We start from the raw sequence: 112336 nt of genomic DNA on the forward strand, positions 1-112336 counted from the left end.
GGTTGATCGCCGCTCGAGTTGATGGTCAGCGCGCGAATTTTCGCGCGCCTGCAACACAAAGCACCACAACCAGCGTCACGCCGATCATTGCCGGGCTCACCTCCTCATGCAGCAGGGTGGCGGCAAGTGCGAGCCCGAAGAAGGGCTGAAGCAATTGCAGCTGCCCCACGGCGGCGATGCCGCCCAGGGCCAGCCCGCGATACCAGAAGATAAAGCCAATCAGCATGCTGAACAGGGAAACATAGGCAAGGCCAGCCCAGGCCTGCGGGTCTATGCCGGCAAGCGTTTCCGGCCCGGTGAAAATGGCAAGCGGCAGCATCACCGGCAGGGAAAGAACCAGCGCCCAGGAAATGACCTGCCAGCCGCCCAGCTTGCGGGAAAGGGCGGCACCCTCTGCATAACCGAGCCCGCAGACGATGATTGCGCCAAGCATCAGAAGATCGCCGGCAAGTGAGGCCTCGATCCCGGCGGCAAAAGAATTCGAGAGCGAAAAACCCGCAACAAGCGCACTGCCGAGACAGGAAAAGAACCAGAAGACCGGGCGTGGGCGTTCTCCGCCGCGCAGCACCGCAAAGATCGCGGTTGCGAGCGGCAGCAGTCCCACGAAAACGATGGAATGCGCCGAGGTGACATGCCGCAAGGCGAGCGCGGTCAATAGCGGGAAACCCACCACGACACCAAGCGAGACGATGAAAAGCGATGTCAGGTCATTGCGCGCCGGGCGCTTTTGCCTGAACAGAAACAACAGCGCCAGCGCCAGCAGGCCGGCAATGCTGGCGCGGGCGACGGTGAGGAACACGGGATCGAAACCCGTTACCGCGATGCGCGTTGCGGGCAGCGAACCGCTGAATATCACCACGCCTGTCAGGCCGCTCAGCCAGCCGCTCGTCGTCTTGTCCATCGTCAACTCCTGCGTTTTGCCTTTCTTGATCCCGAATGGCTGGCGGGAACAGCGACAATCATATACAATTTCAACAAACTGTTATGGTTTCATGAGCGGTACAGTTGGAGGGAATCATGGACGGGCAGGTCGCTGTCGGCACGCGCATAGAAAAGGTGATGGCAAGCGTTCGGCAACGCATCGCCTCGCGCAGCCTCGTGCCGGGCGCGCGCCTTCCATCGGTGCGGGCTCTGGCGAAGACCATGCAGGTCTCCACGTCCACCATCGTCGAGGCCTACGACCGACTTGTGGCGGAGGGTACGATAAGCTCGCGTCCCGGCTCCGGTTTTTTTGTTTCGGGTCCGCTTGCGCCCCTTTCGCTCGCCGATATCGAACCGCAGCTCGACAGGGCGGTGGATCCCTTATGGGTTTCGCGGCAGGCGCTGGATGAAAGTTCCGTTCTCGCCAAACCCGGTTGCGGCTGGCTTCCCGTATCGTGGATGCCGCAGGAGGCATTGAGGCGGGCCATGCGCGGGCTTGCCCGCGCCGACGCCGCCCTGCTGACGGATTATGGCAGCCCGATGGGGCTGTTGCCGCTACGCCAGCTTCTGTCGCGCCGGCTGGCCGAACACGGGGTGCAGGCGGGCGCCAGCCAGATCATGCTCACCGACTCCGGCACGCAGGCGATCGATCTTTTGTGCCGTTTCCTGCTGCAGCCGGGGGATACGGTTGTTGTTGATGACCCCTGTTACTTCAATTTCCACGCCCTCCTGCGGGCGCATCGGGTGAAGATCATCGGCGTACCCTATACGCCAACCGGACCGGATTTAGCGCTGTTCGAACAGGCGCTGAAAGACCATCAGCCCCGTCTTTATATCACCAATTCCGCAATCCATAATCCGACAGGTGCAAGGCTTTCCGCCGTTTCCGCCCATCGGCTGCTGATGCTTGCCGAACAGGTGGGGCTAACCATCATCGAGGATGATATTTTTGCCGATTTCGAAACCCAGGCTGCGCCCCGGCTGGCCGCCTTCGATGGTCTGAACCGTGTCGTCCAGATAGGCAGTTTTTCAAAAACACTGTCGGCCTCCATACGGTGCGGTTTCATTGCAGCACCTGTCGCGTGGGTGGAAGCCCTGACCGATCTCAAGATCGCCACCGCTTTTGGCGGAACGCATTTTTCGGCGGCGCTGGTCCTCTCGCTTTTGACCGACGGCAGTTACCGCAAGCATGTCGAGGCACTCAGGCAGCGTCTTGCGGCGGTAATGCCGGAGGCGGCGTCACGTCTGAAGTCGATTGGATGTGTGCCGTGGATCGAGCCGCATGCGGGTATGTTTTTGTGGTGCCGCCTGCCGGATGGGAGCGATGCCGCCGATGTTGCGCGCCGGGCGCTTTCGCGGCAGGTGGTGCTGGCCCCCGGAAATGTGTTCAGCTCGTCGCAGAGCGCCTCCGGTTTCATGCGTTTCAATGTGTCGCAAATGGCAGATCCGCAGGTCATGACAGTGCTGGCGGAGGCACTTCAGCAAGGGCCCGAACCTCGTCGGTTGTAAGCGCTCTGGACGGAATCGGAACAAAATCCCGTGAACGTCGTTTTCTCCGCAGAATGAAGAGGAGGAAATACCATGACATTCGATCCCAACAACCCGCGTCCGGACCGCGATCTTCGTCCGGAAGTGAATATCAGCAATGAACCGCGTGCCCGCACGTCGTCGTCCTGGGTGCCGTGGTTGGCGATCATCGTTGTCGTTCTGGTAGGCGTTTTCGCCTGGTCGCAGATGAGCGGCCCGACCACCGATCCGGCTACGACATCCTCCACCACGCCGCCAGCGGCAACGGATCAGGCGCCGGCGCCGATGGCTCCGACCACTCCGGCAACACCGCCTGCGAACAATACCGCACCGGCAAGCCCGACTACCGGCGGCACGCAGACCCAGCCGTAATGGGCTTACTGATATGATAAAACCGCCTGCCTCTGCGCAGGCGGTTTTTCTTTGCAAGGGCGCCGCCGCCCGTCGTTAGAGCCTTTCCATGGCGGAAGGGTCGTTGGAAAGATTGGACCAGCGGCTGATCGATTCCTGTGCCAGTTGCGAGAGGGCAATGCTTCCGAAACGGGAGAGCAGAATGTTTTCCGCCTCTTTCATGGCGTCAAAAAGCGCCGTGTTGACGGCCTGTTCGATGACGCAGTTCGGATTGTCGCCTGCAAGCCCGATCGAGAACAGTTCCGGTGCACCGAGCGCCCGGTAAATATCGAGCAGCGTGATGTCGGTGAGCGGCCGCGCCAGCACCCACCCGCCGCCATGGCCTTTTTCCGACGATACATAACCATGCTCGCGCAAGCCGGCCATGGTTCTGCGCACCACCACCGGATTGGTCTGAAGCATCGCCGCAATGCTCTCGGAGGTCGCGGCGCCCTCATGTTTTTCCATATGGATCAGAATATGCAGCACCCGTGAAAGGCGCGTGTCGTGTCTCATTGCTCAAATCCGTCTGTTTGCATCGACGCTACCACCTTCGAGATGACGTAACAATATAAGTTGCGTGACCATTGACTCCCAAAATCATGTAACAATATAAGTATCGTGAAATGAACGGGCACTTCCGCCTCTCTCATAAAACGATGGGTGCATCATGAAATTCGACGTCATCATTATCGGCGGCAGTTATGCCGGCCTCTCAGCCGCCCTGCAGCTTGGACGCGCCAGAAAAAACATTCTGATGGTGGATGCCGGTGAACGGAGAAACCGTTTCGCCAACCATTCCCACGGTTTTCTCGGCCAGGACGGCAAGGCGCCAGGCGAGATTATCGCCGAGGCGCGCCGCCAGATCGAACGTTACCCGACCATAAAATGGGCCGAAGGCAGGGTGACCGATGCCGAAGGCTCCTTTGGTGATTTTGCAATCGAGATCGATGGCAACCGCCGTGAGACTGCGGATCGGCTCATCCTCGCCATGGGTGTCACCGATGAATTGCCTGGTATCGCGGGGCTGAAAGAGCGTTGGGGCTCTTCGGTCTTCCATTGCCCCTATTGTCATGGCTACGAGCTAAATCAGGGAAAGATCGGCGTTATCGCCGCCTCACCGCTGGCCATTCACCACGCATTGATGCTTCCTGACTGGGGCGAGACGACCTTTTTCACCAACGGCATATTCGAGCCGGATGCGGACCAGCAAATGCTGTTGGCAGCGCGCGGCGTCCAGGTGGAAACAACCCGCATCAGGGAAATTGCGGGCCGTGCGGATGTCGTTCTGGCAGATGGACGCAGCATTGCCCTGGCCGGCCTTTTCACCCAGCCGACATTGCGGATCACCGCCGACTGGATCGAAAAACTCGGCTGCGCGGTGGAGGAGGGGCCGATGGGATCAACCATCGTCACAGACCCGATGAAGCAGACCACCGCCCGAGGCATCTTCGCCTGCGGCGATGTGGCAAGACCCGCCGGCTCGGTCGCCCTTGCGGTGGGCGACGGCGCGATGGCGGGCGCTGCAGCTCACCGGTCGATCCTCTTTCCGGAAATGCTCTAGGGTGAGACGAGGTTCAGCCAGCGGCCCGGAGGCATGCCGAAGGCGTTTTTGAAATGCCGGGTGAAATGTGCCTGATCCGCAAAACCACAGGCAAAGGCCGTTTCGGCAAGGCCCGTTCCCGCGCGCATCATCTCTTTGCATTTCTGCAGCCGCCGCATGATGAGATAACGGTGCGGGCTCGTGCCGAAAAGGCAACGAAAGTGCCGGAAAAGCGTGAAGCGGTCGAGCCCGCTTATCCGTTCCAGTTCTTCAGAACCGACGGTGTCGGCGCTATTCTCCAGCAGATAGTCCCGGCATCGCAGAACGGCGATGCGGTCAATCCGCTTGATGGTTCTGGCGCTTCCGTTTGAATGTTTCCAGAGCAGATCCGCCAGTCTCGATTGCCAGTCGGTGAGAAGCAGACTGTCCGGTTCGCCTTCGAGATTGCCCAGTGCCTCGATGAGGCATTGCCGGAATTCTTCGTCCTCGATGATGGCATTACGGGCAAAGGGCAGCGCGTTACATCCCGCTTCCATCATTTTTTCCGGCGGAAGGTAAAGCATGCGATAGTGCAGGCCTTCGTCGGTGCCCGCGCCACCATCGTGAACCTCGTCGGGATGCAGGACGATGACATTTCCCGGCATGCTGAAATGCGAAGTGCCGCGATAGGAAAATGTCTGGACGCCGGAAAGCGTGACGCCAATTGCATAGGTATCATGGCGATGCGGCGCATAGGCGTTACCGTGAAAGCGCGCGTCTATGCGTTCTATGCCCTCGCTGGAGGGCGCCTGCACGATCCCCTCCAATTTGCACGAACGTTCAAGATCACCGACGCCCCGAGGCGCTAGGATCGCTTCTCTTTCGTAACCACAGCCAGATTGAGTTCGCATGTTTGATACCAAGATTGCCGTCATCCTTCGCGATGACCTTGCCGTGTGGCAAAAACTGAACGTCACCGCATTCCTCATGTCCGGGATCGTGGCCCAGACCAAGGAGATCATTGGAGAACCATACCGCGACGGGGCAGGCAACGTCTATAATCCCCTGTCCATCCAGCCTATTGTCGTCATGGCCACGGATCAGGAAGCGTTGCGTAAAATCCACCAGCGATCCCTCGAGCGCGACGTCACGACATCGCTTTATATCGAGGAAATGTTTGCCACTGGGCACGACGTCGCCAATCGCCAGGTATTCTCGGAGTTTTCTCCTGACAACGCCAAGGTGGTCGGCATGGCGCTGAGGGCCGACAAGAAGATCGTCGACAAGATCACCAAGGGCGCGAAGCTGCACGCGTGATTGGACCTTAAAACGCAAAAGGGAGGCTGTAGGCCTCCCTTCAAGAGCGATGGCAATGTGATTGCCGCTTATTCGTCGTTCATCTTCAAAGCGGCGATGAAGGCTTCCTGCGGAATTTCCACCTTGCCGAACTGGCGCATGCGCTTCTTGCCTTCCTTCTGCTTGTCCAGAAGCTTGCGTTTGCGCGTTGCGTCGCCGCCGTAGCACTTCGCCGTCACGTCCTTGCGCAGCGCGCGCACGGTTTCGCGGGCGATGACCTTTCCGCCGATGGCCGCCTGGATCGGGATCTGGAACATGTGCGGCGGAATGAGTTCCTTCAGCTTTTCGCACATGCCGCGCCCGCGCCGGTCGGCCGCCGAGCGGTGAACCAGCATGGAGAGCGCATCAACAGGATCGCCATTGACGAGGATCGACATCTTGACGAGATCGCCTTCGCGATAGTCGATGATGTTGTAATCGAACGAGGCGTAACCCTTGGAGATGGATTTCAGGCGGTCGTAGAAGTCGAACACCACTTCGTTGAGCGGCAGTTCATAGGTGATCATCGCCCGGTTGCCGACATAGGTCAGCTCCGTCTGCAGGCCGCGCCGGTCCTGACAGAGTTTCAGGATGCCGCCGAGATATTCGTCCGGCGTCATGATCGTCGCCTTGATCCACGGCTCGCGGATTTCCTTGATCTTCACCACGTCAGGCATGTCGGCCGGGTTGTGAAGTTCCTTCTCCGTGCCATCGGTCAGCGTCATTTCATAGACGACCGACGGGGCAGTGGCGACGAGGTCGAGATTGAACTCGCGCTCGAGGCGTTCCTGAATGATTTCGAGATGCAACAGGCCGAGGAAGCCGCAACGGAAACCGAAACCGAGGGCGGCAGACGATTCCATTTCAAAGGAGAAGGAAGCGTCGTTAAGGCGAAGTTTGCCCACCGCCGCGCGCAGGTCTTCGAAGTCGGCCGCATCGACCGGGAAGAGACCGCAGAACACCACGGGCTGTGCTGGCTTGAAACCGGGCAGCGCCTGCGCCGTCGGGCGCTTGTCGTCGGTGATGGTATCGCCGACGCGCGTATCGGCGACTTCCTTGATCGAGGCGGTGATGAAGCCGATCTCGCCGGGGCCGAGGCTGTCGACATTGACCATCTTCGGGGTCAGCACACCGACGCGCTCGATGCCGTATTTCGCGCCTGAACCCATCATGCGGATCTGCTGGCCCTTGCTCAGCACGCCATCGATGACGCGCACGAGAACCATGACGCCGAGATAGGTATCGTACCAGCTATCAACCAGCAGCGCCTTCAGCGGCCCGTTTTCACCGACTTCGCTTTGCGGCGGCGGCAGGCGATTGACGATGGCTTCCAGAACATCGGGAATGCCAAGCCCGGTCTTCGCCGAAATCATCACGGCGTCGGAGGCGTCGATGCCGATCACTTCTTCGATCTGCTCCTTGATGCGGTCGGGTTCGGCCGCCGGCAGGTCGATCTTGTTGAGCACGGTGACCAGCTCGTGATTGTTGTCGATGGCCTGATAGACGTTGGCGAGCGTCTGGGCTTCCACGCCCTGCGATGCGTCGACCACCAGCAGCGAGCCTTCGCAGGCCGAAAGCGAGCGGGACACTTCGTAGGCGAAGTCGACATGGCCGGGCGTGTCGATGAGGTTCAGCACATAGGTCTCACCGTTATTCGCCTTGTAGTGCAGGCGAACGGTCTGGGCCTTGATGGTGATGCCGCGCTCGCGCTCGATATCCATCGAATCGAGAACCTGTTCCGACATGTCGCGTTCGGCAAGACCGCCCGTCGACTGGATCAACCGGTCGGCCAGCGTCGATTTGCCGTGATCGATGTGGGCAACGATCGAGAAGTTGCGGATATGGTCCAGGGGCGTGCGGGTCGAATTTGTGCTCATGTCCCGCGCTATAGCAGGGGCTTCTCATGCCGCAAAGCGGGAATTTGGTTAAAAGCCTTTTAAAATGGGCTTTTTAGATCGCAAATTGCTCTGGCCAGTCGCGGCGGGTGGCAACCTGCCCTTCGGTGCGGAGCCTTGCAACGGCGGCAAGATCGATGTCGGCGATCAGCAGCGAGCTTTTTGTCACCACATCACTCTCACTTTCCGCAATGATGCCGGATGCCGGCATGCCGTAGTCCGAAGGTACATAGAGGGCGGCGCGGCCGCGATTTTCATCAACCGCAGGAGACCACGGGGCCTCGCCCGCGGTGGGGGAGGAGAGGATGGCATATTGGTTTTCCAGCGCCCGCGCCTGCGCGCCAATCCGCACCCGGTAAGCACCCGCCAGCGTGTCGGTGCAGCTGGGGGCGAGAACGAGTTCGACGCCAAGCTCCGCCAGCCTGCGACTCAGCATCGGGAACTCGTTGTCGTAGCAGATGAGAATGCCAAGCCTGCCGATCGGCGTCTCGAAGGCTTTCAGCCCCTCGACGCCCGCATGAATGTGCCATTGCTCCCGCTCGAAGCGGGTCATGATCTGCTTGTCCTGATAGCCGATCAACCCGTCCGGGCCGAACAGCCATGCACGGTTACGGAACTTGCCGTCGGGGTCCTTCACCGGCGCGCTGCCCGGCTGGAAGAGGATTTGATGTTGCCGCGCCAGTTCCTCGCAAAGCTCCACCCAGGAAGGGATCAACGGCTGTATCTCTTCGATGGAACGGTGCAGATCGGAGCGCGCGGCGGGTGGCAATTGCCCAGTCAGCGCCATGGCCGAATATTCAGGAAGCAGCAGCAACTCAGCGCCTTTTTCCTTCGCCTCGCGAACAATGGCGGAGAGATGGGCGGCATAAGCCTCCCATGTCTCGATCAGCTCGATGGCATATTGGCTGGCGGCGAGGCGTGTCATTTGTCTCCATCTCCTGCACCAATGGTTTTCATCCAGAAGGACAGGGGTTTCGGGCTCTCGGCGTTCTCGTCGAGGTCCTGCCATGTGAAGCTGGTACGCAGTTCAGGGTGATGGCGGTAACCGCGCTTTTCCCAGAAGGCGTCGAGCGGCACGTAATCCGCCGGCCGGCGGGGATGGTCGGAGGGCCGCTCGACAGCGCAGAAGGTGCAACGGTTAAAGGCGAGCCTCTTTGCATGCGCCTCCCGCTCCTCGAAGAAGCGCACGCCTATCCCGTGACCGCGATAGCCGGGCAGCAGCACGCTTTCACCGAAATAAAATATCCGGTCCGGATTGTAGCCCGCTTCGGCAAACGGTGCTTTCACCTCATCGGTCTCTGCCGCCATCGGCATGCCGGTGGACATGCCGACCACTCTGGCGTCATCGAGCGCCAGCACGAAGACCGCACCGTCCGTATCGGCATAGGTCGCGAGATATTTGCGTTCGTAATCCAGCGAGCCGTCATAGAGGTAGGGAAAAGCGCGAAACACCTCGATCCGCAGGCGCGCGAGATCATCGAAATAGGGTGTGGCGTCAATGCCGGAAAGAGACTTGATTTCGACGGTCATGGGCATTTCACTTTCGGTTGCACTGGTTATACCGTCATGGAAAACCCGCGCAAGCATTGAACGGAGAAGACGATGACCGCTGCCGACACCATCCGCGCCTATTATGATGCCTTTAACCGTCAGGACATGGATGCCTTTCTGGCGCTTCTTCACGATGAAGTGGTGCACGACATTAATCAGGGCGAGCGCCAGACCGGCAAGGCCGCCTTCGCCTCCTTCATGGATCACATGAACCGCTGCTATAAGGAAAATCTCACCGATATGGTGATCATGACGAGCGGTGACGGCAAACGTGCTTCCGCCGAATTCATCGTTAATGGCGAATATCTCAAGACCGACGAGGGATTGCCCGAGGCGAATGGTCAGACATATGTGCTGCCGGCCGGCGCCTTCTTCGACCTCAAGGATGGAAAAGTTAGCCGAGTAACGAACTACTATAATCTGAACGACTGGATTGCCCAGGTTGGTGCCTGAGACGTCCATTTGCCGCGGAGCAACCGGTGGCAAAGACGATGATGATTTCCATTATCAGGGATATTGACTCCATCATATAAGAATGAAATTCTCATATGATGGAAAACGAAGATCATATTCTTGAACGCTCTATCGGCGAGCGGATCAAAACATTGCGGGCTGAAAACGGCCTAACGCTGGACAGGCTTGCGTCTGAATCCGGCGTCAGCCGCGCCATGATTTCCCGCATCGAGCGCGGGGAGGCGAGCCCAACCGCGTCGCTGCTCGCCCGCATCTGCGCGGCCCTTGGCCTGTCGCTCTCCGGTTTCTTCGCCGAAAACGAAGAGGCTGTTTCTCCGCTCATGAAAAAACGTGACCAGCAACTCTGGAAAGATCCAGAGACCGGTTATGTCCGCCGTGCCGTCTCCCCGCCGCGTGTGGGTTCCGATGTCGATATCGTTGAGGTGGAATTTCCGGCCGGAGCGCGCGTCGGTTTTCCGCCGCATGCGGCAAGCCGGGGGATGACGCAATATGTCTGGCTTTTCGAAGGGGTTCTGGAAATGACGAGCGGCGGAAACATTCACCGGCTGGAGCCCGGCGATTGCCTTTTCATGCCGGTGGGAGAAGGGCACGTCTTCCACAATCCTTCCGAAAAACCTGCCCGTTACGCTGTCGTGCTGGATCAAAGATAGCGCTGATTTCCCCATAGGAGTTTTTATGGTCACCATCCGCGTGTTGAACCGGCAAGAGACGATCGACGCACTGCCTGAACTCTGCGAAGTTCTCGCCGCCTGCGTGAACGGCGGCGCTTCCGTCGGCTTCATGTTGCCCTTTTCGCCGCAAGACGCCGAACCCTTCTGGCGATCCGTGGCTGAAACAGTGGGCGAGGGGGCGGCCATTCATGTGGCGGCGGAGGTGGATGGCACGGTGGTGGGCACTGTGCAGATCGGCCTTGCGTCAAAGCCCAATCAGCCGCATCGCGGCGATCTGATGAAGCTTCTCGTGCATCCATCTGCGCGGGGCCTCGGACTTGCCCGCATGCTCATGCAAAGGGTGGAGGAAGAGGCAGCGAAACGTGGCCGTACCCTTCTGGTGCTGGATACGGCCACGGGTAGCGATGCCGAGGCGATTTATCCTCGCCTCGGCTGGGAACGGGTCGGCGTTATTCCCGATTACGCGCTGTTTCCGGATGGTCGCTTTTGCGGCACCACCCTGTTCTACAAGCGGATCGGCTAGTTTTTTCAGACTTGCCGTCTCACTGGCCCGGCTTCAGCATACGGTTGAAGGCGGTAACAATCATCGTCTCCAATTGTGCGTGAATATCGGCGCGGTTCCGTGGTCCGGTCGGCTCGCAGATCGGGTCGCGCTCGCCGATGGATTTGAGGAACGCATCGGCATCCGGCTTGCACAGCGGCAGGAAGCTGAAATGATTGGCGTCATCCACCTGCTGGTAGGTCGCGCCGGGTACGTCGTCCGCGAGTTTATCCGCAAGCACAGCCGGCGGAATTTTGCCCTTGCTGCCGAGATTGATGAAGGTCAGCGGAATATCGATCTCTTTCAGACTGTCCGGTTTGAAGGCCAGCGCCAGGCCGGGATCGATCAGTACGGCGGAACGGATGCGGGGATCGCGGTTCTGCTGCTCGAAACGGACCTTGTCGAGGGTTCTGAGATCAAGCTTCGGCACGCTGACCGGCTCATTGTTGAGATAACCCCGGCCGCCAGCAAACCATTGGCAATCCATCATCGTGGCATGGTCTTCGCAATAGCGCGCATAGGCATCGAGATCGGCGCGCGCACCTGCAATTTCCATCGCCGCGCTGCCGCCCAGCGAAAAGCCGAGAACGCCAATCATCTTCGTGTCGATAGCATTCGACCATTTTCCCTCTGCCGTCAGGGCCGTAACGATCGTGGAGAGATCGCCCGTTCGCTCCCAGATTTTCGGCGTATCGGTGGGCGTGGAATCGCCGCTGGTGGTGCCGGGATGGTTGGTTCCGGCGACAATGAAACCTTCGCTCGCAAGTTTTGCGGCGATCCATGCCATGCCGGACGCTCTTGAACCCGAGCCGTGGGACAGAATTACAAGCGGCAGGCGACCCGGTTTCACCGCACCATCCTTGAACACGGGAGCGCCTTGAAAAATCCGGTCCTCACCGGAAAACGTCTGTGTGCCCTTTCCGTCGGATGGATACCAGACGGTGACGGCAAGGTCCTTGCTGCGTGCTGGCGAATGGATGGCGGTTTCGCTGACGCCGACCGCCTCGCCTGCAAAAACAGGCTGGGTGACGAGAGCGGAAAACAGTATGGTCGTGATGGTGCTGACAGGGCGCATGAAAACCTCGTGCGGCGATTGGGAAGAACAGTATTCAATCTGCGCCGCCACGTATTTTTCGCGTCCTTGATCACGTTAAAGGTCGTCCCGAAACGCGATCTGGTCCATGAACTGGCAATAAGTCGTTGTGTTCCGGAGATATCATCCTTGCTGTTCATTCCGCTGCCTTTCGTCGTTGCACTTCTGCTGGTTGTCATGTTCATCGTTTTCCTTCGAGGTGGAGACGATGCGCGGACCAACCGGGCATTTCTGGCGCTGATCGTGCTTTGTGCCGTGCAATCCGTCCTTGTCGGCCTGCGCTGGGGGTATGGCGTCATCGAAACGCGCTATGTTCTGCCGATCCTCGCAGCCTGCCTGCCGCCGCTCGTCTACATTGCCTTTCGCGGACTGATGGGAGTGGCGGTGGAAAGCAGGAGAGCAATGCTCGCCAATCTCGTCCTGTCGCCTTTGCTCATTGTCCTCATGGAATTCACCTGGCCGATGGCGATCGATCTTGCGCTGATCGTCATCTTCGTCGGCCACGCCGTCGCCCTGCTTCTTCTGGGAAGAAAGGGACCGGATGGGCTGGATGAGGCGCAATTCGCGAGCGTCGCCTCGGCGCACCGGGCGCTGATTATCGCCGCCATAGCCCTGTGCGTCTCCGCCCTGTTCGATCTTCTGGTGTTTTTCGATTTTGAATGGGCGCATGGGCAAAATGTTGCAGCGCTCGTCAGCAATGCCAATCTTTTCGGATTGTTGTTGATTGGTCTCATGGCCGCATTGGCTGGCGAGAGCAAGGCACCGCAAACGGCCATGGATCCGGCCGCGGAATTGCCGCCGCCGCCGGAGCCGTCCGAGCAGGACCGGGACATCATTGCAAGGGTCGATCGGCTGATGGCGGTGCAGGCGCTTTACCGCGATGAGAACCTGAACCTGTCGCGGCTTGCAAGACGTCTCGGGCTGCCGAGCCGGCAGATATCAGGCGCGATCAATCGCTCGCTCGGCGTCAATGTCTCGCAATATGTCAACCAGCTGCGCATCCGCGAAGCGTGCAGGCTGCTGGAGGAGACGGAGCAATCGGTGACGGCGATCATGTTGTCCTCCGGCTTTCAAACTAAATCCAACTTCAACCGCGAATTTCGCCGCGTCACCGGCATGAGCCCGGTCGACTGGCGGGAGCGTGAAGTGTGGAAACTGGTCTCGCCAAACAAAACGGCCACCCGGCAGATGCCGGATGACCGTTTGAAGATAGTCGGGAAATGATGAGGATCAGAGCGTGCCGTTGCGCTGCTGGATCATCATGTAGGTGTCATAGGTATATTCGGCGATCTGCGCCCAGAGATAGGCGTCCTTCTTGAAGGCCTGCTGGCTCTCGTAGATATTCTTGAAGCTCTCGTTCTTGGCCGAAATCTCCGCATAGGTGTCCTGCGCCGCCTTATGGCAGACGTCGAGGATTTCCTGGCTGAAGGGTCGCAGGATAGCGCCCTGCGCCACGAGTTCCTTCAGAGCCTTCGGATTGCGCGCATCGTAGCGCTCCAGCATGCTGGCGCTGCCGGCGGCGCAGGCGTCTTTCAGGATGCGCTTGTAGTTTTCAGGCAGCTCGTTGAACTTCTGCAGGTTGACGAAAGCATGCACGGCCGGGCCGCCTTCCCACCATGCCGGGTAATAGTAATATTTCGCGACCTTGTAGAAACCGAGCTTCTGGTCGTCATAGGGGCCGACAAATTCGGTGGCGTCGATCGTGCCCTTTTCCAGAGCAGCATAGACATCGCCGCCGGCGATCTGCTGCGGTGTCACGCCAACCTTCTGCATGACCTGGCCGGTCAGGCCGGCAATACGCATCTTCAGGCCTTTGAGGTCGTCGATGGTGTTGATTTCCTTTCGGAACCAGCCGCCCATCTGGGCACCGGTATTGCCGAGCAGGATCGAGTAGATATTGTGCTGCGCAAGAAATTCATTCAGCAGCTCGTTGCCACCGGCCTGGTTGAACCAGGCATTCGTCTGGCGTGCGTTAAGGCCGAAGGGAACCGATGTTCCGAGCGCGAAGGTCGGGTCCTTGCCCACGTAATAATAGGAGCAGGTGTGCGCCATTTCGACGGTTCCTGCCGTCACCGCATCCGCTGCCTGCAGCGCCGGCACGATTTCACCGCCGGCGAAATGCTGAATGACAAAGTTGCCGCCCGACGCTTCCTTGACATGATCCGCAACGATCTGGCCCGCGCCGAAAAGAATGTCGAGGCCCTTGGTGAAGGACGACGTCATGCGCCAGGTGATCTTGGGGTTTTCCTGTGCAATGGCCGGAGCGGCCAGCGCCGTTGCGGTAACACCGGCGCCAACGGCGCCCGCCTTGCGGATAAATGATCTGCGATCCATGTCGATAAGCCCTGATATGTCTGCATATTACAGGCGAACCGCACGGTACGCCTCCCGCCGGCTACTAAACATTTATCCCTGCGGCCATCAAGAGGGAATGTTTGAAACCTGCGTGATCTTACGCACGGCTTGGCAATTGTTGCTTGTATCGTCCTTTCGCTGTTCGGCGCGGCTGCGGCTAGGGCGTGCTGCGCTTTAAGGCCGGGTCATCCAGTGCAGGATTGTAAAACAGCGAAAGCGTCAGGCTTCTGGCGATGCGCTGTGCCGTTTCCATGAACCAGTCGTGGGCCTCTTTGTTTGGCGCAATATCATCAAGCGTGGCGGAAAACAGCGTGAGCCACTGCGGAAAAAGCTCCGCCGACATGCCTTTTACCCCGAGATGGGCCTGTACGGGCTTGCCGCCATAACCGCCATTCTTGAAGGCGACGGCCGTCCAGAACTGTTTCATCCTGGCCATATGCTCCGGCCAGCGCCCGGCGAGCCGCGCATCAAAAACCGGGCCAAGCGTGGGGTGTTCAAGAACGCGGCCGTAGAACGTTTCCACCAGCCGGTCGATGAAACCGGCATCCACGCCGATTTCCGCCATGGCTTTTTCCGCCCTGTCCTGAATTTCCGCGCTGTGGGCGGCTCTCGCCGCAACGTCTTCCTGCATGGTGTTTCCTTTTCCGCGAATTTACCCCGCTGCGATGCGGCCTGCAATGCGACCCTTTGCCTTATTAGAATTATTCTAAGATGGCTTGATCTCGGCAAGGTGCGGATGTATTTAGAATTATTCTAAAAAGGTTTCAGCCATGTTTCGCAGTCTTTTTTCCCTGTCCAAGCGTCCCTTTTCCTCTCTCGGCGAACAGGAAATCCTCGCACTCGCCATTTCGTCCGAAGAAGACGATTCCCGCATCTATCGTTCCTATGCCGATCATCTGCGCGTGCAATATCCGCAATCGGCCAAAGTCTTCGACGATATGGCGGAGGTCGAGCAGCAGCATCGAAATGTTCTGATCGACATGCACCGTCGCCGTTTCGGTGAGACGATCCCGCTGATCCGCCGAGAACATGTACGCGGTTTTTACGAGCGCACCCCGGACTGGCTCGTGAAGAACCTGTCGCTCGAGAAAATCCGTGAGCAGGCCGAATTGATGGAAGCACAGGCGATCCGTTTTTACGATGAGGCCGTCAAGCGCACCAGCGATGCCTCGACGCGCAAGCTGCTCGGCGATCTGGCCGAGGCGGAACGGGGCCACGAAGACATCGCGCAGATGCTGGAAGAAAAACATCTTGATGAAAATGGTCGGACGGAAGAGGAGGAAACCGCAAAGCGGCAGTTTCTTCTGACCTATGTGCAGCCCGGTCTCGCCGGTCTGATGGATGGCTCCGTCTCGACGCTCGCACCTATATTTGCGGCCGCCTTTGCGACACAGGATACGTGGCAGACCTTTCTCATCGGTCTTTCCGCCTCCGTCGGTGCGGGTATCTCCATGGGCTTCACCGAGGCCGCCCATGATGACGGGAAGCTTTCGGGTCGCGGTTCTCCGGTAAAGCGGGGTCTGGCCTCAGGCATCATGACGGCCATCGGCGGTCTCGGCCATGCCTTGCCCTATCTCATTCCGCATTTCTGGACAGCAACGGCGATTGCGGCCGTCGTCGTTTTCGTGGAACTGTGGGCCATAGCCTTCATTCAGAACCGCTTTATGGAAACGCCGTTCCTGCGCGCGGTGTTTCAGGTGGTCCTCGGCGGCTCACTGGTGCTGGCGGCCGGCATTATCATCGGCAACGGATGAAAAAAGAAAGAGCCCGCGATGGCGGGCTCTTGATCTGTCAAACGTTGAGCCAAGTGTCAGCGCAATGCGCCAACCAGAATGTCGCGACCATCTTCGATGGAGACCCAACGGCCCGTATTGAAGGACGCCTGTCGCTTCAGATAGGTGTAGTTGGTGTCGGTCCAGAGCTTCACGTCGTCGGTGAGGTTGTCGAGAATATAGTCGCCATCAGTGGTGCGAAGCGTCAGCACCGCATGGCCTTCGCCGTCAGGCTTGCGCACGACGGTGATCAGCAGATCGGCAACGGAAAAACCGCGCTCGACCAGCTTCTTGCGCTTCAGCAGCACGAAATCTTCGCAGTCACCGGCGGTCGTCGGATATTCCCAGACTTCGTCCTTGCCGTAGATTTCCTGGTCGGTCATCGCCACGATCGTGGTGTTGACGGACGTATTGACCTCGCGAATGACGTCCCAGCCATAATCCGTGACGCGCGGCGGCGGTGTAGCCTTGCTGCGAATGTTGCATTCGTCGGCATATTTCTGACAGAACTCATAATGGCCGATCGGCTGGGAGGTGATCCCGCCCGTCACCATGGAAGGGCTTCCCTTGGTTTCCGCGGTAGCGGAGGCAGCAGTCATTAGCCCGGCGGCAACTGCAAACAGCAGCGCACGCGCCAGCGGTGCGTTCATCATGAAACCCGTCCCTTAATTCTTAACGAAAAGTTAAGAGGGATAGGGGGCTTGAGTCAATCGCTAGCGATCGGCGGCGCGCAAGACTCGTCGAATATGGTTAAGAGCGTTGCGCAAATGCCTATATTGCAAGGGCTTTGACGGCCGCGAGCATCCGCTCGATATCCTGTGGCCGGGAAAGCCGGTGGTCGCCGTCGCGGATCAGCGTCAGCACGACGTCGTCGGACGGAAGATGTTCGAGAAGCTTCAGCGCATGCTGATAGGGGACATCGGGGTCGCGCATGCCCTGCAGGATGTGAACGGGGCAGCCGGTGGTGATGATGCCCTGCAACACACGGTTCTGCTTTCCGTCCTCCATCAGCGCACGGGTGAAGATGTTGGGTTCGGGGCTGTATTCCGAGTGTTCCTCGAAATAACCTTTTTCCGAGAGAGAGGTTTTTTCCGCATCCGTGAGGCTGGGCTCTATCAGCTCCGCGGTGAAATCGGGCGCCGGCGCAATGAGGACCAGGCCGGCAACGGAGGGCGCGCCGCCCGCCTTGCGCAGTTCCTCGACCATGCGCAGAGCAATCCATCCCCCCATGGAGGAGCCGACGAGCACGACGCGCGACGGCGCCTTTGCACGCACCACGGCAAGCGCCTCTTCCAGCCAGCGGGAAATCGTGCCTTTCCTGAAGTCGCCGCCGGAAGCGCCGTGGCCGGAATAGTCCAGGCGGAGGCAGGCAAGGTCGTTTTCCGCCGCGAAGCGATCGAGTTCAACCGCCTTGGTTCCGGTCATGTCGGAACGATAGCCGCCGAGCCATACCAGCATTGGCGCATTCTCGCCCGAAACCGCCGGGCGATGGAGGAAAGCGATTTCGCGGCTGTCGTTGTCGGGGCCGACGCGCAGGAATTCAGCGGCTTGTTCGGTCATGTATATGCAATTCTCCTGATTTTGGTGCAACAACGGCGGCGTATTTGCAAAAACCGTGACAACAGGTGATCTTTTCGGGCAGATATGCTATTGACTTCGCCACAGCAATAACGACATTTCCGCCGCTTGTACCAAACAAGCTGTTTTTTGCTGACGTGATCCAGAAACAGATCAGGAGAATACGACCATTCGCAGACCTTTCAAAGCCGATGCCCCCGTCAAGGAGGGGCCGCGCTCCAACCGGGAAATTCGGGTTCCCAGAGTTCAGCTTATTGATGAAGAGGGCCAGAACCTCGGTAGCATGCCGACGGATCAGGCTTTGAAACTGGCGGAGGAGGCCGGTCTCGATCTCGTTGAGATTTCGCCGAACGCTGAACCGCCGGTATGCAAGATCCTCGATCTCGGCAAGCTGAAGTACTCGACCCAGAAAAAGGCCGCTGAAGCGCGCAAGAAACAGAAGATCGTCGAAGTTAAAGAAATCAAGATGCGCCCGAACATCGACACGCATGACTATGACGTGAAGATGAAGGCGATGGGCCGTTTCTTTGACGATGGCGACAAGGTGAAGGTAACGCTGAAGTTCCGCGGCCGTGAAATGGCCCACCAGGAACTCGGCATGAAGCTTCTCCTCCAGGTGAAGGAAGACACCCAGGCGATTGCCAAGGTTGAAGCCGAGCCGAAGCTGGAAGGCCGTCAGATGATGATGGTTCTCGCACCGAAATAATCTTTTTACGCGTTCACATCACTGGCGCGTATCCCACCGCAAGGGGAAATTCTCATTCCCCGTTGCGCTTTTAGCCGACTGCGGTTATAAGCGCGCGTCCGAACGGTCCGGCAGGGCATGCCGTGGCCGTTCCTGAATAGCTTGAAATAGGCCTCGTCTGCCTGTTTCGATACAAAAACGGAGTAGCAAAATGCCCAAGATGAAGACGAAGTCCGCTGCAAAGAAGCGGTTCAAGATCACCGCCACCGGCAAGGTTGTTGCAGCCGCCGCCGGTAAGCGCCACGGCATGATCAAGCGTACCAACAAGTTCATTCGCGACGCGCGTGGAACCATGGTTCTCGCCGAAGCTGACGGCAAAAAAGTCGTCAAGAACTACCTGCCGAACGGTCTCTGAGACTTTTCCGCACTTTTGGACACTTTAAGGAGATCATGACATGGCACGCGTAAAACGTGGCGTAACTTCCCGCGCCAAGCACACCAAGACACTCAAGGCAGCCAAGGGCTTCTACGGCCGCCGCAAGAACACCATCCGCGCAGCTAAGGCTGCCGTGGATCGTTCCAAGCAGTACGCTTACCGCGACCGCAAGGTCAACAAGCGCAACTTCCGCGCTCTGTGGATCCAGCGTATCAACGCTGCTGTTCGCGAATTCGGCCTGACCTACGGCCGCTTCATCGACGGCCTGAACAAGGCTGGCATCGAAGTCGACCGAAAGGTTCTGTCCGACATGGCTATCCATGAGCCGGCAGCATTCGGCGCGCTCGTCGAAGCAGCGAAGAAGGCGCTTGAGTACCTCAAGGATGCTGGTACGGCCAACGAGTTTGAAACCGCTGTAAAGTAATTACGGCGCGGACAATCTGTTGTTCATTTGAAACCCGCGCCGGTCCTCCGGCGCGGGTTTTCGTTTTTGGGAATTCACGGCAGTTCCTAAAGGGCGTGCAAGCACCTTGCGTACGGATCAAAGAAAAAGGGTGGAGCATCTGGCCGGGTTTCGGTCGGCAAATTCCTGGGGGTAAAAATGGTGGTTGCCGCAAGCGAAGCGGAAAAAGTGAAGGGTTTCCACGTCCATCTTGAAGATGGCGATATCGCGGCCCTGATGCAGGCTCTGCTCAAGAGCGAGCGACGGGTGCAGAAACTCGAGCTCTCCACAACGACCGTCTGGATCAAGCGTCAGGGTACGGAAACGCCGTCCTGGTGGATAAAGCTGCAGACCTTTCTCGCCAAACTGCTGCCCTACACCTTCATGCGACCTTCTCCGCCGCTTGACGGCGCAGGCCTGATGCGCCGCGAACTTGAAACGCTTCACGCCTTCAAGGCCCGGGGTTTCCTTGTGCCGCCAGTCATCTATTCCTCGCTGACGGCGGTCGTGCTGGGAGATGTCGGCCCGACCGTGATGGAGCGCATGGACGCGATGAAGGTCGCGACGCCCGTGGAACATGATGCCTTGCTGGTGAAATCCGCTGAAGCGCTCGGCGAGTTGCATGCGGCGGGCCTTTGCCACGGACGGCCGCATGTGCGCGACTTCTTTATCCAGGATGGGCGCATAGGCTTTATGGATTTCGAGGAACGCCCGCAGGAGGTCATGCCGCTTGAGACGGCGCAGGCCCGCGATATCTGGCTGCTGTTTTTACAGGTCGCGACCCGAGCCTGCGATGCGCCGAAAACCTGCGATGCGGCCTTTGCCCGCTGGCGCGAAAACGCCCCGCCCCGGGCACTTGAAGAATTGTGCCGTTTGACCGGCATTCTGGGGCGATTTTTACCGCTTGCCCGGTTGATCGGGCGCGTGCGGATGGGTAGTGATCTGCGACGCTTTATCATGGCGACCGACTATCTGATGAATGCTGTGAACCCCGAAGCCGCTCTCAAAAAAACCGGCAAGGCAGGAAAAGATGACTGAACTTGATACCTTGAAATCGCAATTGATGTCGGAGATCGCCACTGCTGCCGATGAGCCGGCCATCGAGGCCGTGCGCGTCTCCGCGCTCGGCAAGAAGGGCTCGGTTTCGGAGCTTTTGAAGACGCTGGGATCGATGACGCCGGAAGAGCGCCAGACCCGGGGCGCTGCCATCAACCAGCTGAAGACCGAAATCACCGACCTCATCGGTGAGCGCAAAAATGCGTTGAAGGATGCCGCCATCGCTGCGCGCCTGAAGGCGGAAACTGTGGATGTCAGCCTGCCGGTCCGCCAGTCTCCTGCCGAGCGCGGCCGCATTCATCCGATTAGCCAGATCGTCGATGAAATCACCGCGATCTTTGCGGATATGGGCTTCTCGATCGCCGAAGGTCCGGATATCGAAACGGACTATTACAACTTCACGGCGCTGAATTTCCCCGAAGGCCATCCGGCCCGCGAAATGCACGACACCTTCTTCTTCCAGCCGGATGAAAACGGCGAGCGCAAGGTGCTGCGCACGCACACCTCGCCGGTGCAGATCCGCACCATGGAAAGCCAGAAGCCGCCGATCCGCATCGTCATTCCCGGCAAGACCTACCGTCAGGATTCCGACGCCACCCACTCGCCGATGTTCCATCAGGTCGAAGGCCTTGTCATCGACAAGAAGGCGCATGTCGGCAATCTGCGCTGGATTCTGGAAGAGTTCTGCAAGACATTCTTCGAGGTCGACAGCGTCGTCATGCGCTTCCGCCCGTCGTTCTTCCCCTTCACGGAGCCGAGCTTCGAGGTGGATATCCAGTGCGACCGCTCCGGCCCCATCGTCAAGTTCGGCGAAGGCAAGGACTGGATGGAGATTCTCGGCTGCGGCATGGTGCACCCGAACGTGCTGCGCGCCGGCGGGCTGGATCCGGATGAATATCAGGGCTTTGCCTGGGGCATGGGCCTCGACCGCATCGCCATGCTGAAATACGGCATGCCTGATCTGCGCGATTTCTTCAACGCCGATGTCCGCTGGATGAACCATTACGGCTTCCGCCCGCTCGACATGCCGACGCTGTTCGGCGGTTTGAGCGTTTAATCCGGTTAGCCAAGGAGCAAAGACATGAAATTCACTCTTTCCTGGCTGAAAGAGCATCTCGAAACGGATGCAACGCTGGACGAGATTTGCGGACGGCTGACGGCAATTGGCCTTGAGGTCGAGGACGTGGACGACAAGGCTGCCTATAAGCCTTTCGTCATCGCAAAGGTCGTTTCCGCCGAGAAACATCCCGAGGCCGACCGCCTCAAGGTGCTGATGGTGGACGCCGGCGACGGTAAGCCGGTTCAGATCGTCTGCGGCGCGCCGAATGCGCGCGCCGGCCTCGTCGGTGCGCTCGCTCGTCCCGGCATGTATGTTCCGGGCATCGATGTGACGCTGGCCGTCGGCAAGATTCGCGGTGTCGAAAGCCACGGCATGATGTGCTCTGAAAAGGAGCTGAACATTTCCGACGATCACGACGGCATCATCGATCTGCCGGAGGATGCGCCTGTTGGCACTTCCTTCGCATCCTATGCTGGCCTCGATGATCCGGTCATCGAGATCAATCTTACGCCAAACCGCCCGGACTGCACCTCGATCTACGGCATCGCCCGTGATCTCGCCGCCTCCGGTCTGGGCAAGCTGAAGACGAAGCCTGCGCCGGCCTTCAAGGTCGAAGGCGCAACGCCGGTCACTGTGAAGCTGGAACTGGATGACGCGGCGCTTTGCCCCGGCTTTTCGCTGCGCATCGTTCGCGGCGTGAAGAACGGCCCGAGCCCGAAGTGGATGCAGCAGCGCCTGATGGCGATCGGCCTACGCCCCATCAATGCGCTTGTTGATATCACCAACTACATGACCTTCGATCAGGGCCGGCCGATGCACGTCTTCGATGCGGCCAAGGTCAAGGGCGATCTGACGGTTCGCCGTGCGAAAGAGGGTGAGACGATCCTTGCGCTCGACCAGCGCGAATACAAGCTCGGCCCGAACAATGTCGTCATCGCTGACGAAAAGGGCCTCGAGTCGATCGGCGGCGTCATGGGCGGCGAACATTCCGGCTGCGACGAAAACACCGTTGACGTGCTGATTGAGTCCGCTCTCTGGGATCCGATCAACATCGCCAAGACCGGCCGTTCACTCGGCATCATCACCGATGCGCGTTATCGTTTCGAGCGAGGCGTCGATCCGGAATATATGGTCCCGGGTCTGGAACGCACCACCGAACTGGTTCTGGAACTGTGCGGCGGCGTTGCCGGCGAAGCCAAGGTTGTCGGTTACAAGGGCCATCAGGCCAAGGTCGTGGATTTTCCGCTAGCGGAAGTGAAGCGCCTGACGGGTCTGGAAGTCTCGGCGGAAGAGAGCCTCACCATTCTCAAAGGCCTCGGTTTTGGTGTCGAGGGAACCGACGAACGCGTGTCCGTCACCGTGCCGTCCTGGCGCCCGGATGTTGATGGCAAGGCCGATCTGGTCGAAGAAGTCATGCGCATCCATGGCGTCGACAATATCAAGCCGGAACCGCTGGAAAGCTTCGGCGCGGTCAACGGCCGCATCCTGACGACGCTGCAGATCCGCACCCGCACTGCGCGCCGTGCCTTGGCAAGCCGTGGCATGCTGGAAGCCGTCACCTGGTCCTTCATTCCGGAAGCGCAGGCGAAGCTTTTCGGCGGCGGTTCCCCCGCCCTGAAACTGGCCAACCCCATCGCGGCCGATATGTCGGACATGCGTCCTTCGCTGCTGCCGGGCCTTCTGACTGCCGCACAGCGCAATGCCGACAAGGGCTATGGTGACGTCGCGATCTTCGAGGTCTCCGGCACCTATGAGGGTGATACGCCGGAAACCCAGCGTCGCGTGGCTGGCGGTGTTCGCCGTGGCACGGCCTCGCTCGCAGGCAGCGGCCGCATGTGGTCCAATGCTGTGAAGGGCGGCGGCAAGCCCGTGGATGTCTACGACGCCAAGGCCGATGCGCTGGCGGTGCTCGAGGCCTGCGGCCTGCCCATGGCCAATGTGCAGATCGAGGCTGGCGGCCCCGGCTGGTATCATCCCGGCCGTTCCGGCACCATCAAGATGGGTCCGAAGGTCGTGCTCGGCTATTTCGGCGAATTCCACCCGAAGACGCTGTCCGAGCTGGATGTTTCCGGCGCCTATTGCGGTTTCGATATCTATCTCGACGCCATGCAGGAGCCGAAGAAGAAGGCGACCCGCACCAAGCCAGCACTTGAGCTTTCGCCCTTCCAGGCGGTCAAGCGTGACTTCGCCTTCGTGGTCGACAAGTCGGTAGAGGCAGGAGCCATCATCAAGGCCGCAACGAGCGCCGATCGCAAGCTGATTACCGGCGTTAATGTCTTCGATATTTTCGAGGGCGCATCGCTGGGCGAAAACTGCAAGTCGGTGGCCATCGAAGTCCAAATCCAGCCGGTCGACAAGACGCTGACCGATGAGGATTTCGAAGCGCTGACAGCCAAGATCGTCGGCAATGTCGAGAAATCGACGGGCGGCGTTCTGCGCGCCTGAAAGCAGCTCATGGAATGAAAAAAGCCGCGGCGGTTGCCGCGGCTTTTTGTTTTTAGCGATTGGCCAATCGCGTCATTCGTTCCGGATAACGTTCCCCCGCAACCTTTGTCGGAGAGAGCAATGCGCCGAGGCTGGCAACTTCGTCGGCTGTCAGCGCGACATCCGCTGCCGCCACGTTTTTCTCCAGATTGGCAATTTTCGTGGTGCCGGGGATAGGCACGATGAAATCGCCCTGCGCCATGACCCAGGCGAGCGCCAGTTGCCCTGCGGTAACGCCTTTCGCGGCCGCCATATCTTCCAGCAGCTGGATGAGGGCCAGATTGGCATCGAAGTTTTCGCTTTGGAAGCGCGGCAGGCTGCGGCGGAAATCGTCGGAGGCAAGCCCGTCGAGCGACTTCAGCGCGCCCGTCAAAGCGCCGCGCCCGAGCGGGCTGAAGGGTACGAAACCGATGCCCAGTTCGCGGCAGGTGTCCAGCACGCCATTTTCTTCGGGATCGCGGGTCCAAAGCGAATATTCGCTCTGAATGGCCGCAATCGGGTGAACGGCATGCGCCTTGCGAAGGGTCACCGCACTCGCCTCGGAAAGGCCGAGCGCCTTCACCTTGCCTTCCCGCACCAGATCGGCCATTGCGCCGACCGTCTCTTCAATTGCCACGTCCGGATCGACGCGGTGCTGGTAATAGAGGTCGATGACATCGACACCCAGCCTTTTCAGTGAAGCTTCGGCGACGGCACGAACATTTGCCGGCGAACCGTCCACACCCTGGATCATCTCCGCCGAAGGTTTGCTGCCGTCGATGCGGAAGCCGAATTTGGTGGCGATGACCACCTGATCGCGATAGGGCTTCAAAGCCTTGCCAAGGAGGATTTCGTTTTTGAACGGCCCATAAACTTCTGCCGTATCGAACAACGTGACGCCAAGCTCGACGGCGCGATGCAACGTTGCGATAGAACTGCTTTCATCATTTGAAGGTCCATAAGCATGGCTCATGCCCATGCAGCCAAGGCCGAGTGCAGAAACGGAGAGGTCTTTTCCGAGAATTCTGTGTTTCATTTGCCTGTCCTTTGTCAGAGCACGCCTTGAAAGCTATCCCGCGGTTTGCAGCGGAGCATGTGTCCAAGACGGTTTAATATACCTTTGGGAGTGGGTACGGGCAAAACATACTGCCCATCGGTGGTAAAAATAATCGCTGCAAATCCGCTTGGGTTGTTCTATCATTTAGAACAATGAACCGTGTGCAACTCTCCCAGCTGGCCGTTCTTGCCGCCGTTGCCGAAGGCCGCAGCTTTCGCAAGGCCGCCGCCGAATTGGCCATCGCGCCTTCCGCCGTCAGCCACGCCGTCTCGTCGCTGGAGGCAAGCCTTGGCCTGCGGCTGCTTCACCGCACCACCCGCAGCGTCTCTCCGACGGAGGAGGGTAAACGGCTGCTCGAAACGTTGGGGCCGGCTCTTGCCGATATCGATACGGTCATCCAGACGCTTGCCGAGCACGGTGGAAGGCCGGCCGGTCCTCTGCGCATCACCCTGCCTCGGCTTGCGGCTGAGGATCTTATCGTGCCGCGGCTGGGGGAGTTCCTGCGGTTCTATCCCGACATATCACTCGAAATCTCAACGGATGATCGCTTCGAAGATATCGTCGCGAAAGGCTTCGATGCCGGTCTGCGGCTCGGAGAGCACCTCGATGCGGATATGATTGCGGTGAAAGCGAGTGGTGCATGGCGCGGCGCGATTGTTGGCGCGCCCTCCTATTTCGCAGAAAACCCTCCGCCATCCGATCCGAGGGATCTCATCCGTCACCGCTGCATCCGCCGGCGTTTCGCCAGCGGCCTTATCTATCGCTGGGAACTGGAGAGGAATGGCAAGCCGCTGGTGGTGGATGTACAGGGACCGCTGATCCTGTCGGACCAGAGCCTCATTCGCCGGGCGGCAATAGATGGGGCGGGCCTTGCCTTTGTTTTCGAACAGCGCGTCGAGGACGATATCAGGGAGGGCAGGCTCATCCGCGTGCTGGAGGATTGGTGCGCGCCCTTTGACGGTTTTTATATCTATTATCCCTCGCGCCGGCAGATGCGCCCGGCGCTGAGGGCTTTCGTAGATTTCTTCCGCTTCAGGGGTGATCAGAACTTGATGCGATAGCGGATATGGCCATCGCTTTTCACGTAGCTGTTATAGAGATTCTGGGCCCGGTGATTGTGCTCGTCCGTGTTCCAGTAAAGCCGTGACCAGCCTCTTTCGGCGCAGATGGCGATGAGATCGTCCATCAGCGCCCGACCTGTTCCCTTTCCGCGGATCGAGCCGTCGACGAACAGGTCTTCCAGATAGCAATCGGGTGTTTTGACCCAGGTGGAATCATGGAAGTGATGGATGGCGAAACCGGCCATCGTGTCGCCGAGCAAGGCCACACGCATGGAAACACGCGAGGCTGGGTCGAGAATACGCGCCCAGGTATGCTCGGTCACGTCGTCGGCAAGGTGGACATCGTAGAAAGCGAGATAGTCGTTCCACAGGCGCAGCCATTCCGCCCGGTCACTCGGCTGTGCGTCGCGAATTGTAAGATCCATGTCACGCACCTGCTTTGTCGAGAAGAGCCATCATCTCGTCTGTCAGCTTCAGATTAACGGCGCGTTTGAAACTCTCGAGCTGCGACAGGCTGGTGGCGCTGGCAATTGGAGCCGTTACGGCACTCTTCCGCAGCAGCCAGGCCAGCGCGATATCAGCGAGCTTGGCCCCGGTTTCCACGGCAACCGCATCCATGGCCCCCAGAATGGCAAGGCCGCGTGTGTTGACGTAATCGCCTACCCGGTAGCTGCGGGCAACGCCCTCGGTGTCGGCCTTGGCGCGATATTTGCCGGTGAGGAAACCGGCCGCGAGGCTGTAATAGTTGATGACGCCGATCTCTTGCTTCACACAAAGATCGGCAAGCGGGCCTTCGAAATCCGCGCGATTATAGAGATTATACTCCGGCTGAAGCACGTCGTAGCGTGGCAGATTGTTCTTTGCGGCCGTGTCCAGCGCGTCCTGAAGCTGGCTTGCGGAATAGTTTGAGCAGCCGATGGCACGAATTTTTCCCTGTTCCTTCAGCTTCGCGAAGGCGGCGAGCGTTTCCTCCAGCGGCACATCCGCATCCGGCTTGTGGGCAAGGTAGAGGTCGATATAGTCGGTCTGCAGCCGCTTCAGGGAAGCCTCGACGGCTTCCGCGATCCACTTGGTGCTGAGACCGGTCTTCTGGCCGCGATTGTCAAAACCGACCTTGGTGACGATCACCGCATCCTCACGCCTGACACTGGACTGCTTCAGCCATTTGCCGATGATGGCCTCGGACTCACCGCCCACATGCCCGTCCACCCAGGCGGAATAGACATCTGCCGTGTCGATGGCATTGAACCCCGCATCGAAAAAGGCGTCGAGCAGGGCAAAGGAAGTCTTCTCATCCGCTGTCCAGCCGAACACGTTGCCGCCGAAGACGATCGGGGCGATGGAGAGGCCGGTGCGGCCGAGGCTTCGTTTTTCCACGGGGAATGCTCCTGTTGCTGTCTTTATGGCAAGGTAGCAACTGCCTGCCGGCATAACCATTCAATTCCTTTGATGGCATTCATCAGGCAGCGGCAGGGTCTGCGAACAATCAGGCGTGAAAACCGCGATAATGGCTGGGCGGATGGCGATTGTGCTGCTGCCAGACGCGCCGCAGGTGCCGGGCGGAGGCAAAGCCCGCCCTTTCCGCGATGGTCTCCATATCCAGCCGGCTGTTGGCGAGAATGTCGCGGGCGAGATTGACCCGCATCAGGTTGACATAGTCTATGACGCTGATGCCGGTATGCTCGCGAAACAGGCGCGAAAGATGCCTTTCGCTGAGCGCCGCAATATCGGCCAGCCGCTCCAGCGACCAGTCCTGCGCCGGCTCGGCCATCACCCGGTCCTGAACCCGGTGAATGGCGGGGTGGATGTGGTTGCGGCCGGTGAGCCAAGGGGAGATTTGCGGATCGCTGCCGCTGCGTCTTAGATAAACGACCATTGTTTTGGCAATGCGGGCCGCAACGGCCGGGGATGTCAGCCGGGAAACCACATGCAGCATCAGGTCGATGCCGGTGGAAATACCGGCACTTGAGAAGCGGTTGCCATCCTCAACGAAAAGGCGGTTTTCGGCCACCTGCGACAGCGGCGCGATGCGGCGCAGCCCTTCAACGCAATCGGCATGAGTCGTGCAGTTTCGCCCGTCGAAAAGTCCCGCTTCACCCGCCAGCAGCGCGCCGGAACAGATGGAAATGACTGTCGTATCGGCACGCACCGCGCGGCGCAGCCATGCCGCAAGCGCCTGCCGCTCTCGCCGTGCCTGCGGATCATTGTCGAAGCGTGACGTGCTGCCCGAGATCAGCAGGAAAGCACTTTCCGGCAGGGTCGCGGGCAAACTCTCCAGCCCGGAAAGCCCAAGGCCGATGGAAGATTGTTGTTCGCCACTCGCAGCAATGTATCGGCAGTCGAAATGGATGTCCCGTTGTTCCGTGTTGGCATAACGGATTACTTCGAGCGGACCGGCAATGTCCAGCAACAGCGCGTGAGGCGGCACAAGCGTATAAAAGGGAATGATGCGCGTGCCGCCTCTATCCATCATGCGGCCTCTTTGACGGTGGCAAGCACGTCGTTGACGGTTAGGATGCGCGCGAAGCGGCCAGCCAGCACCAGTTCGGTCCGTTTGCGGATATCGTCCGGGCTGAAGACGGTGCCGGAAGCATGTGTCATCGGGAAAGTCAGCGTCGCTTCGGTGACGTAATCGACGCTGTAACCACGATCGGAAGCGTGCCGCGTGGTGGTTTCGCAGCATTGTTCGGTGCGGATGCCGGAGATGATCAGCCGGTTGATACCTTTCTGCGTCAGCCAGATTTCGAGGCCGGTGCCGGCAAAAGCCGAATGGCGGTTCTTGTGAAAGGTGACATCAGGGGTGATCCCCACACCCTCCAGCGCCCGGATATAACCGCTGTCCTTCGAGAAGGCCCTGTCGCCATCGACATGGAAGATTTGCACGACTGGAATGCCCGCGGCTTTGGCGCCATCGATCAGCGCCTGCTGTTTCTCCAGATAGGCGGCCAATCCGCTTTCCTCGAAATAGGGGGCATGCCGAAAGGACTCTTGAACGTCGATGACCAGCAGGGCCGTATGGGAAGAGGACATTTCATGTATCTCCATTAGGTTTATGCCTAGCATAATTCCTTTTATAAAGTGCGGAGAAAAGCAGATATCCCGACAAAGAGAGGACAAATCCAGCCATCTTTGATCTATCACTCACCTACGGCTTGCCATGACGTGTGACGATGATAAGTTTCCGCTAAATGGCAGAGCGGGAGAATGGAATGCTGCGCTTCGGAATAATCTCAACGGCGAAAATCGCTCAGGATCACGTCATTCCGGCGATACAGGATGCTGATAACTGCGTGGTCAGCGCCATCGCCAGCCGGGATCTCGCCAAGGCCCGCGCAGTGGCGGATCGTTTTTCCGTGCCACACGCTTTCGGCTCCTATGAGGAAATGCTGGCATCCGATGTCATCGACGCGGTTTACATTCCGCTTCCGACGTCGCAGCATGTGGAGTGGACCATCAAGGCAGCTGATGCCGGCAAACACGTTCTGTGCGAAAAACCGATTGCGTTGAAGGCGGGGGAGATCGATGCCCTTATCGCTGCGCGTGACCGCAACCGCGTTATCATCTCGGAGGCCTTCATGGTCACCTATGCGCCGGTCTGGGCAAAGGTGAAGGAATTGCTGGCCTCGGGCGCGATCGGAACGCTGAAGCATGTGCAGGGCGCTTTCAGCTATTTCAACCGCGATCCCGGCAATATGCGCAATATTCCCGAACTGGGTGGCGGGGCCTTGCCCGATATCGGCGTCTACCCCACCATCGTGACGCGCTTCGCCACCGGCGTGGAACCGAGGCGCGTGCAGGCCACTGTCGAGCGCGACGCGGAATTCGGCACCGATATCTATTCCAGCGTCAGGGCTGATTTCGGCGGTTTCGAACTGAGTTTTTATCTGGCCACACAGCTTGCCGCCCGACAGCTGATGGTTTTCCATGGCACTGACGGATACATCGAGGTCAAATCTCCCTTCAACGCCAATCGTTGGGGCGCGGAAGAGATCGAGCTGACCAATCAGGCCCATAACCAGTCGCAAATCTTCCGGTTTCAGGATAGTCGCCAATATAAGCTGGAGGCGGAGGCCTTTGCCCGTGCTGCGAAGGGTGAGGGCGAAGTGGTCACGCTGGAAAGCTCGAGGAAGAACCAGCTTTTCATCGACGCCATTTACCGGGCGGCGGAAAAGGACGGATGGGAAACGGTTTAGCCCTGATCTTGCCGTTGCCTTTGAAGCCGCCAATAGCCGTAAAGCGCCAGCACAAATGCTGCGAGTGCTGAAAAGGCAAGCGGGACGAGCGGCTGCACCAGCGGGTTGCGCCATTGCAGCAGGGCAAACAGCCCGACGCTGACGATACGCGAGGTAAGCGTGACGGCATTTGTCAGGAAGCTGTTCAGCCGGGCGGATGCCTCACCATTCGAACGGTTCAGCCGCCAGCTTGTTGCAAGCCCCGTTGCAGCGCCCGGCAAACGGGCGGCGAGCGGATCGACGCCGAGATAGAAAATAAGCAGACAGGTAACAACGAGATCAGCGGCCAGTCCGCAAATCTCGGTCAGCGCAAAGTGCGAAAGCCTCAAGGCCGCGGACTTTTAGAGGGTCGGCTGGGTGGAACGCGGGCGCTGCAGCACCAGAAGGCTGATAACGACACCCACGACACCGAAATTGTAACCGGCGAGCGCCAGAAGCAGCGACATCAAGGGCACGGCCGTGGATGAAACTGTGATCGCCACGCCATAGGCGCCGATAATCATCATGCAGATGAAAACGATGCTGAAAACCGAACGCAACGCAACTGCGGTTACGCCGAGCACTGTGGCGGTAAGAAAAATCATGATGCCGCCTCCTCTTTGGTTGCCGGGCCTGGGACAGACGTAACGCCGTCTTCCCTAACGAACCCTTGTTTTCTCCTCCAATCCCCATTTTCCTAACTCGTTAGTTGAGGATATGGTTTCATCGCCGTTAAAATGGGCCGGGCCGGTGCCGGCATTTCCGAATCGACGGGTTTTGGTTACAAACGGGCATGAGCGATATCTTCTCCCACGCAGCATTGAGCAATCTTGCCGAGTTCTCGGTGTCCGAACTGTCGGGTTCCATCAAGCGCACGGTGGAGACGGCTTTCGAGCAGGTGCGGGTGCGTGGCGAGATTTCCGGCTATCGTGGGCCGCATTCTTCAGGGCACGCCTATTTCTCGCTGAAGGACGACCGCGCCCGTATCGATGCGGTGATCTGGAAAGGCACTTTCTCGCGGCTGAAGTTCCGCCCGGAAGAAGGCATGGAGGTCATCGCCACCGGCAAGGTCACCACCTTTCCCGGCTCCTCGAAATACCAGATCGTCATAGAAAGCCTCGAGCCTGCCGGCGCCGGCGCGCTGATGGCGCTCTTGGAAGATCGCCGCCGGCGTCTGGCAGCGGAAGGGCTCTTCGACCCGGCCCGCAAGCGCCGCCTGCCGTTCATGCCGCGTGTCATCGGCGTCGTCACCTCGCCGACGGGTGCGGTCATTCGCGATATTCTTCACCGCATTTCGGATCGCTTTCCGGTCCATGTCGTCGTCTGGCCGGTCAAGGTGCAGGGCGAAGGCTCGGGCGAGGAAGTGGCGAACGCCATTCGCGGCTTCAATGCGCTTCAACCCGGTGGTGAAATAGCGCGACCGGATGTGCTCATCGTCGCGCGTGGCGGCGGCAGCCTGGAGGACCTCTGGAGCTTCAACGATGAAATCGTCGTGCGTGCCGCCGCCGAGAGCGAAATCCCGTTGATTTCCGCCGTGGGGCACGAGACCGATACGACATTGATCGACTATGCCGCCGATGTGCGTGCGCCGACACCGACGGGGGCCGCCGAAATGGCCGTGCCGGTGCGGGCCGAGCTGGAAGCGCAGCTTTCGGGCCTTGCCGCGCGTCTATCAGGCTCGGTATCGCGGCAGATGGACACTCGCCGTCAGGGCGTGCGGGCGCTGGTGCGCGCGCTGCCGTCGCTCGATCAGCTTCTCGCTTTGCCGCGCCGCCGTTTTGATGAGGCTGCAAGCGGTCTTGGGCGTGGGCTTGAAATGACGACGCTAAATAAGCGCCGCGCTTTCGAACGCTCCGCTTCGGGCTTGAGGCCAGAAACTCTGCTGAATGGCCTCAAGCACCACAGGCAGCGGATTACCGAGCGCATGCACCGCGCCGAGACTCTGGTGGAGCGCCGTCTCTTGCAGGGAAAAGGCCGCGTCGATTCGTTCGATTCTTCGCTGCGTTCGCTTCCCGCCCGCCTGCTCGGTCAGCTGGAGCGACAGAAGGAACGGGTCGTCACCGCAGCACGCCGCGCTGATACCGCCGTGCTGCACCGCATGGCGCAGAACCGCTCGGGCCTTGCCGCGCATAGTCGCGTTTTGGAATCGCTGTCCTACAAGAATGTGTTGAAACGCGGCTATGCCGTGATCCGCGACGAGGAAAACCGGCCGTTGACCCGCGCCGCCGCCATTGCTTCCGGCGCTGTCGTATCGATGGAATTTGCCGATGGCCGCGTTTCCGCCATCACAACGGGAGAGGGGATGCCGTCCCCGGATGCCGCCACTGCGCCAAAAAAGAAGCCGGCAAAACCGGCTTCTTCTGGCCCAACGGATCAGGGCAACCTGTTCTGATCAGATCGACGCCGCATCCGAAAAACGGCGGCTGACGGTAAACGTCTTTTCGATATCGGGATGCAGCTCCATGCCAAGGCCGGCGCCCGGCGGCACGGTGATCATGCCGTTCTTCACCTCTGGCAATGCGGTGACGAGATCGCGATACCAGGTCTTGTAGAAGGCGCGCACACTTTCCTGCACCAGCGCATTCGGCGCGTTGAGCGACAGATGGGTGGAGGCGCAGAGCACGACCGGGCCGGTGCAATCATGCGGCGCGACGGGCAGATGCCAGGCTTCCGCCATGGAGGCGATCTTGCGCGCCTCGGAAAGCCCGCCGCACCAGCTGATATCAAGCATCACCACGCCGGCGGCACCCGTTTCCAGCAGATCGCGGAAAGCCCAGCGGGAACCGAGCGTCTCTGATGCGGAGATGGGCGCGGGCGAAACGGCGGCATACCGCGTCAGGCTGGAAAGACTGTCCATCTTGATCGGGTCTTCGTGCCAGAAGGTCTGGTATGGCGTCAGCGCCTTGGCGATCTGCATGGCGGGCAAAAGCTGCCACATGGAGTGAAACTCCACCATGATATCCATCTTGTCGCCCACGGCCTTGCGGATTTTCTCAAATGGCTCGAGCGCGCTTTTCAGGTCCGGCATAGAGATATATTGCCCGCGCGTCTTTTCCGCCGCCGCGTCGAAAGGCCAGATCTTCATGGCCGTGATGCCGTCTTCCAGCAGCGAATGGGCGAGCTCGTCCGCCCTATGCAGGAAGCCGTTCAGATCGTCGTAGTCCTTGCCGCCGGAGAGGCCGTAATTGGCTGTCTGCTGCCCGGTCGCCTTCTTGATGTACTCCGTGCCCGCGCAGGTATTGTAGGTGCGGATTTCCTTACGGCTGAAACCGCCGAGGAGCTGGGCGATCGGCTGGTTGGTTGCCTTGCCGAAAATATCCCAGAGCGCGATATCGAAAGCGGAATTGCCGCGTACCTCCGCTCCCGACGAGCGGAAACCGAGATAACCGACGAGGTCCTGCGCCAGAAGATCAATCTGCAGCGGATCGCGGCCGATCACGCGGGGTGCGATATATTCGTGCACATAGGTTTCCACCGTCTCGGCGCCATAGAAGGTTTCGCCAAGCCCGGTAATGCCCTCATCCGTATGGACCAGAACCCAGAGCAGGTTTGCCCGTTCCGCCACACGGACGGTCTCAAGTTTCGTGATTTTCATGAAGTGTCTCCTCCAGAGGCAAGTCGTGTTCCGTCTGGAACCGTGTTGAAAAAATCAGGCGATGCCGGCGGCCAGAAGCGCGTGCACGCTTTCATCGAAATGCCGCGCCATCAGTGTTGAGGCCGTTTGCGGATCGCCCGCAGCTATGGCCTGTCCAATGGCGATGTGAAGTTCACCTGCGGCATGACGCTGTGCGTCGGACGTGCGGCTCTTCCAGCCGATCGGCCAGGTCTGGCGCGTCACATTCTGAAAGGCGCCGAGAATGAGTTCGAAAACCGGGTTCTTGGATGCTCTGGCGACGGCAAGGTGAAAGGCCAGGTCGTGCTCCATGACCTTGTCGTTGTCGCCGAAATCCCGCTCCATATTGTTGGCATGGTCGAGAATGGTGAGCGCTTCCGCATCGGTTCGCCTCAGCGCCGCGAGCGTCACGGTTCGGACTTCGATCGTGCGGCGTACATCGTAAATCTGCTGGATATTGATCTGTTCGGTGTGAATGCCATGTTCGAACATCAATGACATCGCACCATGGTCCAGCGTCGCCACCGTGGCGCGCTTGCCGGCGCTGACATCGATCAGCCGCATGGCCGAAAGGGACCGGAAGGCCTCGCGGACGACGGTGCGCGAAACGCCGAGCTGCTGTGAGAGCGAAAGCTCGCTGGGGAGTTTCGCCCCGGGCGCAAGTTCGTTTTCCCTGATGTGGCGGGTGATCGCGCCGATCGTGCTGCTGACGAGACCGGATTCATGCGGAATGGCACTTAACATTTTTCCTCCAACCTGTAGTACAGGTTTATGGAAAATTGCTTACAGGATTTTCTGCGGCGAAACAAGCGCCATCATGCTGCCATTGCGTGTTTGCCCGCCCGGAAAGCCTATTCTTCGAAATCCTGCAAAAATCGTTTCAGCAGTTGGTTCAGCGTCGCACGCTCTTCTTCGCTGAGGCCGGCAACCAGACGGTGCTGGTTTTCGACGTGAGCGCCGGCCGCTTCCTCGACAATGGCAAACCCCCGCTCCGTCAACGATATCAGGACGCTGCGCCGGTCATTCGGGTTGTGTATGCGCTCCACCAGCCCCGCTTTTTCAAGCTGGTCGATGCGGTTGGTCATGGTGCCGGAGCTTACCATCGTCATGGCCAGCAAATCGCCGGGGGAGAGCTGATAGGGCGAACCGGAGCGGCGCAATGTCGCCAGAACATCGAAAGCGGAGGAGGAAAGCCCATGTTTCAGCAGCACCGCCTCCACCTCCCGGCCGAGATGGATGGTGAGACGGTTCAAGCGCCCGAGGAGCCCCATGGGGCCGACATCGAGATCGGGCCGCTCCCTGCGCCATTGCGCCAGAATGTGATCGACGTGGTCCAGTGGTTCTTTGCTCATCCCCAAGGCATAACAATTGATATCTTGACGTCAAGATAAAATCGGCTAAGTTCCATTTATCTTGATGTAGAGATTCTTGAAATGAAGAAAAATACGACCTATGCCGCCGATGTGCTGGTGACCGCCCTTGCCCCGGCCATTTGGGGAACCACCTATTTCGTCACGACGGAATTTTTGCCACAGGGATATCCCCTGCATGTCGCCATGCTGCGCGCATTGCCGGCCGGCGTGCTCCTGCTGCTTTTCGTGAGAAAGCTGCCGCAGGGCGTCTGGTGGCCGCGCAGCTTCATTCTCGGGGCGCTGAATTTCTCGTTCTTCTGGGCAATGCTTTTTGTTTCAGCCTATCGGCTGCCGGGCGGCGTGGCGGCAACGGTGGGCGCAGTCCAGCCCCTGATCGTGATTGGCCTCTCCCGGCTGTTTCTCTCAGCACCCGTTCGGCCGCTGGCCATCGCAGCCGGTTTTCTGGGTATTGTCGGTGTCGCGCTTCTGGTTCTGGCGCCGGGTGCGGCACTGGATGGTATCGGCGTGGCGGCGGGTCTCGCCGGCGCCGTATCCATGGCTTTTGGAACGGTGCTGACCCGCAAATGGCGGCCGCCGGTGTCGAACCTCACATTCACCGCGTGGCAACTGACGGCCGGCGGCATCCTGCTGCTGCCGGTCGCCTATTTCCTGGAGCCGGCCCTGCCGACACCGACAGCGGCCAATATTCTCGGCATGACCTATCTGGGTATTATCGGCGCCGCCTTGACCTATTTCCTGTGGTTCCGCGGGCTGACCCGTATCGAACCTTCCGCCGCCGCATCGCTCGGCTTTCTAAGCCCGGTCGTTGCAACCCTGCTCGGCTGGCTGGCGCTTGGCCAAAGCCTCGCGCCAGCACAGGTCGCAGGTTTCGTCGCGGTGCTTTTCAGCATCTGGCTCAGTCAGCGCAGCCAGTTGCCGAGATAGGTCCCGTCAGGCCCATTCGCCCTTGCGCATCACCGGAACCGTGGAGCCATCCGGCTTCACGCCATCAATGTCCACCTTGTCGGAGCCGATCATCCAGTCGATGTGGATCAGGCTGGAATTGCCGCCCTGCGCCGTGATCTGCTCCTGCGACAGCGAGGCGCCGTCAAGGAAGCATTTCGAATAGCACTGGCCGAGCGCGATGTGGCACGAGGCGTTTTCATCGAACAGCGTGTTGTAGAACAGGATGCCGCTTGCCGAAATCGGCGAGGAATGCGGCACCAGAGCCACTTCGCCCAGACGCCGCGCACCCTCATCGGTGTCGAGCACCTTGTTCAATACAGCTTCGCCCTTGGACGCCTTGGCTTCGACGATGCGGCCTGCCTCGAACTTCACCTGGATATCGTCGATCAGCGTTCCCTGATGCGACAGCGGCTTGGTGCTGGAAACGTAACCATCCACGCACAGCGCATGTGGTGTGGTGAACACTTCTTCAGTCGGAATATTCGGGTTGCAGGTCACACCATTCTTGGCGGTAGAGGCGCCGCCATGCCATTCGTGGCCGTCCGCGAGGCCGATCTTCACATCCGTGCCGGGGCCGGTGAAATGCAGCGAAGCGAAGCGTTCGCCGTTCAGCCATGCCGAGCGCTTGGCGAGATTGGCATTATGCTGCGCCCATGCGGCGACCGGATCGGCCAGATCCACCCGCGAGGCGGCGAAGATGGCATCCGCGAGCTTACGGACCGCTTCGTCTTCCGTCACATCGGGAAAGACCTGCTTTGCCCAGGAGGGGTTGGGATAGGAGATGATGTTCCAGTTGATGTCGAAATTGGAAATCTTCTCCAGCGCCGGCTTGTAGGCGGTGGAGTTGGCCTTGTTGGCGCGCGCCACCTTGGCCGGGTCCTGTTCGGCCAGCAGCATGGGGTTATCGCCGGCGATTGCAAGCCGCGCCGCGCCATTGGCATAGGCCTTTGCCATGCCCTCATAAAGCCAGCCGGAAGCACGGTCGAAATTGGAGTCGCTGGCATGGCGATAGCGCGAAAGCGTGGTTTCTTCATCGGAATAAAAGGTGGTGACCAGTCCGCCACCCGCCAGATAGGCGTGTTTGGTCAAAAATCGCACCAGCGGCAACGCTGCCAGCGGCGCGGTGATCACCAGATCCTGGTCCTTCTGCAATTGCAGGCCGACCTTGACGGCGACTTCAGCCAGTTTTTCGAGTTTCACGGGATCGATGGGAGAAACGGTCATGATCTGCCTTCGTCTATTTCAATCGGAGGCGCCGACCATAGCCCATTCCTCCCGAAAGCCAAACGCTTTCAGGCATGCTTCCCAGCGCGTCAATCAGCGACCAGCGGTGCGGCAATGGCCTTCAGCGCCATTTGGGCATCGCGGGGCGAAAGCCTCACTTGCAAGCCACGCTGCCCGCCATTCATGTAGACATAATCATGCGTGATCGCCCCGGCCTCGATGGCCGTCGGCACCTGTTTCTTCTGCCCGAAAGGGCTGATGCCGCCGACATGGTAACCGGTGGCGCGCTCGGCATCGGCGGGCTTCATCATGCTGGCGGATTTGCCTCCGAAGGCGGCGGCCAGCTTCTTCATGCTGACTTCACGATCCGAAGGGACGACAACGCAGACCGGCTTGCCGTCCAGCTCCGCCATCAACGTTTTCAGCACCAGATGCGGCGGCTCACCGATCGCCTCGGCCGCCTGCAGGCCGATGCGGTCGGCACTCGGGTCGTAATCATAGGTCACAGTGGTGAAGGCAACGCCTGCCTTGGCCAGCATCTGGGTGGCGCGGGTTGTTTTGGACATGGCGGGTTGCAGTCACGCAAAAAGGGTCTGGTAGGTTTCAGGCTTGAAACCGACAGTTATCTTGCCCTTCGCCTCCAGCACCGGGCGCTTGATCATGGAAGGCTGCTGCAGCATCAGCGCGATAGCCTTCTCACGGGTCAGGTCGGTTTTCTGGCCGTCGTCGAGTTTTTTGAAGGTGGTGCCGGCGCGGTTGAGAACCGTTTCCCAGCCGGCGGCGTCACACCATGTTTCCAGATGGGCGCGGTCGATGCCCGACGCCTTGTAGTCATGGAAAGAATAGTCGACGCCATGGATCTCCAGCCAGCTTCTGGCCTTCTTCATCGTGTCGCAGTTCTTGATGCCGTAAATGGTGATCGTCATGCTGCCAGCCTCTTTGTCTTCAAGCTCTTCGGCATAACAAAATATCCGCCTTATTCAACCCGCCGCTGAAATGCCCTGCGTCGTTGGGAAGAGTGGCGGCTGAGCCATGCGAAATCGCAATAGCTGATATCCGAACGAGCGCGAGCAAAGCTGCATGGCTTCCCTGCTGCATCATGAGTTGTAGAACGGGGCCGAAATGCCCATTATCTGGGCATCAAAGATGGAGAGAAAAATGCGTCAGGTTGCAAAGACATCGCGTAACTTCTTCGGCGAAACTTTCGCCGTTCTCGGTGCAGCGCTCTCGGTTTCGGCCGCTGTTCGCGCACATCGCAAGCCCGCCCGTGCCGATCTCGAAGCTCTCGGTATCGACGGTAAGGCTTTCGACAAGGTACAGCTCTAAGCTGGTGATTGTCCGTTGCGAGGCGATACCGCCTCGCTTGCGCTCAGGATCGACAACCGGATCGCTTTTCGACGGGCGCGGTGGATACGCTGATGGCGCGAAAAGCGCCCCGGCTTCGCAAGAAAAAGGTTCCGTATAGCGTTCAACAGCGGATGCTGAAACGACTATCGGCGTGGGAAGTGCTATGTCGCTTCGGGTGCATCTTATCGCATCGCCGCCCTTTGCATCGGCCGTTTCGAAGGCCCGATCACTTTTCCCGACAAATGTAACTGGCTTTCAGGCCGCTCATAACGGTCTGCTTTTGGCGAAAGTGCGAAGCGCTCCAGCAACTCATGTCGTGTTTCGCCGTTGTGGCTGAGCACAAGTTCGAAGTTCCCCGCCAGCCAGCTATAGGGTTTTTCAACCGGCATCAGTTCGATTTTCCCGCAACCGTAGATCATGGTGAGATGCGGCGTAAAAGACGATATGGCGACATAGGGCAGGTTTGCTCGCCAGAGGGCGCGCTGTGCCATCTTCGCCAGAGCCTTAAGTTCCTGCATCTCGCTGCTGCTGCGTAGCGCCAGACTGTTGCGATTGCCGAAAAGTGACGTTCCATCGAATGTGATCGGAACGGGTCGCGCCTTGATTTCCCCGAGCGCCGACTTCAGCCGATGTACCAGCCCGTGAGGCACGGTCTCAAAACATCCGACACAGAGCAGGGTTATATGCAGAAGCTCCGGCGGATAGGCCTCACGCTTCGTCCGCCCTCCGGCATGGCGCGACGCATCGGCAAAAATTCGTTCCGCCAAGGTTGCCGGCGGTTTCAGCATGATCAGCAGCTTGCTGCTTGATCGCGGATTGAAACGCCGTATTTTCTCCGGCTCCCACCCTTCGAAGCAAAGCTGCCTTGAGCCTCCTTCCTCTGCCAACTCGAAACTCATGATGATGCTCCATGGCCTTTGCCAAGGCCGCGATATTATCATCACCGGTTAAAATTGAAAGAACAAAAAGAGAACAAGAGCTTTGCGACGTTCACCAGATAGCGGGAAACAGCCGATAGCGCCTTTGACGGGCATATTCAGAATAACCGGGCAATTCGGCCTGCAGCAGGCGGTCTTCCCAGCCAGTACGGATGATCAGCAGCACGATGGCCAAAGCGGCGGGGAGCAGGGCTATCCAGGAACTCAATGCGAGCGGTATGCCAGTGAACATGCCGATTGCGGCCGTGTAACCGGGGTGGCGCACGATACGGTATGGGCCCGACGTGACCACCCGCTGCCCGCGTTCGCTTTGGATACGGACCCCGGGCTCGAAGAACGGATTGACGGCTTGGGCCCAGGCCGTAACCGCGATGCCGCCGACAAGCAGGATGTAACCGAGCAGGACGGCCGAGAGCGGCACGACAGACCACGCCATCCGGCCGGCATCGAATGCAGCAACCGGGATTTCAGCGAAAAAAGCCAAAAGTATCATGGTGACCAGGATCAGGTCCCATTTCTTGGTGCCCGGCTGGAACCGGCTGCGCGCGCGGAAAATGACCGGGTTCACACGCGCCAATACCAGCGCGGAAAGGCCAAAAGAAACGGCGACGACGACCACGAAAATCCAGCCCGGGCGCCAGTCGATCCTGCCCGCAGGCAAAAAGATCAGGGCGATCAGGCCGAGCGGTGACATGATGGCGTAAAGGATCGCGGCGGTGCGTGACATAGGCTTCGGATCGGCATCGGATGTCATCGATGGGTTTCCTTCTGTTGTCCTTGGCAGGACCAACGCAGCTTTTCCTGGTGGACTGATTACCCCATTAAAGCGGTGCCGGGTCGGTGATACTCTGCGAAAGACGGTCGAATACTGGCAAAAAAGCACAGAAAGTCAAACGCATAAGCGGTGTCGGGGCTAGCCGACCGCGCGACAGTTGCTTGCGGACCGGAGTGGGCGATCCCTGTTTGGTGGTTCATTTTTTAGTCGCTTTCGGCAGTCGGTATGTCCCGTAATATCGGCCCCGCGCGCATCTGGTTGCCGGCGAGATTCCGTCAGCAGCTATAAGTTAAACGGCTTCGGTTGACATTCTACCTACTAATTGGTAGGCAATCGATATGAAAAATCCACAAACCAAAGCTGATGAAATTCTTCGTTGCGCACGCGCCCTGATCATAAAGGGCGGCTATAACAGTTTCAGCTATGCCGATATTTCCGCTGTGGTCGGTATTCGCAATGCGAGCATTCACCACCATTTTCCCAGCAAGACCGATCTGGTCCAAAAACTGGTTGCGCAATACAGGCAGGAGGCGGAAGCCGGTATCGCCGAACTTGAGCGGAACGTTTCCGATCCGCTCGAACAGCTTCGCGCCTATATCGGTTATTGGGAGGGCTGTATCGCTGAGGCCACTCATCCCTTCTGCGTCTGCGCTCTGCTCGCCAGTGAAATTCCGGTTCTGCCTGAAGCAGTCGTTCTTGAAGTGCGCGCGCATTTTCGAAGTCTCTCGGACTGGCTCACTGCCGTTCTGGAACGCGGCGTTGCTCAGGGGCGCATCGCGCTGAGCGGGACTGCCAGAGCCAATGCTGAAATCTTCATGGCCACCGTGCATGGCGCGATGCTTTCCGCCCGTGCTCACGGTGACGCCACGACTTTTGGTGCAATAACCCGCCCCCTGCTGGAGCGCATGACCGCTTAAAATCGGAGCCTCGCGGGGAACGTGAAGGCGTGGCCCGGGCGGCGTGCCACCGAAAAAATAGACAGCATTAAGCTGGCGGATGTGTCGATGACGGTCTGCTTCCCGGCCCACCCCCGTCCCTTGGACAAGAAAGGCAATCTCTCATGTTCGGAATTTCTCCGCTTGGCTGGATCCATACACTTGGAAGCCTGCCGGCCATTCCCGCCGCCATTTATATGTTTGCCCGCCACGGCCGAATCGTTCCGCGATCAGCGCCGGGCACCCTCTATCTTGTCTCCATGCTGATTGGCGCTGCGACTGTCTTCCTCGTGGCGCATCAGCCGATCAGTTACGGCATTGGCGTCCTGACCATCCTGTTCCTGCTTGCAGGTTACGGCATTGAACGTGTTCTGGGGGCAACGCGCCCGGCCAGATATATTGAAACCATCTGTCTCAGCATCACTGCGTTCCTTTTGATGGTCCCGACGGCCAGCGAAATCCTGCGTCGTGTTCCGGACGGTCACCCTCTGGTTACGGACCTGAAATCACCGCTGCTTCTGGGTGTTCAGGCAGGGTTGCTGGTGATCCTCGTGGTCGGTCTGGTGGCCCAGATGATCTATCTCACCCGGCAAAACAGAAACGCCGCGAACTAGTCGCGGCGTCATCTTAACTGCGTTCGATGCGGTGGCGTTGCGGCAGCAACGTCGCCGTGTCGATGATGGTCCTATTCCCACTCGATCGTGCCGGGCGGCTTGCTCGTCACGTCATAGACGACGCGATTGATGCCGCGCACTTCGTTGATGATGCGGGTTGCCGCGCGGCCGAGGAAATTCATGTCGTAGGGATAGAAATCCGCCGTCATGCCATCCACCGAGGTCACAGCGCGCAGCGCGCAGACGAAGTCATAGGTGCGGTAATCGCCCATGACACCGACGGTCTGCACCGGCAGGAGCACGGCAAAAGCCTGCCAGATGGTATCGTAGAGACCAGCCTTGCGGATTTCATCGAGATAGATCGCATCCGCCTTGCGCAGAATGTCGAGCTTCTCGCGGGTGATCGCGCCGGGGCAGCGGATTGCCAGACCCGGACCGGGGAAGGGGTGGCGGCCGATGAAGCTGTCCGGCAGGCCGAGTTCGCGGCCAAGCGCACGCACCTCATCCTTGAAGAGCTCGCGCAGCGGCTCCACCAGCTGCATGTTCATGCGTTCGGGAAGACCGCCGACATTGTGGTGGCTCTTGATGGTGACGGAGGGGCCGCCGGAGAAGGAGACGCTTTCGATGACGTCAGGGTAAAGCGTGCCCTGTGCGAGGAAATTCGGAGCACCCTTGCCATCTGCGGCGATCTTGGCCGCTTCTGCCTCGAAGACCTCGATGAACAGGCGGCCGATGGTCTTGCGTTTCACTTCCGGGTCGGAAACACCCGAAAGTTCGCCGAGGAACAGATCGGCGGCGTCAACATGAACAAGCGGAATATTGTAATGGTCGCGGAACATGCCGACGACCTGTTCGCTTTCGCCCATCCGCATCAGGCCGTGGTCCACGTAAACGCAGGTCAGCTGGTCGCCGATCGCCTCGTGGATGAGGATTGCCGCAACCGAGGAATCGACGCCGCCGGAGAGTGCGCAGAGCACGCGGCCGGTGCCGACCTGCTCGCGGATCTTGCGGATCATTTCGGCGCGATAGGCCGCCATCGTCCAGTCGGATTTGAGGCCAACGATCTTGTGCACGAAGTTGGAGAGCAGCTTGCCGCCATCAGGCGTATGCACCACTTCCGGGTGGAACATGGTGGTGTAATAGTGGCGCGTCTCGTCGGCAGCGATGGCGAAAGGCGCGTTCTCGGAGGTTGCGATGACCTCGAAACCTTCCGGCAGCTTCGTCACACGGTCGCCGTGGCTCATCCAGACGGGATAGCTTTTGCCCTGTTCCCAGAAACCTTCAAAAAGCGGGCTTGCCTTCTTGATGTCGATATCGGCCCGGCCGAATTCCGCCGCATGGCCACCCTCGACAACGCCGCCGAGCTGGGTGCAGAGCGTCTGCTGGCCGTAGCAGATGCCAAGGATCGGAACCTTGCTGTCGAACACCGCCTGCGGCGCGCGCGGGCTTCCTTCCGCCGTCACGGATGCGGGGCCGCCGGAGAAGATCACGCCCTTGGGCTGAAGCTTCTCAAACGCCTCTGCGGCATTCTGGAACGGATGGATTTCGCAATAGACCCCGGCTTCGCGGATGCGGCGCGCAATCAGCTGCGTCACCTGGCTGCCGAAATCGATGATGAGAATGCTGTCGGGATGGGCTATCTGGGTCATGGCGAGCCTTTAAAGAAAATGGCGGCTTTAGGCAACCCGGAAGCGGGTGTCAAACAGCGGAAATTTGCGAAAATCGCAAGGTTTTAAAGGGCGATCGCACCGTCTTCAATGGCGCGGCAAAGCCGGTCGACGGCGTCTGCGAGCTTTTCATCGATGATGTGCAGGTATTCTGTCCAGTCGTCTACGTGGTTCACATCGGCCTTGCCATCGGAAATACCGCGCAGGCTGACGAGCGGCACACCGAAGCGCTGGCAGGCGCGGAGCACGGCATAGGTTTCCATTTCCACCATGTCGGCGTCGATCGCCCCATAGGCCGCGCCGGAGACGATATTGGCGCCCGTGGAAAGCCGCGCCTCGGCAATATCGGGTATGCGTAGGGGCAAGGCCACCTCGGCCGGCAGATCGAGAAACGGGGTGCGGCCCTTCTCGAACCCGAAGGCGGAGGCATCCATGTCGCGATAGGAAACCGAAGTCGCCTGATAGATGCCCGTCTGGTCCAATGTTCGCGAGCCGGCGGAGCCGAGCGAAACGACAAGGTCAGGCAGATGGTCCGCCGCATCGAGCCCGGCAAGAATTGCCGTGACCGAAATCGCCGCCTCGACCGGTCCCACGCCCGTCATCAACGGCGCGATGCGCGCCTGCAGGTGGGGGCCGTATTCAGCGGAGGCCGCCATGACGAAAAGAATGGATTTGTCCGCAACATGCGAAAGCCGGTAGCTCATCCGGTAATATCCTCACGACCTTTCACCACCATCATCGTCCCCGTCATGGAGGCGATCAGCTTTGCCGGGCCGTCCGAAAGCGCATAGGCGCGGCCATTTGCCACGATCAGGTTGTTTCCGGGCTTGATGATTTCGCCACGAAACAGGAACCGCTCGCCGCGTCCGGGCGACATGAGGTTGACCTTGAACTCGATGGTGAGCAGCGAAGCTTCCGGTTCGATGATCGTATAGGCGGCATAGGTGCAGGCCGTGTCCAGACCGGCGGCGATGACACCGGCATGCAATATGCCGTGCTGCTGCGTCAGCTTTTCATGAAAAGGCAGTTCGATTTCCACCAGCCGGTGTTCGATGCGGCTTATCTGCGCATCGATTGCCTGCACGACACCCTGTCGCGCAAAGCTTCTTTCTATCCGCTGACGAAAATCGCCGGGATCCGTGATCTCCATGGCCTACCTGCCTGCTTTTAGTCCCCATCGCAAACTGACATGGCGCGTGGCAGCGGGCAAGGCAAGGGTTGCGCAGGCAAAATTTAGTTCAGCCAGTCGATACTCGCGTTCAGCATCGTGGCAAAGGCGACCCAAAGCGCATAGGGCACGAACAGCCACATCGATATCCTGTCACGACTATAGGTGAGCGTGATGAAAGCGATGATGCAGATCAGCATCGGAATGATGACGACAAGCGCGCCTGTCGGGCTTTGCATGCCGAAAAACATCGGCGACCACAGGAAATTCAGCACCATCTGCGTGAACCAGAGACGCATGCGCGTCCCCATGGGTTTGCGGATCCACGTCCGCGCGCCGGCGATGCCGATCATCACGTAAAGCGTCGTCCAGACCGGGCCGAAGATCCAGTTGGGCGGATTGAAGAATGGTTTCTGCAGCGATTGATACCATTCGCCCGGCACATTGTTGACGCCGATCAGCGCCCCAATGGCAACAACTGCAACCACGAAAACAATGTACACGGTAAGGTTTTTCATGACGCATCCAATGCGCCGGCCGGACTTTTGTTCCCGTGGCTTTTCAGTATTTTAGCCGGAAATTCGCACGATGTGCTGGTCCCATGCCACGTCGCTGCGAATGGCTTCGAAAAATCCGTCATAGGAAGAAACCGCAATTCCGCTCGCGGCAGGCGCGACGCCCGCTGCCTCCCGCACCGTCACCTCGGATACGACACGGCCGGTTTTTGCATCCAGGGTCACGGCGGCGTTGCCGTTGGGCGAGGTGAGGCCCACCAGACCCTCACGTCGGTTGACGGCGATGGCCCCGACATAATTGGCAAGGCGCACCGTCGTTTCCTCGGGCAGATCGACGAAGACAAGGTCCTCGCCCTTTGAGAAATGGCCGACAAGCGGCGGGAGATCGTTGCGCGGTCCCTCATATTGGCAGGCAAACCAGACGCGTCCGTCGTCGCCAAGATCGACATGGCGGGTGGAGAGCTGCCGCAACCGATCCGGCATCGCATGTTTCTGGATCAGCTGACCGCTTGCGGCGTCCAGAAGTACGAGCGACGGCTGCATGTTGTCGGTATTGAGTTTGGTGCGGCCGAAATCCGGGTGAGTTTCGATGCCGCCATTGGCGATCACGATCAGCTTTCCGTCATCGCTCACCGTCATGTCATGGGTGCCGATGCCGTGGGCGTCATATTCGCCGATGCGGGCAAATCCGTTGCGGGCATCGTAGAGGCCGATAACGCCGCGATTGCCATCGAAGTCGTTTTCGCTGGCGTAGAGGGTTGCGCCATCGGGCGAGAATTGCCCGTGGCCGTAGAAGTGGCGGTTTTCCGGCGTGTGCATCACGACAGGCTCACGGCGGCGCAGGGGGTCGAAGGCCATGAAGAAGGTGCCGGGCCGGCGCGCAAAGGCCACCGTCATGCCGGTCGCATGGCTCGTCGCCATTCCATGGGCGCGGGCGGGAAGGGCAACGCGGTCGATGATCTCGCCGCGCTCGCTCACAGTCGCAATGCCGTAGGAACCGTCACGGGCGCGAAAGGCTGAAGCGAAGACGGCATCGGCGCGTTCTAGCGCATGCAGCGAGCCGGGAGCGAGCGTCGCAAGGAACGGAATGCCCGCAGCCTTGATGAAGCTGCGCCGGTCTATCAGCATCCGCTTTTCGCCTGTCGTCATCTGTTAGTCTCCGTCGGCGAAGGAAAAGCCGGAGCTGAGACCGATGGCGCCGCCATATTGGTCGTTGAGGCGATAGATAAGGTCCTTGCCGTTGAGCAGCAGATAATCCACCTTGGCGCGCTGCTGATCGTCGTCCAGCGCCTTTTCCACATCGGTATCGATCGTTCCCGCGATGCGGATCATCGATTTGGCGATGAAATCGATGGAGTTGACGATGGAGCGCTGGTCCGGCGGCACGAGCTCGACCATATCCGCCGTGTGCAGAAGGGTCTGAACGGCCCTGATGTTTTCAGCGATGCTTTTCCAGGTCAGGCCGGACCGCCAGTAAATGGCCGTGCGGGGAAATTTCACCTTGTCCGGCCCCTTGTAGAAGGTCTCGATGCGCTGGTCGCGGATCGCTTCGGAGCCGTGGACGAGAATGCCGAGCAGTGCAACCAGCGCCTCGCGCTCGTCGCGAAAGACGGGATTGTCCGCGCCCGGCTGCGTCCAGTTTTTCTGCGCGCCATCAGGTGCGTTCCAGCTGTCGGAAAGCTCCGCTGCCAGATTGGCGACGTTGCCGGCAATCGCTGCGCCGTAGCGGCAACGGAAATCACCCTTCTTGTCGAGAAGTTCATCGGCACCGGTGCCGTAAAGTACGAATTCCAGTGCGCCGAGGCCCTGTGCCGCGACACTCTTGCCTTTCAGGCTGTCGGCGCTGGTGACGCTCTCATCTTTCTCCGCAAGGTAACGCTGCACCTGTTTCAGGCCGAGACCCTTCTTGTCGGGGTAATAGAGCACGCGTTCGAAACGGTTATGTTCGATCACCGGGCCGACGCGCACGATCTCGATGATGGACCAGCTGGAGACCGTATCGGCGAAGGCCGCCTTGGCCGCCTCATCCGCTGTTTTGGAAGGGGCGGCGCAGAGGGCCTTCATGCTGCCTTCCAGCTTCTCTGCCGATTGGCGAAAGCGGTCATAGCCGGGGCGGATGAAGCCGTTCACTGCTTTTTCCATCACGCCCCGCACCTGCGCCGGATCAAGCGGCGGCGGCGGCATCAGTTCCACATCCTGCGCGCCCGCAGGCTGCATGGTCAAAAGCAGCAGCACGGAGAAGAGGCCGGAAATTTTTCGCATGGCATTTTTCATCAAAGGGACTCCAGAAAAGCCAGCAAAGCCTGCCGGTCGGATTTTTGCAAGGCGGCGAAGGCGTCGCGCGCTTTTTGCGCTTCGCCGCCATGCCATAATATCGCTTCCGTCAGGCTGCGCGCCCGGCCGTCATGCAGGTAAAAATTGTTGCCGTTCACCCGTTGCGTCAGGCCGATAGCCCAGAGCGGCTGGGTTCGCCATTCCTGCCCATCTGCTTCGCCGACCTGCTGGCCGTCGGCAAGTTCTTCTCCCATGTCATGCAGCAGAAAATCCGAATAGGGCCAGATCAGCTGGGAAGCATGCATAGGGTCGCTCGCATCACGGCGTGTGACGAATTTCGGGGTGTGACAGGATGCGCAGCCGGATGTGTAGAAAAGCTGCTTTCCCTGCAAAACGGTGGGATCACCCACATTACGGCGCTGCGGCACAGCGAGGTTCTCGGTGTAGAAGGTCACGAGATCAAGGACAGGGTCCGGGGCCTCCACTGGCCCGAGCCTTGGCTGTACGCCCGTCGGCATGGCAAGACAGTCCTTCTGGACGTCGGCGCAATCGCCATAGGCGTTCGGAGCATCCCGTGTGGAAATGCCGATATCGTGGGAGAAGGCGCTGGCGCTCTGGTCTCGGACGCTCGCATTCTGGGCTTTCCAGCCAAACCGCCCGAGCTTCACCTCGCCGGTCCGGTGGTCCCGCACAAAGGCCGGGCGGCCGGAAATGCCATCGCCATTTTTGTCGTCCGGATCGGCGTTAGCCAGAATATCGGCCTCGGCAATAGCCTCGATCAACCCAAGCCCGAGGGTGGGCATGGCAATTCGCGCCGAAAGCGTCGTGTCAGGACCGAGAGGGCCATATTGTAGATTGGCGACGGCATAAGCGGGCTTGCGCAGTATCACCACCTCGCCATCGGCCCGCCGCACGGGCTTTTCGACATAGGTGACGACCGGCTTGCCTTCTGCGGCGAGGCCGGGAATGGCCAGGTTCTGAAGCTGCCGGCCATAGGTCTCGTCGGGAAAATTCAGCACCTCGTGACGCGCAATCGCCGTCCGTTCCGCCTCGTTGCGGGCCGGCCGGGCCAGCCGCAGAAACATGGAGACGGAGTCTTCCCCGGCAAGCGGTGGGCGGCCTCTGCCGTCCTTCACATGGCACGTCTGGCAGGACCGGGCATTATAAAGTGGTCCGAGCCCGTCCGAGGCCTGTGTGGATGAGGGGGAGGAGACCCAGAGCTTCTGGAACAGCGCATTGCCGAGCTTGAAATCCAGTTTCCGCTCGAACGGCATGGTGGCGGAGGGATGTGAAAACGCGCCGCTATCGGCCTTGCTGGTGCTGGTCGCCGCCCCGCCGGACATGGCCTCGAGGGGCTCCTGCGCGGTAAAATCCGTCGTCGGCGCGGTCATGGTCTGGCGGCCGCTCCGGTCTTCCTCCGTCATCTCGTCACGCGCCGGTTCGGCAAGCGTCATCGATGCCACAAGGCAGGCTGCCCCGGTGAGGAAGAACGGCTTACGGATCGGCGGCAGTAGAAATCGCATGGGCGTAACGGGCCGCAGCAGTCTGCGGCCCGCCTTGGCACTTACTTGGAAACGGCGGTCGGATTGTCGAGGCTGTCGGATCCTTCAAGCTCGATCTTGCCGAGATCGAGTGCGGCGATGACGCGTTCGACGGTCTTCGTCTGGTCGATGAGACCATCGATGGCCGCCTGAACCACGGCGTTGCCTTCCTTGTTGCCTTCGCCGATCATCTGGTCGTAGACCTCGACCGTTTGGGCACGCTTTTCCATGGCATGCATGGCGTCGAGCGTCTTGTTCAGCTTCGCCGTCATCTCGTCGTTCAGCGCCTTGTCCTTGGCGCCCACCAGTTCCGCAAGCGATGCACCGGTCATCTTCGTGCCGTCCACGCGGGTATAGTTGCCGGTATAGGCAGACGCGATGCCGATGGCGTCGTTGAGATGCGAATTATAGGTGTTGTCCGAGAAGCAATCATGCTCCTCTTCCGGATCGTGCAGCAGAAGACCGAGCTTCATGCGTTCGCCGGCCAGCTCGCCATAGGAGAGCGAGCCCATGCCGGTGAGAATGGCGGTCAGGCCCGCTTTCGGATCGGCTTCCACTGTCTTCGTGGCTTCGCCTTCCGGCGCCCAGGCATCCACCATCTCCTGAAGGTCCTTGATCAGCAGGGTGGAGGCGGATTTCAGGTAATCGGCGCGGCGGTCGCAATTGCCGTTCGTGCATTTCGCCTTGTCATAATCGGTATAGGGGCGGTTGCCCGCGCCCGGTCCGGTGCCGTTCAGATCCTGACCCCAGAGCAGGAACTCGATGGCGTGGTAACCGGTGGTCACATTGGCTTCGACATCGCCCGCCTCGTGCAGGCTTTCGATCAGTTCAGGGGTGATCTTGGAGGCATCGACCTCTTCGCCGCTGATCTTGATCTTCGAATTGGCGATGATGTTGGCGACATAAAGCTCGTTCTCGTCGCTTTCCGTGCCATAGGAGGCGTCGACGTAATCGATCAGGCCTTCATCCAGCGGCCAGGCGTTGACCTTGCCTTCCCAGGCGTCAACGACAGGGTTGCCGAAACGATAGACTTCCGACTGCTGGTAGGGAACGCGCGCTTTGATCCATGCTTCCCGTGCGGCTTTCAGGGTTTCTTCGCTCGGCGTTGCGATCAGCGCATCGATAGCCTTGTCCAGCGCCTTCGCCGTGGTCAGCGAATCCTCGTATTTCGCATGCGCGACATCAGCATAATGCTTGACGACGGCGGCCGCGTCAGTGGCGGCCTGTGCGGGGAGCGCGGTGAAAGCCGCAGATGCGGCAAGAAGCGCAAAAGAAGCGCTGAGAATTGTTTTGCGGATCATGATCCCTCTCCTTCGGCAGGCGCGAAATGACTTCGCGCCGCGGCAAGCGAGTTCTGACCCAATCACAAACTTGTGTCAAACATTCTAGTTTAGAATGCTTTGAAACAAGATCGAGGGCTGTTTTTCAAGTAAAATCAGTGCTTGCAAAGAGGGTGTTACGCTTTGCGTTTCATCAAGCAGAAGAAGAAGCCATCCGTATCTGTGGTTGCAGGCGTCAGCGTCACTGTCATCCCGTCGGAAGAGTGCGGTTTATTCGCATTGCCCCCAAAAGTCGTCTGCCAGCGTTCCAGTGCAGAGCCGATGGAAAATTCCGGGTTGTCCGCGCAGAAACGCTTGACCTGCTGCTCGTTTTCTTCGGGGAGAACCGAACAGGTGACATAAAGCAGCTCTCCGCCCGGGCGCACGAAACCCTTGGCCTGCGAAAGCGCCTCGCCCTGCTGCTGCACGCGCTCTTCCAGATTGCGCGCCGTCAGCCGCCATTTGGTATCGGGGCGTCGGCGCCAGGTTCCGGTGCCAGTGCAGGGCGCGTCCACCAGAACGCGGTCAAATTTTCCCTGAAACGGCGTAAGGCCTGATGCGCGGTCATGGACCTGCACATTGCGCGTGCCGGCCCGCTTCAGCCGCTCGATGATGGGCGCAAGGCGCTTGCGGTCGGCGTCAAAGGCGTGGACCTGGCCCTTATTGTTCATGCTGGCAGCCATGGCCAGCGTCTTGCCGCCGCCGCCCGCGCAATAATCGAGGATCTGTTCGCCTTCATGCGCACCTGCAAGATCGGCAACAATCTGCGAGCCCTCGTCCTGCACTTCGAACCAGCCTTTCTGGAAGGACAGTTCGGCGGTGACGTTCGGCAGGCGGGAAGGGCCCTCGCCGGCGGGAATGCGCACGCCCTGCCGGGCGATACGTGTGGCTTCCGCGCCGCTTTCTTCCAAAGCCTTTAGCACCTTGTCGCGCGTCGCTTTCAAGGTATTGGCGCGCAGATCAAGCGTGGGGCGCTCGTTCAGCGCCTGCGCCTCGGCGAGCCAGCGCTCTCCGAATGCCGTTTCGAGGGAAGATTGCACCCATTCGGGTATGTCGCCCTGAATATGGGCCGGTGCGTCATCGAGGGAACGGGAGAGAAAGGCCTGTTGCCTTTGTTCGTCCGGTGCGGCGGGAGCGAATTTGTCGCCGTCGAATTCTGCCGAAAGGTCCGAAAAGCTCTTGCCCCATTGGCGCAGCAGAACCGCATAACCGAGAGAGGTGGCGCTATCGTCATCCATCAGCCAGGCGTGCGACAGTTTCATGCGCAGCGCGTCATAGACGATGTTGCCGATTGCCGCCCGGTCGCCGGAACCGGCGAAACGATGGGCAAGGCCCCAATCTTTCAGAGCATCGGCGACGGGACGCCTGCGTCCCTCAATATCCGCCAATACTTCGATTGCTCCGGCCAAACGCCCGCCTAAACGCATTGTCTACCTCGTTCTTCTGATAAGCCCGGTTGGTAGACGCGAATGGCGGCGAGGGCAAGGCTCAATCGGCCTTGACGATCTCGTAGCAAACCTTGGCGGTGCCGGAGTTGATCATGCCGATGTTCTTGGCGGCCGCCTTGGAAAGATCGAGAACGCGACCCTTGATGAACGGCCCGCGGTCGTTGATGCGCACCACAACGGCCTTGCCATTGCGGGCATTGGTCACCTTGACCTTGGTGCCGAACCGCAGCGAGCGGTGGGCGGCGGTCAGGTTGGCGGCGTTCATGCGCTCGCCAGAAGCAGTCTTGGAGGTCAACGCATACCACGATGCGCCTCCACAACCATTTGCCGCATTCGCCTGAAGAGGCGCAATGATGGAACAGGCGGCGATAGTTGCAGCGGTGAAAGTTATACGACGGATATTCAACAAACTGTGCTTCCCTGAAAATCGGCCCCGCGCCGATTGATTGTGCCCTTGCTAAACGGCCATGAACTGGCCTGAACGCCTTTTGATGCGAGATTGTAGGGCGAGGGAAAAATGGCGAAAAAAAGCTGATCTCAAATCACGAACTGTTACAGTCTGTAATATTCGTGATCGTTAGCCGGAAAGGCGTCGTCTGGCCATCCCTGTCACAATTCGGAAAAAATAATGCAGAATCAACGCTCAATGGAAATGTTGTTGCAAGTCACGGCTTCGTGAATCCACTTCACGAAATGTGAGTGAAATATTTTTCTAATGACTACGATTTTAGTGATTTTTGGATGGTTAATAAAGTCCTAATTAGCTGAAATAAGACGAAAACCATCCGCAAAAGCCGGATTGGAAGGATTTTTCATCGCTTTCGATGGGACCATTCTCAGCCTCGCCAGAGGCCGTTTTCCCACAATTGTTTCAGGGAGAGTCTGTACTCCGGAAAGCGGAAATCGAAGCCAAGATCGCGTATTCTGGCGTTCGAAACGCGCTTGTTCTCGCCATAGAAAGAGCGCGCCATCGGCGTCAGATCGGCGGTTTCAAAAGCCTGCTCGGGCGGCGATTCCACGCCCATCAGCGTCGCTGCGAAGCTCACCACATCCTGCGGCGGGCAGGGTTCATCATCTGTCACGTTGAAGATACCGCGTTCGTTTTTTCGTGCCAGAAAGGCAAGTGCGGCACCGATATCCTCGACGCGGATGCGATTGAACACCTGGTCCTTCTTCACAAGCCGCCGCGCAGTTCCCTTCTCGAAATTCATGAAGGCATTACGTCCCGGGCCATAAATTCCGGACAGGCGCAGGATGGAAAGCGGCACATTCGCCTTTTGGGCTGCTTCAGTCCAGGCAGCCTCAGCGGCTACCCGTTCCACGGAGCGCGCGGAAACAGGGCGGCAGGGTGTCGTCTCGTCCACCCAGGCGCCGTGATGGTCGCCATAAACACCGACGGTGGAAAGATAAGCGACCCATGTCAGATTGGGCAGGAACTTTTCCAGATCGCCGCCCAGAAGCGCAAGCAACGGATCGCCATCGCTGCCCGGCGCGACGGATTGTACGAGATGCGTCACATTGCCCATGGCGGTGATGAGCTCGTCATTGAGATGGACCCCGTCAAAGAGGAACGGCGTCATGCCCGCTGCGGCGAGGCTTGCGAACTTGTCTTTGCTGCGTGTGGTGCCGGAAAGGCTTGCGGCCTCGGGTTTCAGCGCGTTTGCAATGGCCTTGCCCGAATATCCCGCGCCAAAAATCATCACATGCATGGTTCACGCCTCTGCCAGTTGCCATTCCATTTCCGCCTCCGGATCAGGCTCCGGGGCGCGACCGGCAGAGTATGTACGGAATTCGTCCCTGTCCATAAGCCGTGACAAAGCCCATGCGGCCATGCCGCGCACCTCGGGCGAAGGGTCAGTTTCCGCAAGCGCCTTGCATTGTTCCACGAATTGCCGGTCTGCGGAGTTTCCCGCCGCGATCAGCACATTGCGGATGAAGCGATTGCGGCCGATGCGCTTGACCGGTGAGCCGCTGAAGAAACTGCGAAACGCAGCGTCATCGAGCGTGAGCAGGAAGGCGATGGAAGGTTCCTTCAGATCCTCGCGCGCCTGCAGTTTCATCTCGGAGGCGCTGGCCGCAAATTTGTTCCACGGACAGGCGGCAAGGCAATCGTCGCAGCCATAGATGCGGTTGCCGATCATCGGCCGGAACTCGTGCGGGATCGGCCCCTTGTGCTCGATGGTGAGATAGGAGATGCAGCGGCGAGCGTCCAATTGATAGGGTGCGGGAAAGGCAGCCGTCGGACAGGCATCGAGACAGGCGCGGCAGGAACCGCAATGATCCTTTTCGGCCTCATCGAGACAGAGTTCGGCCGTGGTGAACATGCTGCCGAGAAACAGCCATGAGCCATGGGTGCGGCTTACTAGGTTTGTGTGCTTGCCCTGCCAGCCGAGACCGGCTGCGGCGGCGAGCGGCTTTTCCATCACAGGCGCGGTATCGACAAAGACCTTCACATCCTCGCCGGCGCGCGCGGCAAAACGGGTTGCGATCTCCTTCAACCGCCCCTTGATGATGTCGTGATAATCGCGGTTGCGGGCATAGACCGAAATGGCGGCCTTGTCCGGTTTGGAAAGCAGGTCGCGCGGATCTTCTTCCGGGCCGTAGTTCAGTCCGAACATGACGATGGAGCGCACGTCGCCCCAGAGCGTTTTCGGCTCCGCCCGGCGGGCTTCCGTTTCCTCCATCCACGCCATCGTGCCGTGATAGCCGTTGTCGAGAAACTGTCTCAGCCGTTCCGGCGCGAGCGGAATGCTGTCTGGGGCGGTGATGCGACAGAGATCGAAGCCGAGCGAAAGCGCTTCCTGACGAACGAAGTCCGTCAGTTTGTGCGCGCGTATCCGCTGCTTTTCGCTCGCGACGTCGATGGTCGTTTCTCCTGCGGGCTATTCTGCGGCATATATAGGCTGAGCCGCAGGCCACAGCAAACAACCAGCAGGACTGGAACTTAGAAATCCAGATCGGCGTAGTGGGAGGAGGGGGCAAGGCGCGGAATGCGCTCGCTCAGGAACGGCCGGAAGGACGGGCGCGATTTCAGCCGCTGATACCATTCTTTGGCAATCGGCGCTTCGAGCCAGTTGATCTCGCCGAGATAGTCCAGCACCGAAACGCCGGCGGCTGCGGCAAGGTCGGCATAGCTCAACCGATCGCCGGCGAGCCATGTGCGCGAACCGGCCAGCCATTCCAGATATTTGATATGCTGGCGGATATTGTTGCGGGCGGTGCGCAGCAGCTTGGAATCCGGCGGTCCGCCGCCCTGGGCCGCCGTCATCTGCAATTTATAGACCCGTTCCCGCACCAGCGGCCGGGTCACGTCATTTTCCATCTTCTGCAGAAACCACTCCGTCAGGCGGCGGATTTCCGCGCGCTGAAACGGGTCTTCCGCCAGAAGCCGGCGGTCGCGCTTCAGAACGCCATGCGTTTCATCGAGAAATTCGGCAAGCACATAAGGCCCGCTCAGCGAGCGCATATTGTCATCGAGATAGACCGGCAGGGTGCCGGCCGGATTGAGCGCCAGAAACTCCCGCCGTCTTTCCCACGGCTGCTCCTCCACGAGATCGGTCTGGAACCCGTATTCCGCAAGGATCAGACGAACGAACCGGGATGCGGTCGACATCGGAGAGTGATAGAGAGTTGGCATCGGTACTCAATTTTTACGATTGGTTGTCATGATCGGCATTTGCCGGAAAACTTTTTCAGTTTCGCTTCATCAAGACGCTATAAGAGCTTGGCTACTTTAAAACAAGTTTAACGCAATTGCCTTCCATTGCCACTTTCCCCCTGAAAAGAAGGATACCTCATGGGTGACCAATCGATCATCAGCGCGCTTCTGCTGGGCATTATCGAGGGTCTGACGGAGTTCATCCCCGTTTCCTCCACGGCGCATGTGCTGCTGGCCGGGCATTTCCTCGGCTTCAAATCACCCGGCAACACCTTTGCCGTCCTCATTCAGCTCGGCGCGATCCTTGCGATCCTTCTTGTTTATTTTCAAAAGCTTGTGTCTATAGCCTTGGCCCTGCCGACAAACGCCAGGGCGCGTCGTTTCGTGCTGGCCGTCGCTCTCGCCTTCCTGCCGGCGGCGATAATCGGCGCCCTGGCGCATGATTTCATCAAGACCGTGCTGTTTGAAACGCCGATGCTCATCTGCGTGGTGCTGATCATCGGCGGCGTCATTTTGCTTGCGGTCGACCGCATGCCGCTGAAACCGAAATATACCGACATCATGGATTATCCGCCGTCGCTTGCCTTCAAGATCGGCCTCTTCCAGTGCCTTGCGATGATTCCCGGCACGTCGCGATCCGGCGCCACAATCGTCGGTTCGCTGCTGATGGGCACGGACAAGCGCTCCGCCGCCGAGTTTTCGTTCTTTCTGGCGATGCCGACCATGCTCGGCGCTTTCACGCTCGACCTTTATAAAAACCGCGATGCGCTGAGCTTCGATGACGGCGCGCTGATCGCCGTCGGTTTCATCGCCGCTTTTGTCTCCGGCCTCTTTGTTGTGCGCTCTTTGCTGGATTTTGTGTCGCGGCGGGGCTTTGCACCCTTCGCCTGGTGGCGCATCGCCATCGGTTCGCTGGGGCTGATTGCGCTTCTGGTTTTCGGCTGAACCGAGGACGGGAATAACCCCGTCCGCGATGAATGAACAGAAACAGAAAAAGCGCCCCGGAGAACCGGCGGCGCTTTTTCTTTGAAACTTTTAAAAGCCGATCAGTTGGTGCTGATCGAAGCCGTTGCGCAGGGGTCGACGCCATAGGCGGGAGCGCAGCCGCTCTTGCCCGCTGCAACCGTTCCCGGCGCCATGAAAGAACCCGCCAGAACCACTAAAGCCGCACACGCAAAAAAGAGTGCGATAGATCTGCCCATTTTATTATTGCCTTTCAGACGTTCGTTCGCGCGGATCGTGCCGCCGTGTGTGAAGTGAGGGTTCGGGATATGTTTGGAATGTGGCGAATATCAATAAAGCAGCTTGTTGAATACCGGGTTAATGCGAAGTCTTTTCCACAGTTGCGCTTGTGCCACGCTTGCCTGTGGCGGCCGGATGGCCGTTAACTTTTACCCGGCTTTAGAAATCTGCTTTAGTTCATTCTACACCTCCCCTGCAGTTGAGGGAAAAATGCACGAATAGCGGTTTGGTTGCAATTGAATTGCGCAAAAACAAAAAGCGGGAATGGCTCCCGCTTTCGTTGAAATTGCTGGCGCTGCAGGCCTGAGCTTCAGGCCGCTTTGCCTGCGTTTGAGAACTGGCCGTGGGTGCGATATTGCACCATGTAGGACGGCAGGATGGAGGCGACCCGAACGGGGGTGATGCCGATACCCTCCAGCGTCAGGCCGTTCTTTTCCGCGTCGGCGGAAACGACATTGTCCTTTTTCAGCATGGTCACCTGATCGACCGTCAGCGGCGGCTTAATCAGCGGCACCAGCGAAGTGAGCTTGGCGACCGTTGAGGCGATACCGAAAGGCAGGTCGACGAAAGGACGCTGGCGGTACGTTGCGGCTAGAACCGCCTCAAGACAGTCGCGGAACGTCATGATGTCCTGGCCGCCCAGTTCGTAAATGGCGCCGGGCTTCAGCTTGCCATCGACGCTGCGGGCGACGGCTTCGGCGACATCTTCGACATAAACCGGCTGGAATTTGGTTTGTCCGCCGCCGATCAGCGGCAGGAACGGCAGGTTACGGGCCATCTTGGCGAATTTGTTGAAGAAATCGTCTTCCGGTCCAAAAATGATCGAGGGGCGCAGGATCACGGCGCCGGGCAGGATGGAATGGATGGCGGCCTCGGCGCGGCCCTTGGTGCGGCCATAACCGGTCTGCGAATTGGCTTCCGCGCCGATGGCGGAAATATGCGTTAGCGTGGCGCCAGCATCACGGGCCGCTTCGGCAATGGCTTTCGCGCCGAATTCCTGGACGGCGTCAAAGGTGTTGCGACCGCTTTCAGTCAGGATGCCGACACAATTGACCACATGATCAGCATCTTCCACGGCTTTGACAATGGAGTCGCGATAACGCAGGTTCGCCTGGGCGAAGGAAATCTGGCCGACATTGCCGAGCGGCTGCAGGAAGCCGGCAAGATCGGGGCGGCGTACGGCGACGCGGATGCGATAACCGCGCTTCGCAAGTATCCGCACGACATGCCGCCCGACAAAACCCGAACCGCCAAAAACGGTAACGAGGGGTGGAAGGTTGGCCAAGGTCATGGGAGGCTCCTCAGAAGCTGTCGATAAAGCGTTTTTCAGTCTCTTAGCCCAAAGCCGCGCGCGCGTGAAGAGATGTTGTCGCAGGGCAGGGGCCGGTTTTGGAAATGCGGTTGACGGCCGTCAAATTCCTTCGACGATCATCAATTCCGCATCTGCTACTTCCTGGCGGATTTTTGCCGCCGCCTGGTATTCTAGAGAGTTGTAGCAGTCAATCGCATGCTGGACGGACGGGAACTCGATGATAACGTTGCGCGCACGCGCCTTGCCTTCCAGTTCTGTCACCGAACCGCCGCGAGCCAGAAAATTGGCGCCGAACCGCTCGAAGGCGGGCTTGGCTGTGGAGACGTAGTCCTTGTAACGCTCGCTGTCGCGCACATCGACCTGAGCGATCCAATATCCCTTTGCCATTTCATCTCCTCCTGTCGTCGTTACTGATTGGCCGGAAAGCTGGCGCGCAGCATGTCATCAAGAATGGCGCGGGCCGCCGCCTTCGGATCTTCCGCCCGAACGATCGGGCGGGCGACGACCAGATGGCTCGAGCCGGCCTTGATGGCGTCATAGGGTGTCATCACCCGCTTCTGATCACCAAGATCTGCGCCGGCCGGGCGAATGCCGGGGGTAACGACGGCAAGATCCGGACCGAGAATTTCGCGCACGGCTGTCGATTCCTCTGCCGAACAGACGATGCCGCCCATACCCGCCTCGCGCGCCTGTTCCGCCCGGCGCAGTACCAGCGAACGGGCATCCGAGGCGTAACCGGCTTCGGCCAGATCAACGTCATCCATCGAGGTCAGCACGGTGACGCCCAGCAGGCAGAGGCCGGAGCCTTCCACAGCCTTCACTGCGGCGCGCATCGCTTTGGGGTAGGCGTGCAGGGTCAGCATCGACATGCCCATGCGGGCGATGTTTTCGACACCGGAAGCGACCGTGTTGTCGATGTCGAGCAACTTCATGTCGAGAAAGACCTTCTTGCCGCTCTGGACAAGGTCACGCGCGAATTCGAGACCGCCGGCGAATACCAGCTGATAACCGATCTTGTAGAACAGAACCTCATCACCGATTTTCGAGACGATCTCTTCGGCCTGCTGCACAGTCGGAACATCCAGCCCGACGATGAGTTTTTCGCGCGCGGTCATTGTCTTATCCCTGCCATGTTTCCATTGCCGTCCAGTCGCATGTGGGCGACGCGGCTGCAAGTGAAAATTCGGCGATGGAAAAGTGGAACAGATTGCCGCCGCCGGGCGGCTGGTCCTTGCTGCGGCTGATGCCGCGGCCTTCAATATGGCATTTCAGGAGCGTACCCACGCCGCCATGACCAACAAAGGCGATCGGCTGCTGCGGGTCGTGTCGATCGAGAACGGCTTTGACGGCCTCAACGATCCGTGCCTGCGCATCGATGGCGCGCTCCCAGCCGTGAAAACTTTCCTCGGGGTTGGCGAAGAACCAGTCCGCCGCCTTCTCGAATTCCGACGGTGGCAGGAAGCCGGTGGCAGACCGGTCGTTTTCATGCATCGCCTCGACGATTTCTATCCCAGCTCCGGAGGTTTCGGCGAGGATGCGGGCGGTTTCAATCGCCTTGGTTTCGGCGCTGGAAACAATGCGGCGTAATGACCGCGCCCAGGGCAGGCGGCTCGCCTCCCGTGCCCGCTCGGCCCCCCTCTCCGAAAGCCCCCATTCGGGAACGGGGACATCCGCATCGATCTTGACCTGGGGGTGGGTGATGTAGAGCGCATGCATGAAAATCGGTCCTCAAAGGCGATGGAAAGGGCAAATCAACACCCTAACCATTCGTCGCGACCGGGAAATGACGGCCTTGCCTATCCTGTCGGGCAATCAGGCCCGCGTATAGGTCCACAATTGCGCCGGCGGAATATTGCGCACGATAAAATCGAAATGGCGGATATGGTAGAGGTGCGGCTGCGCGACGATCGGGGAGATCGGACCGTAGGATATCTGCACGACGGGACGCCCATGGGGTACACGCTTCAGCAATTCGTCGAGAAGCTTGATACGGGCGGCCATGGGAAAATTCAGCATCGGCACGGCGGAGACGACGCTGTCGAACATCTGACCCTTGTGTTCGCCAAGCGTCGCATCGAGATCGAAGGCGTCGCCATTGATGAAATTGACGCCCGGATAGCTTCTGAGCAGCTGATTGTAGAAATCGGTCGAATATTCGATGGCGGTCAGGTTCTCCGGCTTGATGCCGCGCGCCAGAATGGCCTTGGTGATGACGCCGGTGCCCGGGCCGAGTTCTAGAACCGGCAGGCCGGAATGGGGATTGATGACACTCGCCATTTTTTTCGCCGTGATGGACGATGTCGGCACAATGGCCCCGACTTTTTTCGGCTGGCTGACCATACCCTTGAAAAAGCGGATTTCTTCTTCAAATTTCTGTTCAAGCCGTTGCTTCAGGTTAAGTGCCATAGTTCCCTCAGATGCTTTTGGTCATTGTCAAAAAACTGTTACGCAATGTTGATCCCATTTGGCGCAAAAACAAGGCAAAATGTCGTAACTGGAAAAATTCGCCCTACGGTTTGAAATGCGCCGTCGTCGAATCAAAAAAAGCCGGTGAAGGGTTTCACCGGCTTTTTGATGAAATTTGCAGAAAATTCCCGTTTCAAACGCGCATCGGCATCAGAACATAAAGCGCATCATCGCCGGCGGTGTCGCGAACGAGCGTCGGCGAGCCAGCGTCGGCCAGCAGGAAAATCGCATCGTCGCCGGAAAGCTGCGAGGTGATGTCGAGGAGATATTTGGCGTTGAATCCGATTTCCATCGAATCATTATCATAGCCGACGGCCACTTCTTCCGTCGCACTGCCCGAATCCGGGTTGTTGACGGTCAGCGTCAGCTGGCCGTTGGTAAGCGCGAGCTTCACGGCGCGGCCGCGCTCGGAAGAAATGGTGGAGACGCGGTCCACGGCCTGTGCGAAGGTCTGGCAATCGACGCGCATTTCCTTGTCGTTGCCAGTCGGGATCACGCGCTGGTAATCGGGGAAAGTGCCGTCGATCAGCTTCGACGTCAGGACGACAGAACCGATGGTCAGGCGGATTTTCGCATCCGAAACTTCGACGGTGACTTCCAGCTCAGGATTGTCCATCAGCTTCTGCAGTTCACCAACGGTCTTGCGCGGAATGATGATGCCGGGCATGCCTTCGGAACCGGACGGCGCATCCACATCGGCGCGCGCCAGGCGGTGACCGTCGGTGGCGACGGCGCGCAGCTTCAGCTCGCCATTGCTTTCGATGGTGTGGAAGAAAATGCCGTTCAGATAATAACGCGTTTCTTCCGTCGAAATCGCAAATTGCGTCCGGTCGATCAGCATCTTCAGATCGGTCGCCTTCAGTTTGAAGGTGTGGCTGAAAGTGCCGGCGGTCAGGTCGGGGAAATCCGTCTCCGGAAGGCATTGCAGCGAGAACTTCGAACGGCCGGAGGCAACGGTCATCGAGGAGCCGTCCGGGTTGGTCGCCAGAAGCACTTCGGAACCATCAGGCAGCTTGCGCACGATTTCATAAAGCAGGTGCGCCGGCACGGTTGTGGCACCCGCCTGCTCCACCATGGCCGGGGTCGCTTCGGTGATTTCCAGATCGAGGTCGGTCGCCTTCATGTCCAGATTGGCGCCGGATGCGCGCAGGAGGACGTTGGACAGGATCGGAATCGTGTTGCGACGCTCGACAACCCGGTGGACGTGGTTCAGCGATTTCAGAAGGTTCGACCGCTCAAGAGTAATACGCATGGACGCTACCGCTTTCAACCGTTGCGAACCGGCCACCGCCGGATCGGCAAGAAGAGTCTTCACCGGCCGCAAAGCCGGACAATGTGGACGGGCAAAATGGCAGAGTTATTGCAGAAAATGCAAGAGCCGAGTGCGTCTGCCGCCGCTCATTTTGCTGCTATACAGCATGATCCACAGGCTGGAACCATCCATGGAGCTTGTTCGCCGGTTTTCTATTGCCCATAAAGAGGGGAAACCGGAGCGACCGGCCGGGAATTATCGGCCAGAATGATTGGAAGCCGTGTGACGGAAGAAATATCGAACAGCGACAACAGAGATATGAAGAGCTTCAGGATCGGGACGGCCGCCATTGCCGCGCGACCGCTGGAGCCCGCCCTCTATCTCGTGGCCACGCCCATCGGCAATCTTGGTGATATCACCATTCGCGCGCTGGAAACGCTGGCCTCCGCCGATGTTCTCGCCTGCGAGGACACGCGCGTCACCCGCATCCTGCTCGAACGTTACGGTATCCGCACCCGCCCGCTCTCCTATCACGAGCACAACGCCAACGAAGCGGGACCGAAGCTCATCGCAGCTCTCGAGGCCGGAAAGTCCGTGGCGCTGGTATCGGATGCCGGAACGCCGCTGGTTTCCGATCCCGGTTACCGCCTTGGTCAACTGGCGCTTGAAGCCGGACATAGGGTCGTGCCGGTGCCGGGCGCATCCGCGCCGCTTGCCGCCCTCGTCGGTTCGGGCATGCCGAGCGACGCCTTCCTGTTTGCTGGCTTTCTGCCCGTGAAGGATCGCGGCAAGCGCGACCGTTTTGCCGCGCTGGCGAAAATCCCGGCCACTCTTATCTTCTTTGAATCGCCGCACCGTATCGGCGCTTCCGTCAAGGTCGCGTCGGAGGTGCTCGGCCGCGACCGCCGCGCCGTGGTCTGCCGCGAACTGACGAAGACTTTCGAGGAATTCCGGCGCGGTACGCTTGGCGAACTTGCAGATTATTACGATGGCGACCGCGTGGTGAAGGGCGAGATCGTGCTTCTGGTGGAGCCGCCCTCCTATGATGAGATCCCCGACATCGAGGATGTCGAGAAGCTTCTGAAGGATCTCGTCGCCACCATGTCGGCCGCCAAGGCCGCGGGGGAAGCGGCGAAGCTGACGGGCCTGCCGCGCAAGGAGCTTTATCAAAGGCTGCTGGATATGAAGGAAACGGATGGCCGCTGACGGGCGAAGCAATAAAAGGCGCAAAGCCGAGCGACGCGGCCATGCCGCGGAATATTGGGCGGCACTTTACCTGCTGCTGAAGGGATATCGCATCCTCGCCATTCGTTATCGCACCCGGCTGGGGGAAATCGACCTCATCGCCCGCAAGAAGGACCTCGTTGCCATCATCGAGGTCAAGGCGCGGTCCTCAGGCACCGGTGCGGTTGATGCTGTCGGCTTCCATTCTCAGCAGCGCATCCGGGCGGCCGCCGATCTCTGGCTCGCCCGCCGCAAGGACGGCGCGCGGTTTTCGCTGCGTTTCGATATTGTCGCGATCCTGCCGCACCGCCTGCCACAGCATTTTATCGACGCCTTTTGAGGGGAGGGAAACAATGTCCACCGAGCGGGAAAAAATGGCCGCGGGCGAATGGTACAGCTGCATGGATGCCGAGCTGGATATATTGCGCTGGCGGGCGCGAAAGGCCGTCCACCAGCACAATACGATGCCGCCGGATGAGCGCGGGGCGATTGCACCGCTGCTGCGTGCTCTCTTTAATTCTGTCGGGGAAGGCGCATTTCTTGAAGCGCCGTTTCATTGCGCTTACGGTTTCAACATCACGCTGGGCAAGAATGTCTATCTCAATGCCGGCTGCACCATTCTCGATTCCGCGAAGGTCGCGATAGGCGACGGCGCGATGCTGGGGCCTGCGGTGCAGATTTATTGTGCGGAACACCATCTGGATCCGGTGCCGCGGGCGCAAGGCATTGAAATCGCAAAGCCTGTCACGATCGGGCGAGATGTCTGGATCGGCGGCGGAGCGATCCTTCTGGCGGGCATCACCATTGGCGACGGTGCGATTGTCGGCGCCGGGTCGGTGGTGACGCGCGATGTGCCGCCGGGCCTGACGATAGTGGGAAATCCGGCGCGGCCCATAAAGCGCATAGCCGACTGAGATTTTCGCCATCCGCTGTAATAAATCTGACATGGAACTGTCAAAGAGGCGTCATGGAACGCCTCTATTCGCATCCTCACCCCAATAAATGGTGGAGAGGATTTAGTAATGTTGAAGAAGATTTCCATGGCCGCAGTGGCCGTCAGCATTTCGGCGACGTCTTCCATGGCTGCTACCAACATCACCTGGTGGCACGGCATGGGCGGCCGTAACGGCGAAGTCATCAACGAAGTTTCGCAGAAGTTCAACGAAGCCCAGAAGGAATGCGCTCTGACGCCGGTTTCCAAGGGCTCCTATGAAGAAGCGCTGGCCAGCGGCATCGCTGCTTTCCGTTCGGGCGAACAGCCGAACATCCTTCAGGTTTTTGACGCTGGCGCTGCCACCATCATCAACGCCAAGGGCGCTGTCATTCCTGCCGAAGACCTCATCAACAAGGCCGGTTACAAGTTCGACCGTGACGCCTTCATCAACGGCGTGCGTTATTTCTACGCTGCCGCTGACGGCAAGTTTGTCGGCATGCCGTTCAACTCCTCCGCTCCCATCATGTACGTCAACGACGAAGCCCTGAAGAAGGCCGGCGTCGAAGCCCCGAAGACCTGGGAAGAGTTCGAGAAGGTTGCGCCGAAGCTGAAGGAAGCCGGCTACATTCCTCTCGTTCAGTCGCAGCTGACCTGGCAGTTCACGGAGAACTTCTTCTCCCGTAACAACATCCAGTTCGCAACCAATAACAACGGTTACGACAGCGTCACCGACACCAAGCTCAAGGTCACCGACCCGAACCTCGTCATGATGTTCGACAAGCTGAAGGACTGGAAGGACAAGGGCCTGTTCGCTTATTACGGCGCCGGCTGGAACGACAACCAGAAGCCGTTCGAAGAAGGCAAGGTCGCCTTCTGGATCGGTTCTTCGGGCTCCTTCGGCGGCCTGCAGAAGACGGCGACCATGCCGTTCTCGGCAACCTTCCTTCCCTACTGGGGCTCTATCAAGGGCGCTGGCACCAACTCCTTCATCGGCGGCGCCGCCCTCTTCGCAATGTCGGGCAAGTCTGAAGCCGAAAACAAGTGCGTGGCCGACTTCTTCCAGTTCCTGACCTCGCCGGAAATCCAGGTCTTCTACCACAAGGCGACCGGTTACGTCGCAATCACCAAGGCCGCTTACGAAAAGGCCAAGGCTGAAGGCTACTACAAGGAAAAGCCGGTTGCGGAAGTCGGTATCCAGCAGCTGTCGCTGCCGGGCGGCGAATGGTCGAAGGGTTACCGCCTCGGCTTCTACCCGCAGATCCGCGCCGTCATGGAACGCGAATATAACCGCATCTTCTCCGGCGAAGTCACGCCGAAGGCTGCTTTCGAGATCATCGAGAAGGAAGGCAACGACCTTCTGGCCCGCTTCGCCAAGACGGCTGGCTGATCGATCTTTTCGAAACCAATGACCGTTGTCGAGCCTCCTTTCCAACGGAAGGGAGGCTCGCTTCTGGATAAGGAGGCGCAAGCGTGGCCTATACATCGTCTCAACCGCGCCGGTTTTTCTCCGGTCGGTCCGCAAAGGCTGGAAAACCCGCCAAGCCCGCAGAAGCCGGCATGAAGCGCGTGCAGTTCTCCTCGTCCTTTGTGCCCTATCTGTTTCTGGCGCCGCAGCTTGCGGTGATTTTCATCTTTTTCTACTGGCCATCGGTTCAGGCCATACATTCGTCTTTCTATATCGAAGACCCGTTCGGGTTTGGCGCTTCCTTTGTCGGACTTGCCAATTATTCGGATGCGATCTTCAGCCCCGAATATCTCAGCATCGCCAAATTCACGGTTGTCTTCACCGTGCTGGTCACTTTCTTTTCGCTGGCGCTCGGCCTGCTGCTCGCCGTCAAGGCGGATGCGGTCATTCGCGGCAGCTCGACATACAAGACGCTGCTGATTTCCGTCTATGCCATCGCGCCGCCCGTCGCCGGCCTCATTGGCATGATGTTTTTCGACCAGCATATAGGGCCCTTCGTGAAGATGGCTGCGTTTCTCGGCTGGGACATGAAGGTCGGCCTCAATTACTTCGATACGGCCTTCGCCATGATCGTCGTCGCGGTCTGGAAGCAGATCCCCTACAACTTCATCTTCTTCCTGTCCGGTCTCCAGGGTGTGCCGGTCTCCGTGCGGGAAGCCGCCTCCATCGACTGCCGCTCCGGTTTTCGCCGGTTCTGGACTGTCATCATGCCGCTTCTGGCACCCACGGCCTTCTTCCTGCTGATCATCAACATCACCTATGCGCTCTTCGACACGTTCGGCGTCATCGACGTGATGGTGAAGGACAAGGCAGCCAACAACCCGATCACGCTCGTCTACAAGGTGTTCCTGGACGGTTTCCGCGGAAATGACATCGGCGGCTCGTCGGCTCAGTCCGTCATCCTGATGCTGGTCGTCTTTGTTCTCACCATCATCCAGTTCCGCTTCATCGAAAAGCGCATCCACTACAATTGAGGGAAAGCCAATGTACAAGACAAAACCCCTCGATCATCTGGTGCTGATCATTGGCGCGCTGTTTCTGATCTTGCCTGTTATCGTTGCCTTCATGACGTCCACCCACACGGCGGCGGAAATCCACCGCACCGGTCTGGCGATCGTTCCCGGCGACAATTTCATCGAGACCTACGAAAAGGTATTGACCCAGAAGGGTGGTTTCACCGGACAGGTGACGGGTCTCAACATGGTGCTGAATTCGCTGATCCTCGGCATCGGTTTTGCCGTCGGCAAGATCGTCCTGTCGATGACGGCGGCCTATGCGATCGTCTATTTCCGCTTCCGTTTTGCAACGCTCGCCTTCTGGATCATTTTCACCACGCTGCTTCTGCCGCTCGAAGTGCGCATCATGCCGTCCTACGAGGTGATGAGCAAACTTGGTCTTCTGAACTCTTATACCGGCCTCATCGTGCCGCTTCTCGCTTCGGCGACGGGCACCTTCTATTTCCGGCAGTTCTTCAAATCCGTTCCCGAGGAGCTGCTTGAGGCCGCCCGTATCGATGGTGCGGGGCCGGTGAAGTTCTTCATAGACGTTCTCATTCCGCTGTCGCGCACCATGATGGCGGCGATCTTCATCATCATGTTCGTTTATGGCTGGAACCAGTATCTCTGGCCCATGCTGATGACGACGGATGAAAGTTTCTTCACCCTGATGCGTGGCATCAAGTCGATCCTGCAGGTCTGGGTCGGTTCGCAAATTCCCGATTACAACGAAGCTTTCGCGCTCGCCGTGCTGGCCATGCTGCCGCCGGTGCTGATCGTCGTCATTTTCCAGCGCTGGTTCATCAAGGGCCTGACCGAAAGCGATAAATAAGGAGACCGAAATGGCCGCGATAGAAATCAGTCAGGTCTGCAAGGATTATCATGGCGGCGTGCGCGCCGTGCATCACGTCGATATCGATATCAAGGATGGCGAGTTCATTGTTCTCGTCGGTCCCTCCGGCTGCGGCAAGTCCACGCTTCTGCGCATGGTTGCCGGCCTGGAGGATATTTCCGAAGGCACGGTGAAGATCGGCGACCGGGTGGTCAACCAGACCGATCCGGCCGATCGCGATATTGCCATGGTGTTCCAGAACTATGCACTTTATCCGCATATGTCGGTGCGCGAGAATCTGGAATATGGGTTGAAGAACCGCAAGACGCCGAAGTCGGAGATCGATGCGCGCGTGGCGGAAGCTGCGCGTATGCTGCAGCTCGAACCCTATCTGGATCGCAAGCCCCGCGCCCTTTCGGGTGGCCAGCGGCAGCGTGTCGCCATGGGGCGCGCCATCGTGCGCAAGCCGGCGGCCTTCCTGTTCGATGAGCCTTTGTCCAACCTCGATGCCAAGCTGCGCGTTTCGATGCGCGGCGAAATCAAGCGTCTGCAAAAACGCCTCGGCACCACCTCGATTTACGTCACCCATGATCAGCTGGAGGCCATGACGCTGGCCGATCGCCTTGTTGTGCTGAATGGCGGTCGTATCGAACAGATCGGCGCGCCGCTTGACGTCTACCACACGCCCGCCTCCACCTTTGTCGCCAGTTTCATCGGCTCTCCCGCCATGAACCTGCTGAATGCCGAACTACATGGCGATAGCCTCGCCATCGGTCCGGCGCTCTTTGCGCTCAGCGGTTTCGCGCCTGCCTCCGGCCCGATAACGGTGGGCATGCGGGCGGAGGATTTCCGCCTCGCTACGGCAGGTGAGCAGGGCTTCCCGCTTCGGGTCGATTATATCGAGGAACTGGGTTCGCAGCGTCTCATCCACGGCATGATCGGCGACCAGAGCCTGACAATTGCTTTCCCGCCCGATGTCGAGGTTCCGTCCGCGCTCTCCGTCACGATCGCGCCGGAAAAACTGCACTTCTTCTCCAGCGAAACCGGCAAGCGCATTGCCGGCAAAGCCGACCAGCTGGCGACGCAGCCCGCGCAAATGGCGACGGCCTGAGCGCACCGCAGAAATCGGCGCGATGACTAAAATTGCGCCGATTGTCAAAACCGCTTTGTTACGATCCCGATGATAGAAGACCTCCAATATTTCACGGGGGTTTTCTAATATGTCCTTCAAAATGATGTTCGCTGCCGCAGCAACCATGGCGGTCCGCACGGTGCCGATATTGCCGGCCTATTTGCGCCGGTCAAAAGACGAGACTGTCGTCAGCGCATCCTGCACCGATCTGCGGCTTCAGCCGGCCCCCATCAATCCGGACTGGATCATTTCCGGTAACCCTCAGGCGCGTGCAGCGGATCACTCCAGAAGCGGCGACTGTGCTTCCAGCACCGCCATGTGGGATTGCACGGCGGGTGAGTTCCGCTGGTTCTTCGGCTGGGATGAAACCGTCTATATTCTCGAAGGCGAAGTGCATGTAACGGCAGAAGACGGTTCGATCAGCATCCTGCGGGTCGGGGATGTCGCCTATTTCCCTGCGGGAACATGGGCCACCTGGCGGGTGGATGACTATGTCCGCAAGGTCGCTTTCATGCGCCGTCCGTTCCCCAAGGCGCTGGCTCTCGCCTATCGCGTCAAGAACAAGCTGTTTGCCGGCCGCTCCTATAAGCTGGCCGCCTGAACCCATAAAACCTTCCGGTGGGCGGGGCCGGTGCGGCGCCGCCGACGGAATTGTGAAGGTTCAATAAAACTCACACAAACCACCGCTTGCAGCAGTTGCCTTTGAATGGTCGCTGCCCTACATCTTCAGGGTTTTCTGAAGTATTTCCGGGTTTCTCCCGGTCATGCGGGAAGCTTGAAAAGACGAGGCAATGGGCACGGCGGGCCGGAAGGCGTCCGCATGCTGCAAGAGGAACATGCGCATGGCGAAGATCAAGAACGTCGCGATCCAGATGGATCATGTCTCCGGCATCAATATCGCCGGTGACTCCACCTTCGCCATGAGCCTTGAGGCGCAGGCACGCGGATACCGGCTGTTCCATTATACGCCCGAGCGCCTTTCGATGCGCGATGGCAAGATTTACGCCACGGTGGAGCAGATGGAACTGCGCGATATCAAGGGCGACCATTTCTCCCTGTCGGAGCCGGAGCGTGTCGATCTCTCGACCATGGATGTCATCCATCTGCGTCAGGATCCACCCTTCGACATGGCTTACATCACCTCGACCCATCTGCTGGAACGCATTCATCCGAAAACGCTTGTCGTCAACGATCCCGCCTGGGTCCGTAACTCGCCGGAAAAGATTTTCGTCACCGAATTCGCCGACCTGATGCCGAAGACGTTGATCACCAAGGACGCGGAGGAAATCGCCCGCTTCCGCAATGAAATGGGCGATATCATTCTGAAGCCGCTTTATGGCAATGGCGGCGCAGGCGTCTTCCATTCCGCGCGCGACGACCGCAATTTCTCCTCGCTGCTGGAGATGTTCGGGCAGATGTTCCGCGAGCCTTACATCGCCCAGCAATATCTGCCTGACGTCCGAAAGGGCGACAAGCGCATCCTCTTGGTGGATGGTGAACCGGTGGGCGCAATCAACCGCGTACCGGCGGAAAACGATGCCCGCTCCAACATGCATGCCGGCGGCCGACCGGAACCGACGGAACTGACGGCGCGGGAGAAGGAAATCTGCCGCCGCATCGGTCCGGCCTTGCGGGAGCGCGGTTTCCTCTTCGTCGGCATTGACGTGATTGGCGACTATATGACGGAAATCAACGTCACCTCGCCGACCGGCATTCGTGAGGTGCGCAAATTCGGCGGTGCCGATGTCGCAAGCCTTTTGTGGGACGCGATTGAGAAAAAGCGCGAAGCTCAGGATTTCTGACGCGACCTGTTGTTGGTCCAGCTTTGTTCCATCAGTACAACTAGATACAACTAAAATACATCGTCAGCGGGAGATTGTTCGCTGGATGTTCTTGTTTTATTCTTTGCCCTGTGGCACGTTGCTTGCGGGTGGCTGCAACAGGGCATGATGCTCTGGTGATGCGGCCGGTTTGCGGGGGCAGGCCATGGTGGCAAGGGTTAATACGGTTGCATTTCAGGGCATAGAGGGTGTGCCCGTCGAGGTGCAGGTCATGGTCGCGCCCGGAAAGGTCGGCATCCAGATTGTCGGCCTGCCAGACAAGGCGGTGGCCGAAAGCCGCGAGAGGGTGCAGGCCGCCCTGCATGCTTCGGGTCTGGCGCTGCCGGCGAAAAAAGTCACCATCAATCTCGCGCCTGCGGATTTGCCCAAGGAAGGATCGCATTTTGATCTTCCCATTGCGCTTGGCCTCATGGCTGCTTTAGGGGCGATACCGGCTGACATGCTGGGACGTTATGTGGTTCTCGGCGAACTCAATCTTGATGGCACCATCGGTATGGTTTCTGGCGCCCTGCCGGCGGCTATCGGCGCCAATGCGCTCGGCAAGGGGCTTATCTGCCCGGCTGAAAGCGGGCCGGAAGCAGCCTGGGCCGGAGCCGGTATCGATATTCTCGCCCCGCGCAGTCTCATTGCACTCGCCAATCATTTTCGCGGCACTCAGCTTCTGTCGCGCCCGACGCCCGCCATCCGCGCCAATCCGGTCAATCTGCCTGATTTAGCTGATATCAAGGGGCAGGAGAGCGCCCGGCGCGCGCTGGAGGTGGCCGCTGCCGGCGGCCACAATCTGCTCATGGTCGGTCCTCCCGGCTCGGGTAAATCCATGCTCGCAGCCCGCCTGCCTTCCATCCTGCCGCCGCTGGAGGCGGCGGAATTGCTGGAAGTATCAATGGTCCATTCCATCGCCGGCCAATTGTCCGGCGGCAAGCTTTCGGACCGCAGGCCGTTCCGCACGCCGCACCATTCCGCCACCATGGCGGCGCTGATCGGCGGAGGGCTGCGCGCCAAACCGGGCGAGGCTTCGCTTGCCCATCACGGCGTCCTTTTTCTGGATGAGTTCCCGGAATTTTCGCCGCAGGTGCTGGATGCGCTTCGCCAACCGCTGGAGACGGGCGAATGCATCATTGCGCGAGCCAATCATCGCGTCAGCTATCCGGCGGAAATCCAGCTCGTTGCGGCCATGAACCCCTGCAGGTGCGGCATGGCGGGAGAGCCGGGTTTCAGCTGCGCCCGAGGCCCGCGCTGTGTGACCGATTATCAGGCCCGCATTTCCGGACCGCTGCTGGACCGTATCGATATCCGCATCGACGTTCCCGCTGTCTCCGCCGCCGATCTCATTCGCCCCATGGCGGCTGAGCCGAGTGCAATGGTGGCCGCCCGTGTCGCACGGGCGCGCCTTGCACAGCAAGAGCGCTACGCGGCGGCGGGATTTACCGCCATTCGCACGAATGCTCGCTGCACGACGACCTTGATAGAAAAATATGCCGAGCCGGATGCGTCCGGGCTGCAATTGCTGCGCGACGCCGCCGAGCGGCTGAAGTTTTCCGCGCGCGGTTATCATCGCATTCTCAAGGTTGCCCGTACGCTTGCCGATCTGGATGGCAAGCAGACGGTTGGTCGCATCCATGTGGCGGAAGCTGTGTCCTATCGTATCGCAGGCGAAAGGCTGACGGCGGCGGCGTAGGAGGTCGCCCTTGGTGCTTTGCCTCAGAAACCATTGTGCCGCCAGCGGGGCCAGCGGCACATCGGGATATTCGCTAATCGGATGCGGGATCGCACCGCGCTCGAAAGCGTGGCTTAAAGCCCAAGGCCTTCGAAAAGCGCCGTCGAAAGGTAGCGTTCCGCAAAGGAAGGAATGATGACGACGATGTTCTTGCCGGCATTTTCCTCACGTGCACCGACCTTGATGGCTGCCGCCAGCGCCGCACCCGAGGAAATGCCGACAGGCACGCCTTCCAGCCTTGCCGCCAGACGTGCGATTTCGAAAGCCTCATCATTGGTGACGGTGACGATCTCGTCATAAATACCGGTGTCGAGGATGGCGGGCGCAAAACCGGCGCCGATGCCCTGAATCTTGTGCGGCCCGGGGTTGCCGCCGGAAAGAACCGGGCTGTCGGCGGGCTCGACGGCAATGACCTTCACTTCGGGCTTGCGCGATTTCAGCACCTGGCCCGTGCCGGTGATGGTGCCGCCGGTGCCAATGCCCGAGACGAGAATATCGACCGTGCCTTCGGTGTCGTTCCAGATTTCTTCCGCCGTCGTCCTGCGGTGAATATCCGGATTGGCAGGGTTTTCGAACTGCTGCGGAATGATCGCGTCAGGCAGGGTCTCGGCCAGTTCCTGCGCCTTGGCGATGGCGCCCTTCATGCCCTTCGGGCCTTCGGTCAGCACCAGTTCGGCGCCGAGCAGGGCCAGCATTTTCCGACGCTCAACCGACATGGTTTCAGGCATGGTCAGGATCAGCTTGTAGCCCTTCGCGGCGGCGGAAAAGGCGAGGGCAATACCCGTGTTGCCGGAGGTCGGCTCCACCAGTGTGGTCTTGCCGGGGGTGATCTTGCCCTGCGCTTCCAGAGCTTCGATCATGGCGACGCCGATGCGGTCCTTCACGGAAGCGATGGGATTGAAAAACTCGAGCTTGGCGAGAAGGTTGGCCTTCACGCCCTTCTCCTTCGCCAGCTTGTCGAGCCGCACGATCGGCGTATCGCCGATTGTTTCCGTAATAGAGGAATAGACGCGTCCGCGTCCGGGCTTTCTGGCTTCGGGCATGGTGTTCTCCTGTGTAAAGACCGCAAGATTTGAGCGGCAGAATAGGAGCAATAGCTTTCTCAAGCTAGCGAACGTTCGTCCTAATATCCCCGAATTACAGGAATAATTTCACGATAAATCGCATAAATGCACGAATTTGTTTTACGTGCTGCGGATCGCGATCATGGTCGCCGTTCCCGCCAGAATACCCGCCGCCGTGCGGTTGAGGATCGTCAAGGCGCTCGGCCTTTTCAGGAGGTTACGCGCCTTGGCCGTAAGCAGGATGTAAGGCAGGAGAACCGCCATCAGCACGACAAAGGTGATGGCGAGAAGTGTCGCATATTCCGAAGGGCCGATCATGCGGATATCGATCAGCGTCGGCACCAGCGCCACGTAAAACAGCATGGTTTTGGGATTGCCGAGTGTGATCAGCAGGCCGGAGAGAAACGACATCCGCATGCTGGTGCTTTTCTTCGCCTTCAGCTCCTGTGGCAGCAGGCCGGCGGTCCAAAGCTTCCAGGCGATATAGAGAAGATAGGCAGCGCCCGCGAATTTCAGCACCATGAAGGCTTCCTGAAAGGTCTGCGCGACGAAGGCCAGCCCCAGGATCACACCGGTCAGGTAAATCATGTCGCCCAGCACCAGCCCGAGACCCATGAAGAAGGTTTCCCGAAAGCCTGAACCCAGAGCTCGCGCCACGATCGCCGTCATGCCGGGGCCGGGGCCGGGAATGGCGGCGGCGATGAAGAGGGCGGTAGCATAAGCGAAAAGGGTCGTCAGCGTCATGATAGTGTTTCCCGGAAAATCCGCCAAATCCATAGCGAAATTGCCCGGCAAAGACAATCAGTCCACTCCCTCTGTCCTGCCGCAACGGCAGAACACACGGTCTGATCAAGCGGGCTGCCCAGCGTAGCGGCCAAGCGGTGTGGCTAAACGCCGGTGGAGCCGAAACCGCCGGCGCCCCGCGCCGTCTCGGAGGTCTCCGTCACCTCGCTCACGACAACCTGGGTTACCGGCGCGATCACCATCTGCGCGATGCGCATGCCGCGTTCGATGATAAAAACGTCTTGCCCCAGATTGGCGAGAATGACCTTCACTTCGCCGCGATAATCGCTGTCCACCGTGCCGGGAGAGTTGAGGCAGGTGATGCCGTTCTTGATGGCGAGGCCGGAGCGGGGGCGGATTTGCGCCTCGTAGCCCTGCGGAACCTCGAAGATGAAACCGGTCGGGACCAGCGCGCGTTCACCCGGTTGCAGGATCAGCGTTTCACCGGCGGGCACGGCAGCGCGCAGGTCCATGCCGGCGGCGCCACGGGTTTCGTAGGACGGCAATTCGAGGTCTGCGCCATTGGCGAGACGGACGAGACGGAGAAGGGGGCTATTGTCATTTTGAACGGTCATGCGGCATTAGTTTGCCGAGATCGCGGCAAGGTCAATTGCAAATGCGGGCCTGAAACGCTAGATAGCCCGCAATTCCACAGGATTTGTCAGATGGCCGAAACACTTGCCGAGGCGGTCTCCCGCCGCCGCACCTTTGCTATTATCGCGCACCCGGACGCGGGTAAGACCACGCTTACCGAAAAACTTCTGCTGTTCGGCGGAGCGATCCAGCTTGCCGGTGAAGTGAAGGCGAAGAAGGATCGCATCCAGACCCGTTCGGACTGGATGAAGATCGAGCGTGAGCGCGGCATTTCGGTCGTCACCTCGGTCATGACCTTCGAATATAACGACCGGGTCTTCAATATTCTCGATACGCCCGGCCACGAGGACTTTGCCGATGATACCTACCGCACGCTGACGGCGGTGGATGCGGCGATCATGGTCATCGACGCCGCCAAGGGTATCGAGCCGCGCACACTGAAGCTCTTCGAAGTCTGCCGTATGCGCGATATTCCGATCATCACCTTCATCAACAAGATGGACCGCGAAAGCCGCGATCCCTTCGAGATTCTGGATGAGGTCGAGGAAAAGCTCGCGCTCGATACCGCGCCGATCACCTGGCCGGTCGGTCGCGCCAAAACCTTCTGCGGCGCCTATAATCTCGCCGAAAATACCTTCCGCGGCAACGATACCCAGGTTGACGGGCTGCCGGTCAACGGTCCGCAGGCGGTTGCCGATCGCCTGCCGGAAAATGAACGTCAGCTTTTTGTCGAAGAAACCGAGCTTGCGCTGGAAGCCTGCCGTCCTTTCGACCGTCAGGCCTTCCTCGAAGGCCACATGACGCCGGTGTTCTTCGGTTCGGCGCTGCGCAACTTCGGTGTGCGTGACCTCATCAATGCGCTCGGCGATTTCGCCCCGCCGCCGCGCGATCAGGTGGCGGATACGCGCACCGTCCATGCGGCTGAAGAGAAAATGACGGCCTTTGTCTTCAAGATTCAGGCCAATATGGATCCGAACCATCGCGACCGTATCGCTTTCGCCCGCATCTGCTCCGGCAAGCTGGAGCGCGGCATGAAGGCGCGGCTTGCTCGCACCGGCAAGCAGATGGGGCTCACCGCGCCGCAATTCTTCTTCGCTTCGCAGCGCCAGCTGGCAGATACCGCCTTTGCGGGCGACGTGGTAGGCATCCCGAACCACGGCACGCTGCGCATCGGCGATACGCTGACCGAGGGGGAAAACCTCGTATTTCAGGGCGTGCCGAACTTCTCGCCGGAAATCCTGCGCCGCGTGCGTCTGGAAGACGCCATGAAGGCGAAGAAGCTGAAGGAAGCCCTGCAGCAGATGGCCGAAGAGGGCGTTGTGCAGCTCTTTTCGCCGGAAGACGGCTCACCGGCCATTGTCGGTGTTGTCGGCGCACTGCAGCTCGATGTGTTGAAGGAGCGTCTGATGGGCGAATACGGCCTGCCGGTCTCCTTCGAAATGTCGCGCTTTTCGGTCTGCCGCTGGATTTCCTCCGATCAGCCGGCGGAAATGGACAAGTTCCTCAACGTCAAGCGCGGCGATATCGCCCGCGATCTGGACGGCGACCCGGTGTTTCTGGCGCAGGACGCCTTCTCTCTGCGCTACGAATCCGAGCGTTTCCCGGCGATCAAGATGGTTGCCATCAAGGAATATCACGTCGCCAAGGCGGCGTGATATCAGCCGGATTGCACTTTGAATGCCAAGGGCTTAGTTTCCCCTGAAACGGGAAACTGGTCCGGCATCATGACGCTTTCAGGCAGACATATCCTCCTCATCATCTCCGGCGGCATCGCGGCCTATAAGAGCCTCGATCTTATTCGTCGTCTGAAGGAGCGTGGCGCTAAGGTGACGCCAGTGATGACGAAGGGCGCGCAGGAATTTGTCACCCCGCTTGCCGTCGGCGCGCTGTCCGCCACGCATGTCTTCACCGAGCTTTTTTCACGGCAGGATGAACAGGATGTCGGCCATATCAGGCTGGCGCGCGACTGCGATCTCGTGCTGGTCGCGCCCGCCACAGCCGATCTCATGGCGAAGATGGCGCATGGTCTGGCCGACGATCTCGCCTCCACGATTCTTCTCGCGACGGATCGCACGGTGTTGGTCGCACCCGCCATGAACCCGAAAATGTGGTCGGCAAAGCCCACGCTCCGCAATGTCGAAACGCTGAAAAAAGACGGTGTGTTTTTCATCGGCCCGATGGCTGGCGAGATGGCGGAGAAGGGCGAGGCTGGTTTTGGCCGCATGGCCGAGCCATTGCAGATCGTTGAAGCCGTCGCCGCACTGCTGAATGAGGGGCGAAAGCCTCTGCAGGGTAAAACGGCCATCGTCACCTCCGGTCCCACGCACGAGCCGATTGATCCCGTGCGCTATATCGCCAACCGTTCCTCCGGCAAGCAGGGCCATGCCATTGCGGCGGCTCTGGCGGAACTGGGTGCAAAGGTCACGCTGGTTTCCGGTCCCGTCACGATTGCCGATCCGGCAGGTGTTGAAACAGTTCATGTCGAGCGCGCCGAGGAGATGCGCGATGCGGTGATCTCGAGGCTGCCGGCGGATATAGCCGTCATGGTCGCCGCCGTCGCCGACTGGCGGGTGACGGGTTCATCGGAACAGAAGATCAAGAAGCAACCGGGCGATGCGCCGCCGGCGCTGCAGCTGACGGAAAATCCCGATATTCTCAAAACCGTCGGCCATCATGAAAAGCGCCCGACGCTGGTGGTGGGTTTTGCCGCTGAAACACAGGATATCGAAAAGAACGGCCGGGCGAAGCTGGAACGCAAGGGGGCGGATTACATCGTCGCCAATGATGTCTCGGCGCAAACCGGCATCATGGGCGGGGACCGCAACAGCGTGAAAATCATTTCAGCGGACGGTGTCGAGGCCTGGCCTGATCTGGACAAGACCGAAGTCGCAAAACGTCTGGCGGCACTGATCGCGGAGAAACTCGCATGAGCCTGTTCGATCGCAAGACATTCGACAGGGTGCTGGGTGAATGGCCGGGCGTACGCTTTGTCGATCAATGGGACTCGCATGTGGCAAAGGTAGGCGACAAGGTCTTTGCCGTGCTCGGCGAGCGGGAGGACTGGCGGCTGGTGGTGAAATGCTCGGAAGAGAGCTTCGAAATATTGACCTCACTCGAAGGCATTGCTCAGGCGCCCTATTTCGCCAAACGCAAATGGGTCTCGATTGCCGATCATTCACCGCTCGAACAGGAAGAACTGGAGCACTATGTGCGCCGTTCCTATGAGCTTGTCGCCGCCGGCCTGACAAAAAAGCTGCGGGGCGAACTCGGCATCGTGATCGATACCGCACCCCGTCTGTAATTTTCCGTCAGTTGACCTTCTTGTCCTTGCCGATGATCTGGCGGACGCCTTCTTTGGTGAAGGGTTGCAGGAGCTGCGGCACGAACCCCTTTGCGATCTCACCCTTGATGCCGATATCCGTGGAAGAGGGCCGGTCCGGGTTGTGGTAGGACCCGAAGATGAGATCGAAGATGACGAGGTTTTCGCCGTAATTGGTGTTGCCTTCCGGAAGCTGCTTTGAATGGTGCCAGCGGTGCAGGCGCGGCGTGCTGAAGATGTAATCGAGCAGCCCCGTTTTCATGTCGACATTGCAATGGGTCAAAATACCGATGAAGGCAGTCACGGCGCCGAGCCACCAGAAAACCTGAAGCGGCGCACCCATGAAATAGAGCGGAATCTGGCTGAGCGCGATCTTGAAAAGGGAGTCGGCCACATGAAACCGACCGGTATTGACGACCCAGAGCCGCACGACGCTGTGATGCAGGGCATGGAACCGCCAGAAGAATACTGTTTCATGCGCGATGCGGTGGGCCCAGTAGAGACCGAACTCGGCAATCGCCACCGCAAGCGCGACCTGGACGATCATTGGCAGATGGGACGGCCAGAGGTCGAACCGCATCGCCGCCAGCGGCTGTAGAACATTCGCGGCGACCATCGGGAAGATTGCCGCGGCGGCTGCAGCGAGTTGCACGAGCCCCTTCGTCAGAAGCGTGTGACCGATGCTGTTTATGGTCTCGCCGTCTCCCTCAAGCCATTCGACCTCATAGGGAATATAACGCTCGAGGAGAAACAGGCTGAGAACAGCGCCTGCATAAACCGTCAGGAAGGCTGCGATCGGATGGTTGCTCGCAAAAGCGAAGTAGGAACCCACAAGGCCACCGACGAAAACCAGTGGCCAGGAGGTATAGGAAAGGGTTTCTTTTAATACTTGCGCTTTTGCCATCAAAATCAAATCCCGTCCGGCGTATCCGTCTCTACCATCGGCGCACTTTTGCGCAGGCGTCAGAGCAGCCGTTACCCGCATCGATCACCTGTCTAGATCAAAGATCAGGTCCTTATCGCTCCAATGCATTACACAAACATGGCACATCGCGGTGCCGAAATGCTCAGCTTACCCTGATCGCAATATAGAGAAGCGTCAGCGCAATCACCCAGAGCGCTATCCGCCCCCATTTGGTATGGCGCGCTTCCGCTTTGCCGATGGCTTCCGCCGTCTGCGCATCAAAACGCAGGCCGTTCTCGCTCATATACATCAACTCGGAATGCAGCTTTTCCGTCTTGGCGGCAATCTCCGGTGCCGCCTCGGCGAGCTTCAGGGCGGCTTTCACGCCATCCTTCAGATCGGTGACGACGCGTTTCGGGCCGAGATTGTCCCTTATCCAGCCGCCAACGACCGGGTCGGCCGCCTTCCACATGTTGAAGCGCGGATTGAGCATGCGCGACACGCCTTCCACCACCACCATGGTCTTTTGCAGCATCACCAGTTCCGGCCGCGTCTCCATGTCGAAAAGTTCGGTTACTTCGAACAGCAACGTCAGCAACTTGCCCATGGAGATCGTCTCGGCCGGCTGGCCGTGGATCGGTTCGCCAATGGCGCGGATCGCCTGCGCGAAACTGGCTTTGTCGTGGTGGCCTGGCACATAACCGGCCTCGAAATGCACCTCAGCCACCCGCATATAGTCGCGGGTAATGAAGCCGTAGAGGATTTCGGCAAGGAAGCGGCGTTCCTTTTTGCCAAGGCGTCCGGCAATGCCCATATCGACGGCAACGATCTCGCCCTCCGCATCCACAAAGAGATTGCCGGGATGCATATCGGCGTGGAAGAAGCCGTCGCGCAGCGTGTGCCGCAGGAAGGACTGGATCAGCGTATCGGCGAGCTTGTTCAGGTCGTGTCCGGCCGCCTTCAACCCTTCGATATCCGACATCTTGACGCCGTCGATCCATTCCATGGTGACGACATCGCGACCGGTGCGTTCCCAGTCGACTTCGGGAACGCGGAAGCCGGGATCGTCCTTGGTGTTCTCGGCAAGTTCGGAAAGGGCGGCGGCCTCGAGCCGCAGATCCATCTCGATCTTCGTCGTCTGCTCCAGCGTGCGCGTCACCTCGACGGGGCGCAGGCGGCGGGCGGAGCGGACGAAACGCTGCTGCAGGTCGGCGATCAGATACATCGCCTCCAGATCGTTCTGGAAACGCTGGCGCACGCCGGGGCGGATGACCTTGACGGCCATCTTGCGCGGGCCTTTTGGTGTGTCCACCATTGCCGGATGGACCTGGGCAATGGAAGCCGCGGCGATCGGATCGCCGAATTCCCTGTAGAGTTCAGATACCGACCGTCCGAGCGAGCCCTCGATATTGGCCTTCGCCGCAGCCGCCGGGAAAAAGGCCATGCGGTCCTGAAGGCTCGCGAGATCGTCGGCGAAGTCGGCGCCCACCACATCCGGCCGGGTCGCAAGAAACTGACCCATCTTCACATAGGAGGGCCCGAGCCGCTCCACAGCCACCGCCAGCCGGTCGCTGCGCTGCGCCCGTTTTGCCTTGCTGCGGGCGAATGGCTTCAGCAGCGCTTTTAATAATTGGGCGGGAGCAGGCAGGTCGTCGGAGGGCAGGGCCAGCACGACGCCTTCGCGCACGAGAACCCAGCCAACCCTTGCGAGGCGGAAATATGCGCCCAAAGTACTCATGCTTATGCTTGTCTCCTGCTTTTACCGGCCATGGTCTTAAAGCTTCCAGCCGGAATGCAGGGCGGCGATGCCGCCGGTATAATTGGTGTAGGTCACGCGGGAGAAGCCGGCGGTGCGGATCATCGTCGCGAAATCTTCCTGATTGGGGAATTTGCGGATCGATTCGACCAGATATTGATAGGGCTCGGCATCACCGGTGATCATCTTGCCGAATTGCGGAATGGCGTTGAACGACCAGGCGTCATAAACACGGTCGAGCAGCGGCATATCGACTTCGGAAAATTCCAGCACCAGCAGCCGCCCGCCGCGCTTCAACACGCGATGTGCCTCTTTCAGTGCGACATCGATGCGCGGCACATTGCGAATGCCGAACGCGATCGTATAGGCGTCGAATGTATTCGCCTCGAAGGGCAGCTCCTCGGCATTGGCCTCCACAAAGGTCAGATTGTCGGAAAGCTTCTTTTTTGCCGCGCGCTCCTCGCCGACGGCCAGCATCGAGCCGTTGATATCGAGAACGGTGGCATGCGCCAGACGGTTGGAGGCCTCGATGATACGGAAGGCAATATCGCCGGTGCCGCCCGCAACGTCCAGAATCTTGTAGGACGGGTCCTTGCGCGGCGAAAGCGAAGAGACCATCGCGTCCTTCCACAGCCGGTGCAGACCGGCCGACATCACGTCATTCATGATATCGTAGCGCTTGGCCACCTTATGGAAGACCTCGTTGACCAGCCCCTGCTTTTTGCCTTCGTCCACCTTGTGGAAGCCATAGGACGTTTCCATGCCGCCTTGGGCAGTGGTACGGGCGTCGGTCATCGTCTGTCTCCATATTTATTGCGTGGCGGACCATAGCGGAAACGCCATGGCAACGCTATCTGTTGCCGCATCGCCTGGGCGCGACATTTCGCGTGCACTGTATAGACCACATGGTCCTAACGATAAACTGCCGGATAAGCCAGATGCCAGAATTGCCAGAAGTCGAAACCGTCAGACGTGGCCTTGCGCCCGCCATGGAAGGGGCAATGGTCCGCCGCCTCCATCTCGGCCGCCCGGATCTGCGCTTTCCTTTCCCGGAGGATTTCGCGGGGCTGATCGAGGGCAAGACGATCATATCGCTCGGACGAAGGGCGAAATATCTTCTCATCGAGCTGGAAGACGGGCTGACGATCGTGTCCCATCTCGGCATGTCCGGTTCGTTTCGTATCGAGGCGGAAACGGATGAGGCTGGCAAGACGCCGGGTGCGTTTCATCACGCCCGCTCGAAGGACGGCAAGCATGACCATGTCGTCTTTCATCTGGATAAAGGCGAAGAGCGCGTCTGCGTCATCTATAATGATCCGCGTCGCTTTGGTTTCATGCATCTGGTGGAGCGCAACAAGCTCGATCTTTACCCGGCCTTTGCCGAGCTTGGCCCGGAGCCGACTGGCAATGCGCTGAGCGCGGATTATCTGGCCAGCCGGTTTGAAGGCAAAAGCCAGCCCCTGAAAAGCACGCTGCTGGACCAGAAGGTCATTGCCGGCCTCGGCAATATCTATGTCTGCGAGGCGCTGTGGCGCGCGCATCTTTCGCCCCTGCGGGCCGCGGGAACGCTGGTGACGAAAGGTGGCAAGCCCAAAGCACAGCTCATTGATCTGACGGAGAAAATCCGCGATGTCATCGCCGACGCCATCGCCGCCGGCGGCTCCTCATTACGAGACCATATACAGACGGACGGAACGCTCGGTTATTTCCAGCATTCCTTTTCGGTCTACGATCAGGAAGGCCAGCCTTGCCGGACACCCGGCTGCGGGGGTACGGTTGAAAGGGTGGTGCAGGCCGGTCGTTCGACCTTTTATTGCGCCGCCTGCCAGAAGTAATGCTGCCGGAGTAACGGAGAAGGGGAGACTGCCGTGGACTATGAAACGATACTGGTCGAGAAACGCGATGAGGTGGGTGTCATCACCCTCAACCGCCCCAAGGCGCTCAACGCTCTCAATTCGGTGCTCCTGAAAGAGCTGCGGCACATTCTGTCTTCGTTTTCCGCCGATGATTCCATCGGTGCGATCATTATTACCGGTTCAGAAAAGGCATTTGCGGCGGGCGCGGATATCAAGGAAATGCAGGGGCTGGATTTTGTCGATGCCTATGTCGGCGATTTTCTCGGTAGCTGGGACGAAGTTGCAGCCACCCGCAAGCCTGTCATCGCCGCCGTCTCCGGCTTTGCGCTGGGCGGCGGCTGCGAGCTGGCGATGATGTGCGATTTCATCATCGCTTCTGATACGGCGAAGTTCGGCCAGCCGGAAATCACCCTCGGCGTCATTCCGGGCATGGGCGGCTCGCAGCGGCTGACACGGGCGGTCGGCAAGGCGAAGGCCATGGACCTCGTTCTGACCGGCCGCATGATGGATGCGGCGGAAGCCGAGCGCGCCGGTCTCGTGTCGCGTGTTGTGCCGGCTGCCAACCTGATGGACGAGGCGGTGGAAGCGGCAACCCGCATAGCTTCCCTGTCGCGTGCCTCCGTGCTCATGGCCAAGGAAAGCGTCAACCGTTCCTTCGAGGTGCCGCTTTCGGAAGGTCTGAGATTTGAAAGACGCTCCTTCCAGTCGCTCTTTGCGACAGTGGATCAGAAGGAGGGCATGGCCGCCTTCGTGGAAAAGCGCAAACCCGCTTTCCGGAATCGCTAAGGATTCGGAATATCGGCGCTTTTAAGCGTTTTGCGCGTTGACGGGCGTAAGCTTTAGCGGTATATGCCCGCCCACGGTTAAGGAAAGCCATCCGGCTTGTCCGAAATTACTCCCGCATTCTTGGGTTACGTGAGGTCTTCGAACGACCCGATCCTATGGTTGCGGAATTTGGTTTGAATTCGAAGAGAGGCATACATGGCCAATACAACTTCGGCGAAAAAGGCGACCCGCAAGATCGCTCGCCGTACCGCAGTCAACAAGGCTCGCCGTTCGCGCGTTCGCGGCTTCATCCGCAAGGTCGAGGAAGCCATCGCTTCCGGTGATCTCGCAGTCGCCACCGAAGCTCTGAAGGCAGCTCAGCCCGAGATCCAGCGCGCCGCCACCCGGGGCGTTCTGCACGGCAACACCGCATCCCGCAAGGTGTCGCGTCTCGCACAGCGCGTTAAGGCTCTTTCCGCCTAATCCGGCTAATCACAAATAATTATTCAAAAAGCCTGGTCTTTTGACCGGGCTTTTTGTGATTCTAACTGTCCGTTAACCATTGCTGCCGTAACGTGACAAACGCATGTCAGATGGACGACAGGAAATTTGCAGTAAAAACAACGACTTGCTGGAGGTCTCTGGAAAACTCAGGGGCTTTCTCTACGGAAGTCGCGGCTAGTTTTGAGTCAAGAAGATTTTTATTTTTTTGCCAAAATCAGCTCTCAAAAATTGCCAAAATTGAATCTCATTGATTCATAAGCGATTCTGCTTCGCACCCTGTCGGTGATGCAAAACGGCCTTTGCGAGTCAATGGCCGATCTGAGTTTTTGCAGAAAAAACGCCATTGATCTCTCCCCACGATCCTGCCTAAATGCATTTCAACAAGGGGTGCGGATCTCAGTCCACAAATTATCTCGATGATCGTATCGACGATATTCACCTTCTTGCTGACGGGTCTTTCGAGGTCCGTTTTTTCAGGTCATGGAGCTTTTTGTGCCGTTTCGGTCTCCGGAACGGGCGGGGGTTTTTTGTCCTCAAGAATGCGCCTTAAGGTTGTAACGAAAGGAGCGTTTTTAGCGTGTCGCAGGCCTCTCCATGAGGGGGAGGGAAATGGGATAACCGGCTCGCAAACAAGTAGTCGCCTTTGGCGTTCTTTCGAGGGGAACGCTTGGGGGCAGAAATAAACGAGGGGGATCCCTGGCGGTCGATCTTTGATCGTCAGGCTATGATTGGCAATTTGAAAGGCGGCAATATGCAATTGAATTTGGCGATGGGTGCGGTGGCTGATGGGGACCGCGCACCAAAGACGCGTGATGCAGCTTGCTCAGATGCGGCAGGGGACAAATCGGCAATGACGCACGATGCGCTGTTTGAACGTTTTAGCGCGCGGCTCAAGGCACAGGTTGGTCCGGAGGTCTATGCAAGCTGGTTCGCGCGGCTCAAACTCCATACCGTTTCGAAAAGCGTCGTCCGTTTTACCGTTCCGACGACCTTTCTGAAGTCCTGGATCAACAACCGTTACATGGACCTGATCACCAACCTCGTCCAGAGCGAGGATCCGGATGTGCTGAAGGTGGAGATTCTCGTCCGCTCGGCCAGCCGCCCGGTCCGTCCGGCTCAGACCGAGGAGAGGGCGCAGCCCGCTGCGGAGGTTGGTGCGGCTCCGCGGAACAAGTCCTTTATTCCGTCTCAGCCCGCAACGACGCCCGCCGCGCAGCCCGCGGCTTCGCAGGCGACCTTGCGTCAGGGCGGTTCCGGGCCGTTGTTCGGCTCGCCGCTCGACACACGTTTCACCTTCGACACCTTTGTTGAAGGCTCGTCCAACCGCGTCGCGCTTGCGGCGGCAAAGACGATCGCCGAAGCCGGCGCCGGTGCCGTGCGCTTCAACCCGCTGTTCATCCATGCGGGTGTTGGTCTCGGCAAGACGCATCTTCTGCAGGCAATCGCCAATGCCGCCATCGACAGCCCGCGCAATCCGCGCGTGGTCTATCTGACGGCCGAATATTTCATGTGGCGTTTTGCGACCGCGATCCGCGACAATGATGCGCTGACGCTGAAGGACACGCTGCGCAATATCGACCTGCTCGTCATCGATGACATGCAGTTCCTGCAGGGCAAGATGATCCAGCATGAATTCTGCCACCTGCTGAACATGCTGCTCGACAGCGCCAAGCAGGTCGTTGTCGCGGCTGACCGTGCGCCATGGGAGCTGGAATCGCTTGATCCGCGTGTCCGTTCCCGTCTTCAGGGCGGCATGGCCATCGAGATCGAAGGTCCCGATTACGACATGCGCTACGAAATGCTCAACCGCCGCCTCGGCTCGGCGCGCCAGGACGATCCGTCTTTCGAGATTTCGGATGAGATCCTGACCCATGTGGCCAAGAGCGTGACGGCGAGCGGACGCGAACTGGAAGGCGCCTTCAACCAGCTGATGTTCCGTCGCTCTTTCGAGCCGAACCTCTCGGTCGACCGTGTCGATGAACTGCTGTCACATCTCGTCGGGACGGGTGAGGCCAAGCGCGTGCGCATCGAGGATATTCAGCGCATCGTCGCCAAGCACTATAATGTGTCGCGGCAGGAGCTGGTGTCCAACCGTCGCACCCGCGTCATCGTCAAGCCGCGCCAGATCGCCATGTATCTGGCCAAGATGCTGACGCCGCGTTCTTTCCCCGAGATCGGTCGCCGTTTCGGCGGTCGCGATCACACCACGGTTCTGCATGCCGTGCGCAAAATCGAGGAGCTGATCTCCGGCGACACCAAGCTTGGCCATGAGGTTGAGCTGCTGAAGCGCCTGATCAACGAAAACAACGCATAAAAGAAGCGGCCCTCGGGCCGCTTTTTTATTGTCTTCTTGTTTATGGGTTAAAGTCGGATTGACGCTGGCGTCAGCAGGCGAGATCGGCTACCACGGCATCCAGAATAAGCATGCCTGATGGTGTGCAGCGCAGGCGGGAATTGCCGAGCCTTTCCACGAAACCATGCTGTAGCAGGAACTCTTCCTTCTCCGGGTCGAGATCGCGGCCGGAAAGGTCGCTCCAGCGGGCGAGATCAATGCCCTCGCGCAGGCGAAGGCCCATCAGCAGCAATTCGTCTGCCTGTTCGTCGACGCCGAGCAGTTCCTGATCGACCATGCCGTGGCCTTCCCGCTCCACGGTTTCGAGCCAGTTTTCCGGGTGGCGTTCGGTCGCGGTTGCGAGCTTGGAAGCGCCCCTCGTCAGGCGTCCATGCGCGCCTGGGCCAATGCCGGCATAATCACCATAACGCCAGTAGGTGAGGTTGTGGCGGCTTTCGGCGCCGGGCCGTGCGTGGTTGGAAACCTCATAGGCCGGCATGCCGTAACGCTCGGTGATTTCCTGGGTCGCCTCATAAAGCACAGCCGAATGCTCGCCGTCAGGCACGATGAGCTTGCCGGCCTTGTGCAGGCCGTAGAAAGGCGTACCTTCCTCAATGGTCAGCTGGTAGAGCGACAGATGGTCGACCGCGTAGGAGACAGCCTCCTTCAGCTCCGCGTCCCATTCGGCCACCGTCTGGTTCGGGCGGGCATAGATGAGATCGAAGGACATGCGCGGAAAAATCTCGCGCGCCAGGCGAATGGCTTTCAGGGCATCGGCAACATCATGCAGGCGGCCGAGGAACTTCAGGTCGCGGTCGTTGAGCGCCTGCACGCCGAGCGAGACGCGATTGACGCCCGCCGCGCGATAACCGCGAAAACGTTCCGCCTCGACGCTGGAAGGATTGGCCTCCATGGTGATCTCGATACCATCGGGCACATGCCAGAAGCGTGCGACGCCATCGAGAAGCGCTGCGACCGTCTGCGGGTCCATCAGGGACGGCGTGCCGCCGCCCATGAAGATGCTGGTCACAACGCGCGGGCCGCTCAGCGTGCGCATATGTTCCATTTCACGGAGAAAGGCAGCCGTAAACCGTTCCTGATCCACCGGCCGGTGGCGGACATGGCTGTTGAAATCGCAATAGGGACATTTGGCCGCGCAGAAGGGCCAATGCAGATAGATCCCGAAACCGGGATCGCCCGTATCCGGCAGAAGCGATGCGCCGGGGGCAGAAAGTTGATGCTCCCCGACCATCGGGTTCATGCCTCCAGGCAGGTTTCTACGAATTTCTTGAAGGCGCGGGCGCGGTGCGACAGTGCAAAGGCGTCGCCATGTTTCCAGCCGTGTTTTTCATCCGAGCTCATCTCGCCGAATGTAGTGTCATAACCTTCGGGCTTAAAGATGGGATCATAACCGAAGCCGCTCGTTCCGCGTGGCGGCCAAACGACAGCGCCCTCCACCTCGCCACGGAAATATTCGACATGCCCGTCCGGCCAGGCAAGGCACAGCACGCTGACAAAGCGGCCGGTGCGGTCTTCCAGCTTCGATGCGCCACGCTCGGCAAGCGCATCCTCGACCTTCTGCATGGCCATGGCGAAGTCGCGGGTGCCGTCGGCCGTCTCCGCCCAATTGGCGGTATAGACGCCAGGCGCACCGTCAAGCGCGTCGATGACCAGACCGGAATCGTCGGACAAGGCCGGAAGACCGGATGCCTTTGCGGAGGCAAGCGCCTTGATGGCGGCATTTTCCTCGAAGGTGGTGCCCGTCTCGTCCGGTTCTGAGAAATTCAGCTCCGCCGCCGATTTGGCGGAAAAGCCGAAAGGCCCGATCAGATCGGCGATTTCGGCGATCTTGCCCTTGTTGTGGCTGGCGACGACGATCGTTCTGGTATCGAGCTTGCGCATCACGTTTTCCTGTCGGCTCAGGCGATAGCCTGTTTCTGAAGGGCGACCAGTTCGCTGCATCCGGCCTTGGCAAGACCTAGCAACGTCAGGAATTCTTCCTCGGAGAAGGGCGCGCCTTCCGCCGTTCCCTGAACCTCGACGATGCCGCCGGAACCGGTGATGACGAAATTTGCATCGGTCTCGGCGGAGGAATCCTCGAGATAATCGAGATCGATCACCGGCTGGTTGGCGAAGATACCGCAGGAGATCGCCGCGATATGGTCCTTCAGAACCTTCTCGACCTTGATCATGTTGCGGGTTTCCATCCACTTCAGGCAATCGTGGAGCGCAATCCATGCGCCGGTGATGGAGGCGGTGCGAGTGCCGCCATCGGCCTGAATGACGTCGCAGTCGATACTGATCTGGCGTTCGCCGAGCGCCTGCAGGTCAACGACGGCGCGCAGCGAGCGGCCGATAAGGCGCTGGATTTCCTGCGTGCGGCCGCCCTGCTTGCCGGAGGCGGCTTCGCGCTTCATGCGCTCATGGGTGGAGCGCGGCAGCATGCCATATTCGGCGGTGACCCAGCCCTTGCCGCTGTTGCGCAGCCATGGCGGCGTCTTTTCTTCCAGGCTTGCGGTGACAAGCACATGCGTGTCGCCGAATTTTACCAGACAGGAACCTTCGGCATGTTTCGAGAAATTGCGCTCGAAGGAAACCTTGCGCATCTGGTCGGTTTTTCTGCCTGAAGGCCGCATATGATCCACTCTCCATGTTGGTTCCTGCCTTCTAAGGTGCGCCCCGGGCTTTTGCAAAGCCAATTTCCATTTTGCCGCGGCGTTGCAACGCATTATATTGATGCGAGCTGGTTTGAACGACAAAGAACGGACGAAATGGGTTTTTCCGCACCGCTATCAAAAGATCAGGCATCATTGCTGGATGAACGGTCTCGGGAAATTTTCCGGCGCATCGTCGAAGGTTATCTCGATACGGGCGAGCCGCTCGGATCCCGCAGCCTGTCGCGGCTGTTGCCGATGTCGCTTTCACCCGCTTCCGTCCGCAATGTCATGAGCGATCTTGAGGAACTGGGCCTCATCTATTCGCCGCATATCAGCGCCGGGCGTTTGCCCACCCAGACGGGGCTGCGTTTCTTCGTCGACGCCTTCATGCAGGTGGGTGATCTGCCGGCGGAGGAGCGGGCAAACATCGACCGGCAGATTGGCCCGGTCGCCGGCCACGAGCAATCGCTGGAAGGGCTGCTGACGGAGGCAAGCCGCATGCTGTCAGGCATGTCGCGCGGCGCCGGCCTCGTGCTGACGGCCAAGAATGACGTCATCCTCAAACATGTGGAATTCATCCGGCTGGAGCCCACCAAGGCGCTCGCAGTTCTAGTCGGCGATCACAATCAGGTGGAAAACCGCATCATTGAGTTGCCCGCCGGCATTTCGTCATCGCAATTGATCGAGGCGGCAAATTTCATCAATGCCCATCTGTCCGGCCAGACGCTGCAGGAATTGCGGACACAGTTCCAGAAGCAGCAGGCGGAACTGCAATCGGAACTCGGTACGCTGGCGCAGGATCTCATCGAGCGCGGTCTGGCCGTCTGGGCGGGGGACAATGAGGAGGGCAAGCTTGGCCGCCTCATCGTTCGCGGACGCTCCAACCTGCTGGAGGGTCTCGCCGGTGAAGAGGATATCGATCGGGTACGCCTGCTGTTCGACGATCTCGAGCGCAAGGAAAACCTTATCGAAATTCTCAACCTTGCGGAAAGCGGTTCCGGGGTCAGGATTTTCATCGGCTCTGAAAACAAGCTGTTTTCGCTCTCCGGTTCTTCTCTGATCGTCGCGCCCTATCGCGATGAGGACAACCGTGTGGTGGGTGCGGTCGGCGTTATCGGCCCCACCAGGCTGAATTATGCCCGTATCGTGCCGATGGTGGATTATACCGCACAGATCATGGCGCGCCTTTCCCGCAAGCAAAGATAGGACAAGCCCGCAAAGGTCAGAGAATGCGGCGAGCTTTTCGCCGCAAGCCTTGATTTTTGCCCGTCAAAGCTCGATATCGGGCGCAACCAACAATATTCAAATCTGGAGAACGTCATGACCGACGATACAAAAAAGCCCGGACCTGACGCGGACGTCGCGGAAGAGTTTGTCGATCCTGCCCTGGCAGGTGAAGAACAGGCCGAAACGGCAGAACCCGATCCGGTCGAGCTGCTCAAGGCTGAGAACGCCGATCTGCGCGATAAATTCCTGCGCCTTGCAGCCGAGATGGACAATCTTCGCCGTCGCACCGAACGCGATGTCAAGGATGCCAAGGCCTATTCCCTGGCCGGTTTCGCACGCGACATGCTCGCCGTTTCCGATAATCTTCGCCGCGCGCTCGAAGCCATTCCCGATGAGCTCAAGACCAATGGCGAAGCCGGTCTCAATGGCCTCATTGAAGGCGTCGAGATGACGGAACGTTCGATGCTGTCGACGCTGGAGCGCCACGGCGTGAAGAAGATCGATGCCGAGGGCCAGAAATTCGACCCGAATTTCCATCAGGCCATGTTCGAAATTCCGAATACGGCGGTTCCGAACAATACGGTGCTGCAGGTGGTTCAGGCTGGTTTCACCATCGGCGACCGCGTGCTGCGCCCCGCCATGGTCGGTGTCGCCAAGGGCGGCCCGAAGGTGGAGACCGCCGCGTCTGCCGAGCCGGGCACCTCGTCTCTCAATGAAAAAGACGCGTAAGACATTTGTCCTTACGTCATAAAAAACGCGCCTTCAGGGCGCGTTTTTTATTGCCGTTAAATTGAGGGGCGGCCTGTGATCAAGCCGCCGTTGCCTGTTCCTGATTGAGGAAGGCGTAGATTGCCGTATCGGAATCGGTCGCACGCAGCTTGGCCACCAGCTCAGGGTCACGCAGGGCGCGTGCAATTCTGGACAAAGCCTTCAGATGATCCGCGCCGGCGCCCTCGGGCGCGAGCAGCAGGAAAACCAGATCGACCGGCTGGTCGTCCAGCGCCTCGAAATCGACCGGCGTTTCAAGGCGTGCGAAAACGCCGGTGATCTGATGAATGCTGTTGAGCTTGCCATGCGGAATGGCAATGCCGTGGCCCACACCGGTGGAGCCGAGCTTCTCACGCTGGAGGATGACGTCGAAAACTTCCCGTTCCGAGACTCCGGTAATTCTGGCTGCCTTTGCGGCCAGCTCCTGAAGCAACTGCTTTTTGGAATTCACCTTGAGGGCGGGAATAATCGCATCTTGTTGCAGCAAATCTGCCAACGCCATTCTCTTTTTCCTTCATGCCATCGAGACGATGCAGGAGGCAGATGCATTTTCGCGCTCTGCCTCCCACGTCTTGTCAGACTGTTCAGCTCTTGATCGTTTCCGCGTCGATCCAGCCAATATTGCCGTCATGACGCCGGTAAACGATGTTGAGATATTCCTTGCCGGGGCTGCGGAAGAGCAGAACCGGTTCGTCGGTCATGTCGAGCGCCATCACGGCGCTGGCGACTGACATTGTCTTAATCTGTTTCGAACTCTCCGCCACAATGGTGGGTGCGTAATCCTCGGGAACCTCGTGGTCCTCATCGGGAATAGCATCCATCACCGTATAGGCGATTTCCTGTGACACGCCATTCGAACCATTGTGGTGGTCCTTCAGCTTGCGCTTGTAACGACGCAGGCGCTTTTCGATCCGCTCTGCGGCGGCGTCGAAACTGGCTTGCGGATCATTTGCCTGACCCGCCGCATGCAATACAACGCCCGTATCGAGATGCAGCTTGCAATCGGCGGCAAAACGCGATCCCGACTTCTCCACGGTCACTTGGCCTGAATACCCCCCATCGAAGTATTTGGTAACTGCCAGACCTATATTGTCCTCAATCCGCTGACGGAAAGATTCACCGATCTCCATATGTTTACCAGATACACGCACACTCATGGAAATTTTCCTTTTTGTAGTGATTTGCGAGTACCAGCTTACGTCAAGCCGCGCGCGCATCCAAGCGTTTCGAAGACCTTAAAAAGCCTCCATTTGAATTTTACGCCCATGGACGGTGGAGATGAATCCGTTACAAATGACCTTGCTTACGTGTGCGGCGGGCTTCTAGCCCCTGGCGTGGCAAGAGTCAATGGTGCGGCAAAAAACCGCCGCAAACGTGAACGGCTCGTTGCTCAGAAGGCGGAAAGCTTGGCCAGCGCCTTCTTTTCCCGGCGCCTCTGGACGGAGGAGGGGATGTTCATCGCCTCGCGATATTTGGCGACTGTGCGGCGGGCGATATCGATGCCGCTCTTTTTCAGATTGTCGACGATGTCGTCGTCGGAAAGGACCGCCTCGGCGGCCTCCTGCGCGATCATGGCCTTGATGCGGTGACGCACCGCTTCCGCCGAATGGCTGTCTCCGCCTTCAACGGCGCTGATCGAGACGCTGAAGAAATATTTCAGTTCGAACAGCCCGCGCGGCGTCAGCATGTATTTTTTGGATGTCACCCGGCTGACGGTGGATTCATGCATCTTGATGGCGTCGGCCACCGTCTTGAGGTTCAGCGGGCGCAGCTGGTCGACACCATTGACGAGGAAGGCATCCTGCTGGCGAACGATTTCCGTCGCCACTTTCATGATTGTCCGGGCGCGCTGGTCGAGGCTGCGGGTCAGCCAATGGGCCGTCTGCATACATTCGGCCAGAAAATCCTGATCCTCGCCCGCACGCGCCTTATGTTTCGATACCTCGGCAAAGTAACTCTGGTTGATGAGCACGCGCGGCAGGGTCTCGGGATTGATTTCCACCAGCCAGCCTCCGGTGGAGGAGGGGCGAACGATAATATCTGGAACGATGGTCTCCGAAACCATCGAGTCGTAACCTGCGCCGGGGCGGGGGTTGAGCGTGCGGATTTCCGCCAGCATGTCGAGGAGGTCTTCCTCATCAACGCCGCAGATTTTTTTCAAAGAGGCGAAGTCGCGTTTCGCCAGAAGTTCCAGATTATCGACGAAAGCCCGCATGGCCGGATCAAGCCGATCCTTCTGGGCAAGCTGGATCGCCAGACATTCGCTCAGGGAACGGGAAAATATACCCGGTGGGTCGAAGCCCTGGAGAGTCTTCAGGACGTGCTCTACCGCCGACGGCGCCGCTCCCAGTCGTTCAGCGACATCATCGACGGCATCCGCCGCAATATAGCCGGTCTCATCGAGCTGACCGATCAGTGCATCGGCGATCATCCGGTCCTCGGCGGCTGATATGGCGAGCGGCAATTGCTGATTGAGATGGTCGCCGAGGCTCTGTCTGGCCGCGACGAAATCATCGAGGTCATAACTTTCCCCGGACTCCTGGCCGGGCATGGATTTCCATTGGCCGGCCAGTTCGGGCGCGTCGGCTTTTCTGGGCTCCGCATCGTCGGGAAAGACGTTTTCGAAGCTGGTATCCAGTTGCTCGCCGAGATTTGCGGCGCGATCGCCATACCAGTCGTCACTGTCTGATGTCACCGTGGCGGATCTCTCCGAGCCTTCGCCGTCCGCGTCGCCGAAACTCTCCGCCTCTACCGGGGTATCGCTGCTCAAATCGCCATCGTTTGCCGCAATTTCCAGCAATGGATTGCGCTCCACCTCCTGCGCGATGAACTGCGTCAGCTCGAAATGCGTCATCTGAAGCAGCTGGATGGACTGCATCAGCTGCGGTGTCATCACAAGAGACTGGTTTTGACGCAGCAAAAGGCTGGCAGACAATGCCATGGCGGACGCGAAACTCCCCTTACAGCTTCTCCATGGCCACAGTTTTCATAAATTTTGCGGAGGCGATGGAACTTGGCCCAAAAATTGCTTTTTTATCTTGTTTGGTCAAGCGTCAGGGCGGGGCGCGATGAAGAATCTTTCGCGCGCCGGTCACGATGATTTTTAGGTCGAAACGACCTAAAATCTTAAATCATGATCTAGATCATATAATTAGAGCGGGATTTCAAGCGAAAACCGCACACACTTTTCGCTATCCCGCTCTGGGTTCAAAGGCTAAAATTATTGCCGAGATAGAGACGGCGTACATCCGGATTGTTGACAATATCATCCGGACGCCCATGCGTCAGAACCTCGCCGGCATGGATGATGTAGGCGCGGTCGATGAGACCGAGCGTTTCACGGACGTTGTGGTCGGTCACGAGAACGCCGATGCCGCGCGCTGTCAGGTGTCTCACCAGATTCTGGATATCGCTGACCGAAATCGGGTCAACGCCCGCGAAAGGTTCATCGAGCAGCATGAAAGTCGGGTCGGTCGCAAGAGCGCGCGCGATTTCCAGACGCCGCCGCTCGCCGCCCGAAAGCGCCACGGCAGGGGATTTGCGCAGCTGCGCGATGTGAAACTCTTCCAGCAGCTCATCGAGCTTGTGGTTGCGCTTGGCTGCGTCCGGCTCATGCACTTCCAGCACGGCGCGGATATTTTCCTCGACCGTGAGGCCGCGGAAAATCGAGGCTTCCTGCGGCAGATAACCGACGCCGAGACGGGCGCGACGATACATCGGCATGGTGGTGACATCATTGCCGTTGATGGCGATCTTGCCGGTATCGACAGGCACCAGGCCCGTGATCATGTAAAAGCAGGTGGTTTTGCCGGCGCCGTTCGGGCCGAGCAGTCCCACGGCCTCGCCACGGCGCACGACCAGAGAAACGCCGTTGACGACGCGCCGCGTATTATAGGTCTTCGTCAGGCCATGCGCGATCAGCGTGCCCTGATAGGGGGTCTTGTCCGCCGGTGAGGCCGCGTCCGCGGATCGGCTGCGCCCGCCGCCGAATATTTTTGAAATCGAGGGTATCTTCACGAGGAAAGACTACTGTTTTTTCTGGGATTTCGGATCAAGCATGATCCGAACAGGGCCGCCGCAGCTTTCGAGCTTGGCCTGTCCTGTATTCATCAGGACGGTCAACTTGCAGCCGGTGAAGACATTCGTGCCCTCAGACAGCACGACCTGCTTGCCCGTGAGAATGAAGGTCTGCGCCGCCATGTCGAACTCACCGTGATCGGCCGTCGCCTTCTGGGTCTCGGACGTCAGATAGACATTATTGTCGACGAAGATTTTTTCGATATTGGCGTCGCCGCTGGTGAGCGATGAACCCTCGCCCTTGTAGTTCACCGTCATCTTGCCGGCCTGAAGGGTGGTCGTTCCCTGCACCACCTTCACATTGCCGGTGAAATAGGCCTTGCGCTCCTGATCGCGAATCTCGAGCTGATCGCTTTCAATCGCGATCGGCTGGTCGCCGGAGAGCTTGACGCCCTGCATGTTGCTGGTGGTGTTCTGGGCGAAAGCCACAGTTGCAAGACACGAAAAAACAAGACCTGCGGCTGCGAGGCCAGCGGATTTGCCAAGGGAAACGGGACGGGAAATTTGCATCATCTGGACCGGGCTCTCACTTGCCTTCATTCTTGATATTGGATGCAGCGATACGTGCCCGTACCTGCCCCGAAAATGTAATTGTCTTGCCATTATCGGCGATGTCAATCGATTGCGCAACAATCGAGCCGTCGTTTGTTTTGATCGAAACCGGCTCCTGGCTGCTCATTTTCCCGGCCTTCAGATCGACATCCGCAGACTGGAACTTCGCTTGTATGCCATTGCTGAGATTGATGTCAAAAGGGGCGGTCATCTTCAGCTTGTTGGTGGCCCGGTCGAAAATGCCTTCCTGGGCGATAACCTGCGCCACGCTGTCGTTCACCGGCACGGCTGCCAGCACTTTTTCAAGCGTCATGAGATTGGGGTTGGCGATGTCCTGCAACGCACGGTCGGCGTTCATGGAATAATCGATCCCCTTCTCGTTGCGGCCCGCAACGGCAGGTTTTTCCATCACGATCTTGCCGTCTTCAATTCGCGCGCTCTCCAGCGAGACCTCATCGGGCGCCCAGGTTCGGATAACCGAGACCGCGATGAAGGCGAGCGAAACGATGGCTGCGCCAAGCGGCAGAATGATTTTCAGCCGTTTCACGCGCGCAGAATGCCTCAGCGCGGTGTCATAGGCACCGTTCTGGTCATTGGGCAGCGAGAATGCTGGCGCGGGTTCGCGGAGTCTTTCGAGCATAAGAGTGGGTCCGGAATGCTTCCCCGGCGCCATTCTGGCGCACAATCGAAGCTTGTGTCTCTATCTAAATGTCTTTGGCATGAAGTGCTTTGTCCTGCCAATATGGTTTTTGTCTGGAGAGGTGCAAGGGAAATGCGAATTTTATCGTAATTCTGGTTTCCTTATTGTTTCCTTGCGGCTTCGCGTTAGAAGAACCATATGGCCTGAAACGCAAAAGCGGACGACAGAGGTTTCTATGGACAATATGGCGATAGCGGATCGCAGGCGGTTACGCCGCAAGCTGACTTTCTGGCGGATTGCCGCCGTTCTCCTGTTCGTCGCCGGCGCTTTCGGTCTTTATCGGTTTTTATGGGATGGACCGCAGCAAAGCGCGAAGCCCCATATTGCCCGCGTGGAGGTCTCCGGCCTGATCACCGACAATACCGAACTTCTCGAGCGGCTCGACAAGATCGCCAAGAGCGATAATGTCAAAGGGTTGATCGTGTCGATTTCCTCGCCGGGCGGCACCACCTATGGCGGTGAGCGCATCTTCAAGGCCATTCGAGGCGTGGCGGAAAAGAAGCCGGTTGTCTCGGATGTGCGCACGCTTGCCGCTTCCGCAGGTTACATGATCGCGTCCGCGGGTGATGTCATCGTTGCCGGCGAAACCTCAATCACCGGCTCGATCGGCGTGATCTTCCAGTATCCCCAGCTTGGCCAGCTGATGGAAAAGCTCGGCGTTTCGTTGCAGGAAATCAAGTCGTCGCCGATGAAGGCGGAGCCTTCGCCGTTCCACGAGGCGCCGGAAGAGGCAAAGTCGATGATCCGCGCCATGGTGATGGACAGCTATGGCTGGTTTGTCGACCTTGTGGCTGATCGCCGCAAGCTGCCGCGCGAAGACGTGCTGAAACTGGCAGATGGATCGATTTTCACCGGCAGACAGGCGCTCGCCAACAAGCTGGTCGATACGCTGGGCGGCGAAAAGGAAATTCGCAGCTATTTCGAAACACGCGGTGTTGCCAAGGATTTGCCGATCGTCGAATGGCGCGCGCCGTCGTCCCGTTCGCCTTTTTCGCTTTTCAGTGTTGCGCAAATAGCGAAGTTTCTGGGATATGACGATTTAATTCCCTTCGCAGGCCCCGGCCAGCTCGGTGCGGACAAGTTGTTTCTTGACGGTCTTGTTTCCGTTTGGCAGGTTGAGCCGCGTTAAAAATCCAATTCTTTCAGGGGGCAACCGTGATCAAGTCTGAACTGGTGCAGATCGTTGCTGCGCGTAACCCGCACCTTTATCACCGTGACGTGGAAAACATCGTCAATGCGGTGCTGGATGAAATCACCGATGCCCTTGCGGCAGGAAATCGTGTTGAGCTTCGTGGTTTCGGCGCATTTTCGGTCAAAAACCGTCCTTCGCGTTCCGGCCGGAACCCGCGCACGGGTGAGTCGGTTTTCGTCGAGGAAAAATGGGTGCCTTTCTTCAAGACGGGCAAGGAGCTGCGTGAGCGCCTGAACCCCGGTATGGGCGACGAAGAGGACGATTGATCGTCCCTGCCCCTGGCGACTGAAAAGGAGCCGGTGGAACGCCTGCTGCGATGGAGTATTGTCGGATGTCGAAAAAAATCATCAATCTCATCATCCTGCTTCCGCTGGCGATCATCCTCGTCATCCTGTGCGTGGCCAATCGCCAGGCCGTGACGCTGGCGCTCAATCCGTTCCGGCCGGAAGACGGCGTTCTGTCCTTCACTGCGCCGTTTTTTGTCTTCCTGTTCCTGGCGGTCATTTTCGGCGTGCTGCTGGGATCGGCGGCCACCTGGTTTGCGCAGGGCAAGCACCGCAAGCGCGCCCGTATCGAGGCAAAAGAGGCCGTTCGCTGGCATGACGAGGCGAACCGGCAGAAAGCCGCTGTCACCAGCCATGTTCCAAATGCCGGCCAGCTCCCGGCAAAGTGATGTAGCCGACATTCGTTCTGGCTCTAGGCGAGCGGCAAATGGAATGGTATTTGCTGCGCGATAAGACGCGGGCAGAAGCGGAAAGATTTCCATTGAAGAAAAAAGACAGCCGGCCGGGCAATCGTGCGCGTGCCGGGAGCGAGAAAAAACAGGTTCATGCCGCAAAGCCGGCACGACGGGCGGAAGTGGCACCGAAAAAGCGCGAGCCGGACGCAGTCCGCAGCGTGCCAAAAGCTGCGCCGAGGGAAAAGGTCGCTGCCGCGACAGCCGTTGAGCAGGCGCCCGCGCGGCCGCTCAAGCCTCGCACCGGCGAACGTCCCGCAGAACAGGTTCCGGTCATTCTGGAATCGAGCGGCGCCGGCGATTTTCACCTGATCGACAGCGGCAACGGCCTGAAGCTCGAACAATATGGCGATTACCGCGTCGTTCGTCCCGAGGCGCAGGCCCTGTGGCAACCGTCGGTTCCCGATCGTGTATGGCAGAATGCCGACGCCATTTTCACCGGTGATACCGATGAGGACGGCATGGGCCGCTGGCGCTTTCCGAAGGAAGCGCTCGGTGAGACCTGGCCTCTCTCCCTGCTCGGGGTCGATTTTCTTGGTCGTTTCACGGCCTTCCGTCACGTCGGCGTCTTCCCGGAACAGATCGTCCATTGGGAATGGCTGAAACATGCCGTTGAGACCGCCGATCGGCCGCTGAAAGTGCTGAACCTCTTCGGTTACACCGGCGTCGCCTCGCTGGTTGCGGCGGCAGCGGGCGCGGAAGTGACCCATGTCGACGCCTCCAAGAAAGCGATTGGCTGGGCGAAGGAGAACCAAGCGCTTGCCGGGCTCGAACAGGCGCCGATCCGCTGGATCTGCGAAGACGCCATGAAGTTCATCCAGCGTGAGGAGCGCCGCGGCAGCACCTACGACATCATTCTCACCGACCCGCCGAAATTCGGCCGCGGCACTCATGGCGAAGTCTGGCAATTGTTCGACCATCTGCCCCTGATGCTGGATATCTGCCGCGAAATCCTTTCGCCCAAGGCGCTCGGCCTTGTGCTGACGGCCTATTCGATCAGGGCGAGCTTCTATTCGATGCATGAGCTGATGCGCGAAACCATGCGTGGCGCCGGTGGCGTCGTGGCGTCCGGCGAGCTTGTCATTCGTGAAGCCGGGCTTGATGGCAAGACGCCGGGCCGCGTGCTTTCGACATCACTGTTCAGCCGCTGGGAGCCGAAATGATGAAGGATATGCGTGAAAATACCGCGCGCCGGGTTGGCCAGGTCAAGGAAGTGACCAGCCTTGCCAACCCCATCATCAAGGACATCAAGGCGCTCACTCAGAAAAAGGGCAGGGAAGAGACCGGCACCTTCATGGCTGAAGGCCTGAAGCTGGTCATCGACGCGCTCGAGCTCGGCTGGACGATCAAGACGCTGGTTTATGCCAAGGCCGCCAAGGGAAAGCCGCTGGTGGAGCAGGCGGCGGTGAAGACGGTCGCCACGGGCGGGCTGGTGCTCGAAGTCAGCGAAAAGGTCATCGCCTCGATCACCCGCCGCGACAATCCGCAGATGGTCGTCGGCATTTTCGAACAGAAATGGAAGCCGCTGAAGGATATCCGCCCGGAAAAGGGCGAGACCTATATCGCGCTCGACCGGGTGCGTGATCCCGGCAATCTCGGCACTATTATCCGCACCGCGGATGCGGCGGGCGCTTCAGGCGTCATTCTCGTCGGCGACTGCACGGATCCGTTTTCACTGGAAACGGTGCGCGCCACCATGGGTTCGGTCTTCGCAACGCCCGTTGCCCGCGCTTCGGTCGAAGAATTCCTGTCCTGGAAAAAATCGGCGCAGGTCAGCGTCGTCGCCACCCATCTGGCGGGTTCGGTTGATTATCGAAAGATCGATTATGCCGGCAAGCCGGTCGTGATTTTAATGGGCAACGAACAATCCGGCCTGCCGCCGGAACTCGCCGGAAAGGCCGACCAACTGGCGCGCATTCCCCAGCAGGGCCGCGCCGACAGCCTCAATCTCGCCATCGCAACCGCCGTCATGCTGTTTGAGGCGCGGCGACATCTCCTCGAACTCGCACCGGTGACGTAATGGCCAAAGCGGCATTGTTCTCGAAATTCGGTCCGGCCTTTGCGCTGATCGTTGCCGCACTGGTGCTGGACCAGATCGTCAAGCAGCTGGTCGAAGCCTATCTGCCGCTGCAGGAGATGGTTCCCGTTGCTCCATTTCTGGCGCTTTACCGCACCTACAATCTCGGCGTGGCCTTTTCGATGCTGGAGGACATGCACGGCTGGTTCATCGTCAGCATGCGGCTCGTCATCGTGGTCTTCGTTCTGTGGCTGTGGCGCAAGACGGCGGCGGACCGCACCTTTGCCCATCTCGGTTTCGCATTCATCATCGCAGGTGCTGCCGGCAATCTTCTCGACCGCTTTTTCTACGGTCACGTCATCGACTATATCCTGTTCTATACGCAGACATGGTCCTTCGCGGTTTTCAATCTGGCCGACAGTTTCATAACCATCGGCGCAGCCTGCGTCATTCTCGACGAGTTTTTGCACGTCCGGGCGGCTAAAAAGTAAAATTTTAGGGTTTCGGCCAAACATATCAAAACCGCTGCCGTGGTAGCGGTTGCCTATGAGCGAACTGGCAAGACTTCGACAGAAAGTTTCAGATGGCCTGGCCGCCACGGCGGCGCAGCCGGCAGAGCGTGTCGAAAAGACAACGCGCCATGCGGATGAAGAACATGCGACCGATGCCAGATCGATTGCGCTCTATGTCGCCGTTTCGCTGTCTGTTGGGGCTTTTTCCGCAGCCCTCATCGCGCTTGCGGTGCCCTATGCGGTTACTGTTACGCTGGCAACTTTCTTTGGCGCCGTGCTTGTCGGTGTCCTGCTTTACGCGCTCTTCGGCGAATCCTCCCGGCATCCCGGCGCGCTGGCTGCAGATTCCGATCTCCGACTGCGACAGACGCAAAACCGCTCGCTGATTGCCGAAATGCAGGAATTCATGGGCGATATCGTCGTTATCCGCGACATGAACCGGCGCATTGTCGAGGCGAACCGGGTCTTTCGGGAAATGACCGGCTGTGCGGCCCCCGAAGGGTTGAGCTGCGAGGAAATCGGCATTGCCTTCCGCCCGGGTGACAAGGTCCATGCATATGACGTGGAGATCGCGACGCCTTTCGGTCAACGCATCTTTTCCTGGCATGATGTCGTGACACGGGATCTCGAAAGCAGCCGGCTTCTCATCAGCAGTATCGCCAGAGACGTGACCGAAGAGCGGCTTGCGCTCGGTGAGCGGGAAGACGCCCGGTTGCGGGCCGAAAAGGCCGATGCCGAAAAGGCGAGGCTGCTTGCCACCGTAAGCCACGAAATCCGCCTGCCGCTTTCCGGCATGCTCGGCATGAACCATCTTCTGTCGCAGACGAAACTCAACGAAGAACAGCGCAATTATCTCGACGGCATGCGGCAGTCCGGCCAGTCGCTGGTGCAGCTGGTCGAGGACCTGCTGGATTATTCGACGATGGAAGCGGGGCGCTTCAGGCTCAATCCGCGCGCGGAAAACCTTCGGCGCCTGATCGAGAGCATTGTTGAGATGCTGGCCCATCGGGCCCATGAAAAAGGCATAGAAATCACCTCCTTCGTTACGCCTGACGTGCCCGATCATCTTGATTTCGATCCGGCGAGGCTGCGTCAAGTCCTCTTCAATCTTCTCGGCAATGCCGTCAAATTCACGCGGGAAGGCGGCGTCGCCATCCGGGCGCGCATGGTCGACAACGAATTGCACATCACTGTCGAAGATACCGGTCCGGGCATGAGCCAGGCCGAGCAGGACCGTATTTTCGGTGAATTCGAACAGGCAGGCCCGCTGTCGCAGCGAAGCGCCGGCACTGGTCTCGGACTTGCGATTTCCGCCCGTATCGTGCGGGAATTCGGCGGCAGTCTCACGGTTTCCAGCCGAAAGGGTAAGGGCAGCACTTTCAAACTGACGTTCCGGCCGGGCGGCGCACCTGCCGAAATGGCGGATCCCGGGCGGCGTCAATGCCTGCGGCATACCAATGTCCTGCTCATCGCGCCAAAGGGCGTGGCGGCGGCGGTGACGATGGAGGCTATCGAGGCTTTCGGCGGTCAATGTATCCTCATCCACCAGCCTGAAGATCTTGAAAAACTGCGGAAAGAGTCTGCCGTCCGGGCGGACGATCTCACCGATATCATCGTTGACCGACGCATTTCGGCGCTGTTCAGAGACGCGCTGAAAGATTGGCCGCAACAGAATGTTCGCCGCACGCTGCTGGTCAGCCCGGAGGAACGACCGTCGACCATGCATGTTTCCTTCGATGCCTGGTTAATCCGGCCGCTGCGCGAAAAATCCCTGATCGATGTCCTGTGCGGCCGTCTGCGCGGGATAGAGCGGCGGGACGCGATCAACGACAACCACCCGGATGTGGGATTTTCCTCGCGGGTGGCGGAGGGTGCGAGCGGTATCGAGATACTCGTGGCCGAAGACGATGCCGTCAATCAGCGCATCGTCCGTGCCGTTCTGGAAAAAAGCGGCTATATCGTCCGTGCTGTCGAGGACTTTGAGGCGTTGCGGCAATCGGTGGTGCCGGGCGTGTCCCGTCTGCCTGACCTCATCGTCTCCGATCTCAACATGCCGGGCGGCGAGGGGCTCGATGTGCTTCCCGACCTTCTCCATACGCTGAAGGGGGAAAGAAATATTCCCGTCATCGTGCTCAGCGGAGATACGAGTGACGCGACCGCCGAAATCCTGCTGCAGGCCGGCGCCGGCGCAGTTTTGACCAAGCCTGCCGACCCGCGACGGCTGGTAGAGGAAATCCGCCGGCTGCTGGAGGCGAAACGCCTGTTGCCATCATAACTTGACAGACTCGCGCTGGTGACATTTTGTCACTATTCTGTCGTCAATTAGTGATTTATGACAGGAAAATTCTTTGGTGGCGGAGCGATTCCCCATGGTTGCCGAAATCCTCAATCACGACATTTGTGAAAGCAATGTTGTCGTTCATCCTCGCCCTGAGACCGCTCAGGACAATGAGGGTCTTTTCGGTCGTATAGGCACGCTGGAAACGCGGCTCGCCAGAAATGAGCGCGAGATCGATGCCGCGCAATCCGTGCGTTACCGGATTTTCGTCGAGGAAATGAAGGCGCGGCTTCCCGCAGAGGCGATGCGCCGCAAGCGCGACATCGACGCCTGGGACAGTGTCTGCGATCACCTGCTCGTCCTCGACAAGGCGATCGAAGGCGATAGCGAAGACCAGATCGTCGGCACATACCGTCTGCTGCGGCAGGAAACGGCGCTCGCCAATAACGGGTTCTATTCCGCCAGCGAATTCGATATCGCGGGACTGGTCGCACGCCATCCGGGCAAGCGTTTCATGGAGCTTGGCCGCTCCTGCGTGCTGCCGGAGTATCGCACCAAGCGCACGGTCGAGCTGCTGTGGCAGGGCAATTGGGCCTATGCCGTGAAACACCGCATGGATGCCATGATCGGCTGCGCTTCCTTCCCCGGCGTGCAGCCGGAGGCCCATGCGCTTGCCTTGTCCTTCCTGCATCATAATTGCGTGGCCAAGGGCGAGTGGGCGGCCTCCGCCCTTCCCGAGCTTTACCATGAGATGGACCTCGTGCCGGCCGAAGCGCTCAACGCCCGCAAGGCGCTGAACGCCATGCCGCCATTGATCAAGGGCTATATGCGTCTTGGCGCCATGTTCGGCTCCGGCGCGGTTGTGGACCATGCCTTCAACACGACGGATGTTCTCGTGGTTCTGCCGGTATCGTCTATCGCCGGCCGCTATATCAGCTATTATGGCGGTGAGGCCGAGCGCATCAACGGCTGACCGGCTTATAATCGGGACCTTTCGGGATGTTCCTGTGGGCAGCGGCTCGGTGCGTGTTGTGCAGGGGCGGGCATTGCCGCTAGTGTCGGCGCTCCTTTTCCGCAACACGATATGACATCGGCAGGCCATTGACGGACGTTCTGACAACCGCTTCCCTGATCTCGGAAGAGAGCCGTGCGACGGCCACTCCGATGATGGAGCAATATATCGAGATCAAGGCGAACAATCCCGGTTCGCTGCTGTTCTACCGCATGGGCGATTTTTACGAATTGTTCTTTGACGATGCGGTCGAGGCTTCCCGCGCGCTCGGCATCACGCTGACGAAACGCGGCCAGCACATGGGGCACGATATTCCCATGTGCGGCGTTCCCGTCCATGCGGCGGATGATTACCTGCAGAAGCTCATCCTGTGCGGTTATCGCGTCGCCGTCTGCGAGCAGGTGGAAGACCCCGCCGAGGCGAAGAAGCGCGGATCGAAATCCGTGGTCAAGCGTGATGTGGTGCGGCTTGTCACGCCCGGCACGCTGACCGAAGAAAAACTGCTGTCGCCGACGGAATCCAACTATCTGATGGCGCTCGCCCGCATTCGCGGCAGCGCCGAGGCGCAGTTCGCGCTCGCCTGGATCGATATTTCCACCGGCGTCTTCCGTCTGGCGGAAACCACGCTGACCCGGCTTCTCGCCGATATCTGGCGCATTGATCCGCGGGAGTTGATTGTCGCCGACAGCCTGTTCCATGACGAGGAACTGCGACCGGTCTTCGATGTGCTGGGCCGCGTGGCCGTGCCGCAGCCGGCTATTCTCTTCGATAGTGCGACCGCGGAAGGGCGCATCGCCCGTTATTTCAACGTTTCGACGCTGGATGGTTTCGGCACGTTTTCACGCGTGGAAATGGCCGCAGCCGCAGCCGCCGTGGCCTATGTCGAAAAGACCCAGATCGCCGAGCGCCCGCCTCTCGGCGCACCGGAGCGTGAAAGTGCCGCTTCGACCCTTTTCATCGATCCAGCCACCCGCGCCAATCTGGAACTGGTGAAGACGCTCTCCGGCGACAGGGATGGATCGCTGCTGCATGCTTTGAACCGCACGGTAACGGGCGGCGGCGCACGGCTTCTGGCCGAGCGGCTGATGTCACCCTTGACCGATCCGGAAAAGATCAATGCCCGCCTCGATGCGGTGGCCTATCTCATCGATGACGTGTCGCTCAGCGATAGCCTGCGCGATGCGCTGAAACAGGTTGCGGATATGCCGCGTGCGCTTTCGCGCCTTGCGCTGGAGCGCGGCGGCCCGCGCGATCTCGGCGCCATCAGGCAGGGGCTGGCTTCGGCCGAAAGGATCGCCGCCATTCTCGATCAGGGATTGTTGCCCGATGAGCTTGCGGCGGCGTTCGCGGATTTGAAAGCGCTGCCGAGTGGGCTGGAGGCCATGCTTGGATCGATGCTCGCCGATGATCTGCCGCTTCTGAAGCGCGATGGCGGTTTCCTGCGCGAAGGCGCCAATCCCGAACTCGATGAGGTACGGGCGCTGCGCGACCAGTCACGCCGCGTGATCGCCGGGCTGCAACTGAGATATGCCGACGAGACCGGCATCAAATCGCTGAAGATCAAGCACAACAATGTGCTGGGCTATTTCATCGAGGTGACGGCGGGCAACGCCGATGTGATGATGGCGACGGATGAAGCCAAGGCGCGTTTTATCCACCGCCAGACCATGGCAGGCGCCATGCGCTTCACCACAACAGAGCTTGCCGATCTTGAAAGCCGCATCGCCAATGCCGCAGCGCAGGCATTGACCATGGAGCTGGAAGCCTTCGCGCGTATGGTTGAGGCCGTGGTGCAGCAGGCGGAAGCGATCAAGGCCGGTGCAGCCGCCCTTGCCGTCATCGATGTCGCCTCGAGCCTCGCGTATTTGGCGACCGAACAGGCCTATTGCCGCCCGATCGTCGATGCCTCCATGACCTTTGCGATCAAGGGCGGGCGTCATCCGGTGGTGGAACAGGCGCTGCGGCGGCAGTCGGCAGGACCCTTCATCGCCAATAATTGCGACCTGTCGGCTGTGAACGGCGGCAAGAATGGTGCGATCTGGCTGCTGACAGGCCCGAACATGGGCGGTAAATCGACCTTCCTGCGCCAGAACGCGCTGATCGCCATCCTCGCGCAGATCGGTTCCTTCGTTCCGGCGGAAGCCGCCCATATCGGCGTCGTCGACCGGCTGTTTTCCCGCGTCGGTGCGTCCGACGATCTGGCGCGCGGCCGCTCGACCTTCATGGTGGAGATGGTGGAAACGGCAGCCATCCTCAATCAGGCGACGGATCGCTCGCTGGTCATTCTCGATGAGATCGGCCGCGGCACGGCGACCTTCGACGGTCTGTCCATCGCCTGGGCTGCGGTCGAGCATCTCCACGAGGTCAATCGCTGCCGTGGTCTCTTCGCCACCCATTTCCATGAGCTGACGGTGCTGTCAGAAAAACTCGGCCGCCTTTCCAATGCCACGATGCGGGTGAAGGAGTGGGAAGGTGACGTCATCTTCCTGCACGAAGTCGGGCCTGGCGCTGCGGATCGCTCCTACGGTATTCAGGTGGCGCGGCTTGCGGGCCTGCCTGCATCGGTGGTGGAGCGCGCCCGTGAGGTGCTGACGAAGCTCGAAGATGCCGACCGCAAGAACCCGGCCAGCCAGCTGATCGACGATCTGCCGCTGTTCCAGATCGCGGTTCGCCGCGAGGAAACCCGCAAGGCCGGATCATCGAAGGTGGAGGAGGCTCTGAAGGGCTTCAACCCCGACGAAATGACGCCGCGAGAGGCATTGGACGCGCTCTATGCGTTGAAGAAAGAACTTGGCAAGGCGTAAGGGATAGATTGCCTGTCCATCGCCTTTAAAACTCGCTATAGGACACTCCCATCGCAAGCGGTGGGATTATCCCACAGGACATGGATACCGGCATAGATGGCCATCAAGGACCTGGATTTTTCCGACATTCTCGATGTATCGGCGCTGAAGCGCGAATGCGACATCATCTTTAAGGAAGACGGCAAACGCACCGCCGATATCAGGTCCGACCTGTTGCCGATTTTCCGCAAGGCCAGCGCGGAAGGCCGGGAAAAGGCTAGAGAACTGCTGAAAGCCGATGGCAGCGGCATTGATTGCGCCCGGCGCATCTCCTGGCTTCAGGACCGGTTGATCGAAATCCTCTATGATCTCGCCTGCCAATATGTCTATCCCAAGGATGCGCCACAGATCGCGGTCGCGGCAGTCGGCGGCTATGGCCGCGGCACGCTGGCGCCGGGATCGGATATCGACCTCCTGTTCCTCCTGCCGGCCAAGAACACGCCAGATATGCACAAGGCGGTGGAGTTCGTGCTCTATCTCCTCTGGGATCTCGGCTTCAAGGTCGGCCACGCCACCCGCACGGTGGATGAATGCATCCGCCTCTCCAAATCCGACATGACCATCCGCACCGCCATTCTGGAAGTGCGGGCGATTTGCGGCAAGAAATCCCTGACCGATGATCTCGAAAAGCGTTTCGAGTCGGAAGTCGTCACCGGCACCGGGCCGGAATTCATCGCCGCCAAGCTGGCCGAGCGTGACCAGCGCCACCGCAAGGCGGGCGATACGCGTTATCTGGTGGAGCCGAACGTCAAGGAAGGCAAGGGCGGGTTGCGCGACCTGCACACGTTGTTCTGGATCGCCAAATATTATTACCACGTCCGCGATACGGCCGATCTGGTCAAGCTCGGCGTCCTGTCTCGGCCGGAACTCCGGCTGTTCGAAAAGGCCGATGATTTTCTCTGGGCTGTCCGTTGCCAGATGCACTTCATCACCGGCAAGGCGGAAGAGCGCCTTTCCTTCGACATACAGCGCGAAATTGCCGATGCGCTCGGCTATCAGCCGCGCCCCGGCCTTTCCGCCGTCGAGCGTTTCATGAAGCACTATTTCCTCGTGGCGAAGGATGTGGGCGACCTGACCCGCATCGTCTGCGCAGCACTTGAGGATCGCCAGGCAAAGGACGTGCCGGGCCTTTCCGGCGTTCTCAGCCGCTTCGCCCATCGTGTGCGCAAGATTCCCGGCTCGGTGGAATTTGTCGAGGACCGGGGGCGCATTGCGCTCGCCAAGCCGGATGTCTTCAAGAACGACCCGGTCAATCTCATCCGGCTCTTCCACATCGCCGATATCAACAATCTGGAACTTCATCCGGATGCGTTGCGCGTTGTCACCCGCTCGCTGTCGCTCATCAATGACGCTCTTCGCGAGAACGAGGAGGCGAACCGGCTGTTTCTGTCGATCCTCACCTCGCGACGCGATCCGGCGCTGACGCTGCGGCGCATGAACGAGGCCGGCGTGCTCGGCAAATTCATCCCCGAATTCGGCAAGATCGTCGCGATGATGCAGTTCAACATGTATCATCACTATACGGTGGATGAGCACCTGATCCGTTCCGTCGGCGTGCTGTCGGAAGTGGACAAGGGAACGGCCGTCGACGCCCACCCGCTTGCCAACCAGCTGATGCCGAGCGTTGAGGAACGTGAGGCGCTTTATGTCGCCGTCCTGTTGCATGACGTCGCCAAGGGCCGGCAGGAGGATCACTCGATTGCCGGCGCACGCGTCGCCCGCAAGCTCTGCCAGCGCTTTCGTCTGACCGGCAAGCAGACAGAAACCGTTGTCTGGCTGATCGAGCAGCACCTTCTGATGTCCATGGTCGCCCAGACGCGCGACCTGCATGACCGCAAGACCATCACCGATTTCGCCGACAAGGTGCAGTCCATGGAGCGGCTGAAGATGCTGCTCATTCTGACGGTCTGCGATATCCGCGCTGTCGGTCCGGGTGTGTGGAACGGCTGGAAGGGGCAGCTGCTGCGTTCGCTCTATTATGAGACGGAACTGCTGCTGTCCGGCGGTTTTTCGGAAGTCTCCCGCAAGGAACGGGCGCAGATCGCCCGGCAGGCGCTTTACGACGCCCTCGACGATTGGGGCCAGAAGGCGCGGCGCAAATACACCAAGCTGCATTATGAGCCCTATCTGCTGACGGTGGCGCTGGAAGATCAGGTGCGACACACCCGCTTTATTCGTGAGGCCGACAAGCAGGAAAAGGCGTTGTCGACCATGGTGCGCACCCACTCCTTCCATGCCATCACCGAAATCACCGTACTGGCGCCGGACCATCCGCGCCTTCTGTCGATCATCACAGGCGCCTGTGCTGCCGCCGGCGCCAATATCGCGGATGCGCAGATTTTCACGACCTCCGACGGGCGGGCGCTGGATACGATCCTGATCAATCGCGAATTTCCGATCGACGAGGATGAGACGCGGCGCGGCAACAATGTCGGCAAGCTTATCGAGGAGGTTCTCTCCGGAAAGCAGCGTCTTCCGGAAATGATCGCTACGCGGACCAAGAGCCGCAGGAAGAAAAGCGCTTTCACCATTCCGCCCTCGGTCATCATTTCCAACGGGCTGTCGAACAAGTTCACCGTCATCGAGGTCGAGTGCCTCGACCGGCCGGGCCTTCTGGCGGACATGACGGCGGTCATTGCCGATCTGTCGCTCGATATTCACTCTGCCCGCATCACCACCTTCGGCGAAAAGGTCATCGACACCTTTTATGTGACTGATCTCTTCGGCCAGAAGGTGACGAACGACAATCGCCAGGCCAGCATTGCGCAGCGCCTGAAGGCCGTGATGAGCGAACAGGAAGACGAATTGCGTGACCGCATGCCGAACGGCATCATCGCCCATCCAGACGTGGCGGCCCTGCCTGCCGCGCGCACGGCAAAGGCTTGAAGCGCCCATGAGTCTGATCGGCAAGTTCGCCACCGTCGGCACCGCCACGCTCGGCAGCCGCATCTTCGGCTTCCTCCGAGAAACCCTGATGGCCGCCGCCGTCGGCACCGGGCCGGTGGCCGACGCCTTCAATGCCGCCTTCCGTTTTCCTAACACCTTCAGGCGGCTTTTTGCCGAAGGCGCATTCAATTCGGCCTTCGTACCGCTTTTCGCCAAGGAAATCGAGGCGAATGGCATGGAGGGCGCAAGGCGTTTTTCCGAAGAGGTCTTCGGCGTTCTGTTCACCGTGCTTCTGGCTTTGACGATCCTGATGGAACTGTCGATGCCGTTCATCGTGCGCACCGTGATTGCGCCGGGCTTCCTCGAAGACCCGGTGAAATTCGACAACACCGTCCGGCTCGCGACCATCATGTTCCCCTATCTCGCCTGCATGTCGCTGGCGGCGATGATGGGCGGCATGTTGAATTCGCTGCACCGTTATTTCGCTGCCGCGATTGCGCCCGTTTTTCTCAACATCATCCTCATCGGCGTGCTCGCCTTAGCATGGTGGAAGAATTATGATCCCCTGCAGGTGGGTTACGCCTTGTCCTGGGGTGTCATGGTGGCAGGGGTGGTGCAGCTTGCCATCGTGTGGATCGCAGTGCGCAATGCCGGCATGCGGATCGGTTTCCGCAGGCCCCGGCTGACGAAGAACGTCCAGCGTCTTCTGGTCCTTGCTCTACCCGCCGCGATCACCGGCGGCATCACCCAGATCAATCTGCTGATCAACACCAATATCGCCTCCGCCGGCGAGGGTGTGATCTCGTCGCTTGCCTATGCGGACCGGATTTACCAGCTGCCGCTCGGTGTCGTCGGCATCGCCGTCGCCACCGTGCTTTTGCCGGAACTGGCGAGGGCTTTGCGCGGCGGGCATATGGTCGAGGCGGGAAGCCTGCAGAACCGCTCGGTCGAATTCGTGCTGTTTTTGACATTGCCCGCTGCCGCTGCCCTTCTCGTCATGGCGGAGCCCATCGTGCGTTTTCTCTATGAACGCGGCAATTTCTCGCCTTCAGCCACTATCACCGTTGCGCAGATTCTCGGCATCTATGGTCTCGGCCTGCCGGCTTTCGTGCTGATCAAAGCCTTCATTCCCGGCTTCTTCGCTCGCGAGGACACCCGCACGCCGATGATCTTCGCGGCGATTTCCGTGGTGGTGAACGTCTCGCTGGCGCTGACGCTGTTTCCGCGTCTCGGCGGCCCGGGCATCGCCATTGCCGAAATCACCGCCGGCTGGGTGAATGCCGCTTTGCTGTTCGGCATGCTTTTGTGGCGCGGCCACTGGCAGGTGGATATTCCGCTGCTCACCCGCATTCCGCGCCTGCTGCTGGCCGCTGCCCTCATGGCCGGTTTCGTGCACTATGCGCTGACCTGGCTGACATTCGAGCTGTCTTCCGCCTCGTCCATTTTCATCCGGGCCGGCACCATCATGGCTCTCGTTTTCGCAGCCATGCTGGTGTATTTCGTGCTGGCTTTCGTTTCGGGCGGGGCTGACATCGGCATGGTGAAGAGAGCCATTCGCAAGCGCGGCAAAAAGAACGTCGAGACGGAGGCGGGCTGATGTCCTTTGCTGAAAACCGCCGCATCGCGCTCGTCACGCTTGTCGTGGATGACTACGATCGGGGGAAGGCTTTTTATTGCGACGTTCTCGGGTTTGAATGCCTTTCCGATCAGCCGCTTGGCGACGGCAAGCGGTGGCTGGTGGTGAAGCCGCAAGGGACCGAGGGCGGCGCCTTGCTGCTTGCCGAGGCGGATGGGGAACCGCAAAGGCTTGCCATCGGCAACCAAACGGGTGGGCGCGTCGGATTTTTCCTGCATACCGACAATTTCCAGCGCGATTACGAGACCATGCTTGCTCGCGGCGTGCGCTTTCTGGAGGAGCCGCGCCATGAGGTTTACGGCTCCGTTGCGGTCTTTGTTGACCCTTACGGAAATCGCTGGGATCTTCTGGAACCGCTCGGCTGACATGCCCTGAAACCGCTTGATTGCTGGGGGCTGCGGGTGCATAAGCGCGCGTGCAATTCCAACCATGGGGCGGGGCCCTCCACAAGCCTTTTCGAGGACGACAATGAACGCATTCAAGCCGCTGGTTTTCTCGGGCGTCCAGCCGACCGGCAATCTGCATCTCGGCAACTATCTCGGCGCGATCCGCAAGTTCGTGGCGCTGCAGGAAGATAACGACTGCATCTATTGCGTCGTCGACATGCATGCCATCACCGCCCAGCTCGTTCACTCCGACCTGAAGGCGCAGACCCGCTCGATTGCGGCCGCCTTCATCGCAGCCGGTATCGACCCCGTGAAGCACATCGTCTTCAACCAGTCGGCCGTGCCGCAGCATGCGGAACTGGCATGGGTGTTCAATTGCGTGGCGCGCATCGGCTGGATGGAGCGTATGACGCAGTTCAAGGACAAGTCCGGCAAGAATGCCGAGCAGGTCTCGCTCGGTCTGCTCGCCTATCCGAGCCTGATGGCCGCCGACATTCTCGTCTATCGCGCCACCCATGTTCCGGTCGGCGACGACCAGAAGCAGCATCTGGAACTCGCACGCGACATCGCCCAGAAATTCAACATCGATTTCAGCGATCATATCCGCAAGGCGGGGCTTGGGCTCGATATCACGGTCGGCGATGAGCCGGTGCACGCCTATTTCCCGATGGTGGAACCGCTGATCGGCGGTCCGGCACCGCGTGTGATGTCGTTGAAGGACGGCACCAAGAAGATGTCGAAGTCCGATCCCTCCGATCTGTCGCGCATTAACCTCATGGATGATGTCGATGCGATTTCGAAGAAGATCAGGAAGGCAAAGACCGATCCGGACGCGCTGCCGAGCGAAGTGGAAGGCCTGAAAGGCCGTGCCGAAGCCGAAAACCTCGTCGGCATCTATGCCGCCCTGTCCGACAGGACCAAGGCCGATGTTCTTGCCGAATTCGGCGGACAGCAGTTCTCGGCCTTCAAGCCGGCCCTCGTCGAGCTTGCCGTCAATGTCCTGGCGCCGGTCAATAATGAGATGCGCCGTCTTCTCGATGACCCGACCCATATCGACGCCATCCTCAGCCAAGGCGGCGAGCGGGCGCGTGCCATCGCCGAAAAGACGATGAACGAGG

Annotated in this window: 116 protein-coding genes (2 of these 116 only partly in view); 56 read left to right on the top strand and 60 right to left on the bottom strand. The window is 59.4% G+C overall.

Annotated features, from left to right (window positions below; genetic code table 11):
• Positions 1 to 22, top strand: partial view of a GH25 family lysozyme gene (locus CFB10_RS07715; RefSeq protein WP_026363816.1) — the end only. The gene continues 1091 nt to the left of window position 1, outside the view; the window shows 22 of its 1113 coding nt (coding positions 1092-1113); its start codon lies off the left edge, out of view; it ends in the stop codon at positions 20 to 22.
• 3 nt (positions 23 to 25) lie between these two features.
• Here CFB10_RS07715 and CFB10_RS07720 read toward each other — a convergent pair whose 3' ends face one another.
• The gene (locus tag CFB10_RS07720; RefSeq protein ID WP_020011157.1) at positions 26 to 901 is read right to left on the bottom strand and encodes a DMT family transporter; all 876 of its coding nucleotides are present in this window, start codon (positions 899 to 901) and stop codon (positions 26 to 28) included.
• Between the two features lie 116 nt (positions 902 to 1017).
• Between CFB10_RS07720 and CFB10_RS07725 the strand changes: the two genes are divergently transcribed.
• The gene (locus CFB10_RS07725; protein ID WP_020011156.1) at positions 1018 to 2430 is read left to right on the top strand and encodes a PLP-dependent aminotransferase family protein; all 1413 of its coding nucleotides are present in this window, start codon (positions 1018 to 1020) and stop codon (positions 2428 to 2430) included.
• A gap of 72 nt (positions 2431 to 2502) precedes the next feature.
• Positions 2503 to 2820, top strand: coding sequence for a hypothetical protein (locus CFB10_RS07730; RefSeq protein ID WP_003507415.1), 318 nt, complete (start codon positions 2503 to 2505; stop codon positions 2818 to 2820).
• Between the two features lie 75 nt (positions 2821 to 2895).
• Here the strand turns inward: CFB10_RS07730 and CFB10_RS07735 are convergent, their stop codons facing one another.
• Positions 2896 to 3354: an Rrf2 family transcriptional regulator gene (locus CFB10_RS07735; RefSeq protein WP_020011155.1), complete on the bottom strand. Its 459-nt coding sequence runs from the start codon at positions 3352 to 3354 to the stop codon at positions 2896 to 2898.
• A gap of 154 nt (positions 3355 to 3508) precedes the next feature.
• On the opposite strand from CFB10_RS07735, the gene CFB10_RS07740 reads away from it, so the two are divergent.
• Positions 3509 to 4402 carry an NAD(P)/FAD-dependent oxidoreductase gene (locus tag CFB10_RS07740; RefSeq protein ID WP_020011154.1) on the top strand — a complete coding sequence of 298 codons (894 nt, stop codon included), beginning with the start codon at positions 3509 to 3511 and terminating at the stop codon, positions 4400 to 4402.
• On the opposite strand, the gene CFB10_RS07745 is transcribed toward CFB10_RS07740, so the two are convergent.
• Entirely contained in the window at positions 4399 to 5175 is a 777-nt protein-coding gene (locus CFB10_RS07745) for an AraC family transcriptional regulator (protein WP_020011153.1), read from the bottom strand. The genes CFB10_RS07740 and CFB10_RS07745 overlap by 4 nt on opposite strands.
• Positions 5176 to 5269: 94 nt before the next feature.
• Between CFB10_RS07745 and CFB10_RS07750 the strand changes: the two genes are divergently transcribed.
• Complete coding sequence (locus CFB10_RS07750) at positions 5270 to 5677, top strand: DUF2000 family protein (RefSeq protein WP_020011152.1); 408 nt, start codon at positions 5270 to 5272, stop codon at positions 5675 to 5677.
• A gap of 68 nt (positions 5678 to 5745) precedes the next feature.
• Here CFB10_RS07750 and lepA read toward each other — a convergent pair whose 3' ends face one another.
• From lepA to CFB10_RS07765, 3 genes are all read right to left on the bottom strand, one after another.
• Positions 5746 to 7584, bottom strand: coding sequence for a translation elongation factor 4 (lepA, locus tag CFB10_RS07755; protein WP_026363815.1), 1839 nt, complete (start codon positions 7582 to 7584; stop codon positions 5746 to 5748).
• 61 nt (positions 7585 to 7645) lie between these two features.
• On the bottom strand, positions 7646 to 8515 hold the full coding sequence (locus tag CFB10_RS07760) for a carbon-nitrogen hydrolase family protein (RefSeq protein WP_020011150.1): 870 nt from the start codon (positions 8513 to 8515) through the stop codon (positions 7646 to 7648).
• Complete coding sequence (locus tag CFB10_RS07765) at positions 8512 to 9120, bottom strand: GNAT family N-acetyltransferase (RefSeq protein WP_026363814.1); 609 nt, start codon at positions 9118 to 9120, stop codon at positions 8512 to 8514. The genes CFB10_RS07760 and CFB10_RS07765 overlap by 4 nt, the downstream gene beginning before the upstream one ends.
• 72 nt (positions 9121 to 9192) lie before the next feature.
• Here CFB10_RS07765 and CFB10_RS07770 point away from each other — a divergent pair, with 72 nt between their 5' ends.
• The 3 genes from CFB10_RS07770 (at position 9193) to CFB10_RS07780 (ending at position 10809) form a co-directional block, all read left to right on the top strand.
• The gene (locus CFB10_RS07770; RefSeq protein ID WP_020011148.1) at positions 9193 to 9594 is read left to right on the top strand and encodes a ketosteroid isomerase-related protein; all 402 of its coding nucleotides are present in this window, start codon (positions 9193 to 9195) and stop codon (positions 9592 to 9594) included.
• Between the two features lie 95 nt (positions 9595 to 9689).
• Positions 9690 to 10265 (top strand): helix-turn-helix domain-containing protein, encoded by a 576-nt coding sequence (locus tag CFB10_RS07775; RefSeq protein WP_020011147.1) that lies wholly within the window; start codon positions 9690 to 9692, stop codon positions 10263 to 10265.
• A gap of 25 nt (positions 10266 to 10290) precedes the next feature.
• Positions 10291 to 10809: a GNAT family N-acetyltransferase gene (locus tag CFB10_RS07780; RefSeq protein ID WP_020011146.1), complete on the top strand. Its 519-nt coding sequence runs from the start codon at positions 10291 to 10293 to the stop codon at positions 10807 to 10809.
• 19 nt (positions 10810 to 10828) lie between these two features.
• On the opposite strand, the gene CFB10_RS07785 is transcribed toward CFB10_RS07780, so the two are convergent.
• Entirely contained in the window at positions 10829 to 11902 is a 1074-nt protein-coding gene (locus CFB10_RS07785) for a dienelactone hydrolase family protein (RefSeq protein ID WP_020011145.1), read from the bottom strand.
• A 147-nt stretch (positions 11903 to 12049) separates the two neighbouring features.
• On the opposite strand from CFB10_RS07785, the gene CFB10_RS07790 reads away from it, so the two are divergent.
• Positions 12050 to 13144 (top strand): AraC family transcriptional regulator, encoded by a 1095-nt coding sequence (locus CFB10_RS07790; RefSeq protein WP_020011144.1) that lies wholly within the window; start codon positions 12050 to 12052, stop codon positions 13142 to 13144.
• 6 nt (positions 13145 to 13150) lie between these two features.
• Here the strand turns inward: CFB10_RS07790 and CFB10_RS07795 are convergent, their stop codons facing one another.
• Complete coding sequence (locus tag CFB10_RS07795; RefSeq protein WP_020011143.1) at positions 13151 to 14254, bottom strand: TRAP transporter substrate-binding protein; 1104 nt, start codon at positions 14252 to 14254, stop codon at positions 13151 to 13153.
• Between the two features lie 178 nt (positions 14255 to 14432).
• Positions 14433 to 14906, bottom strand: a complete 474-nt coding sequence (locus CFB10_RS07800) for a group III truncated hemoglobin (protein WP_020011142.1) — start codon at positions 14904 to 14906, stop codon at positions 14433 to 14435.
• Positions 14907 to 15045: 139 nt separating this feature from the next.
• On the opposite strand from CFB10_RS07800, the gene mbfA reads away from it, so the two are divergent.
• On the top strand, positions 15046 to 16029 hold the full coding sequence (mbfA, locus tag CFB10_RS07805) for an iron exporter MbfA (protein WP_020011141.1): 984 nt from the start codon (positions 15046 to 15048) through the stop codon (positions 16027 to 16029).
• 56 nt (positions 16030 to 16085) lie between these two features.
• On the opposite strand, the gene CFB10_RS07810 is transcribed toward mbfA, so the two are convergent.
• Together CFB10_RS07810 and CFB10_RS07815 are read right to left on the bottom strand one after the other, a co-directional pair.
• Positions 16086 to 16700, bottom strand: a complete 615-nt coding sequence (locus CFB10_RS07810; RefSeq protein WP_020011140.1) for a transglutaminase-like cysteine peptidase — start codon at positions 16698 to 16700, stop codon at positions 16086 to 16088.
• Positions 16701 to 16818: 118 nt separating this feature from the next.
• Positions 16819 to 17607, bottom strand: a complete 789-nt coding sequence (locus tag CFB10_RS07815; protein ID WP_020011139.1) for a carboxylesterase — start codon at positions 17605 to 17607, stop codon at positions 16819 to 16821.
• 187 nt (positions 17608 to 17794) lie between these two features.
• Here CFB10_RS07815 and infC point away from each other — a divergent pair, with 187 nt between their 5' ends.
• From infC to pheT, 6 genes are all read left to right on the top strand, one after another.
• Positions 17795 to 18331: a translation initiation factor IF-3 gene (infC, locus tag CFB10_RS07820; protein ID WP_078051391.1), complete on the top strand. Its 537-nt coding sequence runs from the start codon at positions 17795 to 17797 to the stop codon at positions 18329 to 18331.
• A 190-nt stretch (positions 18332 to 18521) separates the two neighbouring features.
• Positions 18522 to 18725, top strand: a complete 204-nt coding sequence (rpmI, locus tag CFB10_RS07825; RefSeq protein ID WP_003493355.1) for a 50S ribosomal protein L35 — start codon at positions 18522 to 18524, stop codon at positions 18723 to 18725.
• Positions 18726 to 18765: 40 nt separating this feature from the next.
• Positions 18766 to 19170, top strand: a complete 405-nt coding sequence (rplT, locus tag CFB10_RS07830; protein WP_003493358.1) for a 50S ribosomal protein L20 — start codon at positions 18766 to 18768, stop codon at positions 19168 to 19170.
• Between the two features lie 177 nt (positions 19171 to 19347).
• Positions 19348 to 20226, top strand: a complete 879-nt coding sequence (locus tag CFB10_RS07835) for a lipopolysaccharide kinase InaA family protein (protein ID WP_020011138.1) — start codon at positions 19348 to 19350, stop codon at positions 20224 to 20226.
• Entirely contained in the window at positions 20219 to 21301 is a 1083-nt protein-coding gene (gene pheS / locus CFB10_RS07840) for a phenylalanine--tRNA ligase subunit alpha (protein ID WP_026363813.1), read from the top strand. Before CFB10_RS07835 ends, pheS begins: the two co-directional genes overlap by 8 nt.
• Positions 21302 to 21325: 24 nt before the next feature.
• The gene (gene pheT, locus CFB10_RS07845) at positions 21326 to 23749 is read left to right on the top strand and encodes a phenylalanine--tRNA ligase subunit beta (RefSeq protein ID WP_020011136.1); all 2424 of its coding nucleotides are present in this window, start codon (positions 21326 to 21328) and stop codon (positions 23747 to 23749) included.
• 52 nt (positions 23750 to 23801) lie between these two features.
• Here the strand turns inward: pheT and CFB10_RS07850 are convergent, their stop codons facing one another.
• Positions 23802 to 24803 (bottom strand): aldo/keto reductase, encoded by a 1002-nt coding sequence (locus CFB10_RS07850; protein WP_020011135.1) that lies wholly within the window; start codon positions 24801 to 24803, stop codon positions 23802 to 23804.
• Between the two features lie 173 nt (positions 24804 to 24976).
• Between CFB10_RS07850 and CFB10_RS07855 the strand changes: the two genes are divergently transcribed.
• Positions 24977 to 25885, top strand: a complete 909-nt coding sequence (locus tag CFB10_RS07855) for a LysR family transcriptional regulator (RefSeq protein ID WP_020011134.1) — start codon at positions 24977 to 24979, stop codon at positions 25883 to 25885.
• Here the strand turns inward: CFB10_RS07855 and CFB10_RS07860 are convergent.
• The 4 genes from CFB10_RS07860 to CFB10_RS07875 form a co-directional block, all read right to left on the bottom strand.
• Positions 25867 to 26310: a GNAT family N-acetyltransferase gene (locus CFB10_RS07860; protein WP_020011133.1), complete on the bottom strand. Its 444-nt coding sequence runs from the start codon at positions 26308 to 26310 to the stop codon at positions 25867 to 25869. The two genes, CFB10_RS07855 and CFB10_RS07860, sit on opposite strands and share 19 nt — an antisense overlap.
• Before the next feature lies 1 nt (position 26311).
• On the bottom strand, positions 26312 to 27262 hold the full coding sequence (locus tag CFB10_RS07865; protein WP_020011132.1) for an aldo/keto reductase: 951 nt from the start codon (positions 27260 to 27262) through the stop codon (positions 26312 to 26314).
• Positions 27263 to 27371: 109 nt separating this feature from the next.
• A complete protein-coding gene (locus tag CFB10_RS07870; RefSeq protein ID WP_020011131.1) occupies positions 27372 to 28355 on the bottom strand; it encodes a GlxA family transcriptional regulator in 984 nt (327 codons plus the stop codon).
• Positions 28355 to 28915, bottom strand: coding sequence for a cysteine hydrolase family protein (locus tag CFB10_RS07875; protein ID WP_026363812.1), 561 nt, complete (start codon positions 28913 to 28915; stop codon positions 28355 to 28357). The genes CFB10_RS07870 and CFB10_RS07875 overlap by 1 nt, the downstream gene beginning before the upstream one ends.
• A 179-nt stretch (positions 28916 to 29094) precedes the next feature.
• Between CFB10_RS07875 and CFB10_RS07880 the strand changes: the two genes are divergently transcribed.
• Entirely contained in the window at positions 29095 to 30078 is a 984-nt protein-coding gene (locus tag CFB10_RS07880) for a Gfo/Idh/MocA family protein (protein ID WP_020011129.1), read from the top strand.
• Here the strand turns inward: CFB10_RS07880 and CFB10_RS07885 are convergent.
• Complete coding sequence (locus CFB10_RS07885; RefSeq protein WP_020011128.1) at positions 30075 to 30446, bottom strand: hypothetical protein; 372 nt, start codon at positions 30444 to 30446, stop codon at positions 30075 to 30077. The genes CFB10_RS07880 and CFB10_RS07885 overlap by 4 nt on opposite strands.
• Positions 30447 to 30458: 12 nt before the next feature.
• Positions 30459 to 30701 (bottom strand): hypothetical protein, encoded by a 243-nt coding sequence (locus tag CFB10_RS07890; RefSeq protein WP_020011127.1) that lies wholly within the window; start codon positions 30699 to 30701, stop codon positions 30459 to 30461.
• Positions 30702 to 30889: 188 nt separating this feature from the next.
• On the opposite strand from CFB10_RS07890, the gene xseA reads away from it, so the two are divergent.
• Entirely contained in the window at positions 30890 to 32488 is a 1599-nt protein-coding gene (gene xseA, locus CFB10_RS07895; protein ID WP_020011126.1) for an exodeoxyribonuclease VII large subunit, read from the top strand.
• Here the strand turns inward: xseA and CFB10_RS07900 are convergent, their stop codons facing one another.
• From CFB10_RS07900 to CFB10_RS07910, 3 genes are all read right to left on the bottom strand, one after another.
• Positions 32489 to 33691, bottom strand: a complete 1203-nt coding sequence (locus CFB10_RS07900; protein WP_020011125.1) for a mandelate racemase/muconate lactonizing enzyme family protein — start codon at positions 33689 to 33691, stop codon at positions 32489 to 32491.
• A gap of 54 nt (positions 33692 to 33745) precedes the next feature.
• Entirely contained in the window at positions 33746 to 34453 is a 708-nt protein-coding gene (locus tag CFB10_RS07905) for a FadR/GntR family transcriptional regulator (RefSeq protein WP_020011124.1), read from the bottom strand.
• 107 nt (positions 34454 to 34560) lie between these two features.
• Complete coding sequence (locus CFB10_RS07910) at positions 34561 to 35061, bottom strand: MarR family winged helix-turn-helix transcriptional regulator (RefSeq protein ID WP_020011123.1); 501 nt, start codon at positions 35059 to 35061, stop codon at positions 34561 to 34563.
• 81 nt (positions 35062 to 35142) lie between these two features.
• Between CFB10_RS07910 and CFB10_RS07915 the strand changes: the two genes are divergently transcribed.
• Complete coding sequence (locus CFB10_RS07915; RefSeq protein ID WP_020011122.1) at positions 35143 to 36006, top strand: EamA family transporter; 864 nt, start codon at positions 35143 to 35145, stop codon at positions 36004 to 36006.
• A 6-nt stretch (positions 36007 to 36012) separates the two neighbouring features.
• Here CFB10_RS07915 and CFB10_RS07920 read toward each other — a convergent pair whose 3' ends face one another.
• The 3 genes from CFB10_RS07920 to CFB10_RS07930 form a co-directional block, all read right to left on the bottom strand.
• Positions 36013 to 37251 carry an aminopeptidase gene (locus CFB10_RS07920; RefSeq protein ID WP_020011121.1) on the bottom strand — a complete coding sequence of 413 codons (1239 nt, stop codon included), beginning with the start codon at positions 37249 to 37251 and terminating at the stop codon, positions 36013 to 36015.
• 89 nt (positions 37252 to 37340) lie between these two features.
• Entirely contained in the window at positions 37341 to 37817 is a 477-nt protein-coding gene (ybaK, locus tag CFB10_RS07925) for a Cys-tRNA(Pro) deacylase (RefSeq protein WP_020011120.1), read from the bottom strand.
• Between the two features lie 12 nt (positions 37818 to 37829).
• Entirely contained in the window at positions 37830 to 38177 is a 348-nt protein-coding gene (locus CFB10_RS07930; protein WP_020011119.1) for an ArsC family reductase, read from the bottom strand.
• A gap of 232 nt (positions 38178 to 38409) precedes the next feature.
• On the opposite strand from CFB10_RS07930, the gene CFB10_RS24005 reads away from it, so the two are divergent.
• Positions 38410 to 38577 (top strand): hypothetical protein, encoded by a 168-nt coding sequence (locus CFB10_RS24005; protein WP_003503889.1) that lies wholly within the window; start codon positions 38410 to 38412, stop codon positions 38575 to 38577.
• A 203-nt stretch (positions 38578 to 38780) separates the two neighbouring features.
• Here the strand turns inward: CFB10_RS24005 and CFB10_RS07940 are convergent, their stop codons facing one another.
• Positions 38781 to 39497, bottom strand: coding sequence for a 2'-5' RNA ligase family protein (locus CFB10_RS07940; protein ID WP_026363811.1), 717 nt, complete (start codon positions 39495 to 39497; stop codon positions 38781 to 38783).
• Positions 39498 to 39588: 91 nt separating this feature from the next.
• Positions 39589 to 40290 (bottom strand): isoprenylcysteine carboxylmethyltransferase family protein, encoded by a 702-nt coding sequence (locus tag CFB10_RS07945; protein WP_020011116.1) that lies wholly within the window; start codon positions 40288 to 40290, stop codon positions 39589 to 39591.
• 359 nt (positions 40291 to 40649) lie between these two features.
• On the opposite strand from CFB10_RS07945, the gene CFB10_RS07950 reads away from it, so the two are divergent.
• Entirely contained in the window at positions 40650 to 41228 is a 579-nt protein-coding gene (locus CFB10_RS07950; protein ID WP_020011115.1) for a TetR/AcrR family transcriptional regulator, read from the top strand.
• Positions 41229 to 41371: 143 nt separating this feature from the next.
• Positions 41372 to 41860: a hypothetical protein gene (locus CFB10_RS07955; RefSeq protein ID WP_020011114.1), complete on the top strand. Its 489-nt coding sequence runs from the start codon at positions 41372 to 41374 to the stop codon at positions 41858 to 41860.
• Positions 41861 to 41931: 71 nt separating this feature from the next.
• Here the strand turns inward: CFB10_RS07955 and guaA are convergent, their stop codons facing one another.
• The 13 genes from guaA to CFB10_RS08020 all read right to left on the bottom strand — a co-directional run bounded on the left by guaA (position 41932) and on the right by CFB10_RS08020 (position 55429).
• Positions 41932 to 43509 (bottom strand): glutamine-hydrolyzing GMP synthase, encoded by a 1578-nt coding sequence (gene guaA, locus CFB10_RS07960; protein WP_020011113.1) that lies wholly within the window; start codon positions 43507 to 43509, stop codon positions 41932 to 41934.
• 83 nt (positions 43510 to 43592) lie between these two features.
• Positions 43593 to 44231: a 5'-methylthioadenosine/S-adenosylhomocysteine nucleosidase gene (locus CFB10_RS07965; protein WP_020011112.1), complete on the bottom strand. Its 639-nt coding sequence runs from the start codon at positions 44229 to 44231 to the stop codon at positions 43593 to 43595.
• Positions 44228 to 44677: a PaaI family thioesterase gene (locus CFB10_RS07970; RefSeq protein ID WP_020011111.1), complete on the bottom strand. Its 450-nt coding sequence runs from the start codon at positions 44675 to 44677 to the stop codon at positions 44228 to 44230. The genes CFB10_RS07965 and CFB10_RS07970 overlap by 4 nt, the downstream gene beginning before the upstream one ends.
• Before the next feature lie 83 nt (positions 44678 to 44760).
• Positions 44761 to 45213 carry a TspO/MBR family protein gene (locus CFB10_RS07975; RefSeq protein WP_020011110.1) on the bottom strand — a complete coding sequence of 151 codons (453 nt, stop codon included), beginning with the start codon at positions 45211 to 45213 and terminating at the stop codon, positions 44761 to 44763.
• Positions 45214 to 45264: 51 nt separating this feature from the next.
• Entirely contained in the window at positions 45265 to 46359 is a 1095-nt protein-coding gene (locus tag CFB10_RS07980; RefSeq protein WP_020011109.1) for a DUF1513 domain-containing protein, read from the bottom strand.
• A gap of 3 nt (positions 46360 to 46362) precedes the next feature.
• The gene (locus CFB10_RS07985) at positions 46363 to 47484 is read right to left on the bottom strand and encodes an imelysin family protein (protein WP_020011108.1); all 1122 of its coding nucleotides are present in this window, start codon (positions 47482 to 47484) and stop codon (positions 46363 to 46365) included.
• Complete coding sequence (locus tag CFB10_RS07990) at positions 47484 to 49007, bottom strand: di-heme oxidoredictase family protein (RefSeq protein ID WP_026363810.1); 1524 nt, start codon at positions 49005 to 49007, stop codon at positions 47484 to 47486. Before CFB10_RS07990 ends, CFB10_RS07985 begins: the two co-directional genes overlap by 1 nt.
• A gap of 41 nt (positions 49008 to 49048) precedes the next feature.
• Entirely contained in the window at positions 49049 to 50326 is a 1278-nt protein-coding gene (locus tag CFB10_RS07995) for an imelysin family protein (RefSeq protein WP_020011106.1), read from the bottom strand.
• 155 nt (positions 50327 to 50481) lie between these two features.
• Positions 50482 to 51771, bottom strand: a complete 1290-nt coding sequence (locus CFB10_RS08000) for an RsmB/NOP family class I SAM-dependent RNA methyltransferase (RefSeq protein ID WP_026363809.1) — start codon at positions 51769 to 51771, stop codon at positions 50482 to 50484.
• Between the two features lie 61 nt (positions 51772 to 51832).
• Complete coding sequence (locus CFB10_RS08005) at positions 51833 to 52201, bottom strand: septal ring lytic transglycosylase RlpA family protein (RefSeq protein WP_003503862.1); 369 nt, start codon at positions 52199 to 52201, stop codon at positions 51833 to 51835.
• A gap of 427 nt (positions 52202 to 52628) precedes the next feature.
• Positions 52629 to 53501, bottom strand: coding sequence for an SDR family oxidoreductase (locus tag CFB10_RS08010; protein ID WP_020011103.1), 873 nt, complete (start codon positions 53499 to 53501; stop codon positions 52629 to 52631).
• A 3-nt stretch (positions 53502 to 53504) separates the two neighbouring features.
• Positions 53505 to 54656 carry a tRNA epoxyqueuosine(34) reductase QueG gene (gene queG, locus CFB10_RS08015; RefSeq protein WP_026363808.1) on the bottom strand — a complete coding sequence of 384 codons (1152 nt, stop codon included), beginning with the start codon at positions 54654 to 54656 and terminating at the stop codon, positions 53505 to 53507.
• Positions 54657 to 54736: 80 nt separating this feature from the next.
• On the bottom strand, positions 54737 to 55429 hold the full coding sequence (locus CFB10_RS08020) for a glutathione S-transferase family protein (protein WP_003503856.1): 693 nt from the start codon (positions 55427 to 55429) through the stop codon (positions 54737 to 54739).
• Positions 55430 to 55588: 159 nt separating this feature from the next.
• Here CFB10_RS08020 and CFB10_RS08025 point away from each other — a divergent pair, with 159 nt between their 5' ends.
• Entirely contained in the window at positions 55589 to 56395 is an 807-nt protein-coding gene (locus CFB10_RS08025) for an undecaprenyl-diphosphate phosphatase (protein ID WP_020011101.1), read from the top strand.
• A 607-nt stretch (positions 56396 to 57002) separates the two neighbouring features.
• Here the strand turns inward: CFB10_RS08025 and CFB10_RS08040 are convergent.
• The 6 genes from CFB10_RS08040 to dnaN all read right to left on the bottom strand — a co-directional run bounded on the left by CFB10_RS08040 (position 57003) and on the right by dnaN (position 61722).
• Positions 57003 to 57983 carry a complex I NDUFA9 subunit family protein gene (locus CFB10_RS08040; protein WP_020011099.1) on the bottom strand — a complete coding sequence of 327 codons (981 nt, stop codon included), beginning with the start codon at positions 57981 to 57983 and terminating at the stop codon, positions 57003 to 57005.
• A gap of 120 nt (positions 57984 to 58103) precedes the next feature.
• On the bottom strand, positions 58104 to 58391 hold the full coding sequence (locus tag CFB10_RS08045; RefSeq protein ID WP_020011098.1) for a DUF1330 domain-containing protein: 288 nt from the start codon (positions 58389 to 58391) through the stop codon (positions 58104 to 58106).
• Positions 58392 to 58411: 20 nt separating this feature from the next.
• Positions 58412 to 59119 (bottom strand): orotidine-5'-phosphate decarboxylase, encoded by a 708-nt coding sequence (gene pyrF / locus CFB10_RS08050; protein ID WP_020011097.1) that lies wholly within the window; start codon positions 59117 to 59119, stop codon positions 58412 to 58414.
• A gap of 4 nt (positions 59120 to 59123) precedes the next feature.
• Positions 59124 to 59720, bottom strand: a complete 597-nt coding sequence (locus tag CFB10_RS08055; protein WP_020011096.1) for a histidine phosphatase family protein — start codon at positions 59718 to 59720, stop codon at positions 59124 to 59126.
• A 96-nt stretch (positions 59721 to 59816) separates the two neighbouring features.
• Positions 59817 to 60410 carry a phospholipid N-methyltransferase PmtA gene (gene pmtA / locus CFB10_RS08060; RefSeq protein ID WP_003503844.1) on the bottom strand — a complete coding sequence of 198 codons (594 nt, stop codon included), beginning with the start codon at positions 60408 to 60410 and terminating at the stop codon, positions 59817 to 59819.
• A 193-nt stretch (positions 60411 to 60603) separates the two neighbouring features.
• Positions 60604 to 61722 (bottom strand): DNA polymerase III subunit beta, encoded by a 1119-nt coding sequence (gene dnaN / locus CFB10_RS08065; protein ID WP_026363807.1) that lies wholly within the window; start codon positions 61720 to 61722, stop codon positions 60604 to 60606.
• A gap of 267 nt (positions 61723 to 61989) precedes the next feature.
• On the opposite strand from dnaN, the gene rsmI reads away from it, so the two are divergent.
• The 10 genes from rsmI (at position 61990) to CFB10_RS08115 (ending at position 71823) form a co-directional block, all read left to right on the top strand.
• Positions 61990 to 62928, top strand: a complete 939-nt coding sequence (gene rsmI, locus CFB10_RS08070) for a 16S rRNA (cytidine(1402)-2'-O)-methyltransferase (RefSeq protein WP_020011094.1) — start codon at positions 61990 to 61992, stop codon at positions 62926 to 62928.
• Positions 62918 to 63286 (top strand): YraN family protein, encoded by a 369-nt coding sequence (locus CFB10_RS08075; RefSeq protein ID WP_020011093.1) that lies wholly within the window; start codon positions 62918 to 62920, stop codon positions 63284 to 63286. The genes rsmI and CFB10_RS08075 overlap by 11 nt, the downstream gene beginning before the upstream one ends.
• 13 nt (positions 63287 to 63299) lie before the next feature.
• Positions 63300 to 63860 carry a sugar O-acetyltransferase gene (locus CFB10_RS08080; protein WP_020011092.1) on the top strand — a complete coding sequence of 187 codons (561 nt, stop codon included), beginning with the start codon at positions 63300 to 63302 and terminating at the stop codon, positions 63858 to 63860.
• A gap of 108 nt (positions 63861 to 63968) precedes the next feature.
• Entirely contained in the window at positions 63969 to 65267 is a 1299-nt protein-coding gene (locus tag CFB10_RS08085) for an extracellular solute-binding protein (protein WP_020011091.1), read from the top strand.
• Positions 65268 to 65350: 83 nt separating this feature from the next.
• Positions 65351 to 66319 (top strand): ABC transporter permease subunit, encoded by a 969-nt coding sequence (locus tag CFB10_RS08090; RefSeq protein ID WP_020011090.1) that lies wholly within the window; start codon positions 65351 to 65353, stop codon positions 66317 to 66319.
• Positions 66320 to 66329: 10 nt separating this feature from the next.
• The gene (gene ugpE, locus CFB10_RS08095; RefSeq protein WP_020011089.1) at positions 66330 to 67172 is read left to right on the top strand and encodes a sn-glycerol-3-phosphate ABC transporter permease UgpE; all 843 of its coding nucleotides are present in this window, start codon (positions 66330 to 66332) and stop codon (positions 67170 to 67172) included.
• A gap of 10 nt (positions 67173 to 67182) precedes the next feature.
• Positions 67183 to 68283, top strand: coding sequence for a sn-glycerol-3-phosphate import ATP-binding protein UgpC (locus CFB10_RS08100; protein WP_020011088.1), 1101 nt, complete (start codon positions 67183 to 67185; stop codon positions 68281 to 68283).
• 109 nt (positions 68284 to 68392) lie between these two features.
• Entirely contained in the window at positions 68393 to 68905 is a 513-nt protein-coding gene (locus CFB10_RS08105) for a cupin domain-containing protein (RefSeq protein WP_020011087.1), read from the top strand.
• A gap of 241 nt (positions 68906 to 69146) precedes the next feature.
• Positions 69147 to 70106 carry a glutathione synthase gene (gshB, locus tag CFB10_RS08110; protein ID WP_026363806.1) on the top strand — a complete coding sequence of 320 codons (960 nt, stop codon included), beginning with the start codon at positions 69147 to 69149 and terminating at the stop codon, positions 70104 to 70106.
• Positions 70107 to 70290: 184 nt separating this feature from the next.
• The gene (locus CFB10_RS08115) at positions 70291 to 71823 is read left to right on the top strand and encodes a YifB family Mg chelatase-like AAA ATPase (RefSeq protein WP_020011084.1); all 1533 of its coding nucleotides are present in this window, start codon (positions 70291 to 70293) and stop codon (positions 71821 to 71823) included.
• A gap of 113 nt (positions 71824 to 71936) precedes the next feature.
• Here CFB10_RS08115 and cysK read toward each other — a convergent pair whose 3' ends face one another.
• The 3 genes from cysK to dut form a co-directional block, all read right to left on the bottom strand.
• The gene (gene cysK / locus CFB10_RS08120; protein WP_020011083.1) at positions 71937 to 72905 is read right to left on the bottom strand and encodes a cysteine synthase A; all 969 of its coding nucleotides are present in this window, start codon (positions 72903 to 72905) and stop codon (positions 71937 to 71939) included.
• 141 nt (positions 72906 to 73046) lie between these two features.
• Positions 73047 to 73670, bottom strand: a complete 624-nt coding sequence (locus CFB10_RS08125; RefSeq protein ID WP_026363805.1) for a LysE family translocator — start codon at positions 73668 to 73670, stop codon at positions 73047 to 73049.
• A gap of 143 nt (positions 73671 to 73813) precedes the next feature.
• Positions 73814 to 74284 (bottom strand): dUTP diphosphatase, encoded by a 471-nt coding sequence (dut, locus tag CFB10_RS08130; protein WP_020011081.1) that lies wholly within the window; start codon positions 74282 to 74284, stop codon positions 73814 to 73816.
• A gap of 90 nt (positions 74285 to 74374) precedes the next feature.
• On the opposite strand from dut, the gene CFB10_RS08135 reads away from it, so the two are divergent.
• The 3 genes from CFB10_RS08135 (at position 74375) to CFB10_RS08145 (ending at position 77604) form a co-directional block, all read left to right on the top strand.
• Entirely contained in the window at positions 74375 to 75958 is a 1584-nt protein-coding gene (locus tag CFB10_RS08135) for a peptide chain release factor 3 (protein WP_003503817.1), read from the top strand.
• A gap of 69 nt (positions 75959 to 76027) precedes the next feature.
• A complete protein-coding gene (gene coaBC, locus CFB10_RS08140; protein ID WP_020011080.1) occupies positions 76028 to 77233 on the top strand; it encodes a bifunctional phosphopantothenoylcysteine decarboxylase/phosphopantothenate--cysteine ligase CoaBC in 1206 nt (401 codons plus the stop codon).
• A complete protein-coding gene (locus CFB10_RS08145) occupies positions 77230 to 77604 on the top strand; it encodes an MmcQ/YjbR family DNA-binding protein (RefSeq protein WP_003503813.1) in 375 nt (124 codons plus the stop codon). The genes coaBC and CFB10_RS08145 overlap by 4 nt, the downstream gene beginning before the upstream one ends.
• A 7-nt stretch (positions 77605 to 77611) precedes the next feature.
• On the opposite strand, the gene CFB10_RS08150 is transcribed toward CFB10_RS08145, so the two are convergent.
• The 3 genes from CFB10_RS08150 to ubiE all read right to left on the bottom strand — a co-directional run bounded on the left by CFB10_RS08150 (position 77612) and on the right by ubiE (position 81077).
• A complete protein-coding gene (locus CFB10_RS08150; protein ID WP_020011079.1) occupies positions 77612 to 78526 on the bottom strand; it encodes a sterol desaturase family protein in 915 nt (304 codons plus the stop codon).
• Between the two features lie 163 nt (positions 78527 to 78689).
• Positions 78690 to 80264, bottom strand: a complete 1575-nt coding sequence (gene ubiB / locus CFB10_RS08155; protein WP_020811191.1) for a 2-polyprenylphenol 6-hydroxylase — start codon at positions 80262 to 80264, stop codon at positions 78690 to 78692.
• Positions 80265 to 80300: 36 nt separating this feature from the next.
• Complete coding sequence (gene ubiE, locus CFB10_RS08160; RefSeq protein ID WP_020011077.1) at positions 80301 to 81077, bottom strand: bifunctional demethylmenaquinone methyltransferase/2-methoxy-6-polyprenyl-1,4-benzoquinol methylase UbiE; 777 nt, start codon at positions 81075 to 81077, stop codon at positions 80301 to 80303.
• 143 nt (positions 81078 to 81220) lie between these two features.
• Between ubiE and mutM the strand changes: the two genes are divergently transcribed.
• From mutM to dnaA, 4 genes are all read left to right on the top strand, one after another.
• A complete protein-coding gene (gene mutM / locus CFB10_RS08165) occupies positions 81221 to 82117 on the top strand; it encodes a bifunctional DNA-formamidopyrimidine glycosylase/DNA-(apurinic or apyrimidinic site) lyase (RefSeq protein WP_020011076.1) in 897 nt (298 codons plus the stop codon).
• A 33-nt stretch (positions 82118 to 82150) separates the two neighbouring features.
• Complete coding sequence (locus CFB10_RS08170; protein ID WP_020011075.1) at positions 82151 to 82924, top strand: enoyl-CoA hydratase; 774 nt, start codon at positions 82151 to 82153, stop codon at positions 82922 to 82924.
• Between the two features lie 195 nt (positions 82925 to 83119).
• A complete protein-coding gene (rpsT, locus tag CFB10_RS08175) occupies positions 83120 to 83386 on the top strand; it encodes a 30S ribosomal protein S20 (protein WP_003493474.1) in 267 nt (88 codons plus the stop codon).
• An 871-nt stretch (positions 83387 to 84257) separates the two neighbouring features.
• Positions 84258 to 85721 carry a chromosomal replication initiator protein DnaA gene (gene dnaA, locus CFB10_RS08180; protein WP_026363804.1) on the top strand — a complete coding sequence of 488 codons (1464 nt, stop codon included), beginning with the start codon at positions 84258 to 84260 and terminating at the stop codon, positions 85719 to 85721.
• Positions 85722 to 85791: 70 nt separating this feature from the next.
• Here dnaA and hemW read toward each other — a convergent pair whose 3' ends face one another.
• Genes hemW through rph form a run of 3 tightly spaced genes read right to left on the bottom strand, consistent with a single transcriptional unit; the run spans position 85792 to position 88375 of the window.
• Positions 85792 to 86991 carry a radical SAM family heme chaperone HemW gene (gene hemW / locus CFB10_RS08185; protein ID WP_003503800.1) on the bottom strand — a complete coding sequence of 400 codons (1200 nt, stop codon included), beginning with the start codon at positions 86989 to 86991 and terminating at the stop codon, positions 85792 to 85794.
• 5 nt (positions 86992 to 86996) lie between these two features.
• A complete protein-coding gene (rdgB, locus tag CFB10_RS08190) occupies positions 86997 to 87641 on the bottom strand; it encodes an RdgB/HAM1 family non-canonical purine NTP pyrophosphatase (protein ID WP_003503799.1) in 645 nt (214 codons plus the stop codon).
• A 17-nt stretch (positions 87642 to 87658) separates the two neighbouring features.
• Positions 87659 to 88375, bottom strand: a complete 717-nt coding sequence (gene rph, locus CFB10_RS08195; RefSeq protein ID WP_003503798.1) for a ribonuclease PH — start codon at positions 88373 to 88375, stop codon at positions 87659 to 87661.
• A 135-nt stretch (positions 88376 to 88510) separates the two neighbouring features.
• Between rph and hrcA the strand changes: the two genes are divergently transcribed.
• A complete protein-coding gene (gene hrcA / locus CFB10_RS08200) occupies positions 88511 to 89602 on the top strand; it encodes a heat-inducible transcriptional repressor HrcA (RefSeq protein ID WP_003503796.1) in 1092 nt (363 codons plus the stop codon).
• A 114-nt stretch (positions 89603 to 89716) separates the two neighbouring features.
• On the top strand, positions 89717 to 90352 hold the full coding sequence (gene grpE, locus CFB10_RS08205) for a nucleotide exchange factor GrpE (protein ID WP_020011071.1): 636 nt from the start codon (positions 89717 to 89719) through the stop codon (positions 90350 to 90352).
• Between the two features lie 79 nt (positions 90353 to 90431).
• Here grpE and ptsN read toward each other — a convergent pair whose 3' ends face one another.
• The 6 genes from ptsN to lptC form a co-directional block, all read right to left on the bottom strand.
• Positions 90432 to 90893, bottom strand: a complete 462-nt coding sequence (gene ptsN, locus CFB10_RS08210; RefSeq protein WP_003503792.1) for a PTS IIA-like nitrogen regulatory protein PtsN — start codon at positions 90891 to 90893, stop codon at positions 90432 to 90434.
• Positions 90894 to 90975: 82 nt separating this feature from the next.
• A complete protein-coding gene (gene hpf / locus CFB10_RS08215) occupies positions 90976 to 91548 on the bottom strand; it encodes a ribosome hibernation-promoting factor, HPF/YfiA family (protein ID WP_026363803.1) in 573 nt (190 codons plus the stop codon).
• Positions 91549 to 91781: 233 nt separating this feature from the next.
• Complete coding sequence (rpoN, locus tag CFB10_RS08220) at positions 91782 to 93332, bottom strand: RNA polymerase factor sigma-54 (protein ID WP_026363802.1); 1551 nt, start codon at positions 93330 to 93332, stop codon at positions 91782 to 91784.
• A 266-nt stretch (positions 93333 to 93598) separates the two neighbouring features.
• Positions 93599 to 94408 carry an LPS export ABC transporter ATP-binding protein gene (gene lptB / locus CFB10_RS08225; RefSeq protein WP_020011068.1) on the bottom strand — a complete coding sequence of 270 codons (810 nt, stop codon included), beginning with the start codon at positions 94406 to 94408 and terminating at the stop codon, positions 93599 to 93601.
• 9 nt (positions 94409 to 94417) lie between these two features.
• Positions 94418 to 94981 carry an LptA/OstA family protein gene (locus tag CFB10_RS08230; RefSeq protein WP_003503784.1) on the bottom strand — a complete coding sequence of 188 codons (564 nt, stop codon included), beginning with the start codon at positions 94979 to 94981 and terminating at the stop codon, positions 94418 to 94420.
• Positions 94982 to 94994: 13 nt separating this feature from the next.
• Positions 94995 to 95660: an LPS export ABC transporter periplasmic protein LptC gene (gene lptC / locus CFB10_RS08235; RefSeq protein WP_020011067.1), complete on the bottom strand. Its 666-nt coding sequence runs from the start codon at positions 95658 to 95660 to the stop codon at positions 94995 to 94997.
• 235 nt (positions 95661 to 95895) lie between these two features.
• On the opposite strand from lptC, the gene sppA reads away from it, so the two are divergent.
• From sppA to trpS, 13 genes are all read left to right on the top strand, one after another.
• Complete coding sequence (gene sppA, locus CFB10_RS08240) at positions 95896 to 96849, top strand: signal peptide peptidase SppA (RefSeq protein ID WP_020011066.1); 954 nt, start codon at positions 95896 to 95898, stop codon at positions 96847 to 96849.
• Positions 96850 to 96851: 2 nt separating this feature from the next.
• Positions 96852 to 97178 carry an integration host factor subunit beta gene (locus tag CFB10_RS08245; protein WP_219256707.1) on the top strand — a complete coding sequence of 109 codons (327 nt, stop codon included), beginning with the start codon at positions 96852 to 96854 and terminating at the stop codon, positions 97176 to 97178.
• Positions 97179 to 97243: 65 nt separating this feature from the next.
• Positions 97244 to 97585, top strand: coding sequence for a LapA family protein (locus tag CFB10_RS08250; protein ID WP_020011065.1), 342 nt, complete (start codon positions 97244 to 97246; stop codon positions 97583 to 97585).
• Between the two features lie 92 nt (positions 97586 to 97677).
• On the top strand, positions 97678 to 98811 hold the full coding sequence (locus CFB10_RS08255) for a class I SAM-dependent rRNA methyltransferase (protein WP_026363800.1): 1134 nt from the start codon (positions 97678 to 97680) through the stop codon (positions 98809 to 98811).
• A complete protein-coding gene (locus CFB10_RS08260; RefSeq protein WP_020011063.1) occupies positions 98808 to 99668 on the top strand; it encodes an RNA methyltransferase in 861 nt (286 codons plus the stop codon). Before CFB10_RS08255 ends, CFB10_RS08260 begins: the two co-directional genes overlap by 4 nt.
• Complete coding sequence (gene lspA / locus CFB10_RS08265) at positions 99668 to 100156, top strand: signal peptidase II (protein ID WP_020011062.1); 489 nt, start codon at positions 99668 to 99670, stop codon at positions 100154 to 100156. The genes CFB10_RS08260 and lspA overlap by 1 nt, the downstream gene beginning before the upstream one ends.
• Before the next feature lie 55 nt (positions 100157 to 100211).
• Complete coding sequence (locus CFB10_RS08270) at positions 100212 to 102452, top strand: hybrid sensor histidine kinase/response regulator (RefSeq protein WP_020011061.1); 2241 nt, start codon at positions 100212 to 100214, stop codon at positions 102450 to 102452.
• A gap of 94 nt (positions 102453 to 102546) precedes the next feature.
• Positions 102547 to 103428, top strand: coding sequence for a GNAT family N-acetyltransferase (locus CFB10_RS08275; RefSeq protein ID WP_020011060.1), 882 nt, complete (start codon positions 102547 to 102549; stop codon positions 103426 to 103428).
• Between the two features lie 128 nt (positions 103429 to 103556).
• Positions 103557 to 106271, top strand: a complete 2715-nt coding sequence (gene mutS / locus CFB10_RS08280) for a DNA mismatch repair protein MutS (protein ID WP_020011059.1) — start codon at positions 103557 to 103559, stop codon at positions 106269 to 106271.
• Between the two features lie 96 nt (positions 106272 to 106367).
• Positions 106368 to 109196, top strand: a complete 2829-nt coding sequence (locus CFB10_RS08285) for a [protein-PII] uridylyltransferase (protein ID WP_020011058.1) — start codon at positions 106368 to 106370, stop codon at positions 109194 to 109196.
• Positions 109197 to 109203: 7 nt separating this feature from the next.
• A complete protein-coding gene (gene murJ, locus CFB10_RS08290) occupies positions 109204 to 110793 on the top strand; it encodes a murein biosynthesis integral membrane protein MurJ (protein ID WP_020011057.1) in 1590 nt (529 codons plus the stop codon).
• Positions 110793 to 111197: a VOC family protein gene (locus tag CFB10_RS08295; RefSeq protein ID WP_020011056.1), complete on the top strand. Its 405-nt coding sequence runs from the start codon at positions 110793 to 110795 to the stop codon at positions 111195 to 111197. The genes murJ and CFB10_RS08295 overlap by 1 nt, the downstream gene beginning before the upstream one ends.
• 103 nt (positions 111198 to 111300) lie before the next feature.
• Positions 111301 to 112336 carry the 5' portion of a tryptophan--tRNA ligase gene (gene trpS / locus CFB10_RS08300; RefSeq protein WP_020011055.1) on the top strand. 29 nt of this gene lie beyond the right edge of the window, so the window shows 1036 of its 1065 coding nt (coding positions 1-1036); its start codon is at positions 111301 to 111303; its stop codon lies off the right edge, out of view.

This window comes from Agrobacterium sp. 719_389 (assembly GCF_900188475.1).
Lineage (GTDB): Bacteria > Pseudomonadota > Alphaproteobacteria > Rhizobiales > Rhizobiaceae > Agrobacterium > Agrobacterium radiobacter.

Coding starts and splice junctions, on each gene's coding strand:
- CFB10_RS07720 (WP_020011157.1), bottom strand. CDS start 901: ATGGACAAGACGACGAGCGGCTGGCTGAGCGGCCTGACAGGCGTGGTG.
- CFB10_RS07725 (WP_020011156.1), top strand. CDS start 1,018: ATGGACGGGCAGGTCGCTGTCGGCACGCGCATAGAAAAGGTGATGGCA.
- CFB10_RS07730 (WP_003507415.1), top strand. CDS start 2,503: ATGACATTCGATCCCAACAACCCGCGTCCGGACCGCGATCTTCGTCCG.
- CFB10_RS07735 (WP_020011155.1), bottom strand. CDS start 3,354: ATGAGACACGACACGCGCCTTTCACGGGTGCTGCATATTCTGATCCAT.
- CFB10_RS07740 (WP_020011154.1), top strand. CDS start 3,509: ATGAAATTCGACGTCATCATTATCGGCGGCAGTTATGCCGGCCTCTCA.
- CFB10_RS07750 (WP_020011152.1), top strand. CDS start 5,270: ATGTTTGATACCAAGATTGCCGTCATCCTTCGCGATGACCTTGCCGTG.
- CFB10_RS07760 (WP_020011150.1), bottom strand. CDS start 8,515: ATGACACGCCTCGCCGCCAGCCAATATGCCATCGAGCTGATCGAGACA.
- CFB10_RS07765 (WP_026363814.1), bottom strand. CDS start 9,120: ATGACCGTCGAAATCAAGTCTCTTTCCGGCATTGACGCCACACCCTAT.
- CFB10_RS07770 (WP_020011148.1), top strand. CDS start 9,193: ATGACCGCTGCCGACACCATCCGCGCCTATTATGATGCCTTTAACCGT.
- CFB10_RS07775 (WP_020011147.1), top strand. CDS start 9,690: ATGATGGAAAACGAAGATCATATTCTTGAACGCTCTATCGGCGAGCGG.
- CFB10_RS07780 (WP_020011146.1), top strand. CDS start 10,291: ATGGTCACCATCCGCGTGTTGAACCGGCAAGAGACGATCGACGCACTG.
- CFB10_RS07785 (WP_020011145.1), bottom strand. CDS start 11,902: ATGCGCCCTGTCAGCACCATCACGACCATACTGTTTTCCGCTCTCGTC.
- CFB10_RS07795 (WP_020011143.1), bottom strand. CDS start 14,254: ATGGATCGCAGATCATTTATCCGCAAGGCGGGCGCCGTTGGCGCCGGT.
- CFB10_RS07800 (WP_020011142.1), bottom strand. CDS start 14,906: ATGCAGGAAGACGTTGCGGCGAGAGCCGCCCACAGCGCGGAAATTCAG.
- mbfA (WP_020011141.1), top strand. CDS start 15,046: ATGTTTCGCAGTCTTTTTTCCCTGTCCAAGCGTCCCTTTTCCTCTCTC.
- CFB10_RS07810 (WP_020011140.1), bottom strand. CDS start 16,700: ATGATGAACGCACCGCTGGCGCGTGCGCTGCTGTTTGCAGTTGCCGCC.
- CFB10_RS07815 (WP_020011139.1), bottom strand. CDS start 17,607: ATGACCGAACAAGCCGCTGAATTCCTGCGCGTCGGCCCCGACAACGAC.
- rpmI (WP_003493355.1), top strand. CDS start 18,522: ATGCCCAAGATGAAGACGAAGTCCGCTGCAAAGAAGCGGTTCAAGATC.
- rplT (WP_003493358.1), top strand. CDS start 18,766: ATGGCACGCGTAAAACGTGGCGTAACTTCCCGCGCCAAGCACACCAAG.
- CFB10_RS07835 (WP_020011138.1), top strand. CDS start 19,348: ATGGTGGTTGCCGCAAGCGAAGCGGAAAAAGTGAAGGGTTTCCACGTC.
- pheS (WP_026363813.1), top strand. CDS start 20,219: ATGACTGAACTTGATACCTTGAAATCGCAATTGATGTCGGAGATCGCC.
- pheT (WP_020011136.1), top strand. CDS start 21,326: ATGAAATTCACTCTTTCCTGGCTGAAAGAGCATCTCGAAACGGATGCA.
- CFB10_RS07850 (WP_020011135.1), bottom strand. CDS start 24,803: ATGAAACACAGAATTCTCGGAAAAGACCTCTCCGTTTCTGCACTCGGC.
- CFB10_RS07855 (WP_020011134.1), top strand. CDS start 24,977: ATGAACCGTGTGCAACTCTCCCAGCTGGCCGTTCTTGCCGCCGTTGCC.
- CFB10_RS07860 (WP_020011133.1), bottom strand. CDS start 26,310: ATGGATCTTACAATTCGCGACGCACAGCCGAGTGACCGGGCGGAATGG.
- CFB10_RS07870 (WP_020011131.1), bottom strand. CDS start 28,355: ATGGATAGAGGCGGCACGCGCATCATTCCCTTTTATACGCTTGTGCCG.
- CFB10_RS07875 (WP_026363812.1), bottom strand. CDS start 28,915: ATGTCCTCTTCCCATACGGCCCTGCTGGTCATCGACGTTCAAGAGTCC.
- CFB10_RS07880 (WP_020011129.1), top strand. CDS start 29,095: ATGCTGCGCTTCGGAATAATCTCAACGGCGAAAATCGCTCAGGATCAC.
- CFB10_RS07890 (WP_020011127.1), bottom strand. CDS start 30,701: ATGATTTTTCTTACCGCCACAGTGCTCGGCGTAACCGCAGTTGCGTTG.
- xseA (WP_020011126.1), top strand. CDS start 30,890: ATGAGCGATATCTTCTCCCACGCAGCATTGAGCAATCTTGCCGAGTTC.
- CFB10_RS07900 (WP_020011125.1), bottom strand. CDS start 33,691: ATGAAAATCACGAAACTTGAGACCGTCCGTGTGGCGGAACGGGCAAAC.
- CFB10_RS07905 (WP_020011124.1), bottom strand. CDS start 34,453: ATGTTAAGTGCCATTCCGCATGAATCCGGTCTCGTCAGCAGCACGATC.
- CFB10_RS07910 (WP_020011123.1), bottom strand. CDS start 35,061: ATGAGCAAAGAACCACTGGACCACGTCGATCACATTCTGGCGCAATGG.
- CFB10_RS07915 (WP_020011122.1), top strand. CDS start 35,143: ATGAAGAAAAATACGACCTATGCCGCCGATGTGCTGGTGACCGCCCTT.
- CFB10_RS07920 (WP_020011121.1), bottom strand. CDS start 37,251: ATGACCGTTTCTCCCATCGATCCCGTGAAACTCGAAAAACTGGCTGAA.
- ybaK (WP_020011120.1), bottom strand. CDS start 37,817: ATGTCCAAAACAACCCGCGCCACCCAGATGCTGGCCAAGGCAGGCGTT.
- CFB10_RS07930 (WP_020011119.1), bottom strand. CDS start 38,177: ATGACGATCACCATTTACGGCATCAAGAACTGCGACACGATGAAGAAG.
- CFB10_RS24005 (WP_003503889.1), top strand. CDS start 38,410: ATGCGTCAGGTTGCAAAGACATCGCGTAACTTCTTCGGCGAAACTTTC.
- CFB10_RS07940 (WP_026363811.1), bottom strand. CDS start 39,497: ATGAGTTTCGAGTTGGCAGAGGAAGGAGGCTCAAGGCAGCTTTGCTTC.
- CFB10_RS07945 (WP_020011116.1), bottom strand. CDS start 40,290: ATGACATCCGATGCCGATCCGAAGCCTATGTCACGCACCGCCGCGATC.
- CFB10_RS07950 (WP_020011115.1), top strand. CDS start 40,650: ATGAAAAATCCACAAACCAAAGCTGATGAAATTCTTCGTTGCGCACGC.
- CFB10_RS07955 (WP_020011114.1), top strand. CDS start 41,372: ATGTTCGGAATTTCTCCGCTTGGCTGGATCCATACACTTGGAAGCCTG.
- guaA (WP_020011113.1), bottom strand. CDS start 43,509: ATGACCCAGATAGCCCATCCCGACAGCATTCTCATCATCGATTTCGGC.
- CFB10_RS07965 (WP_020011112.1), bottom strand. CDS start 44,231: ATGAGCTACCGGCTTTCGCATGTTGCGGACAAATCCATTCTTTTCGTC.
- CFB10_RS07970 (WP_020011111.1), bottom strand. CDS start 44,677: ATGGAGATCACGGATCCCGGCGATTTTCGTCAGCGGATAGAAAGAAGC.
- CFB10_RS07975 (WP_020011110.1), bottom strand. CDS start 45,213: ATGAAAAACCTTACCGTGTACATTGTTTTCGTGGTTGCAGTTGTTGCC.
- CFB10_RS07980 (WP_020011109.1), bottom strand. CDS start 46,359: ATGACGACAGGCGAAAAGCGGATGCTGATAGACCGGCGCAGCTTCATC.
- CFB10_RS07985 (WP_020011108.1), bottom strand. CDS start 47,484: ATGAAAAATGCCATGCGAAAAATTTCCGGCCTCTTCTCCGTGCTGCTG.
- CFB10_RS07990 (WP_026363810.1), bottom strand. CDS start 49,007: ATGCGATTTCTACTGCCGCCGATCCGTAAGCCGTTCTTCCTCACCGGG.
- CFB10_RS07995 (WP_020011106.1), bottom strand. CDS start 50,326: ATGATCCGCAAAACAATTCTCAGCGCTTCTTTTGCGCTTCTTGCCGCA.
- CFB10_RS08000 (WP_026363809.1), bottom strand. CDS start 51,771: ATGCGTTTAGGCGGGCGTTTGGCCGGAGCAATCGAAGTATTGGCGGAT.
- CFB10_RS08010 (WP_020011103.1), bottom strand. CDS start 53,501: ATGCATGTGATGATTTTTGGCGCGGGATATTCGGGCAAGGCCATTGCA.
- CFB10_RS08020 (WP_003503856.1), bottom strand. CDS start 55,429: ATGCCAACTCTCTATCACTCTCCGATGTCGACCGCATCCCGGTTCGTT.
- CFB10_RS08025 (WP_020011101.1), top strand. CDS start 55,589: ATGGGTGACCAATCGATCATCAGCGCGCTTCTGCTGGGCATTATCGAG.
- CFB10_RS08040 (WP_020011099.1), bottom strand. CDS start 57,983: ATGACCTTGGCCAACCTTCCACCCCTCGTTACCGTTTTTGGCGGTTCG.
- CFB10_RS08045 (WP_020011098.1), bottom strand. CDS start 58,391: ATGGCAAAGGGATATTGGATCGCTCAGGTCGATGTGCGCGACAGCGAG.
- pyrF (WP_020011097.1), bottom strand. CDS start 59,119: ATGACCGCGCGCGAAAAACTCATCGTCGGGCTGGATGTTCCGACTGTG.
- CFB10_RS08055 (WP_020011096.1), bottom strand. CDS start 59,720: ATGCATGCGCTCTACATCACCCACCCCCAGGTCAAGATCGATGCGGAT.
- pmtA (WP_003503844.1), bottom strand. CDS start 60,410: ATGGCACTTAACCTGAAGCAACGGCTTGAACAGAAATTTGAAGAAGAA.
- dnaN (WP_026363807.1), bottom strand. CDS start 61,722: ATGCGTATTACTCTTGAGCGGTCGAACCTTCTGAAATCGCTGAACCAC.
- rsmI (WP_020011094.1), top strand. CDS start 61,990: ATGATTGGAAGCCGTGTGACGGAAGAAATATCGAACAGCGACAACAGA.
- CFB10_RS08075 (WP_020011093.1), top strand. CDS start 62,918: ATGGCCGCTGACGGGCGAAGCAATAAAAGGCGCAAAGCCGAGCGACGC.
- CFB10_RS08080 (WP_020011092.1), top strand. CDS start 63,300: ATGTCCACCGAGCGGGAAAAAATGGCCGCGGGCGAATGGTACAGCTGC.
- CFB10_RS08085 (WP_020011091.1), top strand. CDS start 63,969: ATGTTGAAGAAGATTTCCATGGCCGCAGTGGCCGTCAGCATTTCGGCG.
- ugpE (WP_020011089.1), top strand. CDS start 66,330: ATGTACAAGACAAAACCCCTCGATCATCTGGTGCTGATCATTGGCGCG.
- CFB10_RS08100 (WP_020011088.1), top strand. CDS start 67,183: ATGGCCGCGATAGAAATCAGTCAGGTCTGCAAGGATTATCATGGCGGC.
- CFB10_RS08105 (WP_020011087.1), top strand. CDS start 68,393: ATGTCCTTCAAAATGATGTTCGCTGCCGCAGCAACCATGGCGGTCCGC.
- gshB (WP_026363806.1), top strand. CDS start 69,147: ATGGCGAAGATCAAGAACGTCGCGATCCAGATGGATCATGTCTCCGGC.
- CFB10_RS08115 (WP_020011084.1), top strand. CDS start 70,291: ATGGTGGCAAGGGTTAATACGGTTGCATTTCAGGGCATAGAGGGTGTG.
- cysK (WP_020011083.1), bottom strand. CDS start 72,905: ATGCCCGAAGCCAGAAAGCCCGGACGCGGACGCGTCTATTCCTCTATT.
- CFB10_RS08125 (WP_026363805.1), bottom strand. CDS start 73,670: ATGACGCTGACGACCCTTTTCGCTTATGCTACCGCCCTCTTCATCGCC.
- dut (WP_020011081.1), bottom strand. CDS start 74,284: ATGACCGTTCAAAATGACAATAGCCCCCTTCTCCGTCTCGTCCGTCTC.
- CFB10_RS08135 (WP_003503817.1), top strand. CDS start 74,375: ATGGCCGAAACACTTGCCGAGGCGGTCTCCCGCCGCCGCACCTTTGCT.
- coaBC (WP_020011080.1), top strand. CDS start 76,028: ATGACGCTTTCAGGCAGACATATCCTCCTCATCATCTCCGGCGGCATC.
- CFB10_RS08145 (WP_003503813.1), top strand. CDS start 77,230: ATGAGCCTGTTCGATCGCAAGACATTCGACAGGGTGCTGGGTGAATGG.
- CFB10_RS08150 (WP_020011079.1), bottom strand. CDS start 78,526: ATGGCAAAAGCGCAAGTATTAAAAGAAACCCTTTCCTATACCTCCTGG.
- ubiB (WP_020811191.1), bottom strand. CDS start 80,264: ATGAGTACTTTGGGCGCATATTTCCGCCTCGCAAGGGTTGGCTGGGTT.
- ubiE (WP_020011077.1), bottom strand. CDS start 81,077: ATGACCGACGCCCGTACCACTGCCCAAGGCGGCATGGAAACGTCCTAT.
- mutM (WP_020011076.1), top strand. CDS start 81,221: ATGCCAGAATTGCCAGAAGTCGAAACCGTCAGACGTGGCCTTGCGCCC.
- rpsT (WP_003493474.1), top strand. CDS start 83,120: ATGGCCAATACAACTTCGGCGAAAAAGGCGACCCGCAAGATCGCTCGC.
- dnaA (WP_026363804.1), top strand. CDS start 84,258: ATGACGCACGATGCGCTGTTTGAACGTTTTAGCGCGCGGCTCAAGGCA.
- hemW (WP_003503800.1), bottom strand. CDS start 86,991: ATGGTCGGGGAGCATCAACTTTCTGCCCCCGGCGCATCGCTTCTGCCG.
- rdgB (WP_003503799.1), bottom strand. CDS start 87,641: ATGCGCAAGCTCGATACCAGAACGATCGTCGTCGCCAGCCACAACAAG.
- rph (WP_003503798.1), bottom strand. CDS start 88,375: ATGCGGCCTTCAGGCAGAAAAACCGACCAGATGCGCAAGGTTTCCTTC.
- hrcA (WP_003503796.1), top strand. CDS start 88,511: ATGGGTTTTTCCGCACCGCTATCAAAAGATCAGGCATCATTGCTGGAT.
- grpE (WP_020011071.1), top strand. CDS start 89,717: ATGACCGACGATACAAAAAAGCCCGGACCTGACGCGGACGTCGCGGAA.
- ptsN (WP_003503792.1), bottom strand. CDS start 90,893: ATGGCGTTGGCAGATTTGCTGCAACAAGATGCGATTATTCCCGCCCTC.
- hpf (WP_026363803.1), bottom strand. CDS start 91,548: ATGAGTGTGCGTGTATCTGGTAAACATATGGAGATCGGTGAATCTTTC.
- rpoN (WP_026363802.1), bottom strand. CDS start 93,332: ATGGCATTGTCTGCCAGCCTTTTGCTGCGTCAAAACCAGTCTCTTGTG.
- CFB10_RS08230 (WP_003503784.1), bottom strand. CDS start 94,981: ATGATGCAAATTTCCCGTCCCGTTTCCCTTGGCAAATCCGCTGGCCTC.
- lptC (WP_020011067.1), bottom strand. CDS start 95,660: ATGCTCGAAAGACTCCGCGAACCCGCGCCAGCATTCTCGCTGCCCAAT.
- sppA (WP_020011066.1), top strand. CDS start 95,896: ATGGACAATATGGCGATAGCGGATCGCAGGCGGTTACGCCGCAAGCTG.
- CFB10_RS08250 (WP_020011065.1), top strand. CDS start 97,244: ATGTCGAAAAAAATCATCAATCTCATCATCCTGCTTCCGCTGGCGATC.
- CFB10_RS08260 (WP_020011063.1), top strand. CDS start 98,808: ATGATGAAGGATATGCGTGAAAATACCGCGCGCCGGGTTGGCCAGGTC.
- lspA (WP_020011062.1), top strand. CDS start 99,668: ATGGCCAAAGCGGCATTGTTCTCGAAATTCGGTCCGGCCTTTGCGCTG.
- CFB10_RS08270 (WP_020011061.1), top strand. CDS start 100,212: ATGAGCGAACTGGCAAGACTTCGACAGAAAGTTTCAGATGGCCTGGCC.
- CFB10_RS08275 (WP_020011060.1), top strand. CDS start 102,547: ATGGTTGCCGAAATCCTCAATCACGACATTTGTGAAAGCAATGTTGTC.
- CFB10_RS08285 (WP_020011058.1), top strand. CDS start 106,368: ATGGCCATCAAGGACCTGGATTTTTCCGACATTCTCGATGTATCGGCG.
- murJ (WP_020011057.1), top strand. CDS start 109,204: ATGAGTCTGATCGGCAAGTTCGCCACCGTCGGCACCGCCACGCTCGGC.
- CFB10_RS08295 (WP_020011056.1), top strand. CDS start 110,793: ATGTCCTTTGCTGAAAACCGCCGCATCGCGCTCGTCACGCTTGTCGTG.